At 64.2% G+C, this 115,343-nt stretch carries 92 protein-coding genes, 1 tRNA gene and 1 pseudogene; 41 read left to right on the top strand and 53 right to left on the bottom strand.

The features are described from left to right. Positions 1-9 precede the first annotated feature (9 nt). From guaA to EN862_RS31095, 4 genes are all read right to left on the bottom strand, one after another. Entirely contained in the window at positions 10-1,587 is a 1,578-nt protein-coding gene (gene guaA / locus EN862_RS31110) for a glutamine-hydrolyzing GMP synthase (RefSeq protein ID WP_127867303.1), read from the bottom strand. A 70-nt stretch (positions 1,588-1,657) separates the two neighbouring features. Beyond that, positions 1,658-2,296, bottom strand: a complete 639-nt coding sequence (locus EN862_RS31105; RefSeq protein WP_127867304.1) for a 5'-methylthioadenosine/S-adenosylhomocysteine nucleosidase — start codon at positions 2,294-2,296, stop codon at positions 1,658-1,660. Between the two features lie 4 nt (positions 2,297-2,300). Next, entirely contained in the window at positions 2,301-2,759 is a 459-nt protein-coding gene (locus EN862_RS31100) for a PaaI family thioesterase (protein WP_040997552.1), read from the bottom strand. Between the two features lie 94 nt (positions 2,760-2,853). Then, a complete protein-coding gene (locus EN862_RS31095) occupies positions 2,854-4,143 on the bottom strand; it encodes an RsmB/NOP family class I SAM-dependent RNA methyltransferase (RefSeq protein ID WP_127867305.1) in 1,290 nt (429 codons plus the stop codon). Positions 4,144-4,475: 332 nt separating this feature from the next. Between EN862_RS31095 and EN862_RS31090 the strand changes: the two genes are divergently transcribed. Next, positions 4,476-5,153: an MIP family channel protein gene (locus EN862_RS31090; RefSeq protein WP_042640999.1), complete on the top strand. Its 678-nt coding sequence runs from the start codon at positions 4,476-4,478 to the stop codon at positions 5,151-5,153. A 65-nt stretch (positions 5,154-5,218) separates the two neighbouring features. On the opposite strand, the gene katG is transcribed toward EN862_RS31090, so the two are convergent. Then, on the bottom strand, positions 5,219-7,426 hold the full coding sequence (gene katG, locus EN862_RS31085) for a catalase/peroxidase HPI (protein WP_127867306.1): 2,208 nt from the start codon (positions 7,424-7,426) through the stop codon (positions 5,219-5,221). A 174-nt stretch (positions 7,427-7,600) separates the two neighbouring features. Here katG and EN862_RS31080 point away from each other — a divergent pair, with 174 nt between their 5' ends. Continuing rightward, complete coding sequence (locus EN862_RS31080; RefSeq protein ID WP_127867307.1) at positions 7,601-8,509, top strand: hydrogen peroxide-inducible genes activator; 909 nt, start codon at positions 7,601-7,603, stop codon at positions 8,507-8,509. Positions 8,510-8,553: 44 nt separating this feature from the next. On the opposite strand, the gene EN862_RS31075 is transcribed toward EN862_RS31080, so the two are convergent. The 6 genes from EN862_RS31075 to hisS all read right to left on the bottom strand — a co-directional run bounded on the left by EN862_RS31075 (position 8,554) and on the right by hisS (position 15,859). Beyond that, positions 8,554-9,657: a calcium:proton antiporter gene (locus tag EN862_RS31075; RefSeq protein ID WP_127867308.1), complete on the bottom strand. Its 1,104-nt coding sequence runs from the start codon at positions 9,655-9,657 to the stop codon at positions 8,554-8,556. 94 nt (positions 9,658-9,751) lie between these two features. After that, complete coding sequence (locus EN862_RS31070) at positions 9,752-10,375, bottom strand: poly-gamma-glutamate hydrolase family protein (RefSeq protein ID WP_127867309.1); 624 nt, start codon at positions 10,373-10,375, stop codon at positions 9,752-9,754. Between the two features lie 10 nt (positions 10,376-10,385). Then, entirely contained in the window at positions 10,386-12,146 is a 1,761-nt protein-coding gene (locus EN862_RS31065; RefSeq protein WP_127867310.1) for an AMP-binding protein, read from the bottom strand. 206 nt (positions 12,147-12,352) lie between these two features. Further along, positions 12,353-13,051 carry an ATP phosphoribosyltransferase gene (gene hisG / locus EN862_RS31060; RefSeq protein ID WP_127867311.1) on the bottom strand — a complete coding sequence of 233 codons (699 nt, stop codon included), beginning with the start codon at positions 13,049-13,051 and terminating at the stop codon, positions 12,353-12,355. Further along, the gene (locus EN862_RS31055; protein WP_127867312.1) at positions 13,048-14,166 is read right to left on the bottom strand and encodes an ATP phosphoribosyltransferase regulatory subunit; all 1,119 of its coding nucleotides are present in this window, start codon (positions 14,164-14,166) and stop codon (positions 13,048-13,050) included. Before EN862_RS31055 ends, hisG begins: the two co-directional genes overlap by 4 nt. Before the next feature lie 178 nt (positions 14,167-14,344). Then, complete coding sequence (hisS, locus tag EN862_RS31045; RefSeq protein WP_127867314.1) at positions 14,345-15,859, bottom strand: histidine--tRNA ligase; 1,515 nt, start codon at positions 15,857-15,859, stop codon at positions 14,345-14,347. 463 nt (positions 15,860-16,322) lie between these two features. Here hisS and EN862_RS31035 point away from each other — a divergent pair, with 463 nt between their 5' ends. Further along, a complete protein-coding gene (locus EN862_RS31035) occupies positions 16,323-16,547 on the top strand; it encodes a hypothetical protein (protein WP_127867315.1) in 225 nt (74 codons plus the stop codon). A 93-nt stretch (positions 16,548-16,640) separates the two neighbouring features. Here EN862_RS31035 and EN862_RS31030 read toward each other — a convergent pair whose 3' ends face one another. Next, the gene (locus EN862_RS31030; RefSeq protein WP_127867316.1) at positions 16,641-17,279 is read right to left on the bottom strand and encodes a DNA-3-methyladenine glycosylase I; all 639 of its coding nucleotides are present in this window, start codon (positions 17,277-17,279) and stop codon (positions 16,641-16,643) included. 215 nt (positions 17,280-17,494) lie between these two features. On the opposite strand from EN862_RS31030, the gene EN862_RS31025 reads away from it, so the two are divergent. Together EN862_RS31025 and EN862_RS31020 are read left to right on the top strand one after the other, a co-directional pair. Then, positions 17,495-18,235, top strand: coding sequence for a L,D-transpeptidase (locus tag EN862_RS31025; RefSeq protein ID WP_127867317.1), 741 nt, complete (start codon positions 17,495-17,497; stop codon positions 18,233-18,235). A 471-nt stretch (positions 18,236-18,706) separates the two neighbouring features. After that, positions 18,707-19,627, top strand: coding sequence for a bifunctional 5,10-methylenetetrahydrofolate dehydrogenase/5,10-methenyltetrahydrofolate cyclohydrolase (locus EN862_RS31020; protein ID WP_127867318.1), 921 nt, complete (start codon positions 18,707-18,709; stop codon positions 19,625-19,627). A gap of 185 nt (positions 19,628-19,812) precedes the next feature. Here the strand turns inward: EN862_RS31020 and glcF are convergent, their stop codons facing one another. The 6 genes from glcF to EN862_RS30990 all read right to left on the bottom strand — a co-directional run bounded on the left by glcF (position 19,813) and on the right by EN862_RS30990 (position 26,595). Beyond that, on the bottom strand, positions 19,813-21,138 hold the full coding sequence (gene glcF, locus EN862_RS31015; protein WP_127867319.1) for a glycolate oxidase subunit GlcF: 1,326 nt from the start codon (positions 21,136-21,138) through the stop codon (positions 19,813-19,815). Between the two features lie 10 nt (positions 21,139-21,148). Then, on the bottom strand, positions 21,149-21,538 hold the full coding sequence (locus EN862_RS31010) for a DUF4870 domain-containing protein (RefSeq protein WP_127867320.1): 390 nt from the start codon (positions 21,536-21,538) through the stop codon (positions 21,149-21,151). Next, positions 21,535-22,791, bottom strand: a complete 1,257-nt coding sequence (locus tag EN862_RS31005; RefSeq protein ID WP_127867321.1) for an FAD-binding protein — start codon at positions 22,789-22,791, stop codon at positions 21,535-21,537. The genes EN862_RS31010 and EN862_RS31005 overlap by 4 nt, the downstream gene beginning before the upstream one ends. Positions 22,792-23,005: 214 nt before the next feature. After that, positions 23,006-23,470 carry a DUF559 domain-containing protein gene (locus EN862_RS31000; protein ID WP_245519749.1) on the bottom strand — a complete coding sequence of 155 codons (465 nt, stop codon included), beginning with the start codon at positions 23,468-23,470 and terminating at the stop codon, positions 23,006-23,008. Between the two features lie 47 nt (positions 23,471-23,517). Beyond that, complete coding sequence (locus EN862_RS30995) at positions 23,518-25,014, bottom strand: FAD-linked oxidase C-terminal domain-containing protein (protein WP_127867323.1); 1,497 nt, start codon at positions 25,012-25,014, stop codon at positions 23,518-23,520. 258 nt (positions 25,015-25,272) lie between these two features. Continuing rightward, positions 25,273-26,595, bottom strand: coding sequence for a DUF3422 family protein (locus tag EN862_RS30990; RefSeq protein WP_127867324.1), 1,323 nt, complete (start codon positions 26,593-26,595; stop codon positions 25,273-25,275). 207 nt (positions 26,596-26,802) lie between these two features. Here EN862_RS30990 and EN862_RS30985 point away from each other — a divergent pair, with 207 nt between their 5' ends. Genes EN862_RS30985 through EN862_RS30975 form a run of 3 tightly spaced genes read left to right on the top strand, consistent with a single transcriptional unit; the run spans position 26,803 to position 29,594 of the window. Next, positions 26,803-27,606: an FCD domain-containing protein gene (locus EN862_RS30985; protein WP_127867325.1), complete on the top strand. Its 804-nt coding sequence runs from the start codon at positions 26,803-26,805 to the stop codon at positions 27,604-27,606. Positions 27,607-27,629: 23 nt separating this feature from the next. Continuing rightward, complete coding sequence (locus tag EN862_RS30980) at positions 27,630-28,766, top strand: alpha-hydroxy acid oxidase (protein ID WP_127867326.1); 1,137 nt, start codon at positions 27,630-27,632, stop codon at positions 28,764-28,766. Between the two features lie 60 nt (positions 28,767-28,826). Then, positions 28,827-29,594 (top strand): metallophosphoesterase, encoded by a 768-nt coding sequence (locus EN862_RS30975; RefSeq protein ID WP_127867327.1) that lies wholly within the window; start codon positions 28,827-28,829, stop codon positions 29,592-29,594. Positions 29,595-29,690: 96 nt separating this feature from the next. Here the strand turns inward: EN862_RS30975 and EN862_RS37455 are convergent, their stop codons facing one another. Further along, positions 29,691-29,822 (bottom strand): hypothetical protein, encoded by a 132-nt coding sequence (locus EN862_RS37455; RefSeq protein WP_263481599.1) that lies wholly within the window; start codon positions 29,820-29,822, stop codon positions 29,691-29,693. 295 nt (positions 29,823-30,117) lie between these two features. Then, complete coding sequence (locus EN862_RS30965; protein ID WP_112130056.1) at positions 30,118-30,816, bottom strand: type 1 glutamine amidotransferase; 699 nt, start codon at positions 30,814-30,816, stop codon at positions 30,118-30,120. A gap of 87 nt (positions 30,817-30,903) precedes the next feature. Between EN862_RS30965 and EN862_RS30960 the strand changes: the two genes are divergently transcribed. The 4 genes from EN862_RS30960 (at position 30,904) to EN862_RS30945 (ending at position 35,090) form a co-directional block, all read left to right on the top strand. Further along, on the top strand, positions 30,904-31,566 hold the full coding sequence (locus EN862_RS30960; protein WP_127867328.1) for a hypothetical protein: 663 nt from the start codon (positions 30,904-30,906) through the stop codon (positions 31,564-31,566). Positions 31,567-31,699: 133 nt separating this feature from the next. Continuing rightward, positions 31,700-32,434 (top strand): 16S rRNA (uracil(1498)-N(3))-methyltransferase, encoded by a 735-nt coding sequence (locus EN862_RS30955; protein WP_127867329.1) that lies wholly within the window; start codon positions 31,700-31,702, stop codon positions 32,432-32,434. Positions 32,435-32,598: 164 nt separating this feature from the next. Continuing rightward, positions 32,599-33,972 (top strand): glutamate--cysteine ligase, encoded by a 1,374-nt coding sequence (locus EN862_RS30950; protein WP_127867330.1) that lies wholly within the window; start codon positions 32,599-32,601, stop codon positions 33,970-33,972. A 101-nt stretch (positions 33,973-34,073) separates the two neighbouring features. Then, positions 34,074-35,090, top strand: a complete 1,017-nt coding sequence (locus EN862_RS30945; protein WP_127867331.1) for a DUF937 domain-containing protein — start codon at positions 34,074-34,076, stop codon at positions 35,088-35,090. A 356-nt stretch (positions 35,091-35,446) separates the two neighbouring features. On the opposite strand, the gene EN862_RS30940 is transcribed toward EN862_RS30945, so the two are convergent. After that, positions 35,447-35,737: a DUF1127 domain-containing protein gene (locus EN862_RS30940; protein ID WP_127867332.1), complete on the bottom strand. Its 291-nt coding sequence runs from the start codon at positions 35,735-35,737 to the stop codon at positions 35,447-35,449. A 182-nt stretch (positions 35,738-35,919) separates the two neighbouring features. On the opposite strand from EN862_RS30940, the gene EN862_RS30935 reads away from it, so the two are divergent. Beyond that, positions 35,920-36,876 (top strand): LysR substrate-binding domain-containing protein, encoded by a 957-nt coding sequence (locus EN862_RS30935; RefSeq protein ID WP_042640974.1) that lies wholly within the window; start codon positions 35,920-35,922, stop codon positions 36,874-36,876. 3 nt (positions 36,877-36,879) lie between these two features. On the opposite strand, the gene EN862_RS30930 is transcribed toward EN862_RS30935, so the two are convergent. Next, positions 36,880-39,090, bottom strand: a complete 2,211-nt coding sequence (locus EN862_RS30930) for an EAL domain-containing protein (protein WP_127867333.1) — start codon at positions 39,088-39,090, stop codon at positions 36,880-36,882. Between the two features lie 118 nt (positions 39,091-39,208). Here EN862_RS30930 and xseA point away from each other — a divergent pair, with 118 nt between their 5' ends. Beyond that, positions 39,209-40,774, top strand: a complete 1,566-nt coding sequence (gene xseA / locus EN862_RS30925; protein ID WP_127867334.1) for an exodeoxyribonuclease VII large subunit — start codon at positions 39,209-39,211, stop codon at positions 40,772-40,774. A 7-nt stretch (positions 40,775-40,781) separates the two neighbouring features. Further along, positions 40,782-41,906 (top strand): P1 family peptidase, encoded by a 1,125-nt coding sequence (locus tag EN862_RS30920; protein WP_127867335.1) that lies wholly within the window; start codon positions 40,782-40,784, stop codon positions 41,904-41,906. Positions 41,907-41,936: 30 nt separating this feature from the next. Here the strand turns inward: EN862_RS30920 and EN862_RS30915 are convergent, their stop codons facing one another. From EN862_RS30915 to EN862_RS30900, 4 genes are all read right to left on the bottom strand, one after another. Further along, a complete protein-coding gene (locus tag EN862_RS30915; protein WP_127867336.1) occupies positions 41,937-42,191 on the bottom strand; it encodes a DUF768 domain-containing protein in 255 nt (84 codons plus the stop codon). Between the two features lie 422 nt (positions 42,192-42,613). Continuing rightward, positions 42,614-44,014 carry an NAD(P)-dependent oxidoreductase gene (locus EN862_RS30910; RefSeq protein WP_127867337.1) on the bottom strand — a complete coding sequence of 467 codons (1,401 nt, stop codon included), beginning with the start codon at positions 44,012-44,014 and terminating at the stop codon, positions 42,614-42,616. Between the two features lie 431 nt (positions 44,015-44,445). Further along, positions 44,446-45,039: a DJ-1/PfpI family protein gene (locus EN862_RS30905; RefSeq protein ID WP_127867338.1), complete on the bottom strand. Its 594-nt coding sequence runs from the start codon at positions 45,037-45,039 to the stop codon at positions 44,446-44,448. A 15-nt stretch (positions 45,040-45,054) separates the two neighbouring features. After that, positions 45,055-45,753, bottom strand: coding sequence for a GntR family transcriptional regulator (locus tag EN862_RS30900; protein WP_127867339.1), 699 nt, complete (start codon positions 45,751-45,753; stop codon positions 45,055-45,057). A 224-nt stretch (positions 45,754-45,977) separates the two neighbouring features. Between EN862_RS30900 and EN862_RS30895 the strand changes: the two genes are divergently transcribed. The 6 genes from EN862_RS30895 (at position 45,978) to EN862_RS30870 (ending at position 54,238) form a co-directional block, all read left to right on the top strand. Continuing rightward, positions 45,978-47,204 (top strand): iron-containing alcohol dehydrogenase, encoded by a 1,227-nt coding sequence (locus EN862_RS30895; RefSeq protein ID WP_127867340.1) that lies wholly within the window; start codon positions 45,978-45,980, stop codon positions 47,202-47,204. A gap of 18 nt (positions 47,205-47,222) precedes the next feature. Further along, entirely contained in the window at positions 47,223-48,710 is a 1,488-nt protein-coding gene (locus tag EN862_RS30890; RefSeq protein WP_127867341.1) for an NAD-dependent succinate-semialdehyde dehydrogenase, read from the top strand. A 110-nt stretch (positions 48,711-48,820) separates the two neighbouring features. Then, entirely contained in the window at positions 48,821-49,534 is a 714-nt protein-coding gene (locus EN862_RS30885; RefSeq protein ID WP_348632095.1) for an alpha/beta hydrolase, read from the top strand. A gap of 291 nt (positions 49,535-49,825) precedes the next feature. After that, complete coding sequence (locus tag EN862_RS30880; RefSeq protein ID WP_245519748.1) at positions 49,826-51,097, top strand: AGE family epimerase/isomerase; 1,272 nt, start codon at positions 49,826-49,828, stop codon at positions 51,095-51,097. Positions 51,098-51,235: 138 nt separating this feature from the next. Continuing rightward, a complete protein-coding gene (locus tag EN862_RS30875) occupies positions 51,236-53,164 on the top strand; it encodes an adenylate/guanylate cyclase domain-containing protein (RefSeq protein ID WP_245519747.1) in 1,929 nt (642 codons plus the stop codon). Between the two features lie 333 nt (positions 53,165-53,497). Then, a complete protein-coding gene (locus EN862_RS30870; RefSeq protein ID WP_245519746.1) occupies positions 53,498-54,238 on the top strand; it encodes a DUF4239 domain-containing protein in 741 nt (246 codons plus the stop codon). A 143-nt stretch (positions 54,239-54,381) separates the two neighbouring features. Here EN862_RS30870 and EN862_RS30865 read toward each other — a convergent pair whose 3' ends face one another. From EN862_RS30865 to EN862_RS30840, 6 genes and pseudogenes are all read right to left on the bottom strand, one after another. Then, positions 54,382-54,894, bottom strand: coding sequence for an OmpA family protein (locus EN862_RS30865; RefSeq protein WP_127867344.1), 513 nt, complete (start codon positions 54,892-54,894; stop codon positions 54,382-54,384). Between the two features lie 9 nt (positions 54,895-54,903). Then, the gene (locus EN862_RS30860; RefSeq protein ID WP_127867345.1) at positions 54,904-55,557 is read right to left on the bottom strand and encodes a L,D-transpeptidase; all 654 of its coding nucleotides are present in this window, start codon (positions 55,555-55,557) and stop codon (positions 54,904-54,906) included. A gap of 114 nt (positions 55,558-55,671) precedes the next feature. Then, the gene (locus tag EN862_RS30855; protein WP_189401673.1) at positions 55,672-57,804 is read right to left on the bottom strand and encodes an adenylate/guanylate cyclase domain-containing protein; all 2,133 of its coding nucleotides are present in this window, start codon (positions 57,802-57,804) and stop codon (positions 55,672-55,674) included. 353 nt (positions 57,805-58,157) lie between these two features. Beyond that, positions 58,158-58,282 (bottom strand): annotated as a pseudogene (locus EN862_RS37015) (LysR family transcriptional regulator); the annotation flags it as partial. Positions 58,283-58,485: 203 nt separating this feature from the next. Beyond that, positions 58,486-58,562 (bottom strand) — tRNA-His (locus EN862_RS30845). A 366-nt stretch (positions 58,563-58,928) separates the two neighbouring features. Continuing rightward, on the bottom strand, positions 58,929-59,396 hold the full coding sequence (locus EN862_RS30840; RefSeq protein WP_127867347.1) for a phasin: 468 nt from the start codon (positions 59,394-59,396) through the stop codon (positions 58,929-58,931). A gap of 271 nt (positions 59,397-59,667) precedes the next feature. On the opposite strand from EN862_RS30840, the gene EN862_RS30835 reads away from it, so the two are divergent. After that, positions 59,668-63,657, top strand: a complete 3,990-nt coding sequence (locus EN862_RS30835; RefSeq protein ID WP_127867348.1) for a PAS domain S-box protein — start codon at positions 59,668-59,670, stop codon at positions 63,655-63,657. Between the two features lie 253 nt (positions 63,658-63,910). On the opposite strand, the gene EN862_RS30830 is transcribed toward EN862_RS30835, so the two are convergent. Then, positions 63,911-65,869 carry an acetoacetate--CoA ligase gene (locus tag EN862_RS30830; protein ID WP_127867349.1) on the bottom strand — a complete coding sequence of 653 codons (1,959 nt, stop codon included), beginning with the start codon at positions 65,867-65,869 and terminating at the stop codon, positions 63,911-63,913. A 265-nt stretch (positions 65,870-66,134) separates the two neighbouring features. Between EN862_RS30830 and EN862_RS30825 the strand changes: the two genes are divergently transcribed. After that, a complete protein-coding gene (locus tag EN862_RS30825) occupies positions 66,135-68,015 on the top strand; it encodes an AsmA family protein (RefSeq protein WP_127867350.1) in 1,881 nt (626 codons plus the stop codon). 128 nt (positions 68,016-68,143) lie between these two features. Here EN862_RS30825 and EN862_RS30820 read toward each other — a convergent pair whose 3' ends face one another. From EN862_RS30820 to EN862_RS30790, 6 genes are all read right to left on the bottom strand, one after another. Next, positions 68,144-68,962 carry an ABC transporter permease subunit gene (locus EN862_RS30820; protein WP_127867351.1) on the bottom strand — a complete coding sequence of 273 codons (819 nt, stop codon included), beginning with the start codon at positions 68,960-68,962 and terminating at the stop codon, positions 68,144-68,146. Further along, positions 68,959-69,921, bottom strand: a complete 963-nt coding sequence (locus tag EN862_RS30815) for an ABC transporter permease subunit (protein WP_127867352.1) — start codon at positions 69,919-69,921, stop codon at positions 68,959-68,961. Before EN862_RS30815 ends, EN862_RS30820 begins: the two co-directional genes overlap by 4 nt. A 9-nt stretch (positions 69,922-69,930) precedes the next feature. Then, entirely contained in the window at positions 69,931-71,070 is a 1,140-nt protein-coding gene (locus tag EN862_RS30810) for an ABC transporter ATP-binding protein (protein WP_127867353.1), read from the bottom strand. A gap of 80 nt (positions 71,071-71,150) precedes the next feature. Beyond that, a complete protein-coding gene (locus tag EN862_RS30805; RefSeq protein WP_127867354.1) occupies positions 71,151-72,248 on the bottom strand; it encodes a polyamine ABC transporter substrate-binding protein in 1,098 nt (365 codons plus the stop codon). 565 nt (positions 72,249-72,813) lie between these two features. Further along, entirely contained in the window at positions 72,814-73,764 is a 951-nt protein-coding gene (locus EN862_RS30795) for a DMT family transporter (RefSeq protein WP_127867624.1), read from the bottom strand. Positions 73,765-73,937: 173 nt separating this feature from the next. Further along, positions 73,938-75,380, bottom strand: coding sequence for an XRE family transcriptional regulator (locus EN862_RS30790; protein ID WP_127867356.1), 1,443 nt, complete (start codon positions 75,378-75,380; stop codon positions 73,938-73,940). Positions 75,381-75,630: 250 nt separating this feature from the next. On the opposite strand from EN862_RS30790, the gene aceA reads away from it, so the two are divergent. From aceA to EN862_RS30775, 3 genes are all read left to right on the top strand, one after another. Next, complete coding sequence (gene aceA, locus EN862_RS30785) at positions 75,631-76,920, top strand: isocitrate lyase (protein ID WP_127867357.1); 1,290 nt, start codon at positions 75,631-75,633, stop codon at positions 76,918-76,920. 54 nt (positions 76,921-76,974) lie between these two features. Then, positions 76,975-77,217 (top strand): hypothetical protein, encoded by a 243-nt coding sequence (locus EN862_RS30780; RefSeq protein WP_042640947.1) that lies wholly within the window; start codon positions 76,975-76,977, stop codon positions 77,215-77,217. Between the two features lie 283 nt (positions 77,218-77,500). Then, positions 77,501-77,884, top strand: coding sequence for a response regulator (locus tag EN862_RS30775; protein ID WP_189401670.1), 384 nt, complete (start codon positions 77,501-77,503; stop codon positions 77,882-77,884). A 12-nt stretch (positions 77,885-77,896) separates the two neighbouring features. Here the strand turns inward: EN862_RS30775 and EN862_RS30770 are convergent, their stop codons facing one another. Next, positions 77,897-78,610 carry an HAD family hydrolase gene (locus EN862_RS30770; RefSeq protein ID WP_127867358.1) on the bottom strand — a complete coding sequence of 238 codons (714 nt, stop codon included), beginning with the start codon at positions 78,608-78,610 and terminating at the stop codon, positions 77,897-77,899. A 151-nt stretch (positions 78,611-78,761) separates the two neighbouring features. Here EN862_RS30770 and EN862_RS30765 point away from each other — a divergent pair, with 151 nt between their 5' ends. The 3 genes from EN862_RS30765 to EN862_RS30755 all read left to right on the top strand — a co-directional run bounded on the left by EN862_RS30765 (position 78,762) and on the right by EN862_RS30755 (position 82,642). Further along, positions 78,762-80,195, top strand: a complete 1,434-nt coding sequence (locus EN862_RS30765) for a glutamine synthetase family protein (RefSeq protein WP_127867626.1) — start codon at positions 78,762-78,764, stop codon at positions 80,193-80,195. Between the two features lie 10 nt (positions 80,196-80,205). Then, complete coding sequence (locus tag EN862_RS30760) at positions 80,206-81,492, top strand: FAD-binding oxidoreductase (RefSeq protein WP_127867359.1); 1,287 nt, start codon at positions 80,206-80,208, stop codon at positions 81,490-81,492. A gap of 259 nt (positions 81,493-81,751) precedes the next feature. Further along, positions 81,752-82,642, top strand: coding sequence for an SH3 domain-containing protein (locus EN862_RS30755; RefSeq protein WP_127867360.1), 891 nt, complete (start codon positions 81,752-81,754; stop codon positions 82,640-82,642). Between the two features lie 41 nt (positions 82,643-82,683). Here the strand turns inward: EN862_RS30755 and EN862_RS30750 are convergent, their stop codons facing one another. After that, positions 82,684-83,979 (bottom strand): Mur ligase family protein, encoded by a 1,296-nt coding sequence (locus tag EN862_RS30750; RefSeq protein ID WP_127867361.1) that lies wholly within the window; start codon positions 83,977-83,979, stop codon positions 82,684-82,686. Positions 83,980-84,053: 74 nt separating this feature from the next. Further along, positions 84,054-84,800 (bottom strand): SDR family oxidoreductase, encoded by a 747-nt coding sequence (locus EN862_RS30745; protein WP_127867627.1) that lies wholly within the window; start codon positions 84,798-84,800, stop codon positions 84,054-84,056. A gap of 308 nt (positions 84,801-85,108) precedes the next feature. Between EN862_RS30745 and zwf the strand changes: the two genes are divergently transcribed. The 3 genes from zwf to edd all read left to right on the top strand — a co-directional run bounded on the left by zwf (position 85,109) and on the right by edd (position 89,161). Then, entirely contained in the window at positions 85,109-86,578 is a 1,470-nt protein-coding gene (gene zwf / locus EN862_RS30740; RefSeq protein WP_127867362.1) for a glucose-6-phosphate dehydrogenase, read from the top strand. Then, complete coding sequence (pgl, locus tag EN862_RS30735) at positions 86,560-87,276, top strand: 6-phosphogluconolactonase (protein ID WP_127867363.1); 717 nt, start codon at positions 86,560-86,562, stop codon at positions 87,274-87,276. Before zwf ends, pgl begins: the two co-directional genes overlap by 19 nt. Positions 87,277-87,337: 61 nt before the next feature. Next, complete coding sequence (edd, locus tag EN862_RS30730) at positions 87,338-89,161, top strand: phosphogluconate dehydratase (RefSeq protein WP_127867364.1); 1,824 nt, start codon at positions 87,338-87,340, stop codon at positions 89,159-89,161. Between the two features lie 67 nt (positions 89,162-89,228). Here the strand turns inward: edd and EN862_RS30725 are convergent, their stop codons facing one another. The 5 genes from EN862_RS30725 to EN862_RS30705 form a co-directional block, all read right to left on the bottom strand. Then, on the bottom strand, positions 89,229-90,887 hold the full coding sequence (locus tag EN862_RS30725) for a VWA domain-containing protein (protein ID WP_127867365.1): 1,659 nt from the start codon (positions 90,885-90,887) through the stop codon (positions 89,229-89,231). A gap of 132 nt (positions 90,888-91,019) precedes the next feature. Then, positions 91,020-92,453 (bottom strand): hypothetical protein, encoded by a 1,434-nt coding sequence (locus tag EN862_RS30720; protein WP_128192806.1) that lies wholly within the window; start codon positions 92,451-92,453, stop codon positions 91,020-91,022. A 168-nt stretch (positions 92,454-92,621) separates the two neighbouring features. Further along, the gene (locus EN862_RS30715) at positions 92,622-93,620 is read right to left on the bottom strand and encodes a GlxA family transcriptional regulator (RefSeq protein ID WP_040988147.1); all 999 of its coding nucleotides are present in this window, start codon (positions 93,618-93,620) and stop codon (positions 92,622-92,624) included. Between the two features lie 14 nt (positions 93,621-93,634). Next, positions 93,635-94,534, bottom strand: a complete 900-nt coding sequence (gene folD, locus EN862_RS30710) for a bifunctional methylenetetrahydrofolate dehydrogenase/methenyltetrahydrofolate cyclohydrolase FolD (protein ID WP_127867367.1) — start codon at positions 94,532-94,534, stop codon at positions 93,635-93,637. 228 nt (positions 94,535-94,762) lie between these two features. Further along, complete coding sequence (locus EN862_RS30705; RefSeq protein ID WP_127867368.1) at positions 94,763-97,261, bottom strand: GumC family protein; 2,499 nt, start codon at positions 97,259-97,261, stop codon at positions 94,763-94,765. Between the two features lie 201 nt (positions 97,262-97,462). On the opposite strand from EN862_RS30705, the gene EN862_RS30700 reads away from it, so the two are divergent. Next, positions 97,463-98,758, top strand: a complete 1,296-nt coding sequence (locus EN862_RS30700) for a lipopolysaccharide biosynthesis protein (protein WP_127867369.1) — start codon at positions 97,463-97,465, stop codon at positions 98,756-98,758. 320 nt (positions 98,759-99,078) lie between these two features. Here the strand turns inward: EN862_RS30700 and EN862_RS30695 are convergent, their stop codons facing one another. From EN862_RS30695 to EN862_RS30685, 3 genes are read right to left on the bottom strand one after another with little or no spacing between them, the layout of a single operon-like run. Next, positions 99,079-99,999, bottom strand: a complete 921-nt coding sequence (locus EN862_RS30695) for a DUF6492 family protein (protein ID WP_127867370.1) — start codon at positions 99,997-99,999, stop codon at positions 99,079-99,081. Continuing rightward, positions 99,996-100,790 carry a WecB/TagA/CpsF family glycosyltransferase gene (locus tag EN862_RS30690; RefSeq protein WP_127867371.1) on the bottom strand — a complete coding sequence of 265 codons (795 nt, stop codon included), beginning with the start codon at positions 100,788-100,790 and terminating at the stop codon, positions 99,996-99,998. Before EN862_RS30690 ends, EN862_RS30695 begins: the two co-directional genes overlap by 4 nt. Beyond that, positions 100,787-101,956, bottom strand: coding sequence for a glycosyltransferase family 4 protein (locus tag EN862_RS30685; protein ID WP_127867372.1), 1,170 nt, complete (start codon positions 101,954-101,956; stop codon positions 100,787-100,789). The genes EN862_RS30690 and EN862_RS30685 overlap by 4 nt, the downstream gene beginning before the upstream one ends. Before the next feature lie 170 nt (positions 101,957-102,126). Here EN862_RS30685 and EN862_RS30680 point away from each other — a divergent pair, with 170 nt between their 5' ends. The 3 genes from EN862_RS30680 to proC all read left to right on the top strand — a co-directional run bounded on the left by EN862_RS30680 (position 102,127) and on the right by proC (position 105,309). Then, a complete protein-coding gene (locus EN862_RS30680; RefSeq protein WP_127867373.1) occupies positions 102,127-103,125 on the top strand; it encodes a glycosyltransferase in 999 nt (332 codons plus the stop codon). Further along, positions 103,094-104,413: an O-antigen ligase gene (locus tag EN862_RS30675; RefSeq protein WP_127867374.1), complete on the top strand. Its 1,320-nt coding sequence runs from the start codon at positions 103,094-103,096 to the stop codon at positions 104,411-104,413. The genes EN862_RS30680 and EN862_RS30675 overlap by 32 nt, the downstream gene beginning before the upstream one ends. Before the next feature lie 80 nt (positions 104,414-104,493). Then, positions 104,494-105,309 (top strand): pyrroline-5-carboxylate reductase, encoded by an 816-nt coding sequence (gene proC / locus EN862_RS30670; RefSeq protein WP_127867375.1) that lies wholly within the window; start codon positions 104,494-104,496, stop codon positions 105,307-105,309. Here proC and EN862_RS30665 read toward each other — a convergent pair. Then, positions 105,284-106,624, bottom strand: coding sequence for an NAD(P)H-dependent oxidoreductase (locus tag EN862_RS30665; RefSeq protein WP_127867376.1), 1,341 nt, complete (start codon positions 106,622-106,624; stop codon positions 105,284-105,286). The genes proC and EN862_RS30665 overlap by 26 nt on opposite strands. Then, positions 106,621-106,860: a hypothetical protein gene (locus tag EN862_RS30660; protein WP_127867377.1), complete on the bottom strand. Its 240-nt coding sequence runs from the start codon at positions 106,858-106,860 to the stop codon at positions 106,621-106,623. Before EN862_RS30660 ends, EN862_RS30665 begins: the two co-directional genes overlap by 4 nt. 177 nt (positions 106,861-107,037) lie before the next feature. Between EN862_RS30660 and EN862_RS30655 the strand changes: the two genes are divergently transcribed. Genes EN862_RS30655 through EN862_RS30640 form a run of 4 tightly spaced genes read left to right on the top strand, consistent with a single transcriptional unit; the run spans position 107,038 to position 112,593 of the window. Continuing rightward, positions 107,038-108,486 (top strand): TolC family protein, encoded by a 1,449-nt coding sequence (locus tag EN862_RS30655; RefSeq protein ID WP_127867378.1) that lies wholly within the window; start codon positions 107,038-107,040, stop codon positions 108,484-108,486. 40 nt (positions 108,487-108,526) lie between these two features. After that, entirely contained in the window at positions 108,527-110,659 is a 2,133-nt protein-coding gene (locus tag EN862_RS30650; protein ID WP_127867379.1) for a type I secretion system permease/ATPase, read from the top strand. 13 nt (positions 110,660-110,672) lie between these two features. Further along, positions 110,673-111,962, top strand: a complete 1,290-nt coding sequence (locus EN862_RS30645; protein WP_127867380.1) for an HlyD family type I secretion periplasmic adaptor subunit — start codon at positions 110,673-110,675, stop codon at positions 111,960-111,962. Continuing rightward, positions 111,952-112,593, top strand: coding sequence for a ribbon-helix-helix domain-containing protein (locus EN862_RS30640; RefSeq protein WP_127867381.1), 642 nt, complete (start codon positions 111,952-111,954; stop codon positions 112,591-112,593). The genes EN862_RS30645 and EN862_RS30640 overlap by 11 nt, the downstream gene beginning before the upstream one ends. Before the next feature lie 11 nt (positions 112,594-112,604). Here EN862_RS30640 and EN862_RS30635 read toward each other — a convergent pair whose 3' ends face one another. Next, positions 112,605-113,522: a transglutaminase-like cysteine peptidase gene (locus tag EN862_RS30635; protein WP_348632094.1), complete on the bottom strand. Its 918-nt coding sequence runs from the start codon at positions 113,520-113,522 to the stop codon at positions 112,605-112,607. 350 nt (positions 113,523-113,872) lie between these two features. Here EN862_RS30635 and EN862_RS30630 point away from each other — a divergent pair. Next, a partial coding sequence (locus EN862_RS30630; protein ID WP_348632093.1) for an Ig-like domain-containing protein occupies positions 113,873-115,343 on the top strand: 1,471 nt, incomplete at its 3' end.

Genomic DNA, 115,343 nt, shown 5'->3' with positions numbered 1-115,343 from the left:
GACCGAGCTTTATTCCCACTCAATCGTACCCGGCGGCTTCGAGGTCACGTCGTAGACCACGCGATTGATGCCCTTGACCTCATTGATGATGCGGGTGGCGGCCGCACCCAGGAAGTTCATGTCGTAGTGGTAGAAGTCGGCCGTCATACCGTCGACCGAGGTCACGGCGCGTAGCGCGCAGACGAACTCGTAGGTGCGGCCATCGCCCATCACGCCGACGGTCTGTACCGGCAGAAGCACGGCAAAGGCCTGCCAGATGGCGTCGTAGAGGCCGGCCTTGCGGATCTCGTCGAGATAGATGGCGTCGGCCTCGCGCAGGATTTCCAGCTTCTCGCGCGTGATGCCGCCCGGGCAGCGGATGGCGAGGCCTGGGCCGGGGAAGGGATGGCGGCCGATGAAGCTCTCGGGCAGCCCGAGCTCCTTGCCCAGCGCCCTCACCTCGTCCTTGAACAGTTCGCGCAGCGGCTCGACCAGCTTCATGTTCATGCGCTCGGGCAGGCCGCCGACATTGTGGTGCGACTTGATCGTCACCGACGGGCCGCCGGAGAAGGAGACGCTTTCGATGACATCGGGATAGAGCGTGCCCTGCGCCAGGAAATCGGCGCCGCCGAGCTTCTTCGCCTCTTCCTCGAACACCTCGATGAACAAGCGGCCGATGGTCTTGCGCTTCTTCTCCGGATCGGCCTCGCCTTCCAGCGCCGAGATGAAGCGGTCGGACGCATCGACCAGGATCAGCGGCAAATTGTAGTGCTGGCGGAACATCTCCACCACGCTTTGGGCCTCGTCCTTGCGCATCAGGCCGTGGTCGACGAGGATGCAGGTCAGCTGGTCGCCGATCGCCTCGTGGATCAGAAGTGCGGCGACCGAGGAGTCGACGCCGCCCGACAGCGCGCAGATGACCTTGCCCTTGCCGACCTGCTTGCGGATCAATTCCACCGCATGCTCGCGATAGGCGCGCATCGTCCAGTCGCCCTCGATGCCGGCGATGTTGTGGACGAAGTTCCTGAGCAGCCTGGCGCCGTCCGGCGTGTGCACCACTTCCGGATGGAACATGATGCCGTACATCTTGCGCTCGATATCGCCGAAGATGGCGAAGGGCGAGCTTTCCGACTTGCCGAGCACTTGGAAGCCCGGCGGCAGTTCGATGACGCGGTCGCCATGGCTCATCCACACCTGGTGGCGCTGGCCGGGCGCCCACAAGCCTTCGAACAGCGGGCTTTCCTTCTCGATCTCGACGAAGGCGCGGCCGAACTCGCGATGGTTGGAGCTTTCGGCGACGCCGCCCATCTGGACGCAGAGCGCCATCTGGCCGTAGCAGATGCCCAGCACCGGCACGCCGGCGTCGAAGACGATCTGCGGCGCGCGCGGGCTGCCGATGTCGGTGGTCGAGGCCGGGCCGCCCGACAGGATCACCGCTTTCGGGTTGATCCGCTTGAAGGCCGCTTCAGCCGATTGGAACGGCACGATCTCGGAAAAGACGCCGGCCTCACGGATGCGGCGGGCGATGAGCTGCGTGAACTGGCTGCCGAAATCGATGATCAGCACAGTGTCGGGCAGTACGGTGTCGGGATGATTGGCTGTCGTCATGGCGAGCCTTTAGAGAAAGAAACGAGTCGGCGCAATGGGCTGCGCGCTGCGGCTTTCCGTCCTTTTGCGCCTATGCCAGTCGGATCGCGCCGGATTCGATCGCCTGTTCCAGCAAGCCGATGGCCGCGGCCAGCTTCTCATCGATGATGTGCAGATATTCCGTCCAGTCGTTGACATGCCTGAGATCGGCCGCGCCGTCGGAAATGCCACGCAAGCCGATCAGCGGCACGCCAAAGAGCTGGCAGGCGCGCAGGCAGGCGAAGGTCTCCATGTCGACCATGTCGGCATCGATGGCGTCATAGGCAGCGCCGGTGATGATCGCGCCGCCGGTGGACAGCGTAGCGGTCTTGATGCCCGGGATGACGAACGGCAGCGGCACCGTCACCGGCAGGTCGAGGAAGGGCGTCGCGCCCTTCTCGAAGCCGAGCGGCGAAGCGTCCATGTCGCGATAGCTGACCGACACGGCCTGGTAGATTTCGGCCTGCTCCAGCTTGCGGCTGCCGGCTGAGCCCAGCGAGACGATCAGGTCCGGAAGCGCTCCCTCGGCTTTCAAGGCCGCGAGTTCCGCGCTCAGCCGCACAGCAGCCTCGACCGGACCGACGCCGGTCATCAGCGGCGTGAACAGGTTTTTCAGATGCGGGCCGTATTCGGCCTCCGCCGCCATGACGAAGAGAACGGACTTGCCCGCAATCTGGACCGCGCCCGCCATGGGATCACCCTTCTATTCCGTCGCGGCCGACAACCGTCATCATGGTGCCGGTCATGGTGGCGATCAGCTTAGCCTCGCCGTCGGCGGCGAAGGCGTAGGCCTGTCCGTCGGCAACGATGATGGTGCGGCCGGGCTTGGTCACCGAGCCGCGAAACAGGAAGCGCTCGCCCCTGCCCGGCGCCAGAAGGTTCACCTTGAACTCGATGGTCAGCACGCCGGAATTTTCCGGCATCAACGAAAAGGCCGCGTAGCCGCAGGCGGAATCCAAGGCGGTGGAGATGACGCCGGCATGCAGGAAACCGTGCTGCTGGGTGAGCGAAGCGGAATAAGGCATCTCGATCTCGATGATACCGGGCGTCACCAGGGTCAGCTCGGCGCCGATGGTGGCCATGGCTTTCTGCCGGGCAAAGGACGTCCTCACGCGTTCCTCGAAGTCGGGAGCGGGTACGATCTTGGCTGCCATGGTCTCCGCCTCACGTTTTGCTGGCGAAGCTTATTGCAGAGGCAGGCAGCACAGGCAATCTTTTATGTTGCAGCGCAGCAAAGTCGCGCGGCGCTCAGGCCGCCCTGCGCAAGGCGTGGAAATAAAACCCGTCGGTGCCACTCAGCGCCGGCGACAGCGAGATGCCACCGTTGCCGGCAATGCGCGCGGCTCCTTCATGGCCGGGGAAGCGGCTGTCCCAGAGCTGGCGATGGTCGACCGGCGCAAAGCCTTCATGGCGTTCGCGGAACGCCGCGACCTGCTCGCCGTTTTCGGCGTCGAACACCGAGCAGGTGATGTAGACCAGCAAGCCGCCCGGCTTGACGAAGGCCTGGGCCGTATCGAGGATCGCCTGCTGCTCTCCCTTTCGGGCGTCGAGCTGCCGCTCGGTCAGCCGCCATTTGGCGTCCGGGCGGCGACGCCAGGTGCCGCTGCCGGTGCAGGGCGCGTCGATCAGCACGAGGTCCATATGCCTGGTAAGCGGCTCAAGCTCCGCGGGCTTGCTGACGACCTGGATGTTGCGGTTGTGCGAGCGGCGGATGCGTTCGAAGATCGGCGCCAGCCGAACCTTCTCCGCATCATGGGCAAAGAGCTGGCCCCGATTGTCCATCTCGGCCGACAGCGCCAGCGTCTTGCCACCGGCGCCGGCGCAATAGTCGAGCACCTGCATGCCGGGCGCAGCACCCGCAAGCGCGGCGGCGAGCTGCGAGCCCTCGTCCTGCACTTCGAACCAGCCTTTCTGGAAGGCCGGTTCGGCCTGCACGTTCGGGTGCCTGCCGTCGCCGTCGATGGGTGGGATGCGGATGCCATGCGGCGCGATCGCCGCCGGCGCCGCGCCCGTACCCTGGAGTTCGGCCAGCACCTTGGCGCGATCGGCCTGGAGGGTGTTGACCCTGAGATCCAGCGGCGGACGCTGGGCGAGCGCCGCGCCTTCCTCGACCCAGGCGTCGCCAAAGGCTTGCCCGAGCAGCGGCGCGCACCAGTCCGGGACATCCGCCCGCACGGCCTCGGGCGCATCGGCAAGCCGGCGCTCGGCCGCGACCTTCAACTCGGCGGCGTTGAGCAGCGGCGGTGCGAACTTGTCGCCGTTCAGCGCTTCGTTGAGCGACTGCGCCGTTTGCCCCCACTCCAGCAGCAGCGCGCCGAACCCGATGGCGCGCGGCGTGTCCTCGCCGAACAGCCAGCCGGCCGAGCGTTTGCGGCGCAGCGCGTCATAGACGATGTTGCCGATCGCCGCGCGATCGCCGCCGCCGGCAAAGCGATGCGACAGGCCCCAGTCGCGCAAGGCATCGGCCACCGGCCGATGGCGCCGGCCGATGTCTTCAAGAACCTCTATGGCCGCCGCCAGCCTTCCGCCCAATCGCATCCCGGTTTCCGTAGCTCCTGCAAATCGGTTCCAGCCGCTCTTAAAGCCTTTCAGGCCGGGATTGAAACAATTCTATTCGGCTTGCCGGTGAAACAGGGTTTCAGCGCCACGCAATTTCCCCAAACGATTTTCCCATCGCAAGCGGCGCCGCGGGAAAAACAAGAACAACCGATCAGAATATGAAAGGTCTCTAATGTCTTTAAGTGACATGCACAAGCAAGCCTGCCGGCTTGACCTCTCAGCTTTCCAAGTGTTTCCGGCAGGAATACTCTTCCGACAGTGATTCGCGACGCGGTTAACGCGGTTTCGACGGATCCTATGAGGAGAGGGCAATGAAGACTTATCTGGCGGAAGTTCTCGGCACGTTTTTGTTGGTGTTCATCGGCACGGCCTCCGTGGTCACGGGCGGTTTCGGCGGCGCGCTGCCGCTCGGACAGGAAGGCATCGGCCTGGCGTTCGGCATCGGCCTGATCGCCGCGGCCTATGCGATCGGCCCGATCTCGGGTGCGCATCTCAATCCGGCGGTGACGCTCGGCGTGTTCCTGGCGGGGCGGATGCCGGCCAAGGACGTCGTTCCCTATTGGATCGCGCAGATCATCGGCGCCATCATCGCGTCGCTGGCGCTGTGGATCATCGTTTCCGGCCAGGCCGGCGGCCACACCGGCGGCTTCGGCGCCAATGGCTGGGATGAGGCGAAATGGGGCATGAGCTCGGCCTTCCTGTGGGAGTTGATCGGCACCTTCACCTTCGTCACCGTGATCCTCGGCGTCACCAACGCCAAGCACACCACCGCCTTCGCCGGCCTGGTGATCGGCCTGACGCTGGCCGGCCTGCACTTCGCCATCATTCCGGTCACCGGCACCTCGCTCAACCCGGCGCGCTCGATCGGCCCGGCGCTGTTTTCGGGGGGTGCTGCGCTCAGCCAACTCTGGCTGTTCATCGTCGCGCCGCTGATCGGCGGGGCGATTGCCGGCGTCGTGGCCAAGGCCGGCATCTTCGAAAAAGACTGACAGCTCCGGAGAGACGCAAAAAAGGCGCGGGCATGACCCGCGCCTTTTTCTTGGGAGGTACGACCTTACTTCGCGATGTCGAAGCGGTCGGCGTTCATCACCTTCGTCCATGCCTTGACGAAGTCCTTGACGAATTTCGCCTTGGCGTCGCTTGAACCATAGACCTCGGAGAGCGCGCGCAGCTGCGCGTGCGAGCCGAAGATGAGGTCGGCGCGGGTGCCGGTCCACTTCACTTCCCTGGTCTTGCGGTCGCGCGCTTCGTAGACCTCATCGGAATCCGGCTCGGAGCCGGCCGCCGGATCCCAGACGGTCGCCATCGATAGCAGGTTGACGAAGAAGTCATTGGTGAGCTGGCCCGGCCTGTCGGTGAAGACGCCGTGCTTCGAGCCGCCGGCATTGGCGCCGAGCACGCGCAAGCCGCCGACCAGCACAGTCATTTCCGGCGCGGTCAGCGTCAACAGCTGGGCGCGGTCGACCAGCATCGCTTCGACCGACATCGGCAGCTTGCCCCGGCTGTAATTGCGGAAGCCGTCGACTTTCGGCTCCAGCGGTGCGAAGGAGTGGACGTCCGTCTGCTCCTGAGAAGCGTCCATACGGCCCGGCGTGAACGGCACCTTCACCTCGGTGCCGCCGTCTTTCGTCGCCTTCTCGACCGCGGCGGCGCCGCCGAGCACGATGAGGTCGGCCAGCGAGACCTTCTTATCGCCGCTCTGAGCCGCATTGAACTCCTTCTGGATCGTTTCGAGCTTGCCCAGCACCTTAGCGAGCTGAGCCGGCTCGTTGACCTCCCAGTCCTTCTGCGGCGCCAGACGGATACGGCCGCCATTGGCGCCGCCGCGCTTGTCGGAGCCGCGGAAGGTCGAGGCCGAAGCCCAGGCGGTCGAGACCAGCTCGGAGACCGAGAGGCCGGAAGCCAGGATCTTCGCCTTTAGCGAAGCAATGTCGGTCTCGCTGACCAGCTCATGATCGATGGCCGGAATCGGATCCTGCCAGATCAGTTCTTCCTTCGGCACGAGCGGGCCGAGATAGCGCACGACCGGGCCCATGTCGCGGTGGGTGAGCTTGAACCAGGCGCGGGCGAAGGCATCGGCGAACTGGTCCGGGTTCTGGTGGAACCGGCGCGAGATCTTCTCATAGGCCGGATCGAAACGCAGCGCGAGATCGGTGGTGAGCATGGCCGGCGCGTGGCGCTTGGAGGCATTGTGCGCGTCCGGAACCGTGCCGGCACCGGCGCCACCCTTCGGCGTCCACTGGTGGGCGCCGGCCGGGCTCTTCGTCAGCTCCCATTCATAGTTGAAGAGGTTGTCGAAGAAATTGTTGCTCCACTTGGTCGGCGTCGTCGTCCAGGTCACTTCGAGACCCGAGGTGATGGCGTCGCCGGCAATGCCGGAGGCATATTTGCTCGACCAGCCGAGGCCCTGCGCCTCGATGCCCGCGCCTTCCGGCTCGGCGCCCACCAGCGAGGCGTCGCCCGCGCCATGCGTCTTGCCGAAGGTGTGGCCGCCGGCGATCAGCGCCACAGTCTCCTCATCGTTCATCGCCATGCGGCCGAAAGTCTCGCGGATGTCGCGGGCGGCGGCGATCGGGTCGGGCTTGCCGTTCGGGCCTTCCGGATTGACGTAGATGAGGCCCATCTGCACAGCGCCGAGGTGGCCGCGAAGCTCACGGTCGCCCGAATAGCGCTCGTCGCCGAGCCACTTTGCCTCGGAGCCCCAGTCCACGTCCTGCTCCGGCTCCCACACGTCGGCGCGGCCGCCGGCGAAGCCGAAGGTCTTGAAGCCCATCGATTCCAGCGCGACGTTGCCGGTGAGGATCAGAAGGTCGGCCCAGGAGATCTTGCGGCCGTATTTCTGCTTGACCGGCCACAGCAGCCGGCGCGCCTTGTCGAGATTGGCATTGTCCGGCCAGCTGTTCAGCGGCGCGAAGCGCTGCTGACCGGCGCCGGCGCCGCCGCGGCCGTCGCCGATGCGATAGGTGCCGGCGCTGTGCCAGGCCATGCGGATGAAGAGCGGCCCGTAATGGCCGAAGTCGGCCGGCCACCAGTCCTGCGAATCCGTCATGACCTTGTGCAGGTCCTTGATCACCGCATCGAGGTCGAGGCTCGCGAACTCCTTGGCGTAGTCGAAATCTTCACCCATCGGGTCCGACAGATTCGACTGCTGGTGGAGCACGGAAAGGTCGAGCTGGTTCGGCCACCAGTCGCGGTTGGTCCGTGCGGATCCATGCGCCACCGGGCATTTGCCAGCGCTGTTGTCGTCGGTTTTCGCGTCCATCTTGGGTCTCCCGATTCTGCCGAGGTTTTGCCGTGGTTGAATTTTGCCGAGGTTGATTTTCCCGGAATTTCCGGGGGCAGCCATTGGCCGCGCCAACCTGGAATGATTCCAGACTAGGCCGGCCAGCCGATAAAGACAAATTGCCTTTCCTGTTTCATTTGATAGGATTTCCTTATGATTGGCCTCACTGTCCGGCAAATGCAATATTTCGACGCTCTGGCGCAGACGCTGCATTTCGGCCGCGCCGCGAAGCTTGCCGGCGTCAGCCAGCCGGCGCTTTCCGCGCAGATCGCCGAAATGGAAGAGCGGCTGAACTGCCTGTTGTTCGAGCGCGGCGGCAAGACGGTGCGCATGACCGACGAGGCGCTTGCCCTGCAGCCGCGTATCGAGCGCATTCTGGCCGACATACGTGATGTCGAGACGACTGCCCGGCGCGGCCGCCCGAGCATGGAAGGACGTTTCCGGCTGGGCATCATCCCGACCGTCGCGCCCTACCTGCTGCCGCATGTGCTCCCGGAGCTGAAAAGGCACTACCCTTCCCTCCAACTCGAGCTGCGCGAGGCGGTGACCGCGTCGCTGGTCGAGGACGCGACGTCCGGCCGGCTCGACGCCTTCATCGCGGCGTTGCCGCTCGATCAGCCGGCGATCGTCACCGAAGGGCTTTTTCCCGACCGCTTCTTCCTCGCCGTTCCCGCCGGCGACCCAGCCTTCGCCTCGCCGCCGGTGCCGCCCGAAAGCCCGGCGCTGGAGCGGCTGATGCTCTTGGAGGAAGGCCACTGCCTGCGCGAGCAGGCCTTGGCCGTCTGCGGCAATGTGCGGCCAGTGGCGATGGCAAGCTATGGCGCGACCAGCCTCACCACGCTCCTGCAGATGGTGGCGCATGGGCTCGGCGTCACCCTGGTGCCGGAAATGGCGGCAAGTGCCGCCGGCGTCATGCCGGATCTGAGGATCGTGCCGTTCCAGGAGCCGATGCCGCAGCGCATGATCTGCATGGCCTGGCGGAAGAACAAGGTGCGGCAGGACGAGTGCGTGGAACTGGCGCGGATCATACGCGGGCTGGACCGGGCGGTGCTGGCGGCGTGAAGCGCCTTTCGAGGTGTCTCCATTCCGCGCCTGAGCGACACGCTTCACGGCACAAAGATCAGAAACACATAGGTGAAAAACACCACGATATGGACCATTCCCGTCAGGAATGTCGTTCTTTCGGTGCTGAAGCTGACGCTGCATATGAAAAGGGCCAGGGCCAAAAGCACGGCATCGGAGGCCGGAAGCCCGAGCGTCAGTCCTCTGCCCGTCAGCAGGCTGGCGGCGGCGACGGCCGGTATCGTCAAGCCGATCGTGGCGCAGGCCGAGCCCATCGCGACGTTCAGGCTTCGCTGCAGCTCATTCTTGAACGAGGCGCGGATCGCCGAGATGGCCTCCGGCATCAAAACCAGTGCCGCGATCAACGCCCCCACAATGCTGTCGGCCTGGGTCACCTGATAAGCGGCGAGCGCGTCCTCCACGCTTGCTGCCACCTGCTCGGCGAGCAGGACTATGCCGATGAGCCCGCTCACCAGCAGCAGGGCGCTGACGGAAATGCTGTCGTGGGAGGCAGTTCGCATCGGCGCGTCGTGCGCCTGTCCCTGAACGAAGTCCTCCCGGTGACGGACGGTCTGGGCGAACACGAAGCTCGCATAGAGCAGCACCGAAAGAACGCTGACGAAACCAAGCTGAGCCGCCGAAAACGTGCCGGGATCCGTGGCTTTTGTGTAGGTCGGCAAAATAAGCGTCATCACGGTCAGCGCGATCAGAACCGACAGGTAAGCGCTGGTGCCTTGCCGAAGGATCGCCTGCTTGCGATAGCGCCAGCCGCCAAGCGTGAGACATATGCCGACGACACCGGTGGAGGTGATCATCACCGTCGAGAAGACGGACTCGCGCGCCAGTGTCGGATTGTTTGCTCCATGCAGCATCATGGAGACGATGATCGACACTTCTATTGCCGTCACCGCAAAGGTCAGCACCAGCGTTCCGTAGGGCTCGCCCACGCGCCGGGCGAGCGCCTCGGCATGGTCGAGCACGACGAAGATGGTGACGAACATGATGGCGCTCGACAGCGCTCCGACGAGTATCCTGCCGTTCAGCGACCCTTCGTCAACCGAAAGGCCGCTGGCCCTGACCGCGAGCGCCATCGCCAAGGCGGCCAACGGCATCGTGTAGGACGTCACCGACCGGGCGTAACTGGTCATCCGAGCCCCCCAAACGCCACGCGTTTTCGCAAACTTAGCGGAAAAACACGTGAGGAGCACGTCTCACGGGCATGTTTGCCGCCTAGCGCACCATTCAAAACATGATTGGGGACCGGGCATCGTTTCTGGCGTCGACTATGTCGATGGCCTTGCGAACCGCCCCGCAGAATTTTTCCAGAAGTTCCGGCTCATTGCCCAGCCGGCGACGCAGCGAGAAAGGCACTTCCAGCTGTGCTCCTTTTCCCGTCAGTCCGCGATTGACGATATTCGAATCCTGGATGCCCGGAAACGGATGGTTGTCCTTTTGCGTCTGGAAGCCGGCCTCCTGCAGACGCCAGGCTATCTCTGACACCAATGCAGCGTCCTTGCCGCCCAGATAGACCGTCGACGGATCCTCCCGATCCTGGCGGCCGTGAATGGCAACGACAGTGGATTTCGTCCGCAACAGGTTGAGCGCCGACTCCTCGTCGAAGTTCCTGGACGTTATGTGCAGCTCCCGGTTGCTTTCCGGCATCAGCCCTTCAAAGCAATATATGTCGAGATCGCCGCCGGCTATCGTCTCGGTGATCAGGGAAGTGCGGGGCTCGATCTTGCCGCCATGCGGGGCCATGACGAGGGCACCGCCGGTTCGCGCGCCACGGCGGACGACGATGCGATAATCCACGTTTTCGATTTTGGCGGCTTTCAGCGCCGCGAAATTGGGAAACTCGTTGTCCATAAGTGCCGTTTCAAGCCGTCTTCTGCGCCACCAGCCCCAATTCCTCCACCATCGCCTCGCGCATCAGGAATTTCTGCGGCTTGCCGGTCACGGTCATCGGCAGTTCGGTGCGGAAACGGATGTGGCGCGGCACCTTGTAGTGCGCGATCTGGCCGGCGCAGAAGGCCTTGATTTCCTCGGCGGTCGCGATCTGGCCGGGCTTCAGCACGATCCAGGCGCAGAGCTCCTCGCCATATTTGTCATCCGGAATGCCGAAGACCTGCACTTCCTTGACCTTTGGATGGCGATAGAGGAATTCCTCGACCTCGCGCGGATAGACGTTCTCGCCGCCGCGGATGACCATGTCCTTCACCCGGCCGACGATGTTGCAATAGCCCTCGGCATCGATGGTGGCGAGGTCGCCGGTGTGCATCCAGCCGTCTGCATCGATCGCCTCGCGGGTCTTCTCCGCGTCGTCCCAATAGCCCTTCATCACCGAATAGCCGCGCGTGCAGAGCTCACCCGGCTCGCCGACCGCGACGGTGGCGCCGTCGGCGCCGATCGCCTTCACCTCAACATGCGGGTGGATGCGCCCGACCGTGGAGACACGCTTTTCCAGCGGGTCGTCGACGCTGCTCTGGAAGGAGACAGGACTGGTCTCCGTCATGCCATAGGCGATCGTCACCTGGCTCATATGCATCAGCGAGACGACCTTCTTCATCACCTCGATCGGGCATGGCGAGCCGGCCATGATGCCAGTGCGCAGGCTGGAGAGGTCGAAGCCGGCAAATTCTGCGTGGTCGAGCATGGCGACAAACATGGTCGGCACACCATAGAGGCCGGTGCAGCGTTCCTGCGCGACCGCTTTCAGCGTCGCGCCGGCGTCAAACCCTTCGCCAGGGAAAACCATGGTCGCGCCCTTGGAGACGCAGCCCATCGTGCCCATCGACATGCCGAAGCAATGGTAGAGCGGCACCGGGATGCAGAGCCGGTCGTCGACGGTTAGTTTTATCGCCGAGGTGACGAAATTGCCGTTGTTGACGATGTTCGCGTGGGTCAGCGTCGCGCCCTTAGGCGCGCCGGTCGTGCCGGAGGTGAACTGGATGTTGATGGCATCTGCGGGTTTCAGGCTCTCCGAGATGCGGTCGAGACTGTCGTGCTCGTCGCGGCCGCCCATGGCCAGCACATCGCCGAAATTGAACATGCCGGGCGAGTTGTCGTCGCCCATGCGGATGACGATCTTCAGCGCCGGCAGCTTTTTCGCCTTGAGCTTGCCGGGCTCCGCCTCGGCGATCTCCGGCGCCAGCGTCTCGATCATGCCGAGATAGTCGGATGTCTTGAACTGGGCCGCCGTGACCAGTGCCTTGCAGCCGACCTTGTTGAGCGCATATTCCAGCTCGGTCAGTCGATAGGCCGGGTTGATGTTGACCAGGATCAGGCCGATGCGGGCGGTGGCGAACTGCGTCACCAGCCATTCCCAGCGGTTCGGCGACCAGATGCCGACGCGGTCGCCCTTTTCCAGCCCGAGCGCCAGGAAACCGGCGGCCAGGGCGTCGACCGCATCCGAGAGCTCGCTCCAGGTGAAGCGCTTGTCCTGGCCGACGAAGACGGCGGCGTCGAGCGTGGCGTATCTGCTCACCGTATCGGAGAACAGCTCCGGAATGGTCTTGTCGAGCAGCGGCACCGAGCGATCGCCAGACACATGCGCCTTGCCATCGACCGGAGCAATGAAGCTGTTGCGGGTCTTGCGCAGATTGCTGGCGTTCATAAGCTCGTCGAGTTTGATCGCCATCGCCGTCTCCTCCCCGGGATGATTGAGACTATCAGCCTGCAAGAGCGGTGGAAACCCGCCGAAGGTACTGACCCTCGCCCAGCCTCCGCTTCGCTCGGCTGACCTCTTCCCGATGGGAGAGGAGACTGTCGGCGCCGGCGCTTACCTCTTCTCCCCGTCGGGGAGAAGGTGGCCGCGAAGCGGTCGGATGAGGGGGAGCGCCGACGCTACTCCGTTATCGCTGACATCTTCGCGGCGATATCACGCACCTGCTCTTCATCCACCGCATCACGCTGCTTCCTGGACGCGACCAGACAGGCCTGAGACTTGAGGATCACCCCGTCGCCCAGCACCTTGAGGTGGTTGGCGCGCAGCGTCGAGCCGGTGGTGGTGATGTCGACAATGACGTCCGCGAGCCCTGCCGCCGGCGCGCCTTCGGTGGCGCCGAGACTTTCGACGATACGATAGACCTGGATGCCGTGCTTGAGCGAAAAGAACTGCTGCGTCAGCCGCCAGTATTTGGTGGCGATCCTGAGCCGCCTGCCGTGGCGCTGGCGGAAATCGGCGGCGACGTCATCGAGGTCGGCCATGGTATCGACATCGAGCCAGATGTCGGGCACCGCGACCACGACGTCGGCATGGCCGAAGCCGAGGCGCGCGACGATCTCGGCGCGGGCCTCCCAATCGGCGAGGTTCTCGCGCAGCAGATCCTCGCCGGTGATGCCGAGATCGACCGACCCTTGCCCGATCTCGCCGGCGATCTCGGAAGCCGAGAGAAAGGCCACTTCGACATTGTCGAGCCCGTCGATGCGGGCGCGGTATTTGCGGTTGTCCTCCGGCAGGGTGACGGCAAGGCCAGCCTTGGCCAACACTTCGAGAGACTGTTCCTTGAGACGGCCTTTTGACGGGATCGCCAGCGTGATCATTGCGCTGCCTCCCGCAAGGCTTCGATGCGGTCGAGCCAGACCGAGAAGCCGACGCCGGGGATGGGCTTTTTTGCTCCGAGCAGCGTCAGCAACCGATCGTAACGGCCGCCGCCGGCCAGCGGGCGATCGCCTCCCTGGACAGCGATCTCGAAGACGAGGCCGGTATAATAGTCGAGCGGACGGCCGAAGGCGGCGTCGTAACGGATCTGCGCCGCAGGCAGGCCATGCGCCTCGATCGCCTTGGCGCGGGCGGCGAAATTCTCCAGCGCCGGTCCTAGCGACAGGCCGGCACCGGCGGCGAATTTTTCCAGCGCCGCGGTCGCGCCGCTGAGCGCGACGTCGATCTCGAGAAAACCCTTCAGCGCCGAAAAGGCGTCATCGGACAGGCGCACGCTGCGCAACTGCGCCTTCTCGATCAGCCTGCGCGCAATGTCGGCGGGCGCGCGGCCGCCGGAAGCCGACAGACCGGCCTCCTCCATGCCTTCGGCAATGTGCGCGGCGAGGCCTTCCGCATCGCCGTCGAGCACCAGCAAGGCAACCGGACCGGACAGCTGGCTGTTGCGCGGCGGATTGGCGAGATCGGCAAGGGCCGCTTCCAGCGTCGGCGCCGAGCCGAAGGCACGGGCGAGGCGCATGCGCCAGCCGCGCGGCAGGCCGAGCGCCGCCAGCACCGCCTCGAACAGGGTCTGGTCGCCAAGCGTGATGGCGAGCGCCTTTCCGGGCAGCACCAAAGACAGCAGCGCATGCGCGTCGGCCAGCGAGCGGGCATCGGTGGCGGCCGTGTCGCGATCGCCGAGGTCCTCGATACCGGCCTGGAAGAACTCGTTGCCGCCTTCGCGACGCTGGCGGAACACTTCGCCCAGGTAAGAATAGCGGCGCGGCGTGCCGGCCTGGCTGGTAATGTGGTCGAGGCAAACGGGAATGGTGAATTCGGGCCGCAGGCACAAAGTCTTGCCGGTCTCGCTCTCGGTGAGGAAGATGCGTCGGCGCAGGTCTTCGCCCGCCATGTCGAGAAACGGATCGGCCGGCTGCAGCACGGCGACCTCGACGGGATGCGTGTCGCGGGTGGCGAAGAGTTTTGCAATGTCGGCGGCGATGGCGGGGCGGGAGGTCATGGATAGGTTGGGCGCGAGGCCCCCCTCTCTGTCCTGCCGGACATCTCCCCCTCAAGGGGGGAGATTTGCAGTTTGAGCGCCGCGCCTCCTCCTGCAACGTTGAAAATTGGCGAAAGCCGTCGCGACATCCAATCTCCCCCCTTGAGGGGGAGATGGCCGGCAGGCCAGAGAGGGGGGCTCAAGCGCCACCCTTTGTGCGGTCGGCCGCCTGCGCCGCCAGAATCTTCTTCACCTCAGCCACCAGGTCACCCTCCGCCACCGTGACCTGCGCCGGCCTTGCGGCGCGCCATTCGGCATTGTCGGTGATCTCGGCCGACATGCGCGCGCCTTCGATGAGGTCCTTGATCTGCACCTCGCCCTTGGCGCGCTCGTCGCCGCCCTGGATGATCGCCACCGGGCTGCCGCGGCGGTCGGCATATTTGAGCTGCGCCTTCATGCCGGCGCCGCCGAGATACATTTCCGAGCGGATGCCGGCGGCGCGCAGGTCGGCGACCATCTTCTGGTAGCGGCCGAGGCTTTCGGTGTCCCTGTCCATGACCAGCACGACGACCGGCGCGATGACATCAGAGGTATCCAGCTTGCCGAGGTTCTTCAGCGCCGTCATCAGCCGCGAGACGCCGATCGAGAAGCCGGTCGCCGGCACCGGCTCCCCGCGGAAGCGCGAGACCAGCCCGTCATAGCGCCCGCCGCCGCCGACCGAGCCGAAGCGCACGATCTGGCCTTCGTCATTGGGGATCTCGGCCAGGAGCTCGGCCTCGAAGACAGGGCCGGTGTAATATTCGAGGCCGCGGACGACGGAACGGTCCATCACTATGCGATCTTCCCCGTAGCCGGCGGCCCTAACCAAAGCTTCAATTGTCGACAATTCAGCCAGACCGTCATTGAAGAATTGGCTCGCACGAACAGCCGAATCCTGATGGCCTTCGCTGGCCCGATCTGGCTTCGCAGTCGCGAAAAGAACGGCCTCAATTTGGACATCGTCTAGGCCAGCTCCCTTGGTGAAATCACCCTCGCCTTCCTTGCCGCCATCCCAACGACCCTTGCCAAGCAAGAGTTTCACACCCTGCGGTCCAAACTTGTCCAGCTTGTCGATGGCCCGCAGCACCTGCAATCTGCGCCCGATGTTCTCGTCGCCGCCGAGGCCTATCGCCTCGAGCACGCCGTCGAGCACCTTGCGGTTGTTGACGCGGATGACATAGTCGCCGCGCTTGATGCCGAGCGCTTCCATGACGTCGGCCATCATCATCGCCATCTCGGCGTCAGCCGCGACGCCCGGCGTCCCGATCGTGTCGGCGTCGAACTGCATGAACTGGCGGAAGCGGCCGGGGCCGGGCTTCTCGTTGCGGAACACCCAGCCGGAACGGTAGCTACGATAGGGTTTCGGCAGCTTGTCGAAATTTTCCGCGACAAAGCGCGCCGTCGGTGCGGTCAGGTCGTAGCGCAGCGACAGCCACTGGTCGTCGTCGTCCTGGAAGGAGAACACGCCTTCGTTCGGCCGGTCCTGGTCGGGCAGGAATTTGCCCAAAGCATCGGTGTATTCGATCATCGGCTGGTCGACGGGCTCAAAGCCGTAAAGCTCATAGACCGAGCGGATGGTCGCCATCATCTTCTCGACGGCGCGGATGTCTTCGGCGCTGCGGTCGGCAAAACCGCGCGGCAAACGCGCTTTCGTCTTTTCGGATTTGTCGGCCATTGGATCGGTACTCAGTGTTTCGTGGCTCGCTATGGATAGGAAATTTCCTATTTCCAAGGCGCGCGTGTCCTAACCGATGCTGCTTGGTGCGGCAAGGGTTTGCAGCCTAAGTCGCAAGCGCCGCGCTGCCCCTCATCCGCCCTTCGGGCACCTTCTCCCCGTGGAACGGGGAGAAGGAGGAGCCTCGGCGCTGGCGCGACAGCTCCGGCGCGGGTGATTGGCGAAAACCACGGCGGCAGCGTCCTTCTCCCCGTTACTATACGGGGAGAAGTGCCCGGCAGGGCGATGAGGGGCAGCGCCGAGCGGCGAAGATTAGCGTCGGTCTTGGTTTCGGGTATTTTGAGGTTCCAGCCCACCTCTCGAAACAAACCACACCAAAAACGAAACAATTCCGCCACCAGCGCGGCATGCTGCCGACACAATCCGCGACCATAAAGCCCGCCGAAACAAGGGGTTCGGGGCCATGACGACGGCTGAAGACATCATCGAGAACGAGACCGCAAGGCTGAGGCCTGCCGGGGTTCCGGCGCTCAAGCCGGCGCAGCAGCCGGCCGGGCCGTTCGAGGTTGCGGCCAAGCCGAGCGCGCGCGACGCGCTGGTGACGGGCCTGCTGGTGATCTACCCGGCTTTCGCGGCGGTGGCGGCAATCCTGGCCGGACTGTTTTTGGCAGGCGCCAGCAGCGTTTGAGCCGACGTCTACCGAGAAATCTCGAAGGCCGGCGCTGCCCCTCATCCGCCCTTCGGGCACCTTCTCCCCGTGGAACGGGGAGAAGGAAAGGTGCTACCTCGGCCTTTTCAGCTTCTTGCGCTCTTTCTCCACCTCCGCCCTGCAATAGCAGCCTTCGAGATGGTCGTTGACTAGGCCCATCGCCTGCATGAAGGCGTAGACCGTCGTTGGGCCAACAAAGCTCCAGCCGCGCTTCTTCAATTCCTTCGATATCCTGACCGACACGGCCGTCGTCGGATTGGCGCGCAGATGCGCGAGGTCGACGATTTCCGGACGCTCGTCCGGGCCCGGTTCAAACTTCCAGAACCAGGCGGCTAAAGAGCCGAACTCGTCGGCCATCTCGCGGGCGCGTTTGGCGTTGTTGATGGTCGACACGATCTTGCCTCGATGGCGGATGATGCCGGCATTGCCGAGCAGGCGCTCGACATCCGCGTCGGTGAACGCCGCCACCTTGTCGAAGTCGAAACCGGCGAAGGCCTCGCGAAAATTCTCGCGCTTGCGCAGGATGGTGAGCCACGACAGGCCGGACTGGAAGCCTTCGAGGCAGATCTTTTCGAACAGCCGGCGATCATCCGTTACCGGGCGGCCCCATTCCTGGTCGTGATAGTGGAGATAGTCCGGTAAATTGCCGTGCCAGAAGCAGCGCGCCTTGCCGTCAGGGCCGTCGAGAATGCCGGCATTTTCAGTCGCCATCGCTACCAAATCCATTCGTTAATGCGCTTCCGCGCTGGTTTTACCGTGGCTTTACCAGATTCCTGAACCGGCCGGTAACCACACCAAAAGGTTTACTGACAAAGTGGCATTTTACGCATTCCGATTCATGTTTTGCTTGCCGCTACGCGCCAAGGATCGCGCAACCGAAGGGCCCTCCGCTCTCGGCACGAGTTTGACGATCAAGGTGCGTTCCGATGAAGACAGCGTTCTGTTCCCTGCTTGGTGCCGCGGCGATCCTTGCCGCCGGCGCCACGACTACCCTTGCCAATGACCGCTATGCCGATATGCCGCCGGTGACGGTGAGCCCCGACCTTTCGGCGCCCTGGGTGCTGCAGCTTGGCCATGCGCCGGGCATCGTGCGGCCGGCCCGGCAGGCGACGCAGCAGCCGCTGCAGCGCCTGTTCCAGGCGCAGCCCGACCGGCAGAAGACGGCGGCCGTGCAGCAGCCTGCCAGACGCATGGTGATGCGGCCGCAGATCAACCCGATCTATCTGCCGCAGGAAGTCGCCTATGACGGGCCGGCGAAGCCGGGCACCATCGTCATCGATACGCACCAGAATTTCCTCTACCTGGTCGAGAAGAACGGCAAGGCGCGGCGCTATGGCGTGGGCACCGGCAAGCCGGGCTTCGAATGGTCGGGCACGCACAAGATCACCAACAAGCGCGAGTGGCCGGATTGGCGGCCGCCGGCGGAGATGATCAAGCGCGAGGCGGCCAAGGGCCGTTACCTGCCGACCTATCTCGCCGGCGGCATCGAGAACCCGCTTGGCGCGCGCGCGCTCTATCTCGGCACCACTGAATATCGCATCCACGGCACCAACCAGCCATGGACGATCGGCGGCGCGGTGTCTTCCGGCTGCATCCGCATGCGCAATGAGGATGTCGTCGACCTTTACGAGCGCGTGAATGTCGGAACCACCGTCGAGGTGATATAGCCGCAGCGAATCGACCGGTTAGACGGCGCAGCACTTTTTGGTTCGATGCTGTTGCCGACAAGTCATAGTGCGATCCTTCGGGATGTGCTTAAACCGGCGTCAGAGTTTACGGGGGACGGGCCGTGTGGGGATACGGCCGGTCACGAAAGGGCAGCGTGGGCAACCGCGCTGCCCTTTTCGTTTTTGCGTTTTCTTTGACGCATGGCGCGCTAGAGCATGTCTCCCGAAAGTGGGAACCGGTTTCGGGATAAAGACATGCGTAAAACCAAAAACCTAAAGCGCATGGAGCGAATCTGAAAGATCGCGACGCGCTTTAGGTCGCCCCAAAAGCAGGCGGTTTCGCTTTCGGGGCTGATTTCCCGGCGCTCCTCTGCTATTGCAGTGCACAAATCCTGATAGTCACGCAATTCCGGACGCAACGCCGCTTACGCGCTTTTCCTTGAATTGCTTCAGAAGGCAGAGGTGCCAGCCATGACCCGGACCGACGACAGCCGCTACCTGAAAGGTGGCCCGGTCGCCCAGCGCATCATCGCTTCGGTGCGCGAGGACGCAGCGATTGCTGCGGCCGAGGGCTTTCCGCCGAAGCTGGTTTCGATCACCGTCGGGGATACCGAAGCGGTCGACGTCTATGTGCGCAACCAGCGCGCCAAGGCCGCTCTTGCCGGCATCGGCTTCGAGGAGCGTCGCTTCGCCGCCGACATCACCGCCGGCGAGTTGGAAGCGGCGATCCACGGCCTCAACGCCGACCCGCGCGTCACCGGCATCATCATCCAGCGGCCGGTCCCGGCGCATATCCCGATCAAGACGCTGCAGGCAGCGGTGCATCCGCTTAAGGATGTCGAGGGCATGCACCCGGCCTCGATCGGCAACATCGTCTACAACCAGCTCGATCTGGCGCCCTGCACGGCGGCCGCTTCGGTCGAGTTGCTGAAGGAGACCGGCCTCGATTTGAAAGGGCTGGAGGTTGTGGTCGTCGGCCATTCCGAGATCGTCGGCAAGCCGATCGCCTTCCTGCTGATGAGCGAGGGGGCGACAGTGACGGTCTGCCACCACATGACGCGCTCGGTGGCCGCGCATGCACGGCGTGCCGACGCGCTGTTCGTCGCGGTCGGCAAGCCGCGGTTGATCAAAGCCGACATGGTCAAGCCGGGCGCTGCCGTCATCGACATCGGCATCAACTCGGAAGTCGGACCCGCCGGCGAAACCCGTATCGTCGGCGACGTCGATACCGACAGCGTCAAGGAAGTGGCGTCCTGGATCACGCCGGTGCCGGGCGGCGTCGGCCCGCTCACGGTCGCGATCCTGTTGCGCAACACCATGGTGGCGCTCAACCGCCAGCGCGCGCTTTACCGCGCGACGTATGGCGTGGCGGATCAGCTCGCGGCGGAGTAGGCGGCACTCCCCCTCACCCAGCCTCCGCTTCGCTCGGGTGACCATTCCGGGGCGAGCCACGGGTCTCGCCCGTCCTTCGGACCCCCGAGGGGAGAGGAGATTGTCGGCGCCGGCCCCAACCTCCTCTCCCCGCCGGGGAGAAGGTGGCCGCGAAGCGGCCGGATGAGGGGCGACGACGACAAGGATCACTCTGCCGCCGCAAGCTCTCGTTCGGAAACGCCCTCCGGCATGGGACCGCCATAGGCCCAGTCGAGCAGCTTGATCGTGTGCACCACCGGCAGCTTCGCGGCGGAGGCGATCTGGGTGATGCAGCCGATGTTGCCGGTGGCGACGATTTCGGCGCCGGTCGCTTCGATATTTTTCACCTTGCGGTCGCGCAGTTTCGCCGAGATCTCGGGCTGCAGGATGTTGTAGGTGCCGGCCGAGCCGCAGCACAGATGCCCTTCGCGCGGCTCGCGCACGACAAAGCCCGCCTTGGCGAGCAACTCCTTCGGCTGGCGCGTGATCTTCTGGCCATGCTGCATGGAGCAGGCGGAGTGATAGGCGACGACAGTGCCCGGCTTGCGCGCCGGCTCGGGCAGGTCGAGCGTGGCGAGATATTCCGTGACGTCCTTGGCCAGCGCCGAGACGCGCGCGGCCTTGTCCGCATAGGCCGGATCAAGGCGCAGCATGAAGCCGTAATCCTTGATCGTGGTGCCGCAACCGGACGCGGTGATGATGATGGCGTCGAGGCCACCCTGCCCGACAGCGCGCGTCCAGGCGTCGACATTCCGTCTGGCAGAGGCCAGGGCCTGATCCTCGCGGCCCATGTGATGGACGAGCGCGCCGCAGCAGCCCTCGCCTTCCGGCACCACGACCTCGACGCCCAGCCTGGTCAGCAGCGAGATGGTGGTGTCGTTGATGGCGGGATCGAGCACCGATTGCGCGCAACCGGTGAGGATGGCGACGCGGCCGCGCTTTGTTCCCTGCCCGGCATGCACACCAGGCGAGGCCTTTGGCGACACAGGCGGAAGTGACGATGGGGCGAGCTTCAGCATGGCTGCGACCGGCTTCAAGGCCGGCAGTTTTTCGAACAGGCCTATGAAAGGCCGGCCGAGACCGGCCAGTTTCAGCGCGGCGCGGAAGCGGCTGGGATAAGGCAGCACGAAGGCCAGCACGGCCCGGGTCAGCCGGTCGAGCAGCGGCCGCTTGTAGGTCTCCTGGATGTGGGCGCGGGCGTGGTCGACCAGATGCATGTAGTTCACGCCCGACGGACATGTCGTCATGCAGGCAAGGCAGGAGAGACACCGGTCGATATGGGTGACGATCTCCTTATCCGCCGGGCGGCCGTTCTCCAGCATGTCCTTGATGAGGTAGATGCGGCCGCGCGGCGAATCCAGTTCGTTGCCAAGCGTCACATAGGTCGGACAAGTGGCGGTGCAGAAGCCGCAATGCACGCATTTGCGCAGGATCTTCTCCGATTCCGCGACATGCGGATCGGCGAGCTGGGCAAGGGAGAAATTGGTCTGCACGCAAGAATCCTTACTGTCCCAGAAGCCAGCTTTGCGGGGTCCTGACGGGCTCGCCGCGCTGCAGCGCCTGGATGCCCAGAATGCAGCGGGCGATAAACCAGACGGCGACGGCCAACATCAGCACGAAGCCGATCACAAGCATCATCAGGACCACCGAGATCAGCGCGTAGAGAAGGCCGATCCAGAACGTCCTGATCAGGAACGTGTAGTGGCTTTCGACGAAGCCGCCGGCCTTGCCGCGGTTGATGTAGGCAAGCACGATGCCGACAATGCCGGTGACGCCGATGACGAGGCTGGCGAGGTAGAGAATGTAGATGACCAGCGCGTTGGTCTGGCCCGGCTCCAGCCAGCGATCGGTCTGGCGCGGCGCGCTGCTCGGTCCTGGATCGGTATTGGTCATGATGCTGCTCCCTCCGTTGATCGGGCAAGAGTAGCAGAGCCGGCGCCCGGCGCCATGCGGCCGGGGTTGAGGATATTCTTCGGGTCGAATTCGGCCTTGAGCCGCGCCGACAGCGCCGCCAGATGCGGCGGCTGCGGTTCGAACACCGGCAGAGCCGCGCGGTGCGGGGGCGAAGCGCGCACCAACGTTGCATGGCCGCCGCCATGCTTGCGGATCAAGCCGCGTAAGAGGTCGGCCTCCGGATCGTCTTCGCGCATCGACAGCCACACCAGGCCGCCCTGCCAATCGTAGAACGCATCGACCGCCGCCTGCATGCGCAGCGCCATCACCATGTGATGCGCCTCGGATGGCGCCATCGAGACGCGCCAGACCGCTCGCGCGCCGCCGTCGGCGAAGGGCCGGCAATCGCGGATGTCGCGCCAGATGGTTTTCGACGCTTCGCCGGCGATCTCTTCCAGCGGCCCGGCCTTGCCGAGCAGCTGCTTGAGCGCTTCGATGCGATAGACGACCGAGGGGCCAAACCCCTCGACGCGCAGCAGCGTTGCGGCGTCGCTGCCGTGCTTGCCCCCGGCGACGCGCGCGGCGATGCGCTCCGGCAGATGTGCCGCGCTCGACACCTCGGCGCTGGAGCCCAGCGCCAGCGCCATGGCGGCGACGGCGGCCTCGTCGAGCAGACCGCGGATGGCCAAGGTCACTTCCGTTTCGGCGGCCGGCAGAACCTTGAAGGTGACATCGGTGAGCACCGCCAGCGTGCCCCAGCTGTTCGCCATCAGCTTGGACAGATCGTAGCCGGTGACGTTCTTGACGACGCGCCCGCCCGAGTTGAAGGCCTCGCCACGGCCGGAGACCGCGGCGACACCAAGGATATGGTCGCGCGCGGCTCCGGCCTTCAGCCGGCGCGGGCCGGACAGGTTCGAGGCCAGCACGCCGCCGATGGTGCCTCTGCCTGGCTCGCCACCGAGCAACGGGCCATGGTCCATCGGCTCGAAGGCGAATTGCTGGCCGTTTTCGGCAAGCAGTTGTTCGATCTCGGCGAGCGGCGTGCCTGCCTTGGCCGAGAGCACCAGCTCGGCGGGCTCGTAAAGGGTTATGCCGGCGAGCTTGGAGAGGTCGAGCGTATGCTCGGTCTGCAGCGGACGGCCGATGCCGCGCTTGGAGCCGTGACCGAGGATTTCGAGGGGCGTCTCTTCAGCTGCCGCCCATTGGATGGTGGAGAGGGTTTCGGTGGGTGACGATGGGGTAAAGGTGGTCATGAGCGCGCGCCTTTCCTCGTCTCCGCAAGGCGGGGGCAATGGCATGTGGCAGCGCTGCCCCCTCTCCGTCCGCTACGCGGACACCCCTCCCCCATTCCATGGGGGCGAGGAAACGCTAATCGCCGACGTCGCGGCCTTGAAAAGCCTGGGTTCCTCGCCCCCGCAAAGCGGGGGAGAGGTGGCTCGGGCAAAGCCCGAGACGGAGAGGGGGCCGTCATAGAGCGCCGTCTCCCGTCAGCCTGGTTGCGAAAACAAACCTGAGATCGACAGCAACTACATCTTCAACAAGCCGCCCTTCCAGCGCTGCGAGGATCGTCTCGCAAACGCTCCTCCTGTTCTTCAAAACATCGAAGCTCCAAAACCGCAAAACCGAGAAGCCCTCGCCCCGCATGAATTCATCCCGCCGCCTGTCGTATGAACTGTCCGCGTGCTGGCTGCCATCTAGCTCCACGATCAGCTTTTGGCTCCTGCAGGCGAAATCCGCGAAATACGGACCGATGGGCATCTGGCGAACGAATTTATACCCACCCAGCTTCTTGGCTTTCAATTCGTTCCAGAGAGTTGCCTCAGCCTGATTTTCACCGTGACGCAGCTCGCGCGCTCGGGCGATCTTTTCTGGCGAACGGCGGCTTGGCTGATAGGGCGTCCCCCTCTCCGTCTCGGGCTTCGCCCGAGCCACCTCTCCCCCGCTTTGCGGGGGCGAGGAACTTTGATCCTGAGCCCCCATCAAAACCTCGGTATATCCGGAAACGCCACTTGCCCGCGATGCACATGCATCCTTCCCAGCTCCGCGCACCGGCGCAGCTGCGGAAACACTTTCCCCGGGTTGAGCAGGTGATTGGGGTCGAAGGCGCATTTGACGCGCATCTGCTGGTCGAGATCGATCTGGTTGAACATTTCCGGCATGAGGTCGCGCTTCTCGACGCCGACGCCGTGCTCGCCGGTCAACACGCCGCCGACCTCGACGCAAAGCCGCAAAATGTCGGCGCCGAAGCTTTCGGCCTTGTCGAGCTCGCCCGGCACATTGGCGTCGTAGAGGATCAGCGGGTGCAGATTGCCGTCGCCGGCGTGGAAGACATTGGCGACGCCAAGCCCGTATTTCTCGGAAAGTTCGCGCATGCCGGCGAGCACGCGCGGCAGTTCCTTGCGCGGGATGGTGCCGTCCATGCAGTAATAGTCGGGCGAGATGCGGCCGACCGCCGGGAAAGCCGCCTTGCGGCCGGCCCAGAAACTCAGCCGCTCCTGCTCTGACTGCGAGATGCGGCAGGTGGTCGAGCCGTTGCGGTAGGCGATCGCCTCGACGAGGCCGATCAAATGGTCGACTTCGACGCTCGGCCCGTCGAGCTCGACGATGAGCAGCGCCTCGACGTCGAGCGGGTAACCGGCATGGACGAAATCCTCCGCCGCATGGATCGCAGGGCGGTCCATCATCTCCATGCCGCCTGGAATGATGCCGGCGCCGATGATGTCGGCGACGCATTGGCCGCCCTCTTCGCTGGTCGGGAAGCCGATCAGCAGCGCGCGCGCCGTCTCCGGCTTCTTCAAAATGCGGACGGTCACCTCAGTGACGACGCCGAGCAGGCCTTCCGAGCCGGTCATGACGCCGAGCAGGTCATAGCCTTCCTGGTCGAGATGACTGCCGCCGAGGCGGACCACCTCGCCATTCATCAGCACCATCTCGATGCCCAGCACATTGTTGGCGGTAAGCCCGTATTTCAGGCAATGCACGCCGCCGGAATTTTCCGCGACATTGCCGCCGATCGAGCAGGCGATCTGGGAGGATGGATCGGGGGCATAGTAGAAGCCCTCCTGCTCGACGGCGGTGGTGATGCCGAGATTGGTGACGCCCGGCTGCGCGACGACGATGCGGTTGGGATAGTCGATCGCCAGGATGCGGTTGAAACGGCTCATCACCAGGAGCACCGCGTCTTCCAGCGGCAGCGCGCCGCCCGAGAGCGAGGTGCCGGACCCGCGCGGCACGACGCGGATGTTGCGCTCGTTGCAGTATTTGAGCACGCGCGACACCTGCGCCACCGTTTCCGGCAGCACAACGACCAGCGGCAGCTGCCGGTAGGCGGTCAGGCCGTCGCTCTCGAAGGCGCGCATTTCATTGGCCGCGTCGACAACCCCCTCGCCCGGCACGATGATGCGCATGTCGGCGACGATCTCGGCGCGCCGACGCAGCGTTTCGGCATCTGGCTTGGGCATGGCTAGGCCGGACATCGGTCATCTCGCTTGACTGGTCAAAATCTTTTACCAGCTCGACGGTTTTGTTGCAAACGCTGCTTTGGTTACATACGGTGGCGAGCGTAGTGCCCAGCTTCCGCAGCGGCAATCTGCCGCTGGCGCTCTACCGTCCCCCTTGTGGGGAGGGTCGCGAACGAAGTGAGCGGGGCGGGGGCCGCGTTGGCGAGGCGAGCCCCCTCCCCGATCCGCTGCGCGGATCGACCCTCCCCACAAGGGGGAGGGTAAAAGAGGTGCCTACTCGCCCGGCTGCTTCGCCGGCTCGGAATGCATCCTGCGAACGCGGCGCACGCCCCACCAGACGAGCAGGATGGCGACCGGCACGGAGGCGGCGGTGACGACCTCGGGCGCGAAGGCATGGCCGAAGACCGAGGCGCCCTTGGCGACATAGCCGATGAGACCGACGACGTAGTACGACACGGCGGCCACGGACAGGCCTTCGACCGTCTGCTGCAGGCGCAGTTGCAGCCGGGCGCGGTTGTTCATCGACGCCAGCAGGTCGCGGTTCTGCTTCTCGACTTCGACATCGACCCAGGTGCGTAAGAGCGTGGTCGCGCGGGTGAGCTTTCGCGACAGGTTGGCCTGGCGCTCCTCGACCGAGCGGCAGGTGCGCATGGCCGGCGCCATGCGCCGCAGCAGGAAGCCCGCCCAGGTGTCGAAACCCTGCACCGGCTCTTCATCCAGCGCCCCCAGCCTTTCGGTAACGATGCCGTCATAGGCACGGCTGGCGCCGAAGCGGTAAAGGCTGGACGCGGCGTCTGCCTCGAGCTCGGCGGCGAGCTCGGTGAGGTCTGCGAGAAGCGTCTGGCTGTCGCGGGTCTCGACGGCCTTCATTTCCAGCGTGGTCTGGGCCAGGCGGTCCTCGATACGGCGGGCACGGCCGGACAGCGTCAACGCCAGCGGCAGGCCGAACATGGCGAGCGTGCGGTAGGTCTCGATGTCGATCAGCCGCTGCGACAAGGCGCCGGTGCTGGCCGGCGTCAAGCCGCGGTCGAGCACCAGCATGCGGGTCAGGCCGTCGCCGTCCTGGCGGAAATCGGTGATGATGGCGGCGGCGCCCCGCTCGACCAGCGAATAGCACAGACTGGTCGGATCGAAGCCGGCGATCAGCCTTTCGCTCGCCTGCGTCCATTTGCGAATTTCGAGGCGGATGCCGGAAATCACCGTGCCCGGAGGCGAGAAGCCGTTGCCGAAGGGCGAATCCTCCTGCCCCCGGCCATTCTCGGCCAATGGCCCCTCCCACAGATAAGTCGAGAATTCCGTATGCCGCTCCCAACGCAGCGAGCCCTTGCCCCATTTCATGGCGTGGTGGCGCGCGTTGCGCTCCGGCGCGGCGATGCCCAGCCGCCGCGAAAGCTCCGAGAGCACGGCATGGTCGACCGCGGCGCCGGCCTCGGTCATGAAAGAAAGCTGGATCAGCACGCGCGGCTTTTCTATCAGCGGGTGCGGACGGGCATGGACCTCGCCAATCGCGCCGGGCCGCCCCTCATGCGCCGGCAAGCCCAGGACGCTGCCTTGCGCGCGCGGCTGGAATTCGAGACTGGACATCTCGTCGGACACGGCTGGTCCCCCTGTTTTCGACCCTTCGTGCAACCCGGTCGTCTTGCGGCAATCGGCGAGACGCGTAAACAGCAAATATTAGCATCCGGCGATAGCGGCGCGCGGCAAGCGATCCGACCGCATTGGGCGAATTGGATAAATAATTTGACCAGTTGGCGAAAGACGCATTAATCTGGGCGACATCCGTTCCGTTCTCCAGGCGCCCCTTTGAGCGACATTTTCTCCAGGATCGAGCATTCGCGCACCGCCGACGAGGTGGTTCAGCAGATCGAGAGCCTGATCCTCGAAGGCGTGCTGCGCACTGGCGACCGGCTCCCCGGCGAACGCGAGCTGGCGCGCCAGTTCGACGTGTCGCGACCGATCCTGCGCGATGCGCTGAAGGCGCTGGAAGGGCGCGGGCTGCTGACGACGCGCCCCGGCGGCGGCACGCATGTAGCCGACGTCATCGGCCAGCTCTTCACCAAGCCGGTGACGGACCTCATCTCCACGCACCGCAAGGCGGTGACCGACTATCTGGAATACCGGCGCGAGATCGAGGCGGTGGCGGCCGAATATGCGGCGCGGCGGGCAACGCCGGAGGATCTGGCCCTGCTCGACCGCATCATGGCGCGCATGGACGAGGCGCACCGGACCGGCGACTTCGACGACGAGGCGGAGATCGACGTCGAGTTCCATCACGCGGTGTGCGAATGCGCGCACAACATCATCCTGCTGCACACACTGCGCTCCTGCTACCGGCTGCTGTCGGAAGGCGTTTTCCAGAACCGGCTTCTGGTGTTCGGCGTGCCCGGCGCGCGCGAGGCGCTGCTCGAGCAGCACCGGGCGATCCATAGCGCGATCAAGGCCGGCGATCCGATCGCGGCGCGCAAGGCGGCGATGGACCACATCACCTATGTCGAGCGCTCGATGGCGGAAGCCGAGCGCAGCGGCGACTGGCAGCGCGTCTCCCGGCTGCGGCTGAGACAGCGCTCCGATGCCGGCGATATCGAACCCACACGCAAACGCTCCTAACCACAGATTTAGCGGGGACCACCATGAGCGAAATCCTCACCATCGCCGACCTCAAGGACCTGGCGCGCCGCAGGGTGCCGAAGATGTTCTTCGACTATGCCGATTCCGGCGCATGGACCGAGAGCACCTACCGCGCCAACGAAGAGGATTTCGGCAAGATAAAATTCCGCCAGCGCGTGCTGGTCGACATGAGCAACCGCTCGCTGGAATCGACCATGATCGGCCAGAAGGTGGCGATGCCTGTGGCGCTCGCGCCGACCGGGCTGACCGGCATGCAGCATGCCGACGGCGAGATGCTGGCGGCACAGGCGGCGGAAACGTTCGGGGTGCCGTTCACGCTGTCCACCATGAGCATCTGCTCGATCGAGGATGTCGCCTCGGCGACGAAGAAGCCGTTCTGGTTCCAGCTCTATGTGCTGCGCGACAAGGATTTCGTGCTCAACCTGATCGACCGCGCCAAGGCGGCAAAGTGCTCGGCGCTGGTGCTGACACTCGACCTGCAGATCCTGGGACAGCGCCACAAGGACGTCCGCAACGGGCTTTCGGCGCCGCCCAAGATGACGCTTGCCAACATCATCGACCTTGCGCTGAAGCCGCGCTGGTGCCTGGGCATCGCCGGCACGCCGCGCCGCACCTTCCGCAACATCGTCGGCCACGCCAAGGGGGTCGGCGACGTGTCTTCGCTGTCGTCCTGGACGAATGAACAGTTCGATCCGCACCTGTCGTGGAAGGACGTCGCCTGGATCAAGGAGCGCTGGGGCGGCAAGCTGATCCTGAAGGGCATCCTCGACAAGGAGGACGCGCTGATGGCCGCCGAGACCGGCGCCGATGCGATCGTGGTCTCCAACCACGGCGGGCGGCAGCTCGACGGCGCGCCGTCCTCGATCTCGGTGCTGGAAGAAATCGCCGATGCGGTCGGCGACAGGATCGAAGTCCATATGGACGGCGGCATCCGTTCCGGCCAAGACGTGCTCAAGGCGCTCTGCCTCGGCGCCAAGGGCACCTATATCGGCAGGCCCTTCCTCTATGGCCTCGGCGCGATGGGCAAGGACGGCGTCACCAAGGCGCTGGAAATCATCCGCAAGGAAATGGATGTCACGATGGCGCTGTGCGGCAAGCGCCTCGTGGCCGATATGGGCAAGGAGCAGTTGCGCCGCTAGGGCGTTGTTCATCGATTGGTCCTAGCTTGCGCGCGGCGACCAACGCGAAAGACAGGTTCCTTGAGCGAGACTGGCATCCACTATCTCGACGCGCGCGGGCCGGAAGGCATGCGGCTCTACGCCATCGGCGATGTGCATGGGCGTCATGACCTGCTCGCCGCCATGCACCGGCGCATCGCAAGCGAACTGGAACATGCGCCCGGCTCCGACTGGCGCATCATCCATCTCGGCGACTATGTCGACCGCGGCCCGGATTCAAAGAGCGTCATCGACTTCCTGATCGAGGCGCGCAAGCGCGATCCGCGCAACATCATGCTCGCCGGCAACCATGATGTCGGCATGCTCGAATTCCTGGCCAATGGCGAGCCTGACGGCCTGTTCATGAATTACGGCGGCGTCCAGACGGCGCAGTCCTATGGCGTGGATTTTACACGGGACATGCATTGGTTCGGCAAGGCGGAGGCCATCGCGAGAGGACACGCCGCGCTGGTGAAAGCGGTGCCGCGCAGCCATGTCGACTTCCTCCAATCGCTGACGTTTTCGGTCAGTTTCGGCGACTTCTTCTTCTGCCATGCCGGGATAAGGCCGGGCGTGCCGCTCGACCATCAGAACCAGCAGGACCTGATCTGGATCCGCGATGCCTTCCACGATCACCAGGAGCTTTTTTCAAAGGTGATCGTGCACGGGCACACGCCGGTGCCCGAGGCCGAGGTGAAGGCCAATCGGGTCAATGTCGACACGCTCGCGTGGAAATCGGGAACGCTGAGCGCGCTCTCCGTCAACGACGGCGACAAGCAGATTATCGACGTGCAAGGCAAGGCGCTCTAAGGCGTGCTGATATTCAGGTGAGGCTGGCCTGACCTGGGTCTCAACACGCTTTTGGCGCAATCCCGGCGCGGGCGTGCTTGCGATTTTTGTCGAGGCTTAGTTCAGCGAGGCGGTGACGCCGTAGCCGTCGACGGCCCGGTGGTTGGTCGCTGCGTCGGCGGCATAAATGCCCAGGCCGCAGAGCACGATTGCAGACAGCATGACAAAAGACAGGAGAGCTGCTTTCACGGACGTCATCTCTGGTTAAGCTTTCTGCATCTGGGCACGAGGCGGTTACCAATGCGTTGAAACGATAAAATGCGTCTCAATGTTTCGACGATTTCGCGCTTCTAAGCAGATTCTGTTTCGCCGGTGTGTCGGCTGGATCACACAAAAGGTTCATGGCGGTTGCACCGGCGATACAAAGCGCGCCCTCTTAGGGGAGCGGCCGGACACAAACCAAGGAAGAAGAGCGTTATCCCCAGGCGCAGGCGCCGAGGCGTGCCAATTATGCCACGCTTCGGCCGATGAGGGGGTTGGATGCTCAGATGGTAGCCACCCAGGCGCGGGCAATCGCCAGCCCGGCGGCATCGGCTTCGGGGCCATTGCCGGCCAACTCATTGTCGAGCCGGTCGTTCCAGTCGGGGTGACGCTCGGCGATCGTTGCCGCGAAGGAGGTGCTCCAGTCGCGCACCATCGGCGTGTCCGCCTCGAAATGGAACTGGAAGCCATAGACGGCGCGGCCGAGGCGGAAGGCCTGGTTCTCGGCCACCGGACTGCCCGCAAGCCGCACGGCATTCTCAGGCAGTGCAAAAGTGTCGTCGTGCCATTCGAAGATCGGGAATTGTTCGGGCAGCGCCGCCAGCACCGGATCCAACTTCGCGGCGGGCGTCAGCGAGACCTTGTGCCAGCCGAACTCGGTGGCGCCGCCGATGTGGTTGTCGCCACCAAATGCGCGGGCAAGGAGCTGGCTGCCGAGGCAGATGCCGAGCACCGAGCGATCCTTCTCGGCGAAATCGCGCGTCAGCTCAAGGAGCGCCGGGAAATAGGGATATTCCTCGTCTGCCAGCGCATTCTGCCCGCCGCCCAGCACGACCATCGCATCATGCTCGCCTGCATCCTGCGGCAACGGATCGCCCTGGTATGGACGCCGCAGGTCGAGATCGGCGCCCGCTTCGGCCAGAGCGGCACCGACCTGGCCGAGGCCGGTATTGTCGTAGTTCTGGACCACCAGCACGCGCATCTAGAATCCTGCTGACATGAAAATGCTGGGGCGAGCGATATCATGCGGCCCGTGTTTCAGCCAAGATGCGGATCGAGAGACAAAACTATGCCACTGCAGAACCGGGTCGATCCCTTCGGCGCCATCCATGCCGTGGCGGAGCGCGGCCTGTTCACCGGCAATCGCGGCATCATCCACGACCCCGAGACGAAAACGCTGTTGAAGAAGCGCTGGGCCTTGCAGGCCTGGATCATCTGCGTGTGCCAGTTCCGAAATGTGCGGCGCGAACCGATGGGCCGTAATCGCCAAGACAATGGTGACTTGGGAGCAAAGGCAGGCTGGACCGAACTGTTCTTCCTCGACGAGGTGACGGCATTGGCTGCCGGCCACCGGCCCTGTTTCTTCTGCCGGCGCGAACGGGCGACCGATTTCGTCGGCCGCTTCGGCGAGGCCTTCGGGGTTGACGAGCCGCGAGCGCCGATGGTCGATAAAAGGCTGCACAAGGAACGGCTGGCTTCGGGCGGACAGCCGCCTCGCGCCACCGTGTCGGAGCTCGGCGCCCTGCCTGATGGAACGATGATCGCGCAGGGCGACGCTGCCTACGCGCTGCTTGCCGGTACGGCGCGCCGATGGTCGTTCGCGGGATACGCCAGTCCAATTGCCTTCGATCGCCTGGACGACCGGCCGCTGCGCATGCTGACGCCGGTAACCACCATTGCTGTGCTGCGGCAGGGCTTCGTGCCGGTCTGGCATCCGACCGCCGACACTTGACGATATCCATCGCCTCGCCCGTTGGTCGGCAGATATTCGCGGGATGGCCCGCAAATATCTGCCTAGATTCCCTTGTTTTTCGCAGGTTCTGATCGCAAAACCGCGAGGACACTTTTGCGGAACCTGCTCGGCCATGCGCGCCAACTACAAAATGCAGCGGCTGTTCGTGCCGGACGATCTTGGGCCCGGCCTCGAATTCGATGCCGGACAGCAGCAGAGCCATTATCTCGCCCATGTGCTGCGGCTTGGCGAAGGCGCCGAGGTTCTCTTGTTCAACGGCCGCCACGGCGAATGGTCAGCCGCGATCGTCGCCCGATCCAAGAAGGCGGTCCGGCTGAAAGTGCTGGAACTGCAGCGGCCGCAGCCGCCGCTGCCCGATCTCGTCTATTGCTTCGCGCCGCTGAAACAGGGCCGGCTCGACTATCTGGTGCAGAAGGCCGTCGAGATGGGCGCCGGCATCCTTCAACCGGTCATCACCCAGCACACGCAAGTGGCGAAGCCCGGCATCGAGCGGCTGCGCGCCAATGTCGTCGAAGCGGCCGAGCAATGCGGCATACTGGCGGTGCCGGAGGTGCGTGAAGCAGAGAAGCTGGAGAGGTTGCTCGCCAGTTGGGACAAGGAGCGGCGGCTGATCTTCTGCGACGAGGACGCTTCGACCAACAATCCGCTGCCGGCCTTGCAGGCGATCAAGGAAAAGAGGCTGGCGCTTCTGGTCGGGCCGGAAGGTGGATTTTCCGACGACGAGCGCAGGATGCTGCGGGCGCTGCCTTTCGTGACCGCCATCCCGCTTGGGCCACGCATCCTGCGCGCCGACACGGCGGCGGTGGCGGCACTTGCCGCGATCCAGGCGACGATCGGCGACTGGTAGCATCTTCGCTTCTCCCCCAGGGGCCTACGAGGGGAGAGGGAAAGGCCGAGCCATACAGATCAAATCCAGTTGAGCCGTGGCTCAGGATTTTTCGCTTGATCGGCTACTGACATTTCGTCCATCTAGCGCCCGGCGGCCAACTGACCGCTGCGGAGGGCTTTCTCATGGCGCGCGACACAACCGATACACAGCCCATCGAAGGGATCGACGAACTGGTCGGCTATCTGGCCGCCGGCAACAAGCCGCGCGACAAATGGCGGATCGGCACCGAGCACGAGAAATTCCCCTTCTATGTCGACGGCAACGCGCCGGTGCCCTATGGCGGCGAGCGCGGCATCCGCGCCATTCTCGAAGGCATGCAGCAAAAGCTTGGCTGGGATCCGATCATGGATGCCGGCCGCATCATCGGCCTTGTCGAGCCGACCGGACAGGGCGCGATCTCGCTGGAGCCAGGCGGCCAGTTCGAGCTTTCCGGCGCGCCGCTGGAATCGATCCACCAGACCTGTCGCGAGGGCAATGCGCATCTGGCGCAGGTGCGCGAGATCGCCGAGCCGCTCGGTATCCGCTTCCTCGGCCTTGGCGGCAGCCCGAAATGGTCGCTGGCCGACACGCCGAAAATGCCGAAGTCGCGCTACGAGATCATGACGCGCTACATGCCGAAGGTCGGCACCAAGGGCCTCGACATGATGTACCGCACATGCACGATCCAGGTGAATCTCGACTTCGAGAGCGAGACCGACATGCGCCGCAAGATGCAGGTGTCGCTGAAGCTGCAGCCGCTGTCGACGGCGCTGTTCGCCAACTCGCCCTTCACCGAGAGCCGGCCGAACGGGCTGCAGAGCTGGCGCGGCGACATCTGGCGCGACACCGACAACCAGCGCTCGGGCATGCTCGAATTCTGCTTCTCGCCCGATTTCGGTTTCGCCGACTATGTCGAATGGGCGCTCGACGTGCCGATGTATTTCGTCATCCGCGACGGCCAGTATCACGACATGACCCGCTACACCTTCCGCCAGTTCATGGCGGGCTCGGCGCGCAATGAAATCCCCGACGGCCTGCCGACCATGGGTGACTGGGCAAATCACCTCTCGACGCTGTTCCCCGACGTGCGCCTGAAGCGGTTCCTCGAAATGCGCGGCGCCGATGGCGGCCCGTGGCGGCGCATCTGCGCCCTGCCCGCCTTCTGGGTCGGGCTGCTTTACGACGAGCAGGCGCTGGACGCCGCCGAGGCGCTGACCGCAAGCTGGACCTATGAGGAAGCGCTGGCGATGCGCAACGCCGTGCCGGAGCTGGGCATTGCCGCGCCGTTCCGCAACGCCACCTTGCGCGACGTCGCCCGCGACGTGCTCGCCATCTCGCGCGCGGGCCTGAAGAACCGCGGCAAGAAGAACCGTGACGGCTACGACGAGACGTCGTTCCTCAACACGCTGGACGAGGTCGTGTCGCGCGGCACGACCAGCGCCGAGGAGATGCTGTCGGCCTACCACACGCGCTGGGGCGGCTCGATCGAGCCGGTGTTCATGGAATATGCCTATTAACCGTCCGCTGCCCGCTACGCGGTTGGTTGGCAAAAGCCGCTTCAATCAGTGATCGAAACGAACTAGTCTTTTCCGGCGAGGACACTGCCGGAGGAGACCCCATGCCTTCCCTGTTCGACATTTTTGCCCAAGCCCAGAATGGCGCCGGCATGCAGGCGCTTGCCCAGCAATACGGGCTTTCGATGCAGCAGACGCAGGCCGCGGTGCAGGCGCTGCTGCCCGCCTTCTCGCAGGGGCTCCAGCGCAACACCGCCGATCCCTACGGGATGGGCGCCTTCATGACGGCGATGGCGAGCGGCCAGCACGCCAAATATTTCGAGGACGCGACGAGGGCCTTTTCGCCGCAAGGCATCGACGAGGGCAACGGCATTCTCGGCCATCTGTTCGGCTCGAAGGACCTGTCGCGCGCCGTGGCGAACCAGGCCGCGCAGGCGACGGGGCTTAGCCAGCAGGTGCTTCAGCAGATGCTGCCGGCCATGGCCTCGATGATGATGGGCGGACTGTTCAAGCAGACCAACAACCAGTTGACCGGGGGGCAGATGCAGGCCTTCGGCGGCAGTGGCAATCCGCTGGGCGAGATCATCGAGCAGATGATGCGGCAGGGCGGCCTCGCGCCGGCGCCGCAAACGCGGCAGGCGCCGGCGCCCAATCCCTATGGCGAGAATCCGCTCGGCAAGGTGCTGCAGGACATGTTCGGCGGCGGCGCTCCGCAGCCGCAGAGCCAGCCGCAGCAGGCGCCCAATCCCTACGGCGAGAACCCGCTCGGCAAAGTGCTGCAGGATATGTTCGGCGGCGGCGCGCAGTCGCAAGGCCAGCCCCAGCAGACGCAAAGCCCCTATGGCGACAATCCGCTCGGCAAGATCTTCGAGGAGACGCTCCGCCAGGGCGGCGGCAGCTTCGGCGTGCCCGGCGGGCAGCCGGCGCCGCAGCCGCAACAGCGCCAACCGCAGCAGAGCACGCCGCAACAGCCGCAGACCAACCCGAGCGGCCGTCCGCGAAATCCGTTCGACGACATCTTCGGCAAGATGTTCGAGACCGGCGCGCAGCAGCGCGACGAATATGAAAAGAGCGTCGGGACGATCTTCGACCAGTTCAAGCGCGATATGGACCGGCGGTGAGTATCGCGCCGAGGGCGAGGTCGTCATCCACGGGCGGAGCGACGCGAAGCGGAGCGCAGACCCGAGGATCCATGCCGTTACCTTCGCCGAAGGGTGCAGCGGAGCAGAATTCTGCACAGTTGCAGCACGTCAAAGTCACGGCATGGATTCTAGGGTCTGCGCGCGTCGCTTCGCTCCTTGCTCCGCCCTAGAATGACGAACTAAAAGAAAAATGCCCGGTCCTGGAGGGGGAACCGGGCAATGTGCAGGCTGGCCGGCGGGGAACCGGCAGGGAGTGTGGGAGCCTGCATGAAGCTTGGTCGCGCGGAACGGCGAAAAGGTTCAGCGCAACCGGAAATCCAGGGAAACGCCGCCCCTCAGCCTACCTGACGAGCAAGGTCCTCGATCGTGTCGGTGCGGTCGCTGGCGATCGCGCGCAGCTTCGCCGTCGGATCGCGGCCGAAGGGCACGGCGACGGCAACGTGAAGGTCGGCACGGGTCAGGCCGATATCGGCCAGCTCGGCGTCCGACATCTCGCCAAGGCGATAGAAGGCGCGACGGTTTTTCCAGGCGCGGTAGCTGTTGGCGATGGCATTGACCACAAGCGTCGCGACAGCCGGACGCGTGGTGATGCGCGGGGTCTCGGAGGCGAATTCGATCGTGGTCATGTCAGTCTCTCCTTCCAGGAGTCGAGCGGACGAAACCAGCCAATCGGCGCCTTGGGAGAAGCGCCGTTCCGGTTTCCATTCACATGTCTTCATGTGGACAATGACAATTTGCCATCGCGCGATTGATTAATCCAACGAATGTTTTTAATCTGTAGCATCAACATCAATGATGGGTTGGACCGATGAAAGCGCCGCTTGACCTCGATCAGTTGCAAACCTTCATCTCGATCGCCGACACCGGCAGCTTCACCCGCGCGGCCGAGGAGGTGCACCGGACACAGTCGGCGGTGTCGATGCAGATGCGGCGGCTGGAGGAGCGGATCGGCAAGCCGCTGTTCGAAAAGGACGGCCGCACCAACAAGCTGACCGAGGAAGGCGACAGGCTGCTTTCCTATGCGCGGCGGCTGATCTACCTCAACCGCGAGACGCTCGCCGCCTTCGACGACCAGCGGCTCGAAGGCACGATCCGCATCGGCACGCCGGACGACTATGCCGACCGCTTCCTGCCTGAGATCATGGCGCGTTTCTCGCGCTCCAACCCGCGCGTCGAGCTAACGGTCGTCTGCGAGCCGACGCCGGGGCTGGTCGAACACATCAAGCGCGGCAATCTCGACCTCGCGCTGGTCACGCATAACGACACGCGAGGGCAGTCGGAAGTGGTGCGGCGCGAGCCGCTTTTATGGGTCACCTCGGCCAACCATGCCACGCATGAACAGGAAACCCTGCCGATGGCGTTCGGCCGTCCGAACTGCATCTGGCGGCGCGCCGCGGTCGACGTGCTCGACCGGCAGAACCGCGACTATCGCGTGCTGTTCTCCAGCTTCTCGGCCACGGTGATCACCGCGGCCGTGCTCTCGGGCCTGGCGGTCTCGGTGCTGCCGGAATGCGCGCTGAGGCCCGGCATGCGCGTGCTCGGCGAGGCCGACGGCTTCGGCCAGTTGCCGGACTGCCGCATCGGCATCATGCGCGGCCAGACCTCGCAGCCGGAGATCGTCGACGCTTTGGCCCGTCACATCGCCGAAAGCCTCGACAATATTTCCGTGCCGGTGAGCGAAGAGGCGGGAAGCTTCGACTTCGCGGCGCTCGCCTTTGCCAAGATGAAGCGGGTCAAGGCAAACCAGATCATGCCTGGCTGGTAGACGTCAGGCACGAACGGCGGAACGTTCCTGGTCGGCGGCCGAAAGCCCCGGCAGAGCAAGCAACTGGCCGGGCTCCAGCGGCGGCGACAGCAGATAGCCCTGCATCTGGTGACAACCCATGGCGACCAGCAAGGCCCTCTGCGCGTCGGTCTCGACCCCTTCGGCGGTCACCTCGACCCTCAGGGTCCTCGCCAGCTCGATCAGCGTCTTGGCGATTGCGCGGGCGCTTTCGTCCTCGTCGAGCAGACGCACGAAGGAGCGGTCGATCTTCAACTTGTCGATCGCCTGGCGACGCAGATAGCTGAGGGAAGAGTAGCCGGTGCCGAAATCGTCGAGCACGATGCGCACGCCTGACTGGCGCAGCGCGGCAATCACGGTGCCGATCGTGTCATTGTGCTCGAGCAGAACGCTCTCGGTGGTCTCGAGCTGCAAGCGGGATGGGGCGAGCCCGGTTTCCTTCAGGATCGCGGCGACCTGTTCGGCAAAGCCGATATCGCGCAGCTGCATCGGCGAGATGTTGATCGCGATCCAGGGCAGTTCGGTCCTGGCGGCAAAGCGGCAGGCTTCGCTCAGCGCCCATTTGCCCAGCTCACCGATGAGGCCGCGCTCCTCGGCGATCGCGATGAATTGCGCCGCGGGCAAGGCGCCGTGCACCTCATGCCCCCAGCGGATCAACGCTTCGGCTCCCAGAATCCGGCGGCCGTCGGCCGCGAAAACCGGCTGATAGGCGAGCTTTATGCCGCCGTCGCCATCCAAGGCCTTGCGGAGTTCCGACTCGACCTTGCGCTTGCGCAACAAGAGATCGTCCATGTCGCCGGCGAACACCTCGTAGCGGCCGCGACGGTTCTTCTTGGCCTCGTAAAGAGCGATATCGGCCTTGCGCAGCAGGTCGTCGGCATCCGTCTCCGATCCGGACGAGAGCGCGATGCCGATGCTCGCGCCGACGAAGACCTGGTCGCCGATCAGCCTGAACGGCTCACGCAGCTTCATAAGCAGCCTTTCGGCGATATCTTCAACGCTTCCGGCGTCGGGAATGTCGAGCAGGATCACAGCGAACTCGTCGCCGCCCAGCCGCGCGACGGTGTCGACTTCGCGGATCGTGTGCCTGAGCCGCGCCGCCGTCTGGCGCACGAGCTCGTCGCCGGCCGGATGGCCGAGCGTGTCGTTGATGTGCTTGAAGCGATCGAGGTCGAGGTAAAGCAGCGCCACGCGCGTTCCGTCCCGGCTGGCGAACAGCAGCATGCGCCGCAGCCGGTCCTCGAACAGCGCCCGGTTGGGCAGGCCGGTGAGCGTGTCATGGAAGGCGAGATATTGTGCATGGTCCTGGCTGGTCTGCAGCGCGGCCGAGGCGCGGCGCAATCGGCGCAGCAGGAACACCAGAACGCCGCCCGCCACGAGCAGCGCGATCGCCAAGGCCGGAGCGATCTTGCGCACCAAGGTGAGGCCAGGCCGCAACTGGTCCCAGCCGATGTAACCGAGGATGACGCCGCGCGAATCGACCAGCGGCACGGCGGCCGGGCCAACCGGCTCGGACAAGGGCACCAGGCGCGCGCCATCGAGCATGTATTTGGCCGCGATCTTGCCGATGACGGCATCGTTGATGAACTCGGCCGAGATGTGCAGATATTCTGTGCCAGGCTCTTGGCTGACGCGATTCGTGCTCGGCACCAGCGGCATGACGCTCAGGATCGCGGGCTTTCCCTGGAGCGAGACAAGGTCCTGCGCGACCATCTTGGCCGGCTGGCTGGAGGCGTCGGCCTTTGGCGGCTCTGCCAACATGTGGCGCAGCTTCTCGATGGTCGGCCGCAGTTCCGGCTCATCCTCGCCGAAAGCCGACGCCGCGACGACCTTGCCTTCCCGCATGGCGTGGATCGCATGGTTGGCGGCGTCGAGGATGTAGATCCGGTTGTGACCGTAGTAGGTGTACATCCAGGTGCTGAGGTTTTCCTCGATCCAGGCCTGATCGCCCGCCCTCACATTGGTTACCGAGTCATCCCAGACCGTCACGCTTTCCTGCTCGCGCTGGACCGTGGCAATCTGGTCGTTCAGCCCATCGGCGATGAAAATCTTCTGCCGTTCGAGCGAAGCCTCGTCGGCCTGATTGGCGGCGTAGAAGCCGAAGCCGACGACAATCGCCAATGTGAAAGCGGCGAGCGTCAGCACGGTCAGCGTGACCTGGTGCGTCAACGGGCTGCTGTTGTGGCGTGCGCTCATGCGTTCCCGGCCGGCTCTCTTCCGTCAGTCAAAGCAAATCGGGCTTAAAATCACGTTATAATATTAGCGGGGTTTCTCGGTGCTTGACGCCGGCCGATAAGCGTACCCCAATCGCACAATGAGTGAACCAGCAACCGAATCACGCAGCAACGCCACCGAATACACGGTGAGCGAGATTTCCGGCGCGTTGAAACGCACTGTCGAGGATGCCTTCGGCAATGTGCGGGTTCGCGGTGAGATTTCCGGCTATCGCGGCCCGCATTCGTCCGGCCATGCTTACTTCACGCTGAAGGACGACCGGGCGCGGATCGATGCCGTGGTCTGGAAGACCACTATGGCGCGCCTGAAATTCCGCCCCGAGGAAGGCATGGAGGTGATCGCCAGCGGTAGGCTGACGACCTATCCCGGCAAATCCAATTACCAGATCGTCATCGACAATCTGGAGCCGGCGGGCGCCGGCGCGCTGATGGCGCTGCTCGAAGAGCGCAAGCGCCGGCTGCAGGCCGAAGGTCTGTTCGATGCAAGCCGCAAGCGGCGGCTGCCGTTCATGCCCAAAGTCATCGGCGTCGTCACCTCGCCGACCGGCTCCGTGATCCGCGACATCATCCACCGCATCAAGGACCGGTTTCCGCTGCATGTGCTGGTGTGGCCGGTGCGGGTGCAGGGCGATACGACGGCCAGGGAAGTGACCGCTGCCGTCAACGGCTTCAACGCGTTGACTTGGGACGGGGCTATCCGCCAGCCCGATCTGTTGATCGTGGCGCGCGGCGGCGGCAGCCTCGAAGACCTCTGGGGCTTCAACGACGAAGGGCTCGCACGCGCCGTCGCGGCGTCGGCCATCCCCGTGATCTCGGCCGTCGGGCACGAGACCGATACGACTCTGATCGACTTTGTTGCTGACATGCGGGCGCCGACGCCGACGGGCGCGGCCGAGATCGCCGTGCCGGTCAAGGCGGACCTGGAGGCGACGCTCGCCAGCCTCGGCGCGCGGCTCAACGCCTGCGCCTCCCGGCATCTGGAGCGCAAGCGCCAGGCGGTGCGCGCGGCGGCACGCGCGCTCCCCTCGCCCGACCAGCTGCTGGCGTTGCCGCGCCGCCGTTTCGACGATGCGACCAGCCGCCTCGGCCGCGGGCTGACAGTGAATATCGAGCGCAAGCGGGCGACGCTGGAGCGGCAAAGGCTGACGCCGGCGACGCTGTCGCGGCGCCTCAACGAGGCCCACACGCTGACCGGCCGCGACATCGCGCGTGCCCGCGCGGCATTCTTCGCCATCGTGCGCGAGCGGCGCGGGCGCTTCCAGCGCAACTCGACGCGCCTGTCGCCGGCGCCGATCGTCCGGCGCCAGAAGCTGCAGGCCGATGCCTTGGCCGGACTGTCGCGCAGGCAGGACCAGGCGCTGGCGCGGCGGCTCGACCGGCTGCGCGCGGCGCTGACACAGGCCGACCGGCTGCTTGCGACGCTGTCGCACAAGGCCGTGCTGGCGCGAGGCTTCGCGCTGGTCAAGGACGCCGAGGGGGCTGTCATCAAGCGGGTTGAAGACGTGGCGCCGGGCGCAGCCTTGCAGCTGGAATTCGCCGACGGCACTGCCGAGGCCATCGCCACCAGCGGCGGCGCGCGGCCGAAGCTGGCCGCGAAGCCGCCCGCCAAAGCCAAGGAGCCGGGCAATCAGGGCTCGTTGTTCTGAGGACCGCATGAGCAGCCACGATCCGCATCTTCGCACGCCTTCCGGCAAGCCGCGCCTGCGCTCCTTCGGCATCGCGCTCGACGGCACGCCAGGCCGTTTCAACGCCATCACCGACGTTCCAGGCGTGTCGGTGGGCTACACGACGCTGATTTCCGGCGACGGTCCGCTGAAAGTCGGCATCGGCCCGGTCCGCACCGGCGTCACCGCGATCCTGCCGAGGCCGGTTCAGGAACTCGCAACGCCGGTTTTCGCCGGCGTGTTCAGCCAGAACGGCAATGGCGAGCTGACGGGCACGCATATCATCGAGGAAACCGGCGCCTTCAACTTCCCGGTCACCATCACCAACACGCATTCCTGCGGCGTCACCCGCGACGCCACGCTGCGCTGGATGCACAAGGTGCTGCCGGCCGCGCTCGACACGGGCTGGGGCCTGCCGGTGGCGGCCGAGACCTATGACGGTTTCCTCAACGACATCAACGGCCATCATGTCAGCGTCGAGCATGTCGCGACGGCGCTCGACAATGCTACCGGCGGCGCCATCGAGGAAGGCAGTGTCGGCGGCGGCACCGGGATGATCACCTTCGGCTTCAAGGCCGGATCCGGTACCGCCTCGCGCATCGTCGAATGGCAGGACAGGCGCTACATGCTGGGCGTGTTCGTGCAGGCGAATTTCGGCCAGCGGCGCAATTTCACCATTCGTGGCCGGCGCATCGGGCAGGAGCTTGTCGACCCGGCGATCCGCGAGGCGACTTCACGCGCCGAAAAGGGTTCGATCATCGCCGTCGTCGCCACCGACGCGCCGTTCCTGCCGCATCAGATGAAGCGGCTCGCCCGGCGCGTGCCGCTCGGCATCGCCATGACCGGCGGCTATGGCTATCACAGCTCGGGCGACATCTTTCTCGCCTTCTCGACCGCCAATCCCGAGGCCGCGCTGGCTCCGTCAGGCCGGACCGGACACGTCGAGTTCATCCCGGACGTCGACATCGACCCGTTCTTCGACGCGGTCGTGCAAGGTGTCGAGGAGGCGATCCTCAACGCGCTGGTCACCAATGAGGATATGACGGGACGCGACGGCAATTTCGTGCCGGCGCTGCCGAAAGACTGGCTGAGGGAAAAATTCGGCGAGAGATGACGCCACCGCCGGGCTTTGGCGGGCGGGTATTTACTCCGCGGGCTTGTCCGGCTTCGGTTCGCCGCTGCCTTCTTCGGCGGCTTCCTCGAGGCGCGATGCTATCAGTTCCTGGATGTCGCCGACCTCTTCCTGGATGTCCTCCAGGAGAATGCCAGCCTCGGCGGCCTTGGCGCAGCACTCCTTGGCGAGAGTCTCGGCCTGCTGGTCGATCTCGATCGGCGAATGCGGGCATTGGACTTTCTCGCCAATCCATCCGCGCAAGAACTCGATCGCATGTTCACTCATACTGCTTCTTCCCTGGCGGCAAAGCCGGTTGGTAGCCATGAACGTCCGCACCCCGCAAAGGATGCATATCCCATTCGAACCGAGTCGCTCCCGACCGGCAAGACATCTTGCGCATAGGGCAAGAGAGCTTGTCCATGGGACGCAGAGCCGCAGGAGTGGAAGGGTTCGAGGTGCACGTTCAGATCATTGAAAATGATGGAATGGTCGGCCGGGATCGACAGAAGGCCACCGATATTGTTTTTGCTTGCCTTTTTCTACCTTCGACAGCGCATTTGCATCACAAACCGTATCGCAGCTTCCCGGTCAACGCTGTCCCGGCCCGAGCCGGGGCAGGCGCTATATAGTGACATCCTCATGCAATGTCGACTCGGACTGCATCATCCGGACGGCCACCTCCCCAGATCGAGGGCGCAACCGGAGGATTATTTTGACGTGAACGGTCCGGAAAGATGATGTTTGCGCAGCAAGGTGGAGAGCCGGTTCGCTGCCTCGGCGAAGACTTCGCCTTCCGAAAAGATTAGCGCCTGCCGTTCTTGCGCGGATGCAGCCAGGAGACGGTCGCAGAATCCGGCCACGACAGCGCCCGCGCCGGCCAAGTCGGCGGCAACCGCCTGGTCCGCGGCGAGCGCCGCCAGGTGCCGAGGCGTAATGCCGCCGATACCGGGAGGGACTTTCGCTCCCATGTCGACGAAACCCGGAGGCAGCGATCCTTTCAGATTGGAGACGCGATGCTCGGTGATGGCCGCATGGATCTGATCGACGGCTTGCTTGGCGCCGGCGACGCGAGAGGGATGATCGGTGTCGGCCGCGGCATGGGGGAGAAGTTCCAAGCGTTCGGCATAGGCCTCGACCAGTTTGAGATAGGGCAGCATCGGGCCTGAAAGCGTGCCGCCGTCCTTGAACAGGTCCGCGTCGATCGCCGCGTGGGAAATGCATCCTGACGCCAGCGCGCGCTCCAGCGCTGCGACATCGACCAGCTCGCCGCGATCATAGTTGATAAGCACGGCGCCGTGGTTGAGGAGGGAGAGGACTTCATCTCCGATCAGTCCGGCGTTGGCGTATCGTTGCGCGCCGGGATCGAAAGCACCGAGGCCAAGGTGGACCGAAAGCGCGTCGGCGCCGCGCGCCGCGTCTTCCATGGTTGCGGCGTAGTCGAAGCCTTCCAGCTCGATCCATTTTTGGTGACGGGGCCGCGCATGGATGGCGACCCGCATGCCGAAGGCCTGGCCGAGCCTGGCGAACTCGCGACCGATATTGCCATAGCCGATCACCGCCAGTCTTTTGCCTTCGAGCTTCTCGGTCGGGTAATGGCGCAGGTCCTTTCCCGTATCGAACTGCCCGCCGGCGACCAGGGTGTTGAGCCTGTCCACCGGAAGATCCGGCCTGACTTTCAGCAGCGCCTTCATGGCCATTTGCGCGGTGGCGCGGCTGTTGATGCCGGGCGTATTCATCAAAGGCGCTTCGCCGCCTTCTCCGCTGCCTCCGCCCCAGGATGCCGACCCCATATTGCCGGTGCCGGCACCGATGCGCACGCCGCCGAGCCGGAACCTGGTCTCGGCCGGAATGAAGGTCGCGGCGGCGATGACGGCGTCGTAGCGGCCCTCGCCGGCCTCGGCCAGCAATTCGTCTCGCGTGCTCAATTGCGGCTGGTAGAAGAAATGCAGCTTGCCAGGGTCAAGCGCGCCGGCCTTGGCGACGCCTGTCTGATGGAACACGCCACCCTTGGCCTCGATGTAGGCCTGGACCTCGCTGTGGTCGGGATTGCCGTCGGCGCCAAAGCGGAGGCCGACAAAATCGCAGATCAGAATATTGGCTGATGTCATGAGGCGTCGTTTCCCTGCAGCTGTCTCCGCCTACTCCAATCCGTCATCCGATGGAGCGACGTGAAGCGGCATATCCGGGTCGCAAGCGAGAGATTTGCCGCAGGGATCTAGAAATCTGTCCGCTCAGAACGGCGACAGGTCGAGTATCGGTTTAGTCGGCCGGGAAAGCCGGCCAGGCTCCAGGTTCGATAGTCTCGGGTTTTCCCTGGTGTCGAAGAATAGCCACTCTTCGAACGATGAAAGATTGCAATCGTTGGCTACTTGGAGCGGTGCGCCTTCCACCAGAACCGGCCACCCGCTCCAAGTCTTCCTTCGTTCCGCCAGACCCTAAAGCGCGTCGCGATCTTTCAGATTCGCTCTATGCGCTTTAGGTTTTTAATTTTGCGCATGTCTTAATCCCGAAACCGGTTCCCACTTTCGGGAGACATGCTTTACCCGTGCCGGATTTCCGTGCCGAGCACTTTCAGGCATTCCCGGATGAAGGCGGCGAGAGCCGTCCAGCCTTTGGCCGAAACCATCGTGCCGTCGACATATGCCTCCGTCGGAGACAGGTCGATATAGGTGCCGCCGGCGAGCGTTACTTCCGGCTCGCAGGCCGCCAGCGCGCCTACTTTCTTGCCGCGCACGACGCCATCGACCGCAATCAGGATCTGCACGCCGTGGCAGATGGTGAAGATCGGTTTCTTCATTTCGTGGAAATGGCGCACCATCGCCTGAATGCGCTTGTCGGTGCGGATGTACTCGGGTCCGCGGCCGCCGGCGCAATAGACGGCGTCATACTGGTCGAGCTGCTTCTCCGCGTCGGCGAACGTCTTGTTGATCAGAGCATAGTGGCCGAGCTTCTCGGTATAGGTCTGGTCGCCCTCGAAATCGTGCAGCGAGGTCTTGATCACGTCGCCCGCATTCTTGTCGGGGCAAACGACGTGGACGGTGTGACCGACGGCCTCCATCGCCTGCTGATAGACAAAGATTTCATATTCCTCGGTGAACTCACCGGTCAGCATCAATATCTTCTTGGCTGGCATGACTTGTCCTTTCGGTTACTCGAAGGCGGGCAGGAGGCGGTCCCGCGAATTCTCAATGTGCACTTGCATCGCCTTCTCGGCGGCATGCGCGTCGCCGGCAGCGAAAGCAGCGAGGATCGCTTCGTGCTCATCCAGCGCTTCTTCGGTGACGCGCGAGTGATACATCAGGCGGAAGATGTGGAAGTGCGTATGCTGGTGGTTCAGCGTCTCGCGGATGAGCTCGTTCTGTGCGAACTCCATGATCTTGTCGTGGAAGATCGCGTCCTGCCGCGCGAAATTGGAATAGCGCAGGCGCTCGTCCTTCCCCACCCGCCGCGCCATCACGCCTGCCGCTTCCCGCAACACCGCGAGGCGCTCTTCATCCAGCGTTGCCGTAGCCTTGGCTGCGGCAGCGGGTTCCAACAAAAGGCGCAGTTCATAAAGCTCATCGAACCGACGCCGGGTGATTTGCGGGGCGGCGCGATAGCCGATCAGGTGGGTCTTGACCACCAGCCCCTCGCCCTCCAACCGCCCGAGCGCTTCACGGATAGGCGTGTGTGAAACGTCGAATTCCCTGACGAGGTTGTCGACGGTGATGCGCGATCCCGGCGGAATCCTCAGCGACATCAATTGCGCGAATATTGCTTCGTAAACATCGCCCGCCAAGCCGTTGGCGCGCTGGATGCGACCGCTTGAGCGAGCTTCGGTTTCAACCGTCAGGTCGGGATTTTCCATCGGTTACCTCTTGACAGGAACGAGCCCTAACATGATGCTCCGGCCAATTCAATAGGATATCCTATACGATTTTATAGAGGATACGAACGGATGGGGCCAGGAACCGTATCGCCGCATTCAACGATGCGGGCACCAAAGCCGACAAAGCACCGGCCTGCGAACCAGAGGCCACTCAACCGATGCACAGCGTTTTCGCACCAGTCCCTTTCGAAAGATCTCAGTTCATGACCCTTTTTGCAGCCGCGCGCCTGCCGCGCGAAATTCTTTTCGGCAAAGGCCAGCGCCATGCGCTGCCCGCCATTGCCGGGCGACATGGCCGGCGCGCCTTCATCTGCACCGACGAACGGCTCGCCAGAACGTCCGAGTTCATTGAGATGCTCGAGGGGCTGCAGGCTGCAGGGATCGACACGCTCGTCTACGACCGCACCTTGCCGGATGTGCCGCGCGACAGCGTCGGCGCCTGTATCGCGGAGGCGAAGGGATTCGAGCCGGACATGGTGATCGGCGTCGGCGGCGGCAGTTGCCTCGACATGGCCAAATGCGCCGGTCTGCTCATCAGCCAGGGCGGCAGGCTCCAGTACTATTATGGTGAGTTCAAGGTGCCGGGCCCTACCCTTCCCCTTATTGCGGTGCCGACCACGGCCGGCACCGGTTCCGAAGTCACTCCCATCGCGGTGATCTCCGACCCGGAGCGGACGCTGAAGGTCGGCATCTCCAGCCCGCATCTCATCGCCGCGGTTGCGCTGTGCGATCCGGACCTGACGGCGAGTTGTCCCCCATCGCTGACCGCCATCGCCGGCGCCGATGCGCTGACGCATGCGATCGAGGCCTTCACCGCGGCAAGACGCGGCGCAGATGCCGATCTGGCGCAACGCCATGTCTTTGTCGGCAAGAGCGCGCTGACCGACCATTTCGCCCTTCTGGCGATCAGGCTCCTCGGCCGCAGCCTCGAAGCAGCCTATCGCGACGGGTCGAACGAGAGTGCGCGCGCCGATGTCATGATGGGAGCGTTGGCCGCCGGCTGCGCCTTCGGCACGGCGGGAACCGCCGCCGCCCATGCGGTGCAGTATCCAGTCGGCGCGCTCACCCACACGCCGCATGGGTTGGGCGTCGCGACGATGCTTCCTTATGTGATGCGCTACAACCTGCCGGCGGCAACCGCGGAGATCGCGGAAATCGGCACTGCGCTCGGCCTGCCCCACCAGGACCGCGGCGCCGATCAGCTGGCCGACGCCACGATCACGGAAGTTGCGCGACTGTTCAACGCCATCGGCATCACCCGGACGCTGGCTGATCTCGGCCTTCCTGCGGACAAGATCGACTGGACCGCGGAACAGGCCCTCGGCATCGACCGGCTGATCAAGAACAATCCCCGCACCTTCGACCTGCCCGCGATGCAGCGCCTGGTTAGGGCCGCTTACAGCGGCGATATGTCCGCAGTGACGATGTGAGAGACGGAGCCCAAGCCTATGAACATTTCGATAGACCTATTCGATCAGGACACCGACATGTCTGAGTATGCCGCGTTTTCGCATGGACTCTATATCGGCGGCAAATGGCGCCCCTCATCCGACGGCCGCGTCATCGAAGTGGTCGACCCGTCGACCGAGGCCGTGATCGCCGCGGTTCCGGACGCAACGCTCGCCGATGCCGCGGCTACGGTCGAGGCGGCGGCACAGGCAGCTGCCGGCTGGCGCGAGACCCCGCCGCGCAAGCGGTCCGAGATCCTGAGGCGCTGCTTCGAGTTGATGACCGAACGCGCCGAGACCTTGGCCGTATTGATCTCCCTGGAGAACGGCAAGGCCCTGCGCGACGCGCGCGGCGAAGTTGCCTACGCGGCCGAGTTCTTCCGCTGGAACGCGGAGGAAGCGGTTCGCATCAGCGGCGAGTTCGGCCTTGCGCCGTCCGGCGCGAACCGGATCGTGGTCGACTACCAGCCGATCGGCATTTGCGTGCTGATAACGCCGTGGAACTTCCCGGCGGCGATGGCCACACGCAAGATCGCGCCGGCGCTTGCCGCCGGCTGCACCGTCATCCTGAAGCCGGCCAGCGAGACGCCGCTGACGGCCTACGCGCTTGCTGCCCTCTACGAGGAGGCCGGCGTGCCGCCGGGCGTCGTCAACGTCATCACCACTTCGAATCCGGGGTCCGTGACTGCGGCCATGCTGGCCGACGCGCGGGTGCGGAAGCTCTCCTTCACCGGCTCGACCGGCATCGGCCGCATGCTTCTCGCCGAGGCGGCGAAACACGTCATTTCCTGTTCGATGGAACTTGGCGGCAATGCGCCGTTCATCGTGCTCGACGACGCCGACCTGGAAGCGGCGCTCGATGGCGCGATGATCGCCAAGATGCGCAACGCCGGCGAGGCCTGCACGGCGGCCAACAGGCTCTATGTCCAGGCGGGCATCCATGACGCGTTCGCCGAAGGCCTGCGCAAACGCATGGCGGCTCTGACCATCGGTCCGGGCACGGACACGGAAACCGAATGCGGACCAATGATCACCAGGAAGGCCGTGGACAAGATCGATCGGCTCGTCCAGGACGCGGTCGCGCGCGGCGCGAAGGTTCTGTGCGGCGGCGCGATCGCCGCGGGCCGAGGATTTTTCTATCCGCCCACGGTGCTGAGCGACGTGCCGGCCGACGCCGCCATGGCTCACGAGGAGATATTCGGTCCAGTGGCGCCAATCAGCCGCTTCGAAGACGAGGCGGAGGTCATCGCCAAGGCGAATGATACCGAGTACGGCCTTGCCGCCTATATCTACACGCGCGACCTTGTGAAGGGCATGCGCATGGCGTCGAAGATCGAGTCCGGCATGATCGCGCTCAATCGCGGCCTGATGTCCGACCCTGCCGCGCCCTTCGGCGGCGTCAAGCAGAGCGGGCTTGGGCGCGAAGGCGGGCAGAAGCACGGCATCGCCGAGTTCATGGAGGCGAAATACATCGCCGTGACGATCTGATGAGACAGATGGCGAAAGATCCATTCCGCATTCGCGACCATGTCCCCGAGTTCGACGACATCGTCGCCGAGATCGTCCGGCGCAGCGCCGCGACCAGGGCGAGAGTTCCGATGGCCACCGACGTGCCTTACGGACCGGACGGCACGGAAACCGTCGACCTGTTCTTCCCGCAGGGCAAACGCGACCGCCTGCCGGTGCACATGTTCATTCATGGCGGCTACTGGCGCATGTTCTCCAAGCGCGACTATTCCTGCGTAGCGGACACCGTCACCAACGCCGGGGCGATTGCCGTCATCGTCGACTACGCATTGATGCCGAGCGTGAGAATGGCGATGATCGTCGATCAAATACGCCGCGCCAGGCAATGGATACATGACCACATCGCGAGCTATGGCGGCGATCCTGACCAACTGACGGTAAGCGGCCATTCCGCCGGGGCGCATCTCGCGACCATGCTCTTTGACGACAACACCCGGCCTTCGGGCATCAAATCCGCGCTCCTGCTCGGCGGCATCTACGACCTGGCACCGTTGCAGGAGTCGTTTCTCGCTGCCGAGATCGCGATCACCGACGACGAGGTTGAGCGGCTCTCGCCGATCGATCACAGCTTCGATCCGGGCGTCGCGGTCGCGGTAGCCGTCGGCGCCGAGGAAACGCCGCCTTTCCACAGCCAGGCCGCCGCTTTCGCAGAGAATCTCGAACGGCAAGGGCTGGTCGTTTCCCTCACGAGCCTTACAGGGGTCAACCACATGAGCAGCGTCCGCGATCTTGGCTTGGCCGAGACACCAGCCTCGGCGTTGTTGGCCCGTCTGTTGACCGCGTGAAAGGGCACAAAGGCCGGCTCGCCCAATTCAGCTCTTCAAGTCCGAACGCACGGTGACGACCAACACGCGGACCGTGCTTCGCCAGTCAGTGACGCGAGCGTTACAACTCGACCCCCTCCTCCAGCCCATCCACGATGGGCTTGGCCCTTGACCTTTCCAAACATTCTCAAGGACCATGCACCGAAATTGGCGCCTCGACGGGTTCATTCGCGCGGCTCGTTGTCTGTATAAAGGACGCGCCGCCAACGCGGCGCCGCCAACAGCCAACCCTGTCACGCCCACCAGGAAACATTGAATGCCGGAATTTTCGTTACCTCGTCCAGTCCCGGCGCCTGGCGTGATGCGCCTTGGCACCGCGCCTGGCTCACCAAGCAGGCAAATATCCTGTTCGACCTTTTCGATCCGGTCGCCATCAACCCGCGGGGCGGCTTCTTCGATCTCGATGCGACTGGCAAGCCCCTGCCCGGAAAGGCGGTCAGGCCAATCCACACCACCGCCCGGGCCGTCCATTGCTACGTCATCGCCAGTCTGCTTGGGCGGCCTGGAAGTGACCGGATGATCGATCATGGAATGCAGTATCTCTGGCACTGCCATCGTGATGCAAAGCATGGCGGCTACATGTGGTCGCTCGACGACGACGGGCCCAAGGACGCCAGCAAACAGGGTTATGGCCACGCCTTTGTGCTGCTTGCGGCATCAAGCGCGAAGCTGGTGGGCCACCCTTTGGCCGACGGGATGCTGGCAGACGTCACGACGATCCTGAACGACCGGTTCTGGGAAGAGCAGCACGGCGCCATCGCCGAGGAGTTCGAGTGCGACTGGACGCCGTTGCGCGGCTATCGCGGCCAGAATTCCAACATGCACCTGACCGAGGCATTGATGGCCGCCTATGAGGCGACCGCCGATCAGGAATACCTGCGCGAGGCGGAGCGCATTGCGGACCTGATCATCAACCGCCGTGCCCGCGAGTGCGACTTTCGCGTCGCCGAGCATTTCGACGAGCAGTGGGCGATCGACCGTTCCTATAGGGCGGTCGACGAGATGTTCCGTCCGTCGGGGACGACGCCGGGTCATTGGCTCGAGTGGGCGAGGCTGACCCTCCAGCTGTGGGTGCTTGGCGGCAAAAAGCACGACTGGATGCCGGCAGCCGCGGAGATGCTGTTTCGGCGCTCCGTGGAACTGGCATGGGATGGAACCAAAGGCGGCTTTTTCTACACCCTCGACTGGGCCGACAAGCCGGCGTTCCGCTTCAAACCCTGGTGGCCGATCGCCGAGGCCGCGGGCGCTGCCTCATTCCTGGCCGAGCATTGTCCAAGCGCCTTCCATGAAGAATGGTACCGGCGCATCTGGAATACCATCGCCGAGGCCTATATCGACCGCGAGCATGGCGGATGGTTCGAAGAACTGGATGAGGACCTGCACCCGGCGCATTCGCTGTTTGTCGGCAAAGCCGACTTGTACCACGCCCTGCAGGCCTGCCTGATACCGCTCTATCCGGCGCAAGGGAGCCTGACGAACGTTATTCGTCAACGTTATGACGCTTCCTCGACCAGACTTCCATAGACCGGGACGCGACCTGCCGCGCAGTCGAATTTCGCTGCGATATGCTTCCTTAAGCCAATTTCGGATTCCGCATCCGAACAGGGGCTCGCTCGCGCCGTTTCTTAGGCTAAGATTGTTCGAACTGGCGGGAGGTCCTCCTTGCGAGAAGAGCAACGCAGGCTTGCGGCGATCTTGGCCGCCGACGTGGCAGGTTACTCGCGGCTGATGGCAGCCGACGAGTCGGGAACGCTGGGACGGCTGAGGCGGCTCCGAGCTGAGGTATTCGAGCCCAAAATCGCGCGGTTCCACGGACGCATCGTCGGCTCGGCCGGGGATAGCCTGCTGATCGAGTTTGGGAGCGCGGTTAACGCCGTGCAGTGTGCGATCGAACTGCAGCGCGAACTGGGCGGCGAGAACGCGGGCCTCCCCGAAAACCGGCGTATGGCGTTCCGTATGGGCGTAAACCTCGGCGACGTGATCGTCGAAGACGACACGATATACGGAGACGGTGTGAACATCGCGGCACGGCTTGAAAAGTTAGCGGAGCCTGGCGGCGTTTGCATCGGGCGCGCCATTTACGATCAAGTAAAAGGCAAACTCGAATACGTCTATACGGATATCGGCGAACAACGGGTTCACAACATTGCGGAGCCGGTACGCGCTTACCGTGTCATGTCCGTTGAGCTATCCCCCACCAGCTCGTCCGTGCCGTCGGTCAAGGATGCGCTTCCGTTACGCAACGGACATTCGATCGCCGTGCTGCCTTTCACCAACATGAGCGGCGACCCAGAGCAGGAATACTTCTCTGACGGCATTACCGAGGACATCATTACGGACCTCAGCAAGGTCGGGGCGCTGGCAGTCACGGCGCGCAACACGACCTTTGCCCTCAAAGGCAAGTCGATGGACGTCAGCGAAGCGGCCCGGCAATTGCGCGTTTCGCATGTGCTGGAAGGCAGCGTGCGCAAGGCGGGTGGTCGCGTTCGCATCACCGCGCAGCTGATCGACGGGAAGAGTGGGCACCATGTGTGGGCCGAACGCTACGACCGTGATCTTGACGACATATTTGCGCTCCAAGACGAGATCGCGCGGGCCATCGTCGATGCCCTGAAGATCCGGCTGATGCCCGCCGAGCGTGCTGCCATCGGCAAACGCACGACGGAGAACGTAGAAGCCTATCAATATTACCTCATGGGACGGCAGCATTTCTTGCGCCTGGGCCGTCGCAATCACCTTTCAGCCCGACGGCTCTACCAGCGGGCGCTGGAGATCGATCCCGAATACGCTCTGGCGCGGGCCGGGCTGGCGTTAGCTGAGGGCATGTTGCTGAGATCCGGAGATCCGAGCGCAAAGCTTGTCACCTTGAGCGCCGAGGCTGAGCGCGCGCTGGCCTTGGACTCGACGCTCGCGGAAGCTCATGTGGCCCACGCGATGGCGCATTTCCAGAAGGAGCAAATCGAGCTCGCAGGCGCCGCCTGCCGGCGAGCAATCGCGCTCGATCCCGATCTCTACGAGGCGCACAGGACCTTGGGCGACGTGCTGCGCATGGAGCGCAAGTTTGCAGAGGCCGCGGCCGCCTATGAGAAGGCGGCGGAGGTTGACCGCAACAGCTATGGCGCGATGTGCATGCTGTGGGATTGCCGCAAGACGCTGGGCGAGGAGGAGGAAGCCCACAGGCTTTCAGGGGAGCTGCTTACCCGCATCGAGAAGGCCATGCAGCTCTATCCGGACGATGGCGCAGCCTATGCCTATGGTTGTTACGTCCTCCACAATCTCGGCCTGGACGAACGCGCCCTCCAATGGGCCGAGCGCGCCATCGCCATCGACCCGGAGGACTATAACAGCCATTACAATGTCGCGTGTTTCCTGGCGGCGATCGGCACCGTGGAAAAGGCGATCGACACGCTGGAGCACTGCGTGCCGCAGCTTGGATTGCAGCAGGTGCACTGGATGGCGCAGGATGTGGATATGAATTCTCTGCGCGATCATCCGCGCTATCGGGCGCTGATCGAGCGCCTGGAGGTCAGTTTGGCGAAGGCAGAAGGCCAATCAGGAAGCGGAATCGAAGGACGGCCTTCTGGAGTTTAAAGCCATTTTCCCTCGGGACTGCGAGACAGCTTTAGATCCTGACTCCTTCCCGGGAGATTCCGCTACCGTCACCTCAGAGGGCCTGTTGAGTCATCAGGTTCTCGAGGCGGGTATAGAAGAAGCCCCTTACAGCCAGCGCCCCGTTGTTAAAGCAGGTCTTTCGACCGGCGCTGGCAGCAGTGCGTAGGATTGTTGACACGATGGAACACGGTGGCATTGCCACGAGTGGAACTACGGCCCTACAAACGCCTGCCGGCGAACTCTCAGCATAGGGAAGGCGCTACTATGAGTGGGTGGTTGCATACTCTTCCACTGGCTTGGATGGCTCTCGTCGTGTTCGGGGCCACCTATATCGTCGCGTTCATCTTGCACCAGGGCATCGCCGCTCTTGCTGCGGGCTCCACGGCGCGGTCATTCAAGGCGCTTTCGCCTGGCATGTTGCCGCCGCTCGGTATCATCTTCGGCTTATTCGTGGCGTTCACCGCGGCTCAGGTCTGGAGCGACAACGATCACGCCAGTGCGGCAGTCAATCGCGAGGCCAGTGCGTTGCGGTCGGTCATGGTTCTGGCGGGCAGCTTTCCCGGGGAACCCGAGGCGCGCTTACGGACGCTGCTGCGCAGCTATATCGAGGAAACGACGAGCCAGGAGTGGCCGCTGATGGCCGAGGGAGCGGCGACCCTCACCATAGTCCCGCCGGCGCTTAACGAGGCGCTGCGGACGACGCTGGCTTTGACGCCAACCAATCCCGGCCAGGAGATCGCGCAGCGCGAGATGACGAGATGGCTTGAAGACGCCCTGGAAGCGCGTCGCCAACGGATTCTCGTCAGCTCCGCACAGGTCAATCCCACGAAGTGGGCCTGCCTGGTCCTGCAAGCCTTCTGTGCTCTTCTCGCGATTGCGGTCGTTCACAGTGACAACCGAATGGCATCGGCGATCGCCCTTGGAAGTTTTGCGACCGGCGTGGCGGCATCCGTTCTCCTGATTCTCGCCCACGATCGGCCCTTCACGGGAGAGATCGCAGTATCGCCGCAGCCGTTGCTGCAAGTTATGCCCGAAGCGGGCGGCGGCGGATGATACAGATCGGAGCGCAAAGACGGATCTGTCGCTGGCCACGTCTGCTTTCAGGCAGCGGCCAAGCCAATCTCTGCGGCCGATGAGGCGCCAAGCGGACATGCCGCCGTCGCGTTGTGAGACACCGACAAGCAAAACAGTGTCCTCTACGACTCGTCCCTCTCATCGCGCAAATTAGACACGACGCGGCGATTCTGCGACCTGCAGGCGGTGTCGGGGCAGTCGCGGACGAGCCGGTCCTTGCCGTAGCCCTTGGCCCACATGCGGTTGCGGTCTATGCCGCCGGCGGCGAGGTAGTCCATCACCGCATCGGCGCGCCGCTGCGACAGAGCCGTTTCGTTTGCGCCGGGATCGTCGGCGAACCCCTGCAGCTTGAGCATCCAGCGCGGATACTTTGCTAACCAGGCGATCTGGGTGTCGAGGGTGGTCTTGGCGACAGAATCGAGCTCGGCCGAACCTTTCGTGAAATAGGTGCGGCGGCCGACATTGAGGATAAAATCCTCCTCGCTGCCCGGCTGTACGTTCTGGAAGCCGGCAATCTCGGCGTTGGTGACGTCGGGCGTGGGAGGGGCCAGGGTGTTGCTGGTCGAGCAGGATGCGGCCAGCACCAGGAGGCCGGCGGCGAGTAGCCGGCGCGTGTTTTCAATCATGCGGTTCATGAGGCGCCATCATTCGACAGAGGTGGAAGCGGGCGCCTGGTCGGCGATATGCGGCAGGACCTCCACCGCGGTGCCGATCGGGCACCGCTGGTAGAGGTCGATGATGTCTTCCGGGAACATGCGGATGCAGCCGCTGGAAGCGTCGGTGCCGATGCTCCATGGTTCCAGCGTGCCATGCAGGCGGTAGCCTATGTCGGCGCCGTCGCGGTACAGATAGAGCGCGCGTGGCCCGAGCGGATTGTTGGGCGCACCGCCTGCGATCATGTCAGGTAGTTCCGGCCTGCGCTTACGCATTTCTGGGGGCGGAACCCATTGCGGCCAGAGCGCGCGGCGGTCGATCGTCGCGCGACCGTACCATTTGAAGCCTTCCTTGCCGACGCCGACGCCGTATCGGATGGCGGTCTTGTTTTCCATGATGAGGTAGAGGAAGTGGTGGCGGGTATCGACCACGACGGTGCCGACCGGCTCGCTGCTGAAATACTTAACGATCTGGCGATGCCATCTCTTGTCGATCTTGGCGAAGTTGGTCTTTCGATAAACGAAATTGTTGTCGGTGGCGGTACCGGCGAAATAGGATTTTGCCGCGGCTTGAACATTGCCGGTTGCACCGACCGCAACCAGCGCCAGGCCGCCGATCACGACACCCCTGCGTGATAGAACCATCGGCAAACCCCCATGCCTTAAGCCTAGCTGACCATAGTTGAGAATTACTTCGCCTCAAAGTGGAAAATGCTGCAGTTTGCCCGAGCCGTCAGTGCGAAGCGCGACAAGCTGCCATCAAAATCTCAATACCCAGGCTTCCACTTTTCCCTTGCCTTTGACTTCGATGGCACCGCGAGGCTCGAAGACAAATTGGTCCTTGAGCTGTTCGTAGACGGGGCGCGTCACCTGAATCGAGTCGGGAACTCCGCCAGACTCCATGCGGCTCGCCAGATTCACTGTGTCACCCCATAAATCATAGATGTACTTGCTCTTCCCGATGACGCCGGCGACCACTGGCCCGCTGTTGACGCCAACCCTGAGCTTCATGGAGATATTGTGTTCCATCGCGTGCTCGCGAGTAATATGGACCATGCGAATGGCCATCCGGACCATGCGTTCGGCGTGGTTGGCCACCGGCACGGGTAGGCCGCATACCGCCATATAGGCGTCGCCCACCGTCTTGATCTTCTCGATGCCGAGATCATGGGCGGCAACGTCGAAGCGCGTGAAGAGTCCGTTGAGAAACATCACGACATCGTGCGGCGGCATTTCCGATGTTAGCGTCGTGAACCCGACCAGGTCTGCGAAGGCGACCGTGACCTCGGCGAAGCCGTCGGCGATCCTCTCCTCGCCAGCGCGCAGCCGATTGGCGATCGGTGCCGGCAGGACGTTGAGCAGCAGCAGCTCGTTCTCGCGGATTTTGTTCTCGATCACGACATTCTTCTGGTGCAGATCCTCAACCATTCCGTTGAAGGCTGTGCAGAGCTCGCCAATCTCGTCGCGCGTGCGGACCGGCACGCTGGTCGCATAGTCGCCAGCAGAGAAGCGTTTCACCCCGGCAGTCAGATCGCGGAGCGGGCCGAGCAGCGCGCGCGAAAGCCAGGCGGCGGTGGCGGCAACAACGAGCATCGCCAGTCCTCCGACGAGCAACAGATCCCGGCGGAGCTCGGCGATCGGTGCGAAGGCCTCGGCGCTGTCGATCTTGGCGACGAGCGCCCATTTGACATCGGAAATCGCGAGCGGTCCCCATGAAGCGAGCGTCGGGACGCCACGGTATCCGATGATCTCGCCTGTGCCCTCGACACCGGCGAGCGCGGCATGGGAAGCCTTGGTGTCGATGCGCTGATGCAGCACAGGTGTCCCGTAACGCTGAATGGCGGCGATCTCTTCTTCCGAGGTGCCGACGGATTTCAGGTCGGCGAAGAAGTTATCCCGGCTCTCGTAGAACGCCCGCGGCCCAGAGCGCGCCAGATAATCGGGTCCGACGAGATAGGCCCCACCTGTGTCACCGAACCCTTCCTGCCGCCAGCGGCGGTTGCCGGTAACAACGTTGTCGATCTCATCATTCGACAGTTTCGCGACGAGCACGCCGATGACGACGCCCTGGGCAATCACCGGTGCTGCCATGAAGGCGATCGGTGCGCCGCCTGATGGCGCATAAGAGGCGAAATCTTCCAGGCAGCTGGCTGATGGGTCTGCGATCTGCGAGCAGCGGGCGACGGCGGCCGCGACGTTGGCGCTGCGGTATGGTCCCAACTGAAGAGACGTGGTGAAATCCACCTCCTTCTCGACCGTATAGATCAGGCGACCTGATTTTGGATCGGCAATCATGAGATCGAAAAAGCCGACCTTGCTAGCCGCCGCGCGCATCAATGGATGGTATATGGCATGCAGCCTGGAGTATTCGCTTCCGTCGTCGGGGTCGTCGAGAAGCTTGCGCCGCTCTGCGGGGTTGGGATTGTCGACAATGTAGTGATATTGCAGATAGTAGGGAGCCCCACTGACCGGCAGGTAGTCCGACAGGGCTGGCTCCTTGCCCAGAATGCGCGTCATGCCCGGCATGAAGTTCTCAGCGTACCAATCGCCGACCTTCTGCCGCAGTTGGAGCGGCGCGCCTGCCTGGTCGAGCTGGTCGACCGCAGTCCGGAACTCGCGTGTCGCATCGACCACCATCTTGGAAGTGGCAAGCAGGCTCAGCTCTGCCTGGATCGTGCGGAAGTAGGTTTCGACCTGGCGCGTCTTGGCCTGACGAGAGGCCGTGAGTTGGTCGAAGACTGTTTTTTCGAGAGCGTCGCGGGCGCGGAAGTAGCCGAGCGCCCCGGTGACCAGGACCGCGATTGCACCAAGAAGGACGAGGGTCGTAAACAGCTTTGCGGCCAAGCCCCAACGCGCGGGGCGGGATGAGCCGGTCACATTTATCGAAGACATAAGATCCGACACTGCCTTTGCATCACGTCGTCGCGAACAGGAGCGTCGGCGTCAACTCGGACAGCAAGCCAAGATTGTGCCCCATGCGTTACCCTCTCGCGTATGCATGCCAACTGTCCACGCGATCATCTTAGCTAAAAATGGCTTGGGCCGCATGATCCTTGACCACCTCCACGCCACCCGGCGTAGGGACGGCGCAGCAGAGGGTGAGCCTGTACCACGTGTCTATCTTCGGACGTGACATCGAACTCCCTCGAAGCGAGGACGAGCCTGACGAGCTTCGGCGATAGCAATGTCGTCAGCGGCAAGCTGGGGTTCAGCATGCGCTGGTAGCGCCGGCGACCCGCCGCGCGTCAGTCGCGCGATAGCGACAGCCCGGCGAGAAGCGAAGCGTACGCGGCAAGCCTGCGGGATTCGAATTCCGTGAAGAGCCGCACGCGCTTCTTCTGCGTGCCTCCCCCTGTGTGAGAAGCCAAATCCGGACTCGGCAACTGTCGTCCGAAATTGACAAGACGAGCGAGAGGCTGGTGTCACGCGGCTTGCGGACGATCGTGCCCAGCCTTGATAGAGATCCGCCTAAACAGCTCGAATGAGACTGACGCAAAATCGCAGGCAGACGCGAAGCCTGCGAACGAACCGCCCAGTTAAATCGAAAAATCAGCTATTTACGCGAGAAGGCGATGGTACCGTTGGCTGGGCTCGAACCAGCGACCCCCAGATCCACAATCTGGTGCTCTAACCAACTGAGCTACAACGGCACGCCCCGCATGAACTGGATCAAGGTGAAAGCTTGCTCTCCGTGATCCGCTCTGTCTTTCGGCGATGCGTCCAATACGGGCTATCGGATTCTAATTCAAGGCCCTTGATAAGGCAAAGAACCGGTTTCCTCGCCCTCCTTCATCCAGGCAAAAGAAAAGGCCGGCATCCAGGCAAAAGAAAAGGCCGGCGGGAGGAGGTGCCGGCCTTTTCCTGTTCCGAGCCAGCGGGAGGAGGTGCTGGCTGGTCACCCCGGAAACAGAGGGAGGAGGTTCCGCTTCCGGGTATCTGGTTACTCAACTCTATCGCATAACTATTTGTCTGACGAAATGCGACGTTTTGATGCATCGCACAGTTGTGCGCGAAAATTAGGCAGCCTTGGCGTCCTTCATCGCCTTCTCGAAGGCGCTCTTGACCGGCTTGGAAACATCCTCGACCGCCTTGGTGGCAACGGCCTGGAACTCCTTGGCCTGCTCCACCGCCAATTCGGCGCGCTTGCGCAGGAAAGCGGTCTGCAGCTCGACGACTTCCGAAAGGGTCTTGGCGCCGACCAGGGCTTCAAGGTGCGAGAAGCCGGCTTCGGCATTGGCGCGCAGCGCGGCGATCGCCTTGAGCGAGACGTCGCTGGAGACGGCCTTGGCGGTCTCGTAGGTCGACTCCAGAACCTTCTGGGTCTCCTCGGCGCCGGTCTTCAGCTTGGCATAGGCCTCTTTCGACTGCTCGACGCCCTTCTCGGCGAAGGCGCGGATCTGGTCGGTGGCCTTGGAAGCGTCGAAGCTCGGGAATTCAACGTTTTCGATGGTCTCGGCAGCGGTCTTAGCGGTGGTCTTGGACATTTTCCAACCTTTCGGGATAGCGGCTTTGACAGAAAGCCGTCTCGTTCATGTATGGTGGCAATATAGAGGTTTTTTTGTGCGTTGCAACATCTTTGTTGCACTGCACCATAAGAATCTTCCCTCACGGCAACCGTGGCGTCAGCCGCCGGGCCGTTAACCAAGAGCCCAGAGATTTCGACCTATGCAAGCCAGGGCTTGTGGACCTTCGGACCGGGGGCTTTTATTAACAAAGCGTTAACTGAAATGGCCGCTCCGGAGGGTTGCCCAGCGCATGCCGCCTGAAAACTACTCCTTCCTTGACGTCGCCGTGCTCGACGCGGTGCGCCAGCGCTTTGCCGCCGGCGACGCCCTGGCCATTTTGTCGGCCGACCTCGAACAGGTGATCTGGGCGAACGGACCGGGGGCGTCGGTGTTCGGCTATCCGGATATCGAGGCCATCATCGGCGCATCGGCGCGGCTGCCGCTGATCGCCAGGCGGCAGATCATGGCGACCAGCGGTTTTCCCGAGATTGGCAACGACCGCGCCATCACGGTGAGGCTGGCCACAGGCATGGTGAGCCGTGCCGTGGGTTTCCTGGCCAGCGCCGTGGCGATGCCGGACGGCGAGAAGGCAATCATGCTGGCGGTGCCGGCGGCGCAGATCAGCTCCCGCAGCGCCGGCGAGATCGCCAGCCGCGCCATCGGCGGCTTCACCGAGGCAGGGCATTTCATCGCCTTCGTCGACGCGCAGGGCGATGTCGAGGCGGCTTCGGAGGGCTTCGCCGCGCTCGGCATCGAGCAGTGGACCCTGGCTGCGCTGGTTGCAGATGTGGCAAGCAGCGGCGACCGTGTCGTCAAGCGCCTCGTGCCTGGCAGCGGCACTTCCTACCCGGCCGGTTTGGCGCGGCTCACCGACACGCGGCATCTGCTGGTGGTGATCGATGAGGACCAGCTCGACGGAGACCAAGGCGAACAGCCGGCCGCTGGCCAGGGCGATCGGTCCCATGGTGAGCAAGTCGCGACGCCCGGCACCGTTGCCGCCACGCTGTCGGGTGAAAGCCTGGCCGCCGAGCCCGAACCCCGGCCGGTCCAGGACAATAACCCCGCGCCGGTCGTGACGGCTGGTGAACGGGCCGAGCCGGTCCCGGAGCGCCCTGAAGGCGATGCGCAGACTGACGGCGGAAGCCGGGTCACGGCCGGCCAGCAGCCTGCCCAGACCGATCATCAGGCTAATGCCGCCGAGCCCGGCCAACAGGCCACGGACCCCGGTGCCGGCCAGCATGACCATTGGTACTTCAACGCCGGCGAAGAGAACGTGAGGCCGGCTCAACCGGCAGCGCCGGCGACGGACGGGCCGAAGGAGACCATTGCAGCCGAAGGCCAGCGGCAGGATGTCGGCGAAACCATCAAGCCCGCGCAACCCACTCCGCCCCGCGGCATCGATCGTTCGGCGCCACCTTTGCGCTTCGTCTGGCGCACCGACGCCGAAGGCAAATTCAGCGCGTTGTCGCCCGAATTCGCGGACATCGTCGGCCAGCCCGCCGCCGATGTGATCGGCCGCCGCTTCAAGGACGTCGCCACCACTTTCGGCCTCGACGCCTCGGGCGAGATCGCCGGTCTGCTCGAACGGCGCGACACCTGGTCGGGCCGATCGGTGCTGTGGCCGGTGGCCGGAACCGACCTGAAGATACCGGTCGATCTGGCGGCGCTGCCCGTCTATGGCCGCAGCCGCGCCTTCGAGGGTTTTCGCGGCTTCGGCGTCGCGCGCAGCGCCGACGCCGTGATCGATCCTGAGGCGCTCGGCATGGCGCTGGTGCCCAATGCCGCGCCTGCCGGGGGCGAGCCGCCGGTCGAGCAGCCAAAGCCCGAAGATCCGTTCCAGGGCGAAGTGCCGGCGCTGAGCATCGTGCCGAAGCCGGAGCGGCGCTTCGCCGACAAGGTGATAAGGCTGGCCGAGCACCGCCAGCCGGCCAACGACAAGCAGCCGGAAAGCGACACGCCCGCAAGTCAGAGGAGCCTGTCGATCCTCGAGCGCAGCGCGTTCCGCGAGATCGGCGAGCGGCTGCGCAAGGATAGTTCCCTGCCCGCCGAGCCGGGCGCCGCCGAAGCCGGCAAGCAGGCCGATGCGGTTGTTGCCGGCAAGGACGAGGCAACGGCGAACGACCCTGCCGCCGAAACGAAGGCCGAGGCAAACCAGCCAACGGCGCTTGAAGCGGCTGCGCACGAGAACCCCGCGCTGGAAACGACGCCGCCGGCCTCGGAAACCGCGGACGCGAAAGCCGATGCCGAGACCGCGGAAGCACAGACCGAGGCGGAAGATCAGAAAGACCTGGCGAGGCTCGACGGTATCGATGACGCCGCCGCTACGGACGACGCCGGCAAGACGTTGACGCCGGCCGCTTCCGGCTCGCTGCTCAGCTACGCCGCTGGTGCGAAATCCGGGCAAGAAGCCGGCGTCGAACCTGCTTCCGAGGACAGCCAGGCGGCGGCCACCCAGCAGGCGGCCGAGCATGCCTACTCCGAGGCGCGGCAGCCGGTCGAACGGCCAGCGACCGAGCCGGTCGCCGAAAAGCCGGCGCGCGATGCGACGGCGAACGACGACAGCATGACCGCCGACGATTTCCGCGATGCGCAAGACAGCGAGGATTGGGCCGGCTCCGACGCCGACGCGACGGCGGCCGCGGAAGAACCGGAAACGGTAACGCCGGCGCGGCCACGCCTGGACGCGCCGCCACTCAAACTCGCAGGCTTTGTGCCCTCCGCTTTTTCGACCGGAGAAGAAGCCAAGGCGCCCGATACGTCCATCCTCGCCAGGCTGCCGGTGCCGTTGCTGATCCATTCGGGCGACGAGCTCCATTACGCCAACGACGCCTTCCTCGAGCTCACCGGCTACGATGCTTTGGAAGACCTAGCGGATGCGGGGGGCCTGGGCGCGCTGTTTGCCGATCCCTATGCCGAGGATGCCGCCGCGGACGAAAGCGACCACTCGCTGAAGCTCAAGAGCCGCCAGGGCCAGGAATTTCCGATCGAAGCCCTGCTTCGCTCGGTGCCGTGGCGGAGCGGCAAGGCGCTGATGCTGGTGGTGCGGCGCTCCGGCGAGGACGATGCCGCGCATTTCATCGCCGCGAATGACGAACCGGCGCTGCAACCGGACGTGCCGGAATTGAAATCGCGCATCGCCGAGATGCGCACCATCATCGACACCGCCACGGACGGCGTCGTGCTGATCGGCCGCGACGGCAATATCCGCTCGATCAGCCGGCCGGCGGAAGCCCTTTTCGGCTTCGACAGCGACGAAGTCGCCGGCAAGCCCTTTGCCTCGCTGTTCGCCATCGAAAGCCAGCGCGCGGCGCGCGACTATCTCGCTGGCCTCTCGGAGCCGGGCGTGGCGAGCGTCTTGAATGACGGCCGCGAGGTCATCGGCCGCGAGGCGCAGGGACGTTTCATCCCGCTGTTCATGACCATCGGCAGGCTGCCGAACGACAGCGGCTTCTGCGCCGTGGTGCGCGACATCACGCAATGGAAGCGGGCCGAGGAGGACCTGACGCAGGCACGCGCCGTGGCCGAGCGCGCCTCTTCGCAGAAGACGGATTTCCTGGCCCGCATCAGCCATGAGATCCGCACGCCGCTCAACGCCATCATCGGCTTTTCCGAGCTGATGGTGGACGAGAAATTCGGTCCAATCGCCAACGACCGCTATCGCGACTACCTGCGCGACATCAACCGGTCAGGCAATCATGTGCTCGATCTCGTCAACGACCTGCTCGACATCTCCAAGATCGAGGCCGGCCAGCAGGAGATGGATTACGAGGCGGTGTCGCTCAACGACACGCTGGCCGAGACGGTGGCGATGATGCAGCCGCAGGCCAATCGCGAGCGCGTCATCATTCGCTCCAGCTTCGCCTCGCGGCTGCCGGAAGTGGTGGCGGATTTGCGAAGCGTGCGCCAGATCGCCCTCAACATCCTGTCCAACGCCATCCGCTACACCCAGGCCGGCGGCCAGGTGATCGTCTCGACCGCTTACGAAGCCTCGGGCGATGTCGTCATGCGCGTGCGCGATACCGGCATCGGCATGACCCCGGCCGAGATCGAGCAGGCGCTGAAGCCGTTCAAGCAGATCAATGCGCTGAAGCGCGGACGCGGCGACGGCACCGGCCTCGGCCTGCCGCTGACCAAGGCCATGGTGGAGGCAAACCGCGCCCGCTTCGCCATCACCTCGACGCCAGGCGAAGGAACCCTGGTCGAGGTCGCCTTCCCCTCGACCCGCGTGCTAGCCGAATAAGATCGTCCTGGATCAGTTTCGGCCAAAGAAAAAGGCGTCCGGGAGGACGCCTTGAGAAATGGGATGCTGTCACAACGGGGGCTTGAGCTGAACCTCAGGGGACGAGGAACGGGATTTCTCCCTCAAGTTACACGCGACTATCGGGGTCCTCCCTTAACAAGTCCTTACCGGGCGGCGGAAAAATTTACGAATGTGTACCACCCGTGAAATCTAGGTAAATTCGGCAGATAGATTTCGTTAACCATGCCATCTGTCAGCCTGCCAGTTGCGGCAGGTCGCGGAACAGCTCCAGCGCTTCCGGATTGGCAAGCGCTTCCTTGTTCTTCACGGCGCGGCCGTGAACCACGTCGCGCACCGCAAGTTCGGTGATCTTGCCGGACTTGGTGCGCGGGATGTCGGTGACGGCGACGATCTTGGCCGGCACATGGCGCGGACTGGCGCCGGTGCGGATCCTGGCGCGGATGCGCTTTTCCAACTCCTCGCTGAGGCTCACGCCGGCGGCCAGCCGCACGAACAGCACGACGCGCACATCATTGTCGAAGTCCTGGCCGATGCAGAGCGCCTCGAGGATTTCCGGCATCTGCTCGACCTGGTTGTAGATTTCGGCCGTGCCGATCCGGACCCCGCCCGGATTGAGCGTCGCATCCGAGCGGCCGTGGATGATCATGCCGCCATGCGCCGTCCATTCGGCGAAGTCGCCATGGCACCAGACATTATCGAAACGCTCGAAATAGGCGGCGTGATACTTCTTGCCTTCAGGATCGTTCCAGAAGCCGATCGGCATCGACGGGAAGGCCTTGGTGCAGACAAGCTCGCCCTTCTCCTGCCGGATCGGCTTGCCGTCGTCGTCCCAGACGTCGACAGCCAGGCCAAGGCCGGGACCCTGGATCTCGCCGCTCCAGACGGGCTCGGTCGGCACGCCGAGCACAAAGCAGGAGACGATGTCGGTGCCACCCGAGATCGAGGCCAGATGCACGTCCTTCTTGATGCCGTCATAGACGAAGCGGAAATCCTCCGGCGACAGCGGCGAGCCGGTGGAGGAGATGGTGCGCACGCTCGACAGGTCGTGGCTCGCGATCGGCTTCAGACCGGCCTTGCGAACCGAATCGATGAACTTGGCCGAGGTGCCGAAATAGGTCATCTGCTCGGCATCGGCGAAATCGAACAGCACATTGCCGTCGGGGTAGAAAGGCGAACCGTCATAGAGCAAAAGCGTCGCACCCGAGGCGAGGCCCGAGACCAGCCAGTTCCACATCATCCAGCCGCAGGTGGTGAAATAGAACAGGCGATCGCCGTCGAGCAGGCCGGCATGCAGCCGATGCTCCTTGACGTGCTGGATCAGCGTGCCGCCGGCCGAGTGGACGATGCATTTCGGGATGCCGGTCGTGCCCGAGGAAAACAGGATGTAGAGCGGATGCGCGAAGGGCAGCCGCTCGAAGCTGACCGTCCTGGCGGCGAATGGCGAGAGCGCTTCTTCGAGCGCGGTCGCCTTGTCGATGGTGGCGGCGACGTCGGCCGAGGTGCCGAGATAGTCGACGATCAGCACCTTGCGGACGGTCGCCAGCTTCGCCGCGACCGCGCGGACCTTGTCGGCCACTTCGATCGCCTTGCCGTTGTACCAATAACCGTCCGGCGCGATGAAGACGACCGGCTCGATCTGGCCGAAGCGGTCGAGCACGCCCTGCTCGCCGAAATCGGGAGAGCATGACGACCAGACTGCGCCGATCGAGCTTGCCGCCAGCATCGCCGCGATCGTCTCGGGCATGTTCGGCATCATGGCGGCGATGCGGTCGCCGGCCTTGACGCCGAGCGACAGGAAGAGCTGCTGCAGCCGCGAGGTCAGCGCGTGAAGCTCGTTCCAGGACAGCCGGCGCTCGACCTTGTCCTCGCCGCGAAAGACGATCGCCTCCCCGGCGCCGGTCTTCTGCAAGAGGTTCTCGGCGAAATTGAGCCTGGCGTCGGGGAAGAAGCTGGCGCCGGGCATGCGTTCGCCGTCGATGAGGTTCCGCTCACCCTTTTCGCCGACAAGATTGCAGAAATCCCAGACCAGGCTCCAGAAGGCGCCGCGATCCTCGATCGACCAGCGGTGAAGTTCCGCGTAGCTGGAGAAAGCCTCCCCGGCCTTCGCTGCCGCGGCCTTCATGAACGCGGTTAGCGGCGCTGCATCGATCCGCTCCTGCGTCGGGGTCCACAAAGGTGTATCGGCGGCCATGATCGCTCCTCCCAAGCGCGTCGCGTTCGAGCCAGTTAAGCTCAACGTCGCCTATGCCATCGTTCCAAAAACGGCGCGCAACCGTGGACCGGGGTCGTACCGTTCGCTTATGCATATTGCAGCGCAGCAGAGCAAGATTTTGTTCGGGCGATCCATGGTTGCCGGTGCGCAAATGCCATCGCGGGGCCATAAAGACTTGAAAAGCGTCGGCGCTCGGTTACACCCGTCGGGCGATTTTGTCGGCAATAGAAGCATACGGGGCGAAATGCCATCATCATTGATCCGGCGCGGGGTGTGGGCGATCGGCGTTGTCGTGCTCGTCATCGCGCTTGCGGTCGCGGCACTGCCGCTGATTGCCTCGACACGCATTGTGCGCGACCGCATCGCCTGGGAATTGAGCGCCTGGAGCGGCTTTAGGGTCACGATCGACGGCTCGCCGCGCATCGAGGTCTGGCCGAAGTTCCGGGCCATCCTCAGCGACGTGACGCTGTCGCAATGGACAGAGACCGACGCGCCGCCGGTTGTCGAGGCCGATCGCGTGGAAGTCGATCTCTCGGCCATGGCCGCCCTGCAGGGCGACGTCGCCTTCTCGACCGCAAGGCTGGTGCGCCCGACGATCAGGGTCCAGCGCATGGCGAGCGGCTTCTATCTGCCACCGCTTCCGACCGGCGGGCGTATCACGCGCTCGATCGATACCGCGCGCGGCGTGGTCACCGCCAACCCGCAGAAACCCGATCTCGGCAGATTGCCTTCCGATCCGTTCGGCACCGTCGAGTTCCGCGATGGCCGCGTCGTGACAACGGCCGACGGCAAGGACACCGAAATCCTGAGCAGCCTGAGCGGCCAGGTGAACTGGGAGGCGATGAACAGCGATGCATCGCTGACCGCGACCGGAATCTGGCGCGGCGAGACCGTGCAGCTCGATTTCTCCTCGGCGAAGCCGCTGGTGCTGTTTGCCGGAGGCGCGGCCCCCATCACCCTCTCCTTCAAGGCGGCGCCCGCGACATTCTCCTTCGACGGAACGGCCTCGATGTCGGACAATGCCTATCTGGACGGCCAGGCCAAGTTCGCCGCGCCGTCGCTGCGGCGTGTGCTGGAGTGGTCGCAGGCCGGCCTCGCGCCGGGTGCCGCGATCGGTTCGGTCTCGGTCACCAGCAAGGTGAACGCCTCGGCGGGGCGCGCGAAATTCGAGAACACGACCGTCACGCTGAACAATAATCCGGGCATGGGAGCGCTGGATTTCTCCTTCGCCGAAGGGCGCCCGGTGATCGCCGGCACGCTCGCCTTCGATACGCTGGATCTGAGATCGTTCCTGTCGGCCTTCTCGCCTGTCGCGCCCACCGGCGAGGCCGGCCCAGGCGACATCGACACCAGCTTCGCCGACCGCATCAACCTCGATCTCAGGCTGTCGGCGGCGCACGCGACGGCGGGACCGGTGCAGCTCGCCGACGTCGCGGCGACCGCGCAGGTCAAGAACGGCCTTGCCGTCTTCGACATATCCGACGCGTCGGCCTTCAACGGCACCGTTCAGAGCAGCCTCCGCCTCGACCGCAAGCCCGAGGGCACGCAGGTCGAGATGCGGCTCTTGGCATCGGATGTGGACACGGGCGCCTTTGGCACGGCGGCGGGAATGACGCGGCTGGTGCCGGCCGGCACCGGTACGGTGTCGGTCATCCTCAAGGGGCCGGGCAAGGCGTGGAACTCGATTTTCGAGAATGCCGATGGGTCGTTCTCGGCGACGTTCGGGCCGGGCACGCTCAACGGGCTCGACCTGCCGGCCTTCCTGAAGCGCAACCAGCAAGGCGGCTTCTTCGCGCTCAACGACGTCGCCAACGGTTCGCTGCCGATCGACGGCGCCGAGATCAAGGCAAGCATCTCGAAAGGCGTGGCGCGCCTCGACAAGGCCGAGATCAATGCGCAGAAATACAAGATCTGGCTGTCGGGCATCGCCTCCTATGCCGGACGCGGGCTGGCGCTCTCGGGCGGCGTCGTGCCGACCGGACAGCCGGCGCAGCAGCCTCAGCAGGCCAACGGCCAGGCGGCCAGTCCGCCTCCCGCTCAGCCGAACCAGTCGCTGTTCTTCGTCGGTGGCAATTGGAGCGCGCCGTTCATCTCGCCGATCGCTCCCGGCGTCTCGGGCCAGTAAATTAGAGCAATTCCAGGAAAAGTGTGGGCGGTTTTCCGTCCGGAATTGCGTAGAAACAAAAGGAAGAGCGGTTCGCCGTTTCCATGAGACGGTGAACCGCTCTAGAGGGCGCAAAAGCGCCCCGCCACTTAACCGCGCTGCGCGGCCTGCTCGTCGAGCTGGCGCTGGATTTCGCGACGCTTGTTGGCGATCGAGGCGATGATGACGCCGACCGCCACGACCGCGATCAGAATGGTACAGGCAGCGTTGATTTCCGGCGTCACGCCGAGACGCACCTGGCTGTAGATCTTCATCGGCAGCGTGGTGGCGCCCGGCCCCGAGGAGAAGCTCGCGATGACCAGATCGTCGAGCGAGAGCGTGAAGGCCAGCATCCAGCCGGAGATGATCGCCGGCAGGATGACCGGCAAGGTGATCTGGAAGAAGGTCTTCACCGGTGGCGCGCCGAGATCCATCGCGGCCTCCTCGAGCGAGCGGTCGAACGAGACCAGCCGCGACTGCACGACGACGGCGACGAAGCACATGGTGAAGGTGATGTGGGCGAGCGTCACCGTGAAGAAGCCGCGGTCGAGCCCAACGGCGACGAAGAGCAAGAGCAACGAGAGGCCCGTGATCACCTCCGGCATGACCAGCGGCGCGAAGACCATGCCCGAGAACAGCACCCGCCCCCGGAAGCGCGTGTAGCGCGTCAGCGTGATGGCGGCGAGCGTGCCGAGCACGGTCGCGACCGTCGCCGAGATGACGCCGACGCGCGCCGTCACCCAGGTGGCGTCCATCAGGCCCTGGTTGTGGAACAGCGACACGTACCATTTGGTCGAGAAGCCGCCCCAGACGGTGACGAGCTTCGATTCGTTGAAGGAAAAGACGATCAGAAGCACGATCGGCAAATAGAGGAAGGCAAAGCCCAGCGCGATCGAGGTGATGTTGAAGCGGCTCCAGGTCGAGTTCATCTGCCCTGCTCCTGTGCCTTTGCCTGCGCCTGCTGGAAGAACATGATCGGGATGGTCAGAACCAGAAGCAGGATGACGGCCACCGCCGAGGAGACCGGCCAGTCGCGGTTGGAGAAGAATTCGTTCCACAGCGTCTTGCCGATCATCAGCGTCTGCGAGCCGCCGAGAAGGTCGGGGATGACGAACTCGCCGACGGCCGGGATGAACACCAGCAGGCAGCCGGCGACGACGCCGGGCAGCGACAGCGGGAAGGTGATCTTCCAGAAGGCGCCGATCGGCGGGCAGCCGAGATCCTCCGCGGCCTCGACCAGCGAATAGTCCATCTTCTCAAGCGACGAATAGAGCGGCAGAACCATGAAGGGTAGGTAGGAATAGACGATGCCGATGAAGATCGCCGTGTAAGTGTTCAAGATCACCAGCGGCTGGCTGATGATGTGCAGCGACATCAGCAACTGATTGAGCAGCCCTTCGGGCTTGAGGATGCCGATCCAGGCATAGACGCGGATCAGGAACGAGGTCCAGAAGGGTAGGATCACCAGCATCAGCAAGGTCGGACGGATCGTCGCGGGCGCCCGCGCCATGCCATAGGCGATCGGATAGCCGACGATCAGGGTGAGCATCGTCGATATCGCCGCGATGACCAGGCTCGTCACATAGGCGTTGAAATAGAGCGCATCCTGGGTGAGCCAGGTGTAGTTATCGAAGTTGAGCTCGCGGAAGCCGGCGAGGAATCCCGAGATGCCGTCGCTGAAGTCAAGCACCGGCGTATAGGGCGGCATCGAGATCGCCGTCTGCGACAGCGAGATCTTGAAGACGATGATGAAGGGAACGAGGAAGAAGAACAGCAGCCAGAGATAGGGGATGATGATGACGAGGCGGTTGACGAAGCCCTTCGCCAGCCTCGCCGGCAGTGTTGTGGTTTGCGTCGATGGGGCGGCGGTCGCTGCGATATCGGCCATCTCAGCCTCCTACCTGGTCAAAACGACGCCGGCATCGGGCCGGAAGGAGACCCAGGCGCGGTCATTCCAGGTCAGCGGATCCTCCGTGACGCGCGAGGCGTTCAAGGCGCTTGCCCGCACGATCTGCCCGTCGTCGAGCCTGATGTGAAAGACGGTCATGTCGCCGAGATAGGCGACGTCGTAGACCTCGCCTTCCAGCGCATTGACGGCATCGGCGGGCTTTTTCGAGGAGACCTTGATCTTTTCCGGCCGGATCGCGAAGACGATGTCGGAGCCGGCAGCGGCGTTGCCGCCATTGTCGACGACGATCTGGGCGCCGGTCGCGCCGGTGATGCGCGTCGCGTTTGCCGTGTGCTCGGCAACCCTGCCCTCGAACATGTTCACGTTGCCGACGAAATGCGCCACGAAACGCGAGGTCGGCGCCTCGTAGATCTCGGCTGGCGTGGCGACCTGCATGACCTCGCCCTTGTCCATGATGGCGATGCGATCGGCCATGGTCATGGCTTCTTCCTGGTCGTGGGTGACGACGACGAAGGTGAGGCCGAGCTCCTGCTGCAGGTCCATCAGCTCGAACTGCGTTTCCTCGCGCAGCTTCTTGTCCAAAGCGCCGAGCGGCTCGTCGAGCAGCAGAACCTTGGGCCGCTTGGCGACCGAGCGCGCAAGCGCCACGCGCTGGCGCTGACCGCCCGAGAGCTGATGCGGCTTGCGCTTGGCGAACTGCTCGAGCTTGACCAGCTTCAGCATCTCGGCGACGCGCCTTTCGATATCGGGTCCCGGCATGCCTTCCTGCTTGAGGCCGAAGGCGATGTTCTTCTCCACAGTCATATGCGGGAACAGCGCGTAGGACTGAAACATCATGTTGACCGGCCGCTTGTAGGGCGGGATGCCGCGCAGGTCCTGCCCGTCAAGCAGGATGCGGCCCGCCGTCGGTTCCTCGAAGCCGGCGAGCATCCTGAGCAGGGTCGACTTGCCGCAACCGGAGGCGCCGAGCAGCGCGAAGAATTCGCGCTCGAAGATGGTCAGCGACAAATTGTTGACGGCGGTGAATTCACCGAACTTCTTGGTGACCTTGTCGAACTGGATATATGGCTTGGCGTTCGGGTCGTTCCATGGCGCGAAATCCCTGCGGATGCTGCCAAGCGATTTCATGATCCCCACTCCGTTACTTTTTTGATTTCCCCAAAAGAAAGCGACCCCGGCAGCTGGCTGCCGGGGTCGTGTCTCAATGCTTACTGACCGGTGACGATCTTGGTCCAGGTGCGCGTGATGACGCGCTGTGTCTTTGGATCGTATGGCTTAACGGTATAGAGCTTCTTGATCGTCTCGGCATCTGGATAGACCGAAGTATCTTCCAGGATCGCCTTGTCGACGAACTGCTGCGAAGCCTTGTTGCCGTTGGCATAGAGCACGTAGTTCGACGACTTGGCGATGACTTCGGGCGTCATCATGTAGTTGATGAACTCGAGCGCTTCGGCGACATGCGGCGCGTCAGCCGGGATCGCCATCTGGTCGAACCACATCTGCGCGCCTTCCTTCGGCACCGAATAGCCGATCTCGACGCCCTGCTTGGCTTCCTCGGCGCGGTTGCGAGCCTGGAAGACGTCGCCCGACCAGCCAATCGCCAGGCAGATGTCGCCATTGGCCAAGGCGTTGATGTATTCGGACGAATGGAACTTGCGGATATAGGGGCGGACCTTGAGCAACGCTTCCTCGGCCTTGGCAATATCATCCGGCGAGGTGCTGTTGGGATCGAGGCCGAGATATTTCAGCGCCGCCGGAATGATGTCGGCGGGAGAATCCAACACATAGACGCCGCAATCCTTCAGCTTGGCCAGCTTGTCCGGATTGAAGAAGACATCCCAGCTGTCGATCTTGTCGGCACCGAGCGCGGCCGTCACCTTCTTGACGTTATAGCCGAGGCCGACCGTGCCCCACATATAGTTGACGGAGTATTCGTTGCCCGGATCGTATTTGGCGGTGCGTTCGGAGATGACATCCCACATGTTGGAGATGTTCGGCAGCTTCGACTTGTCGAGCTTCTGGAACACGCCCGCCTGGATCTGGCGCGCCAGGAAGTTGGCGCTGGGCACGACGACGTCATAGCCGCTGCCGCCGGCAAGCAGCTTGGTCTCCAAGATCTCGTTGGAATCGAAGGTGTCGTAGACGACCTTGATGCCGGTCTTCTTGGTGAAGTCGTCGATGATCGAGCTATCGATATAGTCCGACCAGTTGTAGACATTGACGACGCGGTCCTCGGCATGGCCGCCTGCCGTGAAAAGCGTCAGAAATACCGACGTCGCCGAAAGCCAGAGCGCTTTGCGGATCATGATGTTCTCCTTTGGTGAGTGTTCCCTTGCCGGCTCGTCGCGATATGGCGGCGCGGCATTGATTTCAGGCTATTGGGCTTTCCGGAGGGCAACAAGCGCGACCTGTCGGCACTGCGCCGGGTTGCCTGCCGGTGGTCGAAGACCTTCCGCAGGGTGCCCTTGTAGGGTACCCGGGCGGCGTCAGCGGCATTTGCCGTGGCGTGGGCAGAGATACGACGATGTGGTCCGGCCTTGGTCAGGCCGGCAGAGACACTTGGCAAGATACGCCTGTCTTGTTGTTGCCGTGGTCGCAGCCTGCCCGCCCGGCAGCGGGGTTGTCAATGGGGAAGGCTGCCTAAAGCGCATCGCGCCGAGTGGGATTCGGGCGACGCGATTCAGGTCTTTATTTTGATGCATGTCGTTGTCCCAGAACCGCTGCACACTTCTGGGCGACATGCTGTTGTCTTGATACATGCATGTCGTTCTCCCAAAACCGCTGCACACTTCTGGGCGACATGCATTTCTCTGTTTTGATGCATGTCGTCTCCCAAAACCGCTGCGCACTTTTGGGCGACATGCACTAACGTCAATTGGGTGACGGCAGGCCGGTGATGCCGGGACGTGCCGGTCGCGCCTGACGTTTGAACTCCAGGCCGATATGGACGAGCAGCGCCGTGACCACGACCGCGCCACCGATGATGGTGCGCACCGACGGCACCTCGGAATGGACGAGCCAGACCCAGATCGGCCCGAGGATCGGCTCGAAGGTGCCGAGCAGCGCCGCGATCGCCGCCGGCACGAGCCGGGCGCCCATGGCGAAAAAGGCGAGGCCGACGCCGAGGTTGATGACGCCGAAGGCGAAGAGGAAGCCCATGTCGCGCCCGGACACGGCAAACTGCGAAGCTTGAGATGCCGCTAACGCGCCAGCAAGCAGCGCCGCGAGGCAATTGGCCGGCACCATGCGCACATGGGCGAAGCGCCGGGTGATCACAGTCGCGACGGAAAACATCACCGCAATCAGCAGCGCCAGGCCGTCACCGATGGGGGACACGGCCCCGTCGAGGGATTCGGAGACCATGATCGCGACGCCGGTGATCACTGCGGCAATGGCGACCCAGGTCGCCGGGCTGACACGCTCGCGAAACAAGAGCCACGCAAGCAGCGCCGCCAGCAGCGGCACTCCGGCCTGCATCAAAAGGATGTTGGCGACCGTGGTGTAGGCGAGCGCCACGACGAAGCTGGTGGAGGCGGTGGCGAAGCAGAGGGCGACGCCAAGCCCGGGCAACCCCATGTCGCGGAACAACCTCAACGTGCCGCGCCAACCGTCGCGCCAGACCATGAAGGCAATAAGGAAGGCCACCGCCCAGAGGGAGCGCCAAAACACCACGGTCCAGCTGTCGTCGACATGGATGAAGCGGGCGATGGTGCCGCCGAAACTCCACATGAGCGCCGAAAGGAAGACCAGCAGCATGCCGATCCGCTCCTCGCGCGGCGAGACGGCAGGCAAGGCGGCGGGCGGTGAAGCGGTATCGGTCATGGACATGACTGTCAGCGAGTTATTTGCTCTACGATGCACCAGGGACGACAGAACCGTGTCTCAGACGACAAGACCGCGGCTTGGACGACCGGACTGCGCCGCAATCGCCTAGCGCAAAGACGCCGGGTCGGCGTGATCCAGCGCCCGGCGAAGCTTGGGGCACGTCCGCCCCGTCATCCCTGAAAATCAAAGGCGCTCAGGCCGGTCACCATCTCGTCGAGGCCGAGCGGGCGCGTCACCGGCGGCTCGGCGCGCGCCAGGCAGCCGGCGCGCTCGCAAAGCCTGCAGGCGGGACCGACCGGGGTGGCGAAGCCCTGCCCGGGCTTGCCGGGGGATCCAGCCGGCAGCGCCGCGCCATAGACGATCTCGTCGCGAAAACCGATATCGCAGCCGAGCAGGAGCGCGGTGCGACGCGGCCGTTCGGAGAAGGCGCCTTGCGGGCCTTCCAACGTGCGGGCGATGCAGAGGAACTCAGCGCCATCGGGCATTTCCACCGCCTCGACCAGGATCTGGCCCGGCTGCGAGAAGGCCGCATGGATGGGGAGCTTGGGGCAGCCGCCGCCGAAGCGACTTTGCGGATAACCCTGGCTGCCGGCCTTGCGGAAGCGGTTGCCGGCATTGTCGACTTCCAGCATGAAGAACGGCACGCCGGCCGCGCCCTGCCGCTGCAGCATGGTCAGGCGATTGGCCGCCTGTTCGAAAGAGACGCCGAAGCGGGAACGCAGGACGTCGATATCATAGCGGGCGCGAACGGCGGCGGCATGGAAAGCCTGGTAAGGCATCATCAGCGCATGCGCGGCATAGCGGCCAAGCTCGAAGCGGGCGAGCCGGCGGGCCTCGTCCGTGCCGAGCTTTAGCCCCTGGATCTCGCCCGCGACGGCCACCGACATGCGCATCAGGCTCGCCTCCATGGCGACTTCGCGCAGCTGATCGAAGGGCGACAGCCGCTCCGACAGGAACAGGCGCTGCGAATGGCGGTCATAGCGGCGGCGCCAGTTGGGCATGGTGGCGACCGGCAGCACCTTGACGACGATGCCATGCTCGCGCCTCAGCCAGGCATTGAGCGCGCCGAACAGATCGTCGCCGGGCTCGAGGAGCGATGTGAAAGCCTCCGCCTCCTCCTCCAGCGCAGCAAAGTGGTTCGGCCGGCGCTCGAACACTTCGTGGACTTCGTCGGCGGGCAGGCGCGCGCCGGACAGCGCGGTCGCCCTGCCCTCCTTGGCCAGCAGTTGGTTGAGATCGGACAGGCGCTCGGCCTGCTCGCGATAGGCGCGAAAGAGCTTCACCATCGCCGCCGAAGCATTGGGCGCCGTCTCGGCGAGGTCGATCAGTTCCTGATCGCCGGGCAGTTCGCCGGCAAGAAGCGGATCGCTGAACGCTTCGCGCAAGGCCGCGATCGAGCCTTTTGTCTCTCCCTGCAATTCATGCGGATCGACCTTGTAGACGGAGGCCAGCTTGAGGATGAGCTGCACCGTCAGAGGCCGCTGGTTGCGCTCGATGAGGTTGAGGTAGGAGGGCGAGATGCCCAGTCCCTCGGCCATTGCCGTCTGGGTCAGCCCCCTGGCGTTGCGCAGCCGGCGCAGCCGCGGCCCGGCAAAGATCTTCTGGTCGGCCATCCGTTCCGCCCTTGACAAGAATTTACATACGCATCGAGTCCGATGCTCGCCCTGCCGTTTTTACAATCGTGACAAATTTACAGAGCTGACTTGTCAATGGCAACACAGCTTTTCCTTTATTTTTGGCGCTAAATGGCGGTTTCCCTAGCCTATTTCGCGCCGCAATGTAAACGATGTCACACGCAGACGTCGCGGGATATGTCCATTGCGATGCGGCGCTGAAGCAATTTCAAACGATCCGGAGTGACCAATGACCGATTTTTACAACCTCGTCCCCTCCGCGCCGGAAGGCCGTTTTGACGGCATCGAGCGCCCCTACTCGCCAGAGGATGTGAAGCGGCTGCGCGGCTCCGTGCAAATCCGGCAGACGCTGGCCGAGATGGGCGCGAACCGGCTGTGGAAGCTCATCCACGAGGAGGATTTCGTCAACGCGCTCGGCGCGATGTCCGGCAACCAGGCCATGCAGCAGGTTCGCGCCGGGCTGAAGGCGATTTATCTCTCGGGCTGGCAGGTGGCCGCGGACGCCAACACGGCTTCGGCCATGTATCCGGACCAGTCGCTTTATCCGGCCAATGCGGCGCCGGAACTCGTCAAGCGCATCAACCGCACCCTGCAGCGCGCCGACCAGATCGAGACGTCCGAAGGCAATGGGCTTTCGGTCGAGACCTGGTTCGCGCCGATCGTCGCCGATGCCGAAGCCGGCTTCGGCGGCCCGCTCAATGCCTTCGAGATCATGAAGGCCTTCATCGAGGCAGGTGCCGCCGGCGTGCACTATGAAGACCAGTTGGCGTCGGAAAAGAAGTGCGGCCATCTCGGCGGCAAGGTGCTGATCCCGACCGCGGCGCATATCCGCAACCTCAACGCGGCGCGCCTGGCGGCCGACGTGATGGGCACGCCGACGCTGGTCGTGGCGCGCACGGACGCGGAAGCGGCGAAGCTCTTGACTTCCGACATCGACGAGCGCGACCGGGCTTTTGTCGACTACGATGCAGGCCGCACGGTCGAGGGCTTCTACAATGTGAGGAACGGCATCGAGCCTTGCATTGCGCGCGCCGTGGCCTATGCGCCGCATGCCGACCTGATCTGGTGCGAGACCTCAAAGCCGGATCTGGCGCAGGCCAGGAATTTCGCCGAGGGCGTGCACAAGCATCATCCGGGCAAGCTGCTCGCCTACAACTGCTCGCCGTCGTTCAACTGGAAGAAGAACCTCGACGATGCAACGATCGCGAAGTTCCAGAAGGAGCTTGGCGCGATGGGCTACAAGTTCCAGTTCATCACGCTGGCCGGCTTCCACCAGCTGAACTTCGGCATGTTCGAGCTGGCGCGCGGCTACAAGGACCGCCAGATGGCGGCCTATTCGGAACTGCAGCAGGCCGAGTTCGCGGCGGAAGCCAACGGCTACACTGCGACCAAGCACCAGCGCGAGGTCGGCACCGGCTATTTCGACGCCGTGTCGATGGCGATCACCGGCGGCCAGTCTTCGACCACCGCCATGCATGAATCGACCGAGCACGCCCAGTTCAGGCCGGCGGCCGAGTAACGGATAACAACCAGAGGAAACGCCCGCAGGGCATTTTAATCGAGGAGAAGACCAATGGCATCGATAAGCCGCGTCAAGGAAAGGGCGGAAGAGCAATCGAGCGCGATGAGCGTCGACCAGCAGGCGACGATCCGCATGCTCGCCAACGATCTGCACAGGCTCAATCAGTCGGTCATGAAGGCAGTCGAGGCCGGCGTCTCGGTGGAGCTGGTGCGCTCGGCCAGGCACCATGGCGGCGACGGAAACTGGGGTGACCTTCTGATCCCCGTGATCGTCACCCATCAAAGCCATACTTGACGTAACGTCAACAGTCTCGGCGACAGTCTTCCGTGCGTTATACGTTCGGAGACTGTCGCATTTTTTCGATTTGCCTTTGCCGTTGGGGGCACGACTTGCGCTGAATTCAGGATTTTCTTGCTATATTTTCGGCCTCGGCCATTTCAGCTTGACTCCGGCCGCGATCTCACTCAATTCTGCCTCAGGTTTCAACCCTGCATTGAACCAGAGTGCCAGCCCGCCGATGTGTCCCGCCGACCGTGACGACCACTCCGAAAAACATCCGAGACCGGCAGCCCGCGCGATGGCGGCGGATTTTTCCAAGGTGCTGGTCGTCGGAAAATCATCGATCAACCGGGTCGTGGTGTCGAAAATCGTCGAGAAATCGGGCCTGAAGCCGATCTCGGAACCGCCCGAAGCCGCCGAGAAGACACTGGCCCGCCAACTGCCCGGCGCCGTCATCCTGGACGGCGGCCCCGACGACAAGGATTGCGACCGGCTGATGTCGGCCATCGACGCGCTGCGGCGCGTCTCCGGCAAGCCACTGCCCGCGGTTATCCTGCTCTCAACCAGGAATGGCACGCCGGAGAGCCTTGGCCTGTCGAGCATGGTCGATGCGGTCGTTGCCAAGCCGATCACGCCCGAGAGGCTGCAACCGGTGGTCGATCGCCTGACAGGGCGCGGTTAGATTGGACGGCGTTCAGCCGGCCTTTGCGATGGCTTCGACCAGGCTCGGCAACTCGCCGAGATCGGCAATCTGGCGGAAACGCGGCGCCGCAACCGGCGCCTCGGCATGTTCGACCGCCCAGGTCAATTCGTGCGGCACATGGATGCCCCAACCGCCGGCCTCGATGGCAGGCACGACATCCGACTTCAGCGAATTGCCGACCATCATGCTTTTTTGCGGTCCGTCGCCATGGCGACTGAAGATGCGGGCATAGGTGGCGGCGCTCTTGTCGCTGACGATCTCCACCGCGTCGAAGAGGTCACCCATTCCCGACTGCGCAAGCTTGCGCTCCTGATCGAAGAGGTCGCCCTTGGTGATGAGCACCAGATGGTAGGAGCCCGCCAGCTTTTCGACCGTCTCGCGCGCATGCGGCAGCGGCTCGATCGGATGGCGGAGCATCTCGCGGCCGGCAGCCAGGATCTCGCCGATGATCGAACCAAGCACCTCACCACCGGTGATCTCGACCGCTGTCTCGATCATCGACAGGGTAAAGCCCTTGATGCCGAAGCCGTAGATAGCGAGGTTGCGCCTTTCCGCTTCGAGCAGCCTTGCCGCGATATGCTCGTGGTCGCCGTGCTCCGCCAGCATTTCGGCGAAGCGTTTCTCGGTCATGCGGAAGAACTGCTCATTCTGCCACAGCGTGTCGTCGGCATCGAAGCCGATTGTGGTCAAATGAGAGGCAGGCATATGTTGGCACCGTTCTTCATGGACGGCCGGTGTACCTGTTGTTGCGGCGCGCCGCGAGCCTGAAGACGGATGCCTGCTTCTCCCGCCTCCCCTTCCCTTCCCCCGTGGCGCCCGGCTATAGTCTGAAATCCGCAACACAATCTGGTGAATGATGCCGCCTGAAAAAAGGGAAGTCCGTCCGTCAAGCCGGGGGGGACGCGCTCGCACGCCTGCCTTCCTGAAAAACGAACGCGGTGTGAAGAACTGGAAGGAGGCCAGCGCCTGGCTGGAGTGGCGCGGCATCGAGGATATCGAGTGCATCACGCCGGACCAGGCGGGCGTTGCCCGCGGCAAGATGATGCCGTCGAAGAAATTCACCTCCAACACCTCGCTGGCGCTGCCGTCGGCGGTGTTCATGACGACGATCTCGGGCGGCTATCCGGAAGACGGCAACGGCTTCCACTATCCCGAGGATGACGGCGACCTGAAGCTGCTTCCCGATCTCTCGACGCTGACGGTCGTGCCGTGGGAAGAAGACCCAACGGCAGCGGTGATCTGCGACCTCGTGCACCAGGACGGCCGCTCCGTCGAATTCACGCCGCGCAACGTGCTGAAGCGCGTGCTTGCCGCCTATGACGAGCGTGGGCTCAAACCGGTGGTGGCGCCAGAGATCGAATTCTATCTGGTGCGCAAGAACCCCGATCCGGACTATCCGCTGACGCCGCCCGTCGGACGCTCGGGGCGGCCGATCGGCGGCGGCGCGGGCTATTCGATCGCCGGCGTCAACGAGTTCGACGAGTTGATCGACGACATCTACCATTTCTCGGAGCGGCAGGGCCTGGAGATCGACACGCTGATCCATGAGGAGGGCGCCGGCCAGCTCGAGATCAATCTGCGTCACGGCAACCCGATCGAGCTCGCCGACCAGGTGTTCATGTTCAAGCGCACCATCCGCGAGGCGGCCCTGAAGCACGAGATCTACGCCACCTTCATGGCAAAGCCGATCCAGGGGCAGCCGGGCTCCGCCATGCATATCCACCAGTCCGTGATCGACAAGAAGACCGGCAAGAACATCTTCTCGGCCGAGGACGGCTCCGAGACAGACGCTTTCTTCCACTTCATCGGCGGCATGCAGAAGCATGTGCCTAACGCGCTGGTGATGTTTGCGCCTTACGTCAATTCCTATCGCCGGCTGACGCAACAGGCCTCGGCCCCGGTCAACAACAAATGGGGCTACGACAACCGCACCACAGCCTTCCGCGTGCCGCGTTCGGATCCGGCGGCGCGTCGCGTCGAAAACCGCATCCCGTCTTCCGACGCCAACCCCTATCTGGCGCTGGCGGCATCGCTTGCCTGCGGGCTGATCGGCATGACCAGGAAGGTCAACGCGGAGCCTCCGGTGCTGACCACAGCCAACGCCGATGAGATCGACCTGCCACGCAGCTTGCTCGAAGCGGTTGACCTGTTCGAAGGCGATCAGGAACTCGCGGCCATCCTCGGCACATCCTTCGCCGCCACCTACGCAGCGATCAAACGGGCCGAATTCGAGACCTTCATGGAGGTCATCAGCCCGTGGGAGCGGGAATATCTCTTGTTGAACGTATAGGGCACCGATCATGCCCTATCAGTCTCCCATTTCCCCCGGCCGGTCCTGGTACGAGGATACTGCCGGGCCTCGGCCCGAATACCCTTCCCTAGATGGTGACCGCCAATGCGACGTCGTCATTGTAGGCGGCGGCTTTACGGGGCTGTCGGCAGCCGCGCACTTGGCGAAGGCCGGCACCGATGTGGTGCTGATCGAAGCTTATCGCTTCGGCGACGGCGCATCGGGGCGCAATGGCGGCCAGCTCGGCACCGGGCAGCGCGCATGGGCCGAGGAACTGGAGGCCGAATATGGCCTTTCCCGTGCCAAGGCGCTGTTCGACATGGCCGAGGAAGCCAAGGCGCATCTGCTGGGCTTCGCGGCCAGCAACGCGATCGACATCGACTATATGCCGGGCCAGCTTTCCGTAGCGCACAAGAAACGTTACGTCGACGACTACAAGCGCCACGCCGAGATCATGGCGAGCCGCTTCGGCTATCCGCATGTCAGCTTCATGGACGCGGTGGAGACGGCGGAGCGGCTGGGCTCGTCGCGCTACTTCGGCGGCACCCGCGACACCGGCACCGGGCACATCCATCCGCTGAAGCTGGTGATCGGCACGGCGAAAGTGGCGACCGCCGCCGGCGCGCATCTCTTCGAGCAGACGCCGTCCACCGGCATAACTTCCAGCGGCGGCAAGGTGAAGGTCACGACGCCCAGCGGCACGATCACGGCCGACAAATGCCTGATCGGGGTCAATGCCTATGGCGGCAATCTCGAGCCGGTGAGCGCGGCGCATATCATGCCGATCGGCTCTTTCATCGGCGCGACCGTGCCGCTCGGCGCTGCTTCGAAAGTGCTGCCGGGCGGCGAGTCCGTCGACGACTCCCGTTTCGTGGTGCGCTATTTCCGCAAGTCGAAAGACGGCCGGCTGTTGTTCGGCGGCCGCGAGGTCTATGCCGTCAACGATCCGAAGGACATCCATATCCACATCCGCAGGCAGATCGCCGAGCTCTACCCGGACCTCAAGGAGGTCGAGATCACGCACGGCTGGGGCGGCTATGTCGGCATCACGATGCCGAGAAAGCCGTTCGTGCGCGAAGTGATGCCGAATGTGATTTCGATCGGCGGCTATTCCGGCCACGGCGTCATGCTTTCGAATTTCTTCGGCAAGCTCTATGCCGAGACCATTGCCGGCAATCGCGACCGCTTGAAACCGATCGAGGACCTGAATATCCCCGCCTTCCCCGGCGGCCGCCGCTTTCGCGCGCCGCTCTTGTTTCTCGCGCTCAGCTGGTTCGCCCTGCGCGACAGGATTTAAGGCTGGCAGCCCAGCCGGAGCCATCGATTCGACGCAGGCGGCTTGCACGCGGCAGGTTGTGGAAGCCTTAACGGACGGCGAGAATTTCGCAATTTGGCTCACTCATGCCATAATCAGCAGTAAAAGATGCAATTATGGGCGAAAATCCGGGGATTTCGCGGACCTTGTCCGCAATGATTTTCGGGACCGATGCTGATCGAAGCCAATCGTTGTGGCAGTGATCGAAAGAACGTCGGCCCGCGTGTTGGAGGTGGTTTGAGTGAACGAGCCCTTCAGTTTCGGCGCGCCTGAACGGCAGCGCTTCACAATGCAGTTCGGCTATAACGTACGGCCATCCTTCTGGCAGAAGATGCAGTCGAACGCGCATCTGGTCATTGCAGCGGTGGGCACGGTCGCGCTGCTCGGCGTAGCCGCGGTGGCGCTCTGGTTGTGCATTCCTGGCGGAGGCCGGCAGGTTGCCGCGGCCAGCGCCGAGCAAACCGTGCCGACAATCCCGGTGAAGACGACGAAGATCGCTCCCGTGGCGGCGGCGGTGACCGTGGCCTCGGCACCGCAGGTCGCGCCCAAGGCGGATGCCGTTACGCCTACGACGGCGGCCCGCGTAGCCAGCATTCCGGCGCTGGCGTCGAATAACCCCCGCTGGACTGCTTCCGACTCCAAATCCCCGTCGGAGCAGGCAGCGGATAAACCAGTTCCACCGGAGCAGGCCGCCAAGCCGACCGCTACGCAATCAACCGACACGGCCTTCGCCGAACCGACCGCGGAGAACGACGCCTCGGACGCGCTGGCGCAGGTTGCCGCACCCGCACCGGCAAGCGAGACGGCCGCGAAGACGCCGGGCGACAAGATGGACGGCGCCCAGACCGCCGCCATACCCGAGGCCAAGCCGCAGGCTCCCGATGCCGATCCGGCAGCAACGGACAACGCGGCGCAGCCCAAACCGGAACCCCAGAAGGTCGGCGCGACCGCCAACGGACGCATCTTGAGGGCCGTCACCATGCGCTCCGGGCCGAAGAAGGGCGCAGCCGCGATCGTCACCGTGCCCGCCAAGGCATCGGTGCAGGTGATGAACTGCAAGCAGTGGTGCGAGATCGTCTATAACGGCAAGCACGGCTGGGTCTACAAGAGCTACGTCAAGACGGGCGCGTGAGGCCGTTGTGCCGACGCCGCCGCGTCCTAACCGCGATGCCATCAGCCGCCGAAGAGGCGACGCAGGCGCTGCCACCGGCGATCATTCCTGCGTTTTTTGACGAACTGCCGATGCTCCTCGAATGGCACTTCGAAAAGGCCGCAATCCTGGCAACCTTCCTTTTTCCCGCAAGCGGGGATCCAGCATTTGACGTCATGCGTCCAGGCGAGCGCCAGACGCTCCAGGTGAAGACTGGAAGAACTCTTGAGCAGGATGAATTCGCCGGGCACCGCCGTGCGCCGGAGATGATCCGAAACCTCTTTCGGCGTGCGCAGCTCGACGAACCGGCCGCTGTCGCGATCGGCCTGGCTGGCCTTCGAACGATGCGCATGTTCTCCGACATAGATCACCTGGTCGGCAATCTCTCGCGCACTGTCATAGGCGCGCGCATATTTTGCGTTCGAACCGGCAAAGTCGGATAGCTGGCCGAGCACGATCCGCTTTCGCCCGGCCCCTGATTTCGCCACCATGTCGAAAGCGAGCGGCAGCGAATGCCACGGCGCTTTGGCGGTGTCTACGACGAAATGCGGTCCTCCGTCGGCGACCATAACGTGGCAGCGATTCGCCAACGGCTCGAATGTCGCGATCCTTTCCTCCACCATTCGCGCAGGCACGCCAAGCTCGAGCGCGGTCGCGGCCGCGGCAGCCGTCGGCAGCCAGAAATGCTCGCCCGGAAACGGCGTTTCGAGCTTCAGCGCCCCGCCCCGCCAATGGAGCATAAAGCCGAGCGTGCGTGGATAGGCGGCGCTGATGTCGGTGACGCGATAATCCGCCGTTTCCGACTCGCCGAACGTGACGACGCGATGCGCATCGCCGGATGCCATGGCAAATACATTGGGATCGTTGGCATTGAGGACCGCGAGACCGCCAGGCCCCAACGCCTCGACCAGCGCGCGCTTTTCGCGAGCGACGTTCTCCAGCGTCTTGAAGCTGGAAAGATGCTCGAGCCGCACCATCGTCACGACGGCCACATGCGGCTTCAGCATCTGCGCCATGGGCCTGATCGTATCGACGCCGAAAGCGCCGGCCTCGAAGACGACGTAGTCGACCTCGCCATCCTTGTTCATGCGCTTGTAAAGCGTGCTGACCAACGACTTTATCGTATTGGCCAGGACCCGCGTGTAGACTCGCCGGTGGCCGGCCAGGATGTGTCCGAGCAGGCTCGCCGCAGTCGACTTTCCGGAGCTGCCGGTTACGCCGATGAAAGTGGCCTTGCTTCGCGCCCGCGCACGCTTCGCCCTGTAGATTTTGAGGCGCTGGCCCAGGTCCTCGCGAATTTTTCGCAGTCTGGCATTCATGGCACTCGCCTCATCCGGGCACCGTTATGCCTTTCGCCGGATCGTCGAGTCAAACCGGGCCGCACCTCCATTACCTAGATACAGCGCCCGCCGTCGACCTCCAGCGCCACCCCGGTTATGAAGGCCGCTTCGTCCGAGGCCAGCCAGAGCGCCGCATTGGCGATATCCAGCGGTGTCGAAAGCCGGCCGAGCGGGATCGAGGCGCGGAATTTTTCACGGATTTCAGGCGTGTCGGCACCCATGAATTTCTCCAGCATGCCGGTCTCTCCGGCAACCGGGCAAAGGCAGTTGACGCGGATGTTCTTCGGCGCCAGCTCTATGGCCATCGACTTGGTGGCGGTGATCGCCCAGCCCTTGGAAGCATTGTACCAGGTCAGTCCCGGCCGCGGCCGCAGTCCGGCCGTCGAGGCCGTCGTCAGGATGACGCCGCCGCCCTGCCGGTCCATGATCGGCACGACGGCGAGCGCCGCATGGTAGATCGCCTTCATGTTGACCGCGGTGATCAGGTCGAAGGTTTCCTCGTCGACGCCGAGCATATCGCCGTTGCGGTGGGTGAAGCCGGCATTGTTGACCATGATGTCGATGCGGCCGAACGCGCTCTTGGCAGCGTAGATCATCTCGTCGAATTCAGAACGCAGCGACACGTCGGTCTGGGTCCAGATAGCCTTGTTGCCGATCTCGTCGGCCACCCGCTCGGCGCCCTTGGCGTTGAGATCCGCGACGACCACGCGCGCGCCCTCTTCGGCAAAGCGCTTCGCCATGCCCGCGCCGAAGCCCGACGCGGCACCGGTGATGATGGCGACCTTGTTTTCCAGACGCATGGCCTTCCCGCTCATTGGATTCCCGCAGATTTTGACGTGACTTTTCCACCTGCCGTCCGCCCGCCCTAGGCCCGGCAATATCTCCCTTAGCTTTCGTCACATTCGCGTTCTATGGTGCAGGTGCGAACGTTGCCGGAAGCCATGGCTTGCCGACAAGCTTGCCGGCAGCGCGCGAGTGTCGGGAAACATGTGGGCCGATGCAAGTGCAAGCGATTGGTCCTGCCTGTGACACCATGGCACTGGAAAATTTAAATCGATTAGAATATACCAACGAAGCTGCCGGTATCAGGCATCAAATCGGACTGACCATGACCAGCCAGATCATTCCTGTCGATCCTTTCGACTTCATCATCTTCGGCGGCACCGGCGACCTGTCGGAACGCAAGCTCCTGCCTTCGCTCTATTATCGCCAGCGCGACCATCAGTTCTCCGAGCCGACGCGCATCATCGGCACCTCGCGCGCCAAGATGACCGACGCCGAATTCCAGGCTTTCGCCAGGCAGGCGATTTCGTCTCACGTCAAGCCGGCCGATATCGACCAGAAGGAACTGGAAGTCTTCCTGGCCAGGCTTTCCTATGTTTCGGCCGACGCGACCAGCGGCGCAGGCTTCGACAAGCTGAAGAAGGCGATCGGCGACAGCGACCGCATCCGGGCCTTCTATCTCGCGGTGGCGCCGGCGCTGTTCGGCGATATCTCGCATCAGCTCAAGCAGAACAAGCTGATCACGCCGAATTCGCGCATCGTGCTGGAAAAGCCGATCGGCCGCGACCTCAGCTCGGCGCGCGCCCTCAACGACGCGGTCGGCGACGATTTCGACGAAGGCCAGATCTTCCGCATCGACCACTATCTCGGCAAGGAAACGGTGCAGAACCTGATGGCGCTGCGCTTTGCCAATGCGCTCTATGAGCCGCTGTGGAATTCGGCGCATATCGACCATGTTCAGATCACGGTCGCCGAGACCGTCGGCCTCGAAGACCGCGTCACCTATTACGACAAGGCCGGCGCGCTGCGCGACATGGTGCAGAACCATATTCTGCAGCTGCTTTGCCTCGTCGCCATGGAAACGCCGTCGTCCATGGACGCCGATGCGGTGCGCGACGAGAAGCTGAAGGTGCTGCGGGCATTGAAGCGCATCAACGGCAACGAAGCGCCCAAGCATACGGTGCGCGGCCAGTATCGCGCCGGTGCCTCGGCGGGCGGTCCCGTCAAGGGCTATGTCGAGGAACTCGGCAAGGACAGCAACACCGAGACTTTCGTCGCCGTCAAGGCCGAGATCGGCAACTGGCGCTGGGCCGGCGTTCCCTTCTATCTGAGGACCGGCAAGCGACTTGCCACCCGGGTCTCGGAAATCGTCATCGAGTTCAAGCCGATCCCCTATTCGATCTTCGGCGACAGCGCCGGACCGATCTTCGCCAACCAGCTGGTGATCCGGCTGCAGCCGAACGAAGGCGTCAAACAATACATCATGATCAAGGATCCCGGCCCGGGCGGCATGCGCCTGCGCCAGATCTCGCTCGATATGAGCTTCGCTCAGTCCTTCGACGCGCGCGCGCCGGACGCCTATGAGCGGCTGATCATGGATGTGGTGCGCGGCAACCAGACGCTGTTCATGCGCCGCGACGAGGTCGAGGCGGCCTGGAAATGGATCGACCCGATCCAGAACGCGTGGGAAAGCGCCCGGCAGGAAGCCCAGGGCTATACGGCCGGAACCTGGGGGCCGTCGGCCTCGATCGCGCTTATCGAACGTGACGGACGGACATGGCACGAGAGCAATTGAGCGAGGTCAGCTACGGCTGGAACGGCTTTGCCGATCGGCAGGACCTGGCGACGGCGCTTGCCGGCGAGATCGCAGACCGGTTGACCCGGGCCGTTGCGGAACGCGGCACGGCGCTGCTCGCCGTGTCCGGCGGGACCACGCCGGCGAAGCTGTTCGCCGCGCTATCGACCACGCAGATCGCCTGGGACAAGGTCACCGTGACGCTGGTCGACGAGCGCTTCGTGCCGCCCTCCTCGCCGCGCTCGAATGCCGGGCTGGTGGCGGCAAACCTGCTCCAGAACAAGGCGGCGGCGGCGCGTTTCGTGCCGCTCTACCATGAGGCGGCAAGCATCGAGGAGGCCGCGGCGGCGGACAGCGAAGCGCTGCGGTCGCTGCCCTGGCCGCTCGACGTGGTGATCCTCGGCATGGGCGGCGACGGCCATACGGCTTCGTTCTTTCCGGATGCCGGCAACCTCGAGGAGTTGCTCGACCCGGCGTCCCGGCGCATCGTGCTGCCGGTGCATGCGGCGAGCGGCGGCGAGCCGCGGCTGACGCTGTCAATGGCACGCATCGTCGCCGCCGGCTTCGTCGCGCTGCATATCGAAGGCGAGGACAAGCGCACAGCGTTCAACGGCGCGATGGGTCCAGGCGCTAAAAAGCCGATCCGCAGCGTGCTCGAAGCGGCGCCGAGACGGACAGAGGTGTTCTGGGCACCCTGATTTCATATGAGGACAGCCCGGTGGCAAGGGAGGACGCTTACCGGGCTCGAAAGGACGGACCATGACAGCCAGACGCGATATCGAAGCCATCACGGAACGCATCCGCCAACGTTCGAAAGCCGGGCGAGAAGCCTATCTCGGCCGCATCGCCGGAGCGTCAAGCAATACCGCCAATCGGGCGGTGCTGGGCTGCGGCAACCTCGCCCACGGTTTTGCCGTGTGCAGCCCGTCGGAAAAGATCGCGCTTGGCGGGGACCGCGTGCCGAATCTCGGCATCATCACCTCCTACAATGACATGCTGTCGGCGCATCAGCCATTCGAGACGTTCCCGGCGCTGATCAAGGAAGCCGCGCGCGAGGCGGGCGGCATCGCTCAGGTCGCCGGCGGCGTGCCGGCGATGTGCGACGGCGTCACCCAGGGCCAGCCCGGCATGGAGCTGTCGCTGTTCTCGCGCGACGTGATCGCGATGGCGGCGGCGATCGGCCTGTCGCACAACATGTTCGACGCCGCCGTCTTCCTCGGTGTCTGCGACAAGATCGTGCCCGGGCTGGTGATCGGCGCGCTTACCTTCGGGCACCTGCCGGCGGTCTTCATCCCCGCCGGACCGATGACGACCGGGCTCGCGAACGACGAGAAGGCCAAGGTCCGCCAACTCTATGCCGAAGGCAAGGTCGGCCGCGCCGAACTGCTGGAAGCGGAGTCCAAATCCTATCACGGGCCGGGCACCTGCACGTTCTACGGCACCGCCAATTCCAACCAGATGCTGATGGAGATCATGGGGCTGCACACGCCCGGCGCCTCCTTCGTCAATCCAGGCACGCCGCTGCGCGACGCGCTGACCAGGGAAGCGGCCAAGCGCGCGCTGGCGATCACTGCGCTCGGCAATGCTTACACGCCGGTTGGGCGCATGATCGACGAGCGCTCGATCGTCAACGGCGTGGTCGGTCTGCACGCCACCGGCGGCTCGACCAACCATACGATCCACCTGATCGCCATGGCCGCCGCCGGCGGCATCGCGCTCACCTGGCAGGACATTTCCGACCTGTCGGAGGCCGTGCCGCTGCTCGCCCGCGTCTACCCGAACGGGCTTGCCGACGTGAACCATTTCCATGCCGCCGGCGGCCTCGGCTTCCTGATCCGCGAGCTGCTCGACGAAGGCCTGCTGCATGAGGATGTGCAGACGGTGTGGGGCGAAGGCCTGCGGCCCTACGCGGTCGAGGCGCGGCTTGGCGACGACGGCAGCGTGGTGCGCGAAGCGGCACCGGCCATCAGCGGCGACGAAAAGGTGCTGGCCCCAGTGGAGAAGGCATTCCAGCCGACCGGCGGACTGAAGGTGCTCGGCGGCAATCTTGGCCACGCCGTCATCAAGACCTCGGCAGTCAAGCCCGACCGGCGTGTCATCGAGGCGCCGGCAAAGGTGTTCGACAGCCAGCAAGGCCTGAACGACGCCTTCAAGGCCGGGACGCTGACCGGCGACTTCATCGCGGTCATCCGCTTCCAGGGCCCGAAGGCCAACGGCATGCCGGAACTGCACAAGCTGACCACGGTGCTCGGCATTCTGCAGGATCGCGGCCAGCGCGTCGCGCTGGTGACCGACGGGCGCATGTCTGGCGCCTCCGGCAAGGTGCCAGCGGCGATCCACGTGACGCCGGAGGCGGTCGAGGACGGCCCGATCGCCAGAATCCACGACGGCGATGTCATCCGCCTCGACGCCGATGCCGGCACGCTGGAGGTTCTGGTGCCGGGAACGGAATTCGCGCTGCGCCGCACGGCGGACGCCGACCTGATCGGCAACGAATTCGGCTTCGGCCGCGAGCTGTTCGCCGGCTTCCGGCAACTGGTCGGCCGCGCCGACCATGGGGCGGCGGCGTTCGGAAACGCCTGACGTTTCCGGTGTCAAAAGAGAAAGGGCGGCCTCGCGCCGCCCTTTCTCTTTGTTCCGGCCGAAACGACTACTGAACCGCGATCTCGGTTCGCTCGCCGGCCTTGATGGTCACCGGCATTTCCTTGTCCTGGCCCTGGTCGGAGGCGTGACGCACGACCACATAGTCGCCGGCGGGAATCGTCTGCTGCCAGCTGTCGCCATAGCTCAAACCCAGCGACTTGCGCTTGCCCTCTATGTCTTTCTTCGACGAGAACACCTCGATCGAGTAGGCGCCGGGCGCCGACATCGCCAGCACGCCGGCGTCGAGCGTGACCTTGATGTTCTGGTTGTCGCCGGCCTTGATGGTGAAGGGCTGCTCGGCAACGGCCAGATCAAGCGTGGTGAGCGCGACATAGTCGTCTGGCGGCAGCCAGAACTTGCTGTCGGGACCATAGGAGTGCTCGACGCTTTCGCGGGAACCGTCGATCTTCTTCTTAGCCTTTACAATTTCGAAGCTAATGCCGGAATTGTCGGCCTTGTCACCGCCTGCCGTATAGAAGGCATTGAGCACGGCGTGACCGACGCCGACGACGACGTCCTTCTCGACCGTCTGTCCTGCAGCAAGCTGGATGGTCTCGGTTACCGTGCCGGCGCCGATCTGCACCGTCACCTTCTGCTCGCCGGCGGGCACCGTGGCCTTGGCGTCGCCATAGTGGGTGGTGCTGCCGCCGGGATAGGCGAAGTCGACACGCGCCTCGCCGCTGATCTCCGATCCCTGGCTCGCATGCGGATGGATAACCAGCGTCCCGCCGTTGAGCGTGAACAGCGGCTTGTAAACCTGGCCGGCCTCTATTCTGATCTTCTGCTCGCTTCTTGCCTCGTCGTCGCGGCCGACGACGATATAGTCGCCCGGTTCGAGATTGGTTTTCAGCTCGCCATACTCGGTCATGACCTGATCGCCGCGCGAGCCGTCCGCATTGGCCTTGTAGATTTCCCAGGCATTGCTGTTGTCGGATATCTCGGGACCTCCCTCGGCCATGACCACGCTCGGCATGAAATTGAATTCAGGCTTGGCGGGCTCGGGCGCCGGCGCGGGTGCCGGAGCCGGCTCAGGCGCCGGAGCCGGGGCCGCCACGGTCTCGACCAGGGCGTCCTGCAGCCCTTTCTCGTCGGAGGCCTGGATGTATTTGCCGCCGGTGTTCTCGGCAAGGCAGGCGATCTGCTTGCCCTCGTCGGCGGTCAGGCCGAAGCCGACGACATCGGCGGTGAAATCGACGCCGCTTTCCTTGAGCTCCTTGCCGAGCGCGCAGGGATCACCGCCGCAGGTCTCCAGCCCGTCGGTGATCAGCACCACTGTTGCCTTGTCCTCGGTATATTTCAGCGCCTCGGCGGCCTGCTTGACGGCGGCCGTGAGCGGCGTCTTGCCCAGGAATTTCATGCTGTCGGCCGCCGCCGAAATGGCGCTGGCGGAGCCAGCCTGCGGCGGCACGATCAGCTCGATGTCGTCGCAGCTGCCTTTGGTGCGGTGGCCATAGGCCATGAAGCCGATCTCGTCGTCGGCCGGCACCGACTGCAGCACCGTGCGCAGCGATTCACGCGCGATCTCCAGCTTCGGCTTGCCGTCGATCTGGGCCCACATCGAGCCGGATGCATCAAGGATGATGATGACCTTGTTGGCGGCAAAGCCAAAACTGGTCATCGACAAAAGGAGGGCCGCCGCAGCGACGCTCCGTATCAGTCCCGCCATGGATGTCTCCTGATTATTCCCTCGTCCGCGCCCGGAAAGCTATTTTAGGTGGCCTGCGGAGACAAGCTGCAAAGCTGATGCATGTCGCGCAAAACGTGTGGCCGGGTTTGTGTCCAGCGCGACCCGTTTCACTCAGGAGCCCGGCGCCTGTATCGGGACAAAGCCCTCGGCCTCTACGATCGCCCCGTAGCGCGGATCGCTGCGCAGTCCCCTGAAGGCCGGATCGATGCGTACGCCAAGCAGATCGTCCTCCTTGCGCCTTGCCGATTCCTCAAGATAGCGGATCGCGTCGTCGCCGCAGCCGAGCATCGCGGCGGTGGCGGCTACCTTGTAGGCAGGTTCGCGGTCGCGCTGGTATTGCCGCAGTTGCTCGGAAAACATCGCCTTCAACAGGCCATCGCCGCCCTCCTCATCCAGACCCTTTTCGGCGGCATCGGCAATCGCCCGGCGGGCATCGTTGCCGGAGATGACGGCGGCAAGCCGACACTCACGCAGGAAATCGCTCCAGCGATGCTGGTCGAGGTAGATGGTGGCGAGATATTCGGGCGGCGAACGCAGGTTCGGCTCCGCCTCGGCAAGCGGCTGCAGGATCGCCAGGGCCTCGTCGACGCGGCCGGCATGGAACAGGATGAGCGCCTTGTTGGCAAGGATGCTGCGCGACTGCGGGTTGAGCTCCTGCGCCTTGCCGATCTCGCTCAGGGGCCGTTCCGTTTCGCCTGCGACCATGAGTGTCAGCGCGTACCAGTGATGGGTCTGGGCCGAGCCCGGGTCTAGCCGGATCGCCCGCTCGAACAGCGCGCGCGAGCGGGCAAAGTCCTTGTCCCAGTAGAAAGCCGCGAAGGCGAGCGCGGCATAGCCGCCGGCATTGTCAGGGTCGAGCGCGATGGCGCGGTTGGCGGCCGCCTGCGCCTTCGGATAGGCGTCCCTCGCCGGCATCAGGGTGAACTGGCTGACCATGTTGTAGGTGTCGGCCAGCTTGGCATAGGCGTCGGCATATTCGGGATCGAGCGTGGTCGCCTCGGTGAGCAGTTGCATGGCGCGGTTCAGCCCGCTCGCCTGCCTTGTCTCCAGGTAATAGACGGCATCGAGATAGAGATCCTGGACCTTGGGGTCCGGCCTGTGGGTAGCGCGACCCGGCAAGATGGGAGCATCGCGCATCGAAAGGATTCCGGCGACGGCGACCACGGCAAAGAGCGTGATCGCGCTGGCGATGAGGAGAGCCGGCCGGTAACGGGAAGAGCCGGGCACCCGTGAGATCCGATCAGAGTCGGCCGATGGAACCTGCGGCATTTCACCGAATGCCGCCGCGGCGGTCTCGGTCGCAGGCGCTTCAGTCGGTGCGGCCGCGTCGCCCCGCAGCCATCGCTCCAGCTCATCGGCATAGGCAAAGACGAGGTTCCTCGCCCCGCCGGAAATCCGGTGAACCGGCAGGCCGCGTTGGCGCTCCCAGCGCCGCACGGTGCGCTCGTCGCGGCCGAAGAAGGCAGCGATTTCCTTCCAATCGTTCAGCCGACGGTCGCGCCCGCTCGCCAAAGCCTGCCCCCTAGTGCCCGTATCTGCCCGCATTTGCCGCACGCGCCCAGGTCGGGCTTCGTCTAGCATCCGGGCATCGCTGGCTCGACGCCAACCGACGGCACATCCCCGGCGGCCAGACTTGCTTGGCTTGCCAAGGATTTCAACCCGGCCAAAATGTGAGGTGCCGGCACCGCCGGATCCGACGATCTTTCTGCGAGATCAATAGGTGGTGCGCCGCTCTTCCGATGGCGGCCGGCCGAACTGCAGCCGATAGCTCTGCGCGAAATAGGAATGCGAGGTGAAGCCGGTGGCGATCGCCACGTCGAGGATCGGCATGTTGGTCTGGCGCAGCAACTCGCGCGCGCGTTCGAGCCTCAGCCGCATGTAATAGCGGCCGGGCGTCACGCTAAGGTGGCGCAGGAACAGGCGCTCGACCTGCCGCACCGAAAGCCCTGCTGACTTGGCGAGCTGCACGGCCGACAGTGGTTCGTCGAGATGGTCGGCCATCAATTCGACGATGCGCCTGAGCTTCTCCGACTTGCCGGTGAGGTCGCGCTCAGGTCCGACGCGCTGGCGGTCGCCGGCCGAACGGATGCGCTCGTGCTGGAACTGGTTGGCGACGCCATTGGCGAGGTTGGAGCCGAAATCGCCGCGCACGATCTCCAGCATCAGGTCGATCGAGGTTGTGCCGCCGGCGCAGGTGTAGCGCTTGCGGTCGATCTCGAAGACGTTGCCGGTGCAGTTGATGTCGGGAAAGCGCTCCATGAAGCCGGCGCGGTTTTCCCAATGGATGGTGCAGCGGTAGCCGTCGAGCTGTCCGGCCTCGGCCAAAAGATAGGAGCCGACCGAGAGCGCCCCCAGCGCATTGCCGCGCCGGCCCCAGCTGCGCAGCGCGGCCAGCACCTTGCTCTTGCCGGGGAATTCGGTGGTGAGCCCGACCGAGACGAACAGGATGTCGACCGGCGGCATGTCGGCGACCGAATAGTCGATCTTGAGCGGCAGGCCGTTGGAGGCCATGACCGCGTCGCCATCGGCCGAAATCGTCGTCCAGCCGTAGAAGTCGCGACCGAGCAGGCGGTTGGCCGAGCGGAAGCAGTCGATGGCCGCCGCCAGCGAGAACATCGAGAATTTGTCGACCAGCAGAAAGCCGAACTGGCGGCCGCCCTGAACGGGATCGTTCGTGATCGGCCGTTCGATAGGAGCAGTAAGGTTCGGCAAGGATCTGCTTTCGATCAGAAGGACGGCCGCTTCAGCCCGGCCGCGAGGTAGGCGGAAGCTACAGTGTTCGCCATCAGCATGGCAATGGTCATCGGCCCGACGCCGCCAGGGACCGGCGTGATGGCGCCGGCGACCTTGGCCGCCTCGGCGTAGGCGACGTCGCCGACCAGGCGGCTCTTGCCTTCGCCCTTCTCCGGCGCCGGGATGCGGTTGATGCCGACGTCGATGACGGTGGCGCCGGGCTTCACCCAGTCGCCCTTGACCATCTCGGGACGGCCGACCGCGGCGACCAGGATATCGGCGGTACGCGCCAGCGCCGGCAGGTCCCTGGTGCGGCTGTGGGCAATGGTGACCGTGCAGTTGGCGGCGAGCAGCAGATTAGCCATCGGCTTGCCGACGATGTTGGAGCGGCCGACGACAACGGCGTTGAGGCCGGAAAGGTCCTTGCCGCGCACGCGCTCGATCAGAAGCATCGAGCCCGCCGGCGTGCAGGGCACGAAGGCCGTCTCGAGCTCGCCGGTGCCGAGCTTGCCGACATTGATGAAGTGGAAGCCGTCGACATCCTTCTCCGGCGCGATCGTCTGGATCACCTTGCCGGCGTCGATATGGCCTGGAAGCGGCAACTGTACGAGGATGCCGTGGATCGACTTGTCGGCGTTGAGATCGCCGATGATCTGCAGCAATTGTTCCTCTGTGGTGTCGGCCGGCAGCGTATGCTGGAGCGAATGGAAGCCGCATTCCTTGGCGGTGCGCGATTTCGAGGCGACGTAGACCTGGCTTGCCGGATCCTCGCCGACAATGACCACCGCAAGGCCGGGCTTGGTGGCGCCCTTGGCCGAAAGCTCCGACGTCAGCGCCTTGACCTTCGAAACCACATCCTCGGCGACACGCTTTCCGTCAATCACTTCGGTCATCACGAACTCTCCGTTTCGAGGCCGCATCGATGCATGCCCCATGCCTCAATCCGGCATCCCGAACCGCCGACGCAGGGCGCGGCCGGCCGAAATGCCGCGGGGCATTTTCACGAAAATTCGCCAAGGCAATCCCGTCAAAGCGTCGTCGGATGCCGTAAACCCGAAACCGGTCGCTTTTATCGAAGGTCGAGTGGCTAAGAAATATGGGTGGCCAAGAACACCGGCGCCTTAGAAATAGCGGCGACGCGAGCGGCTTTCGGTCAGCTCGCGCACCGCCTCGCGGAATTCGCGCAGGCTGGCGCGGATCTCGTCGATCTCACCCTGCTGGTCGGCGGACGGCCGGCGGGCGTCGCCGACGGCCGGCGGTTGCGGATGATAGGCTGCCGGCGATGCCGGATAATGATCCTCGTAGGGATCGGACCGCGCATGGTCCGGCCGATAGGAATAGCCCTGCTCGTATGGCGGCTGGACATTCTCCCGCGCCGGGGCTTCAGCCCGAGAATAGCGTTCCTCCCGGCTGGGCGCGCGCCAGGCGCTTTCGGGTGGAACGGTGTCCAGGTCGACCGTGTCAGCCGGCTCGCGCCGCACGAAATAGCGAAGCGCCGAGGCCAGCGAGCCGAAGAGTCCCGGGCGGCCGGCATCGTTGTCCGATGTCGATGGCGGCGCGACGGGCTGGGCGGGCGCGGGAGCAGCCGCCGGTGGAGGTGTCGGGGGTGAGGCAGGCGGCGGTGTGAAAGACGCGGCTGGCGACGGCGTGAATGCCGGAGCCGTAGGCGGCGTGAAAGACGGAGCGGGAGGCTGCGGCGTGAAGGACGCGGCCGGTGGTGGGGCGACCGGGCGGGCGGGCGGCGGTGTCACGACCGGTGGCGGCGTGACGAGCGGCGGCACCGGTGGAGCGGCGTGGTTGGAACTGTTCTCCACGACTGGAAGGCGCTCGTCGACCCTGCGCCGCGAGCGGCCATCGGCCGTCTCACGCAGGCTGGCAAGGATGCCGCGCAGCGCGCCCAGGCCGATGCCGGCGAACAGGCCGGCAAACAGACCGGCCACGGCCATCACGGCGCGCGACGGTCCCTTGGCCTGCAGCGGCGCATAGGCCTCCGAAATGACGCTGATGTTGGCGGTGTTGATGTCCTTCTGCTCGCCGGTCTCCTTGGCGCGCAGCAGGAACTGCTCGTAGACGGAACGCTTGGCGGCCGCCTCGCGCTCCAGCTCGCGCAGCGAGACCAGGTTGTTGTTGACGTCGCCGCTCTGCACCTTGGCCTGCGCCAGGCGCGAGGAAAGGTCCTGCTCGAGCTGGACGGAGCGCTTCAGGTCGACCTGCAGCGAAGACGCGATGCGCTGCAGCTCGGCGCCTATGCGCTCGCGCGCGCCGGCAAGCTGGGCATTCAACGCCTCGATCTCCGGATGGCGCGGCCCGAGCTTGACCTCGGCACGGTCGGCTTCCTGCTTCAGTGCCGCATATTGCGAGCGCAGCTCGCTCATCATGTTGGAGTTGATCTCCTCGGGCAATGTGCCGCTGAGGACCGAATTGACGTTCAGCGAGCGCGCCGAGGCCGCGCGGGCATTGAGCTCCAGCGTGCGGGCGCGGGCGACGGAGAGCTGCTCGTTGAGCTTCAGCATCTGATCGTCGCTGATCAGGTGGCCCTGCGCGTCGACGAGGTCGTGCGTCGCCCTGAAATCCTCGACATTGCGTTCGGCCGTCTCGACGCCCTTGCGTAGTTCGTCGAGCCTGGCGGTGAGCTCGTCATTGGCGCGGCCCGCGGTGCTCGACTGGATCTCGCTGGAGATCTGCTTGAACGCCTTGACCATGGTGTTGGCAATCAAGGCGGATTTCTCGGCGTTCTGCGTGGTGGCGCTGACCGAGACCACGAAGGTCTTGCCACCACGCTCGACGTCGAGGCTGTCGTACAGTTTGGCGACCGCCAACGCGCGCTTGCGCGCTTCGTCCGCAGCACCTGCATCCTGCCGCGACAGGATCGAGCGGAGCGTCGACATCAGGCCGAAGCCGCCATTGCCTTGGCCATTGAACTCAGGATCATTGGTAAGGTTGAGATCGGTGACGACCTTGTTGAGGACGGTGCCAGAGGTCAGGATGCGGACCTGGTTCTCGACGATGGCGAGCGTCGCATCCGAGGCGACCACGTTCTGCGTCAGGTCGCGATCGGTGAGCTTGAGGTCGCGCGGATCGACGATGACGTCGGTGGTAGCCTCATATTTCTTCGGCGTCGACAAGGCGATGGCGACGCCGAGCGCGGCGCCCAGGATGGTCGTCGACAGGATCAGCGCCTTGGATCGCGTGATACCGTGCACGACCTGCATCGGGTCGATCAACGGCTTCCATTCCTCGGAATCGTTCTCGGCTCGTGGCCGGCTCGTGTGACGCGATTCAGGCGCGGCTTGCGGCTGCTGGCTCTCCGCAGGAGCTTCACGGAGCGGCTCGGGCGACGCAGACCGATTTTTTCCGCGCCAGTCATGTTCGGGCTCGACCGGCTGGGATTGCGCTTGTCCCTGATGACGGCCAAATTCGTCGGTATCATTGGACTGCGGATTCAACTTTCCTTCGCGCTCGGAACGCGCTGCGCGGTGGCGCGCGGCGGCGTCCTCGCGCCAGGAAGAGTTGGCCCTGTCGCCAATCGAAACGGTGTTGTCCTCGCCACGCATGGCCTGACCGAGCGCCAGCAGGGAACGCTCGCGCCTCCAGTCATCACGGTTATCCCTGTCGACCATTGTCCTGGAACTTGCTCTCTGACAGCTTGGGCGCGGCGGATCGGCCAATCGTTAAGCCACGCTAAACGGGCATAGGAAACAAACGGTTAATTTTCCACCCAGGCCCACAGGGTTTCTCGCCTTGTTCGCGGCATTTCGGCACCGCCGGAGCCGTCGCCAGAACGCCGCGTTAAACTTTCCAGCCTATCTATCGCCCCGGATATGACCCAGGCCAGCGACATGCCGCAAAGGCGGAGTTTCGCGCGGATCGGCCCCTTCGTGGCCACCCGCCGGAAACTGGTATTCGACTATCTCTCGGCCATCAGCGGCGCCGGCGGCCGGCTGGTGTTCTCGCTCGCCTATTTCATCGCCTTGGCCAACACGCTTTCGATCGCCGAATTCGGCATGTTCGCGACCGCCTCTGCCGCCGGCATCATGCTGTCGCGCATCCTGGCCTTCGGCTTCATCTCGGCGCTTTATCGCACCGCCACGATCCGCCCCAACCTGATCGGCACATTCACCGCCGGCTTCCTGCTTCTCGGCGTCCTGTCGCTGCCGTTCCTCGCCGCCGCCTCCTACATCGTTTACCTGATCTTCTTTGCCAACACCGTGCCGCTGTCAGCCTTCGCGGCGATCGTCTTCGCCGAGGCGCTGTTGTGGCGGCCGGTGGAAGTAGCGCTGATCGTCAACAACGGGCTTGGCAAGTTCGGGCGCGCGGCGGTGCTCGCCATCCTGGCGACGGCGCTTCGGGCGGTCGGCGCGATCCTGTTCATGCTTGCCGCGCAGCATACAATCGGCGTCTGGTCGCTATTCTACATCGGCGCCAATGCCGCTTCGCTCGTCGTCGCCTTCGTCTTCTTCTATCCGCGCCAGCGGCTGAGACTGCGCGCCGAGCTCTATTTCCGGCGGCTCGCCGATTCCGTCTATGTCGCCGGGTCCGAGGTGCTGTTCTATCTGCAGATGGAGTTCGACAAGCTCTTGGTGCTGTCGATCGGCGGGCCGCATCTCGCCGGCATCTACGCCATCATCATGCGGCTGGTCGATCTCACCGCGATCCCGATCCGCACCTTCTCGATGATGCTGGTGCAGCGCATGATGCGGGCGCCTGAGCTCCTGTCGCGGCTGGCGGTCAAGAGCGGCATCGAAGGCGGCGTGTTCCTGGTCTCGACGCTGGCGCTGGCGTCGATCGGCATAATCCTGCACTTCTTCCCGAATGCGCTGGGCAAGAACGTCGCCGAGGCGGCGCCGCTGGTGGCGCTGGCGGTCTGCGTGCCTGGACTGCGCAACCTCGTCGAATATCAGGCCGAGCTGCTCTTCGCGCGCGGCCAGACGGCGGTGCGGGCGATCAATCTTGGCTTGCTCGCCGGCCTGAAGGCGGTTCTGCTCACCTATGTGCTGACGACCATCCCCGACACGGCCAATCTGGTGCTGTCGCTCAACATCGTCTTCCTGCTGCTTTATCTCGCCTCGATGCTTTTGACTTATTCGGCCATGCGTCGACCGGCCAAGGCGATCTGATGTATCTTTTTTGGCAACCAAGGTTGCCGTTCGTTTGATCGGGCGGACCTTTTGCAAACGTTTGGGATCGGGGCGAAGTCCTCAAGGTCGTCATTCCAGGGCGGAGCAGGAGCGAAGCTCCGTCGCGGAGACCCTGGAATCCATTCCGTGACCAGTGCCGAAGAATGCAGCGGAGCAGAATTCTGTACCGTTATGACACTTCGAAGTAACGGCATGGATTCCAGGGTCTGCGCGCGTCGCTTCGCTCCTTGCTCCGCCCTGGAATGACGACGAGAGGATCGTCTCCGCCAGTTCCCAACGTCTCGGATCTATCAGAACTATCAAAGCCCGATCAGGCGGCGGATGCGGCCGATGTCGGTGCCGATGAAGGACTGCATGCCGATCGCCACCTGTTCGGGCGCCATGGTGTCGACGAAGCGGCGGAACTCGTCATCCGAGAGCGGCTCGCCGTTCCAGTGGACGCGGCAGAATTCCTCCGAACCGTGGAAATGGCCGGCGCCGACGAGCACGTCGTCGACATAGCGGCCATAGATCATGCATTCGGAAAATTTTCGCGCCGAGCCGAGAACGCCGACCCAGTCGCGGCCATGCACCTTCTCAATGCGCTCGCACATCGCGTTGACCGTCTCGCGGCGCCAGGCGATCAGCGTCGAGATGTAGTCGTGGCTCGACGCGACAGCAGGATCGATGCCGAGTGCCGTGCCGGCATTGCGCGACCAGATGCGATGCTCGTCGTGTCCGTTGTTCGACAGCACGCCGTCGCGACGGAACAGCCGCACCTTGCCGTCGCGCCAGAAGGCGCCGGTATCGAATGGCTTCAGGAAGGCGACGTCGGAATCGCAAAAGACCAGCACGTCTTCCTTCGCCTGCCCGGCAATGGCGATGCGGCGAAGCTGCTGCACGTGCCAGCCGCGCAGCGGCTGCGTTTTGAAGCTCAGCCAGATGCGGCGGCGGAAGCCGCTCAGCGGATCATCGAACACGCGCAGCCAGCGCGGCAACAGATCCCGCTCGTCGACGACGCTGCGGCGGCTGCCCTCCAACTGGCGAAACAGCGCGACGTCGTGATGCTCGGTCAGGATGTAATGATGCGCCATGCCGGTGACGTGACGATCGATGGTTTCGCACAAAAGCCGGCAGCGCTCGAAATCCGGCGCGTAGCTCGCCGTGACGATCGCGGCCGAGGGTGTGCGCGGCAGCGGTTCGATTTTGGTCGCGGTATCCGGCACGAAGCGGCTGTTCACCGGCGCGCCTCCAGCGGTCGCGGTCCGAGCGACAGCTTCTGCCTGACGACGCGCCACAGGAAGACGGGATTGCCGACGATATAGCGGCGCCACAGGCGGCCGGGTTCGATCCAGAGGCGAAACAGCCATTCAAGCCGCAGCCGGCGCAGCCAGAGCGGCGCGCGCGGCACCGAGCCGCTCATGAAATCGAGCAGCGCGCCGACGGCGACCGGCAGCGTGCAATGGCGGCTGTCGATATGGCGCTCGATCCACAATTCCTGGCGCGGAACGCCCATGGCGACGAGCAATATATCGGGCCGCAGCCTGGCGATGCGCTCGAGGATCGCCGGCTCCTCGGCGGCGGAGAAGAAGCCTTCATGGATGACAACGAAATTGTGCTGCATGGCAAGCGTCGACAGCTTCGCGCATGCGGCTTCGGCGTTGGCGCGCGTCGTGCCGAGCAGCGCCACCGTCAGCGGATGCGACGACGCCTGCAGGAAGGCCGGAATGAAATCGGTGCCGTTGAGGTTGCTCGGGAATGGCTCGCCGTAAAGCAGCTTCGCCGCCATATCGACGCCGACGCCATCGGGGAGGATGAGGAAGTTTTCCAGCGCCTCGGCAAAGACCAGGTCGGTGCAGGCCAAGTTGGCGTTGTGGGCGTTGAGGAAGCTCACCTTGGTGAAGCGGCGCTCGTCGATCAGCCTGGTGAGCAAGGCGATGGCCTCGTCCCAGCGAATGGCCAGCACAGGAATGCCCAGGATGGTCTTGAGCGTATCGAAGCCGAAGGCGGCGCGCGCGGTGTGCATGTTCATGCGGCGACCTCCTGCCTGACGGCGCCGAGCTTCTCCAGGCCAAGCGCGATCGCGGCGTCGAGCGCCTTCAACTGGCGGCGGTGGAAGGCGCTGCCATCGACGTCACGGACATTGGCGGCGGCCGCCTGGAGGGCGGCGGCGAAGGCGATCGGATCGTCGGTCACCACGCAATTGTCGGGGTGATAGCCGATGCCGCGCAGCGAGCGGCTGGTGGCGACGGATGGCAGGCCGAGCTCGAAGGTCTCGATGGTCTTCAGCTGCACGCCGCTGCCGGCAGTGCTGATCAACGGAACGACGGCGCCGCCACGCACGAAGGCCCGCGCATCCGGGACCCTGCCGACGAAGGAAACGCCGGGATGAGCGGATGTCACGCCGGAAGGCATGTTGCCGGCGATCCTGATGCGGAAATCCGGCTTCAGATGCGGCACGACCTTGGTCAGGAACCAGTCGAGCCCGATGCGGTTGGGCTGCCAGGTCCAGGTGCCGATCAGCGCGGCGTCGCAATCGATATGTCGCTTCGCCTTTATCGGCGCCTGCGCGCGGGTCACCAACGGCAGCACCGCCGAGCGTGTGTCGGAGGCGACGCCGAGTGCCGCGCGGTCTTCCTCGGCCAGCGTGAAGACAAAGCGCGCCGCGCCGCAAAGGCGCTCCTCCATGATCTTGAGCAGCCTGGCCTCGCGGCGGAACATCCAGCGCTGAAGCGCGCTGCCGGCCGCAGCCGCATTTTCCTCGGCCGAGCGATGCTCGACATTGTGCGCCACGAAGACGAATGGACGGTCGGCAAGAACCTTCTCGAAGGCGCCGGCGAACTGCACCGAATTCAGGACATAGCCGTCGAAGGGACCGGCGCGATCGATGGCGGCGCGCAGCTCAGCGTCGGAGACAACGCGCAGCTTGACCGAGGAGAAGGTAAGGCCGGAGGAAAGCGCCTTGCCCAGCCAGGAAAGCTTTTGCAGCGGCGAAGCGCTTTCGGTGCGGACCTCGACGGCGTCGAGCACGATGGTGTTTTGCGGATCGGACGGGGTCTTGCCCGGCCAGATGAAACCGATGACCGTCACGCGCACGCCGGCGCGCTGCAGCGCATCGATGATCGCGGCATTGGCAATCTCGTAGCCCGAGGCGAGCGCGCCATCGGGCACGATCGATGTGGCGAACAGCAGATGCATCTCACCTATCCTTAGGTGCAGCCGGTAGCAAAACGCGGTGAAGCCTTGATTAAATGGCACCGTCAAAGGCCAAAGACCCGGCTTTTCCGACAGCCGGGCGAGAAGGTGATTAACGAAACGTTATCACCGCGATGCTATCGAGGGCGCAAACCCACGCTGCTCAAAAACGGATGATCCCTTTGCCGTCCGACGCTTCTGTATCGATCGCGGGACGGTCACCGGGGCTCGCCGCCGAGAGCGTCGAGGTGGTGGTGACGCTGCCCACCTTCAAGCGGCCGCAGCAGGTGCTGGAAACCCTGGCTTCGCTCAAAGCGCAGCGGACCGAAAGGCGCTTCGCCGTCATCGTCATGGAAAACGAGGCCGAGGCGCGCGAGGGCGCCAAGGCAGTGCTGCCGCTATTCGAAAGCAGCGAGATGCCGGGACTTGTAATCGTCGCGCATGAGCGCGGCAATTGCAGCGCCTACAATGCCGGCTGGCAGACGGCGATCCTGCAATTTCCCAACTTCAAGTACCTTCTTGTCATCGACGATGACGAGATCGCCGAGCCGGACTGGCTGGAGCGCATGTGCAAGGCCGCCGAGACGCTTCGCGCCGACATCGTCGGCGGCCCGCAAGTGCCGGTCTTCGCCGATCCGAGCCACGTCAGATGGGCGGAACACCCGGTGTTCGCGCCGCCCTACCGGGAAACCGGTCGCGTTCCGGCACTCTATTCGTCCGGCAATTTGCTGGTGGGGCGCAACGTGCTCAAGGCCATGGGACCGCCCTTCCTCGATCTCAGGTTCAATTTCATGGGCGGCGGCGATTCCGACTTCCTCAGCCGTTCCGCGCAGAAAGGCTTCGTGCTCGGCTGGTGCGCCGAGGCAAAAGTCAACGAGACCGTGCCGGCGCGGCGCGTCGAGGCCGATTGGATCCGCGCCCGCAGCCTGCGCAATGGCGTGATCTCGACGCTGGTTGAAAGGAAGAAGCGCGCCGGCACACCGCTTGCCGGCGTTAAAGTTTTTCTCAAAAGCCTGGCGCTGCTCGCGGCCTCGCCGCTGCGCGGGGCCATCCGGCTGGCGCGAACCGGCTCGCTGACGAGCGGCCTCTATCCAGTCTATGTCGCGCTCGGCCGGGTGCTTGCCGAATTCGGATATGCCAATGAGCAGTACCGGCAGCCTGAGAAGAATTGAGCGCGCGCCGCTCGGCGCCGCCTTCACCAGGGAAGGTGTGGCGACGGCTATCGCCGCGCTCCTGTTCACCGTCATCATCGTCTCGTTTCGGCCGTTCCAGCCGGCCGGCGCGGAACTGACCGGCGACGGCGGCGACATTGTCAACCAGCTTGGCTTCGGCTCGCTCGGCGCCCTCTCCATCTTCTCGCTGCTCGCCTTTGCCGACCCGCGCGTGGTGCGCTCGCTGGTCAGCCCATCCTGGGCGCTGATGCTGGGCTTCTTCTTCCTGTCGGTGGTGCTGGCAACCGATCCGCCCGCGGCGATGCGCGCCGCCTCCTTCACCATGATCGGCATCATCACCATGGCGACGATCCTGGTGCTGCCGCGCGACGCCGTTTCCTTCGCCCGCGTGATCATCTTCACCGCCGTCGTGGTGATCGGCCTTTCCTATATCGGCCTGGTCGTCTTCCCGCATGAGGCGCTGCACACCGCCGATTCGCAGGAGCCGGAGCATGCCGGCCTGTGGCGCGGCGTCTTCACCCATAAGAACATCGCCGGCCCGGTGATGGCCTGCTTCAGCTTCGCGGGGCTCTATCTGTTCCGGCGCGGCCAGCGCTGGTGGGGCGCCAGCATCTTCTGCGCGGCGATGATCTTCATGCTCCACACCGGCTCAAAGACGACCGCCGGACTGGTGCCGTTCTCGATCATGATCGTCGTGCTGCCCAGCCTCATCGGCATGCGGCTCGGCACGCCGATCCTGTTCGCGCTGGCCATCGTCGCGACCGCGGTCGGCACGCTCGGCATCGTCTTCATCCCGCCGGTGAAGCATCTGGCGGCGATCTATTTCCCCGATCTCACCTATACGGGACGCACGACCCTTTGGGAGTTCGCCGGCGAGATGCTGGCGAAGAAGCCGTGGACCGGCTACGGCTACGAAAGCTTCTGGGGGACGCCGCTTTTGCTCAACCAGGACCAGCCCTTCGACCGGCCCTGGGATATCCGCACCATCGTGCATGGCCATGACGGCTATCTCGACATCGCCGTGCTGATGGGCATCCCGGCGCTGTGCGTCGCCGTCTACACCTTCCTGATCGCCCCGTTGCGCGACTACATGCGCATCCCGGCGCGCAAGGAAAACATCTTCCTCGGCGATTTCTTCATGATGGTGGTGCTGTTCACGGCGCTGAACGGCTTCCTGGAAAGCTTCTTCTTCCACCGCGGCGATCCGGTGTGGCTGTTCTTCGTGCTCGGCGTGCTTGGCCTGAGACAAGTCTCGCTGCGGCCGATCCCGGTTCGCCTCTCGCATTGATCCTGGCCGATCGGCCTGCGCCAAACTGGACTTTCCCGGTGCCCCTCTAGCGTCTAAGGAGAACCTTTACGGAGGTTTTCATGACGATCAGGCTCGTTCTCGCCGGTTGCGGCAATATGGGTTACGCCATGCTCTCGGGCTGGCTGAAATCCGCCAAGCTCGAACCATCGGCGGTTTTCGTGGTCGAGCCCAATGCGGAACTGCGCCAGCGTGCCGAGCATCTCGGCTGCCGCGCGGCCGCCGAGGCCGCGGGCATTCCGGCCGATGCCGTTCCCGATCTGGTCGTCATCGCCGTGAAGCCGCAGGTGATCCGCGAGGTGACGGCTGACTACAAGCGCTTCGGCGACGGCAGGACGACTTTCGTCAGCGTCGCCGCCGGCACCCCGGTCGCCACGTTCGAAACTATCCTCGGCGAGCATGCACCGATCGTCCGCTGCATGCCGAACACGCCGGCTGCGATCGGCAAGGGCATGATGGTGGTGTTTTCCAATCCGCTGGTCTCCGACGACGTGCGGCGCTTCGTCCTTGAGCTGCTTTCGGCAAGCGGCGTCGTGACGACGATCGACGACGAGGGCCTGATGGATGCCGTGACGGCCGTCTCCGGCTCCGGTCCGGCCTATGTCTTCCACTTCATCGAAGCGCTGACGGTTGCGGCCGAGAAGGCCGGCCTGCCGGCCGAGACAGCCAAGCTGCTCGCCATGCAGACCGTTTTCGGGGCCGCCTCGCTCGCCGCTGAAAGCGACGAGGAGCCCGGCGTGCTGCGCCAGCAGGTGACCAGCCCCAACGGCACCACCGCCGCCGCGCTTGCGGTGCTGATGGGCGAAGACCGGCTGACGAAGCTGGTCACCGAAGCCGTGGAAGCGGCGCGGCTCAGGTCGATAGAGCTGGGGAAGTGATCTTCGCCCCATACAGCATCTCGTCCTGGAGCTTGCGCAGGGCGTAGAGTCTCGTCGTCTGGTCCGGCGCTGCATTGTCCGCCGTCAGCAACTCACCTTTCCTGACCGGCTTCAGCACCTTGCCGCCTTCGAGCAAGCCGACCGGGACGGCGCGGTTCGCCCGGGCATCGGCAATGGTCATGGTCCAGGAGCGGTAGCAGGTTTCGCCGATCGAATCGAAGGTCTCCCCGGCGGCAAGGTCGCGCTTGGCGACCGAGCAGACCTCCGCCACCGGCCTCGGCAGGGGCACCATGTCGGGCTTGCCGTAGAGCATGATGCGGGCGGCGGTCAGCGGCACCTCCAGCGAAGTCAGATGATAGGGCCGGAACAGGCCGTAATAGGGGCCGCGGCCGACATGGAGATCGTCCATGCGCTCGACGACGCGCGGATGCATCGCCTCGACGATGACGAACACGCCAGGCGCCACACCCTTGCCGATCGTGTAGTCGACCACGCCTTTCCGGGAGAGCAGGCCGCCGTCCTCTTTCGGGATCAGCACCTTGGCCAGTTGATCGCGATCGGCCTTGGGGCCGTGCATGCCCGGGACATCCGGGACCAGGCCGGTGGCGTTGGCGATGGCGCACATCTCGACCATGGTCTTCGAGCCGTCGACGAATTCGACCAGCATGCGCGGGTTCATGTTGCGGCGCGCCGCCTCTTCCCGGTAGTCGTCCGGAACGGCGTCATGGTTGAGCGGATTGTTCTTGCCCTTGCCCGCCGCGACGACGCTTAACCCAAGCGCCGAGGCGAATTCGATGAGTTCCATGCAGCTTGACGGCTCGTCGCCCGCGCCGACCGAATAGATCACACCCAGCCGGTCGGCCTGCTGCTTCAGGTAACAGCCGATGGTCACGTCGGCCTCGACATTCATCATCACCAGATGCTTGCCATGCTCCATGGCTATCAGGTCGAAATCGGCGGCGACGCCCGGTTTGCCCGTGGCGTCTATGACGACGTCGATCAGCGGATTGGTGACCAGCATCTCGTTCGAGGTGATGGCGATCCTGCCGCCCTCGATCGCCTGGGTGACCTTGGAGGCGGTTTCGGCTTCGGCGGCCATCGCCTCGTCGCCATAGGCGATGCGGATCGCCTCGCGGGCGGTGTGCGGGCGCCGCGTGGAGATGGCCGCGATCGTTATGCCCGGCATCAGCATGCCCTGCGTCACCAGATCGGTCCCCATCTCGCCGGAGCCGATGACGCCGACGCGCACGGGCCTGCCCTCGGCGGCGCGACGGGCAAGATCACGGGCAAGCCCGGTCAGGACGACATTGGTCATGCAAGAAGATCCACTGCTTTTTGATCCGGCTCGCAATACAGGGAACGATCACCGTTTGCCAACCAAACCAGCCGGACATGGCGATTTCTTGCGCATTGTTTGCAAAGGCGCAGCAGATTTCCCGGGAGCTTGTATCCAGCGGCCGCACGATTCGCCATTTGTTTCAGGCCATTAACCATTGCAGCCCGCTTTGAATCAAAAATCCCCCGCCGCAGCGCGCCTATTTTCTGTGCCATTTTTGCTACAGGCTTTGGCCCTAATGCCCTGAATCGCACTTTTAAAGCGTGTCTAATCCATTATGCACTCACATCCTCGAAAAATCTGATAGATACTGCCCGCAGGCTCCGGTGGCAGGCTTGGGCAATAAGCGCCGATAAAAAAATAGATGGCGCGGGGATAGTCACGGGGTAGAAATGACCAGGACGGGTAAGGTTACCGTCGGCTGGCGCGTCGCGCTTGCCATTACGGTGTCGATGCTGGCTTGCGGTAGCGCCAGCGCACTCACGCTCAAAGAAGCCGTTGCCGTCGCAGTGGAATCCAATCCGGAGATTGGCCAGGCGATCGAAAACCGCGAAGCGATCGAATTCGAGCTGCGCCAGGCGAAAGGCCTTTATCTTCCGAGCGTCGATCTGGAAGCGTCGACAGGCGTTCGCCGCCTGGACAATGATACGCGACGCGCGCTCGACGAGGATCACAAAGCCCTCTATCCGAACGAGGCCGACCTTACCGTCTCGCAGACACTTTTCGACAGCGGCGCGAGGCGGGCGGAACTCAATCGTCAGGCCTCGCGGGTCGACGGAGCTTCCTTCCGGGTTCTGGAGCGGTCGGAGTTCATCGGGCTCGCGGTCGTCCAGGACTATCTGGAATACATGCTGCAGGCTTCGATCGTGCTCGAGGCCAAGAAGAACCTTGGCTTTCATCAGTCCATTCTCAGCGACATCAAGCAAGGCATCGCGGGCGGCGCGCTCAACGACGCCGACCGGCAGCAGGCCGAGGAACGCCTTTATGCCGCCAAGGCGCGGATGCAGGAGGCAACCGAAGAACTCGAGGCGGCCAAGATCCGCTTCTTCAAGAATGTCGGCAAGCCGCTGACCAGCCCATCGCGGCCGGCCGATGTCTCAGCCGCCCTGCCGCGGTCGCTGGACGATGCGATCGGGCTTGCCAGGCAGAACAATCCGCGTGTCCACATGGCCAACAGCGATATCGACGCGGCGGCTTCGCTGGTCGACGCGGCGCGGGCGAAATACGGTCCGACGATCACCGCCGAGGGTGTTGCCCGCGGCGGGTACGATATCGATGGCGATAATGGCGACACCAGCGACCTGCAGGCTCGGGTGGTGCTGCGCTGGAATCTGTACCGCGGCGGCATCGACAAGGCCAACGAGCAGGAACAGATCCGCCGCACCAGCGAGCAGCGTCTGGCGCTGCATCAGGTGCTGCGCGAGATCGAGGAAGCCGTCCGCACCTCATGGGACCGCAGGTTCCGCCAGGCGGAACTGGCACAGACGCTGCGACAGCAGGCGGCCACCAACGAAAAGCTCGTGGCTTCCTATCGCGAGCAGTTCAAGGTCGGACAGCGCTCGCTGCTCGACGTGCTCGATGCCCAGAACACGCGCTTCAACACCGCGACGCTGGCCGACACGTCGTCCTACGCGTCGCTGTTCGCGGAGTACCGGCTGCTGGCCGCAACCGGGGAATTGCTGAAGACACTCAACATCCAGCCGGCCAAGCAGTCCGCGGCCTACGCTCGTGAGGAATTCGGTGTGCCGGCTACGGCCGATACCGAGACTTATGCGCGGACGCCGTCGGAGCAGAAGAACGATCTGCCGTTCGACATCCTCGCGCCGGTCAGGAAAAAGTAGCCGATGTAAGCATCGATCCCTCAGTCCTTCGGGGCGGATCGTGAACCAGCAACCTCATATCCTGTCGCCCAAGGAGGCTTTCAAAGCCTGCTTCTGCGCCGTTGCGGCCTATCTCGGCAGGCCGAGCGCGGAAACGGTGCTGTTTGCCGGCGTGCCGATTTCGGAGACGCGCATCGAGCCGGACGAAATCCGCCATCTGGCCGAGCGCATCGGACTGGAGGTCCAGGATTTCAGCCATCGCGATTTCCTGCGCGGCCGCTTCGATCTTCCGGCGATCGTCTTCCGCGTCAGCCAATTGCCGGTCGCGCTCCTGGCGGAAATCGAGGGCGGGCAATATCTGACGGCGCCCCAGGAAAACGGACGCACCACGATCGACAGGGCGGAACTCGCCGAAAACTACATCAGCGGCGGCACGTCCTTTTCGATCACCTATGCCAACACCGCCGAAGAGATGACCGTCGGCACAGCCGCGCGGATCGAAAGACGCCACTGGCTGACCGGCACCATGGGGGCGTTCTGGCGCACCTACTCCAAGGTTGTGCTGTCGGCGGTCTTCATCAATCTGCTGGCGATCGCCTCGCCGATCTTCACCATGAATGTCTATGACCGCATCCTGCCGAACAAGGCGATCTCCACGCTTTGGGTGCTGGCGCTCGGCATCGGCGCGGCCATCCTGTTCGACCTGCTGCTCAAGACGGCCAGGGCGTCGCTGATCGACTATGCAGGACGCAAGGCGGACCTGCGGATATCCTATCTGCTGTTCGAGAAGGTGTTGAATTCCTCGCTTTCGGCCCGGCCCGGGTCGACCGGTGAATATGCAAACCGTGTCACGCAATACGAGTTCGTGCGCGAGTTCTTCACCTCGAACACCATCAGCGTCTTCATCGACACGGTCTTCGTGTTCGTCTTCCTGGCTGTGATCTATGCCATTGGCGGCTGGCTGGTGATCATACCGGCGCTGGCTTTCGTCATCTCCGTCATCGTCGGGCTGATAACGCAGCGGCGGATCGGCAAGCGAGTCGCGGCCTCGATGAACGAGGCATCCCAGCGCCAGGCCCTGCTGGTCGAATCCATTTCCACGCTGGAGACGATCAAGTCGCTGCGCGCCGAGGCCTATCTGCTGCGCAAATGGGGCGAGCACTCGAAGAATGCGGCCAACACGTCGGAGAAGATCAAGGAGCTCTCGGCGGCTGCGGGCAACATCACCGGCGCCATCCAGCAATTCGTGACGGTCGCCCTGGTCGTTGCCGGCGCATATGCCTTCTCCGAAGGACAGGTCTCGACGGGCGCCATCATCGGCACCGTGATGCTGGCCGGCCGCGCCGTGGCGCCGCTCGGCCAGATCGCGATCACGCTTGCGCGTTTCCGGCAGGCCATGCTGTCGCTCAGGATCATCAACACGATCATGTCGCAGCCTGAGGACCGCCCCGACACGGTCGGTTTCGTCAACCGGCCGATCCGCAGCGGCGCGCTCGTCTTCAAGAATGTCGGTTTCGCCTATCCCGGCACCGAGAACGAGGTTCTGAGCGGCCTCAACATCGCGGTCAAGCCTGGCGAGCGGATCGGCATCATCGGCCGCATCGGTTCCGGCAAGACCACGATGGGCCGGCTGATCGGCCGGCTTTTCCTGCCGACGTCGGGGGAGTTGCTCATCGACGGCATCGACATCCGCCAATACCATCCGTCGGAGGTTCGCGCCGCGGTCGGCATCGTCGCGCAGGCCGGCGACCTGTTTTCGGGAACCATCAAGGAGAATCTCTTGATGGCGGCGCCGGAAGCGACCGACGAGGAGATCATCGACGCGGCGAAGGCCGCGGGCGTCGACGACTTCGTCTCGCGGCATCCGCGCGGCTACGATATGAATGTCGGCGAGCGCGGCACCAATCTCTCGGGCGGGCAAAGGCAGTCGGTGGCGATCGCCCGGCTGCTTTTGACGAAGCCGAAGATCGTCTTCCTTGACGAGCCGTCGGGTTCGATGGACCTCGCCTCGGAACGGCAGTTGATCAAGCAGCTCAAGGTGGCATTCGACCGCGACACGACGCTGATCGTATCGACCCATCGCTACAGCATGCTGGAGCTGGCCGACCGCCTCATTGTCATCGATCAAGGCCGCGTCGTCGCAGACGGGCCAAAGGAACAAGTCATCCAGGCACTGCAAAAAGGCAGTGCCTGACCGGAACGCAAACATGCTTGCAAGGGAAGACCGGCCACCTCTTTTCGCCTCGGCGTCCGTCTACATCGTCGGCGCCCTGTTCGTGTGCTTCACGGGCTGGGCATCCTTTGCCGAGGTGGACGAGATCGCGCGCGGCGACGGCAAGGTGATACCCGCCTCGAAGACGCAGGTCATCCAGGCTAGCGAAGCCGGCGTCGTGCAGGAGATCGCCGTCCAGATCGGACAGACCGTCAAGAAGAACGACCTCATCATCCGTCTCGACAATTCGGGCAACACGTCGAGCCTGGGCGAAGAGAAGGCCAAGGCGCGAGCGCTGCAGGCACGCATCGCGCGGCTGCAGTTCGAGCAGAGCGGCAATGTCGAAGGGTCCTTCCCCTGCCCCACGGAGATCCAGACGGTCGCGCCGGAAATCTGCGACAACGAGCAAAAACTGCTCGTCGCGCGGCGCGACAATTTCGAAGTCAAGCTGTCGGTTCTCAAATCGCGCCTCGACCAGCGCGAGAAGGAGCTGGACGAGGCCACCGCCAATTCCGACCGCCTGTCCAAAAGCCTGGCCGTGACCGACCAGGAAGCGGCGCTGGTGGAACCCATGGTCAAGAAGGGCTTGATGGCCAGGACCGAGCAGATCCGCGTCGAGCGCGAGCAGACGGACCTGCACGGACAGCTGACGCTGGCCGGAGAGACCATCAAGAAGACCCAGGCGGCAATCACCGAGGCGCAGCTTCAGGTAAACGAGCTCGGCCTGCAATTGCAGCAGGAAGCGCTGAGCGACCTGACGCAAGCGCTGGCCGATCTTTCCGTCGTCGACGAAACCATCCGCGGCGCCACCGACAAGGTCGCGCGCACCGATATACGCTCGCCGGTCGACGGCATCGTCAACACGCTCGACGTCAACACCCTCGGCGCCTTCGTGCAGCCGGGCGCGGTCGTGGCCGGCATCGTGCCGACATCCGAGACGCTGCTGGTCGAGGCACGGGTTTCGCCGCGCGACGTCGCCTTCATCCAGCCGAACCAGGAAGCGCTGATCAAGGTCACGGCCTATGACTTCTCGATCTTCGGCGGCATCGAGGGCAAGGTCTCCAACATCACCGCCGACAGCCTCGTCGACCAGAAGACGGGCGAACCCTACTACCAGGTGCGCGTGGCCACCGAGAAGTCGACGCTGACAAGGAACGGCAAGACCTATTCGATCATCCCCGGCATGATCTGCTCGGTCGACATCAAGACCGGACGCAAGACGATCCTCAATTATCTCTTGAAGCCGATCAACAAGGCGCGTCAGGAGGCGATGAGTGAGAGATAGCGCCATCAGCTCCGGCACTCCGCGCGAACGGCTGCTGCCGGCGCTCGTGGCCGAGGATTTCGGCCCGGAATTCCGCGTCGTGGCGCGCGGCGGCGTACGTCGCGGCATCCGGCTGGAACGCGCCTTCTGGGTGTCGCTGAAGCACATGGCGGAAAGCCGCAAATGCACGATCGGCATGCTGGTCGAGGAGATCGCCGAACATCATCCGGACCAGGGCAACCTCACCTCGGCGATCCGGGTCGCCTGCATGCGCGGCCTCGCCGAGGAAAGCATGGAGCTGCGCAAGCTCGCCTCGATCCGCACGATCAACGCGATCCTGGTCGCATGCCCCTCGCCCGCCTTCGCGCTTTCGTCGTCCAAGAAGATCCTGGCCTTCAACACGCCGTTCCAGCAACTGGTAAGGCGCCAGTTGCCGAGCGCGCCCGGAGAGGATGGGCGGCAGGATTTGAAGCTGGCGCTCGATCTCAACGTCACCGACATCTTCGCCAGGCTCGACGCCAATGGCGAAACGCCGGTGACCAGCGGCTTCGTCATCGGCGCCGGCGAGCGGCGCTATCGTGGCCAGCTCAGCGCCGTGCGCGCGCCTGTCGCCGAACCGGAACTTCTGATGGCTTTCGTCTTCAACGGCTAGAGCCGGTCGGCCTAGTGCTTCGATGCGACAGTTGGTTCCGGCGAGCCTTCGCCGGGCGCCACCGTCGCAAAGCCGCCAGCGATGTCGGCGATCTGCGCGCCGGACTTCGACCCGTGGATCCAGGCGCGATCGGTGCTGAAGGAATAGAGCGGAACATAGTCGGGCAGATCGCTGTCGCGCAGGACGGCGTTGCCCAGGCTGTCGAGGATGAAGGCGCCGCTTGCCGTGCTGACCGACAGGACTGCATGGAAGAACTTGCGGCGGCGATCCTGGAGCACCACCAGCGACATGCTCTGCGCCGGAATGCCGGCCCTGAGCAGCGCTGCCATCTTGAGTATGGCGAAGTCCTCGCAATCGCCGGCGCGATGTTCAAGGATTTCCGAAGGCTTTGCCCAATAGTCGAGCTTGCCGTAAACGACGCTGTCCTTGCGATAGGCGATCAGGCGGTTGATGCTCGAGTTGACGAAGGATAGCTTGTCGCGAAAGCCCTTGCCCGCGGCAATGTCGATGATCTCGGAGAATGCCGGGCTCTCGCGATCGCAGGCGCTGCCCGCCGTGCAGCCTACGATGGCGTTGTAGACGGGAGCCCAGCGCGACGCGACCGGGAAGTTGCGCATCGACAGGGCGACGGAGCCGAAAACACCGGGAATGATCGAGGCGGTCTGGATCGGGTCGATGCCGGGATCGGCCTTGGCGCCGGAAAGCGCTTCAACCTCGGCCGCCGGCGCGTAGCCAGCAGAGATGTCGGCGATGCGGTATACGGCGGCTGGCTGCCGGGACTGCGGCCGGGCCAGCGAAACGCCGCCGAGGCTCGCCGGCGCAACCACCTTTTGCAGCACCGGATCCGGCCCCGAATCCACGCTGGCGGATGATGGATTTGCCAGGCCGGCAAGGCCGACAGCCAGCAAGAGAACCTTGATCCCCGTCATTCCCGGGGCCGCTTTTTGTATTTTCATAACGCCCACCTTTGACTGTGGACGCTACCAATCTTGTCTCAAATTATCGGAAAGGAAGGTGGGTAAATTTCCGCGAATCACTCTATTCTATTTTCGATCAAATTTTATTCAAATTTATACTTTCATTGACCAAACCGGCGCCGAGCCAAGCAGCCGATCCCGGGGCCCTTAAGATCATACATAATGGAGTATATCATCGCAATTTACCAAGTGTAAAAAATGCGATTCTCTACATATTTGAATATATGAAATAGATGAAAGGTCTGTTGCAAAGTCCGGGCCTGACATGTCTCTTTCCGGGAAATGCCGGAGGGGCTTGAGCTATGACGACCAATATCGAATTCGACGCCGTTTCAAATTCCTGGGACGAGCACACCAGCGCCGCTGAAAACCATAACCCGACGGGTGTCCAGGTCGCGCAGGCGACCACCGGCCAGGCGGCGAGCGAGCCCGTGCCGGTCGACGTCGGCAGCGGCGCGCCGGCACAGGGCGCGGCCAACACGCCGGCTGCAAACCAGCCGGCAGCCAATGCGAATGCCTCCAACGCTCCGGCTTCCAATGCCGCCCAAGGAAACGCACCGGCCGCAAACGCGCCGGCGGCGAACACCGCGGCTGAGAATGTACCGCACGAGTATCATGCCGAAACCGGCAATGTCGTGAAGCTCCCGGCCAACGTCTCGATCGACAACATCAAGGTCGACGGGCACAACCTCGTGCTGGTGCAGCCCGACGGATCCGAGATCGTCATCAAGGACGGCGCGCTCAACGTGCCGACCTTCATCATCGGCGATGTCGAGGTGCCGCGCGTGGCCCTCATCGCCGCCCTCGAGGCGAGCCATGTCGATGTCGCCTTCGGCGCCGACGGCTCGATCTCCGCCGGCGGCAACGGCTCGCCGAGCAGCGCGGGCGGCAATTTCGAACAGCCTCCGGGCGGCATCGGCGACGGCTTCGGCCTTACCGCCCTTCTGCCGCCGACGGACCTGGCGTTCGGCCAGCCGGAGCATCGCGAGCTGTTCCCGGGGCTGGTGCAACCGGACTCCACGCCCTCGATCGGGGTGATCGGAGCAGCGAGCGTCAACGAAGCCGGCCTGCCAGCCCGTAACGGTGAACCGGCCGGCTCGGATTCCGCTTCCAATTCCGAGACCACCTCCGGCAGCATCGCCTTCACCTCGCCGGATGGCGTGTCGCAGGTCACGCTCGGCGGCCATGTGCTGACCACAGTACCGCAAACCTTTACCGATGCCACGGGTTCGCTGACCGCAAGCTATATCTTCAATTCGGCTACCGGTACCGGCACGATCAGCTACACCTACACTCTGCTCGACAACACTTCGGGCGACAACACGAGTGTCAGCCTCGGAGTCGGGGTCGTGGACTCCGACGGCGATGCGGCACCTCCCGGAACGCTGGTGATCAACATCATCGATGATGTCCCGACGGCTGTCGCCGATACGGATGCAGTGCCTGCGGGTTCGCACGCCGAGATCGACGGCAACGTCATCACCGGCACGGGCAGCGACGGCAATGCGGCGGGCGCGGACGTCAGGGGCGCGGACGACGTGACGGTGGTGGGTGTCGTGGTTGGCGATACCGGTGCGTCGCTGGATAATAGCGCGACCGTGGGAACGGTCATCCAGGGCACTTACGGCAAGCTGACGCTCAACGCCGACGGCTCCTACAGCTATGTGCGCGACGCCGGCACCCAGGGCGGCCATGACGACGTCTTCACCTACACCATCAAGGACGGCGACGGCGACCTGTCGCACACCACGCTGACCATCTCGATCGGCGACT

The sequence above is a fragment of the Mesorhizobium sp. M2E.F.Ca.ET.219.01.1.1 genome, from assembly GCF_004016445.2.
In the GTDB taxonomy this organism is placed as follows: domain Bacteria; phylum Pseudomonadota; class Alphaproteobacteria; order Rhizobiales; family Rhizobiaceae; genus Mesorhizobium.
The sequence above is the reverse complement of the archived record's forward strand: the minus strand, read 5'-3'. Positions and strand labels throughout refer to the sequence as shown.

Coding starts and splice junctions, on each gene's coding strand:
- EN862_RS30795 (WP_127867624.1), bottom strand. CDS start 73,764: ATGACCGATACCGCTTCACCGCCCGCCGCCTTGCCTGCCGTCTCGCCG.
- edd (WP_127867364.1), top strand. CDS start 87,338: ATGACAGCCAGACGCGATATCGAAGCCATCACGGAACGCATCCGCCAA.
- EN862_RS30930 (WP_127867333.1), bottom strand. CDS start 39,090: ATGAGCGCACGCCACAACAGCAGCCCGTTGACGCACCAGGTCACGCTG.
- EN862_RS30760 (WP_127867359.1), top strand. CDS start 80,206: ATGCCCTATCAGTCTCCCATTTCCCCCGGCCGGTCCTGGTACGAGGAT.
- EN862_RS30965 (WP_112130056.1), bottom strand. CDS start 30,816: ATGCGCGTGCTGGTGGTCCAGAACTACGACAATACCGGCCTCGGCCAG.
- EN862_RS30655 (WP_127867378.1), top strand. CDS start 107,038: ATGACCAGGACGGGTAAGGTTACCGTCGGCTGGCGCGTCGCGCTTGCC.
- EN862_RS30905 (WP_127867338.1), bottom strand. CDS start 45,039: ATGCCAGCCAAGAAGATATTGATGCTGACCGGTGAGTTCACCGAGGAA.
- proC (WP_127867375.1), top strand. CDS start 104,494: ATGACGATCAGGCTCGTTCTCGCCGGTTGCGGCAATATGGGTTACGCC.
- EN862_RS30780 (WP_042640947.1), top strand. CDS start 76,975: ATGGCATCGATAAGCCGCGTCAAGGAAAGGGCGGAAGAGCAATCGAGC.
- EN862_RS30705 (WP_127867368.1), bottom strand. CDS start 97,261: ATGGTCGACAGGGATAACCGTGATGACTGGAGGCGCGAGCGTTCCCTG.
- EN862_RS31070 (WP_127867309.1), bottom strand. CDS start 10,375: ATGGACAACGAGTTTCCCAATTTCGCGGCGCTGAAAGCCGCCAAAATC.
- EN862_RS31035 (WP_127867315.1), top strand. CDS start 16,323: ATGACGACGGCTGAAGACATCATCGAGAACGAGACCGCAAGGCTGAGG.
- hisS (WP_127867314.1), bottom strand. CDS start 15,859: ATGGCCGACAAATCCGAAAAGACGAAAGCGCGTTTGCCGCGCGGTTTT.
- EN862_RS30960 (WP_127867328.1), top strand. CDS start 30,904: ATGCCACTGCAGAACCGGGTCGATCCCTTCGGCGCCATCCATGCCGTG.
- EN862_RS30995 (WP_127867323.1), bottom strand. CDS start 25,014: ATGTCCGGCCTAGCCATGCCCAAGCCAGATGCCGAAACGCTGCGTCGG.
- EN862_RS30830 (WP_127867349.1), bottom strand. CDS start 65,869: ATGGCCGCCGATACACCTTTGTGGACCCCGACGCAGGAGCGGATCGAT.
- EN862_RS30815 (WP_127867352.1), bottom strand. CDS start 69,921: ATGGCCGATATCGCAGCGACCGCCGCCCCATCGACGCAAACCACAACA.
- EN862_RS31020 (WP_127867318.1), top strand. CDS start 18,707: ATGACCCGGACCGACGACAGCCGCTACCTGAAAGGTGGCCCGGTCGCC.
- EN862_RS31075 (WP_127867308.1), bottom strand. CDS start 9,657: ATGACCAGTTACGCCCGGTCGGTGACGTCCTACACGATGCCGTTGGCC.
- EN862_RS30750 (WP_127867361.1), bottom strand. CDS start 83,979: ATGAATGCCAGACTGCGAAAAATTCGCGAGGACCTGGGCCAGCGCCTC.
- folD (WP_127867367.1), bottom strand. CDS start 94,534: ATGACCGAAGTGATTGACGGAAAGCGTGTCGCCGAGGATGTGGTTTCG.
- EN862_RS30680 (WP_127867373.1), top strand. CDS start 102,127: ATGATCCCTTTGCCGTCCGACGCTTCTGTATCGATCGCGGGACGGTCA.
- katG (WP_127867306.1), bottom strand. CDS start 7,426: ATGGACGCGAAAACCGACGACAACAGCGCTGGCAAATGCCCGGTGGCG.
- EN862_RS31025 (WP_127867317.1), top strand. CDS start 17,495: ATGAAGACAGCGTTCTGTTCCCTGCTTGGTGCCGCGGCGATCCTTGCC.
- EN862_RS30635 (WP_348632094.1), bottom strand. CDS start 113,522: ATGACGGGGATCAAGGTTCTCTTGCTGGCTGTCGGCCTTGCCGGCCTG.
- EN862_RS30860 (WP_127867345.1), bottom strand. CDS start 55,557: ATGGTTCTATCACGCAGGGGTGTCGTGATCGGCGGCCTGGCGCTGGTT.
- EN862_RS30775 (WP_189401670.1), top strand. CDS start 77,501: ATGGCGGCGGATTTTTCCAAGGTGCTGGTCGTCGGAAAATCATCGATC.
- EN862_RS30725 (WP_127867365.1), bottom strand. CDS start 90,887: ATGGCGGGACTGATACGGAGCGTCGCTGCGGCGGCCCTCCTTTTGTCG.
- EN862_RS30810 (WP_127867353.1), bottom strand. CDS start 71,070: ATGAAATCGCTTGGCAGCATCCGCAGGGATTTCGCGCCATGGAACGAC.
- EN862_RS30685 (WP_127867372.1), bottom strand. CDS start 101,956: ATGCATCTGCTGTTCGCCACATCGATCGTGCCCGATGGCGCGCTCGCC.
- EN862_RS30900 (WP_127867339.1), bottom strand. CDS start 45,753: ATGGAAAATCCCGACCTGACGGTTGAAACCGAAGCTCGCTCAAGCGGT.
- EN862_RS30940 (WP_127867332.1), bottom strand. CDS start 35,737: ATGACCACGATCGAATTCGCCTCCGAGACCCCGCGCATCACCACGCGT.
- EN862_RS30890 (WP_127867341.1), top strand. CDS start 47,223: ATGAACATTTCGATAGACCTATTCGATCAGGACACCGACATGTCTGAG.
- guaA (WP_127867303.1), bottom strand. CDS start 1,587: ATGACGACAGCCAATCATCCCGACACCGTACTGCCCGACACTGTGCTG.
- xseA (WP_127867334.1), top strand. CDS start 39,209: ATGAGTGAACCAGCAACCGAATCACGCAGCAACGCCACCGAATACACG.
- EN862_RS31100 (WP_040997552.1), bottom strand. CDS start 2,759: ATGGCAGCCAAGATCGTACCCGCTCCCGACTTCGAGGAACGCGTGAGG.
- hisG (WP_127867311.1), bottom strand. CDS start 13,051: ATGATCACGCTGGCGATCCCGTCAAAAGGCCGTCTCAAGGAACAGTCT.
- EN862_RS30820 (WP_127867351.1), bottom strand. CDS start 68,962: ATGAACTCGACCTGGAGCCGCTTCAACATCACCTCGATCGCGCTGGGC.
- EN862_RS31005 (WP_127867321.1), bottom strand. CDS start 22,791: ATGACCACCTTTACCCCATCGTCACCCACCGAAACCCTCTCCACCATC.
- EN862_RS31095 (WP_127867305.1), bottom strand. CDS start 4,143: ATGCGATTGGGCGGAAGGCTGGCGGCGGCCATAGAGGTTCTTGAAGAC.
- EN862_RS30895 (WP_127867340.1), top strand. CDS start 45,978: ATGACCCTTTTTGCAGCCGCGCGCCTGCCGCGCGAAATTCTTTTCGGC.
- EN862_RS31105 (WP_127867304.1), bottom strand. CDS start 2,296: ATGGCGGGCGCGGTCCAGATTGCGGGCAAGTCCGTTCTCTTCGTCATG.
- EN862_RS30660 (WP_127867377.1), bottom strand. CDS start 106,860: ATGGCACAGAAAATAGGCGCGCTGCGGCGGGGGATTTTTGATTCAAAG.
- EN862_RS31010 (WP_127867320.1), bottom strand. CDS start 21,538: ATGACCAATACCGATCCAGGACCGAGCAGCGCGCCGCGCCAGACCGAT.
- EN862_RS30700 (WP_127867369.1), top strand. CDS start 97,463: ATGACCCAGGCCAGCGACATGCCGCAAAGGCGGAGTTTCGCGCGGATC.
- EN862_RS30865 (WP_127867344.1), bottom strand. CDS start 54,894: ATGAACCGCATGATTGAAAACACGCGCCGGCTACTCGCCGCCGGCCTC.
- EN862_RS30805 (WP_127867354.1), bottom strand. CDS start 72,248: ATGATCCGCAAAGCGCTCTGGCTTTCGGCGACGTCGGTATTTCTGACG.
- EN862_RS30790 (WP_127867356.1), bottom strand. CDS start 75,380: ATGGCCGACCAGAAGATCTTTGCCGGGCCGCGGCTGCGCCGGCTGCGC.
- pgl (WP_127867363.1), top strand. CDS start 86,560: ATGGCACGAGAGCAATTGAGCGAGGTCAGCTACGGCTGGAACGGCTTT.
- EN862_RS30690 (WP_127867371.1), bottom strand. CDS start 100,790: ATGAACATGCACACCGCGCGCGCCGCCTTCGGCTTCGATACGCTCAAG.
- EN862_RS30825 (WP_127867350.1), top strand. CDS start 66,135: ATGCCATCATCATTGATCCGGCGCGGGGTGTGGGCGATCGGCGTTGTC.
- EN862_RS30950 (WP_127867330.1), top strand. CDS start 32,599: ATGGCGCGCGACACAACCGATACACAGCCCATCGAAGGGATCGACGAA.
- zwf (WP_127867362.1), top strand. CDS start 85,109: ATGACCAGCCAGATCATTCCTGTCGATCCTTTCGACTTCATCATCTTC.
- EN862_RS30910 (WP_127867337.1), bottom strand. CDS start 44,014: ATGACATCAGCCAATATTCTGATCTGCGATTTTGTCGGCCTCCGCTTT.
- EN862_RS30935 (WP_042640974.1), top strand. CDS start 35,920: ATGAAAGCGCCGCTTGACCTCGATCAGTTGCAAACCTTCATCTCGATC.
- EN862_RS30915 (WP_127867336.1), bottom strand. CDS start 42,191: ATGAGTGAACATGCGATCGAGTTCTTGCGCGGATGGATTGGCGAGAAA.
- EN862_RS31055 (WP_127867312.1), bottom strand. CDS start 14,166: ATGACCTCCCGCCCCGCCATCGCCGCCGACATTGCAAAACTCTTCGCC.
- EN862_RS30920 (WP_127867335.1), top strand. CDS start 40,782: ATGAGCAGCCACGATCCGCATCTTCGCACGCCTTCCGGCAAGCCGCGC.
- EN862_RS30885 (WP_348632095.1), top strand. CDS start 48,821: ATGGCCACCGACGTGCCTTACGGACCGGACGGCACGGAAACCGTCGAC.
- EN862_RS30645 (WP_127867380.1), top strand. CDS start 110,673: ATGCTTGCAAGGGAAGACCGGCCACCTCTTTTCGCCTCGGCGTCCGTC.
- EN862_RS31090 (WP_042640999.1), top strand. CDS start 4,476: ATGAAGACTTATCTGGCGGAAGTTCTCGGCACGTTTTTGTTGGTGTTC.
- EN862_RS31065 (WP_127867310.1), bottom strand. CDS start 12,146: ATGGCGATCAAACTCGACGAGCTTATGAACGCCAGCAATCTGCGCAAG.
- EN862_RS30745 (WP_127867627.1), bottom strand. CDS start 84,800: ATGCGTCTGGAAAACAAGGTCGCCATCATCACCGGTGCCGCGTCGGGC.
- EN862_RS30665 (WP_127867376.1), bottom strand. CDS start 106,624: ATGACCAATGTCGTCCTGACCGGGCTTGCCCGTGATCTTGCCCGTCGC.
- EN862_RS31080 (WP_127867307.1), top strand. CDS start 7,601: ATGATTGGCCTCACTGTCCGGCAAATGCAATATTTCGACGCTCTGGCG.
- EN862_RS30770 (WP_127867358.1), bottom strand. CDS start 78,610: ATGCCTGCCTCTCATTTGACCACAATCGGCTTCGATGCCGACGACACG.
- aceA (WP_127867357.1), top strand. CDS start 75,631: ATGACCGATTTTTACAACCTCGTCCCCTCCGCGCCGGAAGGCCGTTTT.
- EN862_RS30855 (WP_189401673.1), bottom strand. CDS start 57,804: ATGTCTTCGATAAATGTGACCGGCTCATCCCGCCCCGCGCGTTGGGGC.
- EN862_RS30720 (WP_128192806.1), bottom strand. CDS start 92,453: ATGCGGGCAGATACGGGCACTAGGGGGCAGGCTTTGGCGAGCGGGCGC.
- EN862_RS30675 (WP_127867374.1), top strand. CDS start 103,094: ATGAGCAGTACCGGCAGCCTGAGAAGAATTGAGCGCGCGCCGCTCGGC.
- EN862_RS30955 (WP_127867329.1), top strand. CDS start 31,700: ATGCGCGCCAACTACAAAATGCAGCGGCTGTTCGTGCCGGACGATCTT.
- EN862_RS30835 (WP_127867348.1), top strand. CDS start 59,668: ATGCCGCCTGAAAACTACTCCTTCCTTGACGTCGCCGTGCTCGACGCG.
- EN862_RS31030 (WP_127867316.1), bottom strand. CDS start 17,279: ATGGCGACTGAAAATGCCGGCATTCTCGACGGCCCTGACGGCAAGGCG.
- EN862_RS30765 (WP_127867626.1), top strand. CDS start 78,762: ATGCCGCCTGAAAAAAGGGAAGTCCGTCCGTCAAGCCGGGGGGGACGC.
- EN862_RS30980 (WP_127867326.1), top strand. CDS start 27,630: ATGAGCGAAATCCTCACCATCGCCGACCTCAAGGACCTGGCGCGCCGC.
- EN862_RS30945 (WP_127867331.1), top strand. CDS start 34,074: ATGCCTTCCCTGTTCGACATTTTTGCCCAAGCCCAGAATGGCGCCGGC.
- EN862_RS30840 (WP_127867347.1), bottom strand. CDS start 59,396: ATGTCCAAGACCACCGCTAAGACCGCTGCCGAGACCATCGAAAACGTT.